At 48.2% G+C, this 115,343-nt stretch carries 107 protein-coding genes and 3 pseudogenes (1 of these 110 running past the window's edge); 51 read left to right on the top strand and 59 right to left on the bottom strand.

Translation table 11 applies throughout. The annotated features are described in order from the left end of the window. The 4 genes from ACQUTD_RS17475 to ACQUTD_RS17460 form a co-directional block, all read left to right on the top strand. Nucleotides 1-739, top strand: partial view of a DGQHR domain-containing protein gene (locus ACQUTD_RS17475; protein ID WP_106672322.1) — the 3' portion only. Its footprint begins 341 nt before the window's first position; 739 of the gene's 1,080 nt are visible here — the last part of the coding sequence; the start codon falls outside the window, past its left edge; its stop codon occupies nucleotides 737-739. A gap of 42 nt (nucleotides 740-781) precedes the next feature. Beyond that, on the top strand, nucleotides 782-2,791 hold the full coding sequence (locus tag ACQUTD_RS17470) for a phosphoadenosine phosphosulfate reductase domain-containing protein (protein ID WP_473277365.1): 2,010 nt from the start codon (nucleotides 782-784) through the stop codon (nucleotides 2,789-2,791). A 26-nt stretch (nucleotides 2,792-2,817) separates the two neighbouring features. Then, entirely contained in the window at nucleotides 2,818-3,078 is a 261-nt protein-coding gene (locus ACQUTD_RS17465; RefSeq protein ID WP_196345455.1) for a hypothetical protein, read from the top strand. Between the two features lie 67 nt (nucleotides 3,079-3,145). Next, nucleotides 3,146-3,748: a hypothetical protein gene (locus tag ACQUTD_RS17460; protein WP_106672318.1), complete on the top strand. Its 603-nt coding sequence runs from the start codon at nucleotides 3,146-3,148 to the stop codon at nucleotides 3,746-3,748. A 589-nt stretch (nucleotides 3,749-4,337) separates the two neighbouring features. Here the strand turns inward: ACQUTD_RS17460 and ACQUTD_RS17455 are convergent. From ACQUTD_RS17455 to ACQUTD_RS17415, 9 genes are all read right to left on the bottom strand, one after another. Beyond that, the gene (locus tag ACQUTD_RS17455; RefSeq protein ID WP_106672316.1) at nucleotides 4,338-4,550 is read right to left on the bottom strand and encodes a hypothetical protein; all 213 of its coding nucleotides are present in this window, start codon (nucleotides 4,548-4,550) and stop codon (nucleotides 4,338-4,340) included. 22 nt (nucleotides 4,551-4,572) lie between these two features. Further along, nucleotides 4,573-4,947: a hypothetical protein gene (locus tag ACQUTD_RS17450; RefSeq protein WP_473277364.1), complete on the bottom strand. Its 375-nt coding sequence runs from the start codon at nucleotides 4,945-4,947 to the stop codon at nucleotides 4,573-4,575. 178 nt (nucleotides 4,948-5,125) lie between these two features. Beyond that, nucleotides 5,126-5,692: a hypothetical protein gene (locus ACQUTD_RS17445; RefSeq protein WP_333094956.1), complete on the bottom strand. Its 567-nt coding sequence runs from the start codon at nucleotides 5,690-5,692 to the stop codon at nucleotides 5,126-5,128. 42 nt (nucleotides 5,693-5,734) lie between these two features. Beyond that, entirely contained in the window at nucleotides 5,735-6,220 is a 486-nt protein-coding gene (locus tag ACQUTD_RS17440; protein ID WP_473277363.1) for a hypothetical protein, read from the bottom strand. A 39-nt stretch (nucleotides 6,221-6,259) separates the two neighbouring features. After that, the gene (locus ACQUTD_RS17435; RefSeq protein ID WP_191229392.1) at nucleotides 6,260-6,580 is read right to left on the bottom strand and encodes a helix-turn-helix domain-containing protein; all 321 of its coding nucleotides are present in this window, start codon (nucleotides 6,578-6,580) and stop codon (nucleotides 6,260-6,262) included. A 71-nt stretch (nucleotides 6,581-6,651) separates the two neighbouring features. Continuing rightward, nucleotides 6,652-7,140, bottom strand: a complete 489-nt coding sequence (locus ACQUTD_RS17430) for a lytic transglycosylase domain-containing protein (protein ID WP_045336862.1) — start codon at nucleotides 7,138-7,140, stop codon at nucleotides 6,652-6,654. Nucleotides 7,141-7,144: 4 nt separating this feature from the next. Continuing rightward, nucleotides 7,145-7,804, bottom strand: coding sequence for a hypothetical protein (locus ACQUTD_RS17425; RefSeq protein ID WP_045336864.1), 660 nt, complete (start codon nucleotides 7,802-7,804; stop codon nucleotides 7,145-7,147). 23 nt (nucleotides 7,805-7,827) lie between these two features. Continuing rightward, nucleotides 7,828-8,574 carry a P-loop NTPase family protein gene (locus tag ACQUTD_RS17420; RefSeq protein ID WP_045336866.1) on the bottom strand — a complete coding sequence of 249 codons (747 nt, stop codon included), beginning with the start codon at nucleotides 8,572-8,574 and terminating at the stop codon, nucleotides 7,828-7,830. After that, nucleotides 8,571-9,008: a hypothetical protein gene (locus ACQUTD_RS17415; protein WP_045336868.1), complete on the bottom strand. Its 438-nt coding sequence runs from the start codon at nucleotides 9,006-9,008 to the stop codon at nucleotides 8,571-8,573. Before ACQUTD_RS17415 ends, ACQUTD_RS17420 begins: the two co-directional genes overlap by 4 nt. 436 nt (nucleotides 9,009-9,444) lie before the next feature. Between ACQUTD_RS17415 and ACQUTD_RS17410 the strand changes: the two genes are divergently transcribed. The 4 genes from ACQUTD_RS17410 (at nucleotide 9,445) to glnS (ending at nucleotide 15,356) form a co-directional block, all read left to right on the top strand. Then, a complete protein-coding gene (locus ACQUTD_RS17410) occupies nucleotides 9,445-9,801 on the top strand; it encodes a plasmid mobilization protein (RefSeq protein WP_045336870.1) in 357 nt (118 codons plus the stop codon). 2 nt (nucleotides 9,802-9,803) lie between these two features. After that, nucleotides 9,804-12,362 carry an LPD7 domain-containing protein gene (locus ACQUTD_RS17405; RefSeq protein WP_045409459.1) on the top strand — a complete coding sequence of 853 codons (2,559 nt, stop codon included), beginning with the start codon at nucleotides 9,804-9,806 and terminating at the stop codon, nucleotides 12,360-12,362. A 107-nt stretch (nucleotides 12,363-12,469) separates the two neighbouring features. After that, entirely contained in the window at nucleotides 12,470-13,276 is an 807-nt protein-coding gene (locus ACQUTD_RS17400; RefSeq protein ID WP_233100247.1) for a hypothetical protein, read from the top strand. A gap of 412 nt (nucleotides 13,277-13,688) precedes the next feature. Continuing rightward, nucleotides 13,689-15,356 (top strand): glutamine--tRNA ligase, encoded by a 1,668-nt coding sequence (gene glnS, locus ACQUTD_RS17395; RefSeq protein WP_045336875.1) that lies wholly within the window; start codon nucleotides 13,689-13,691, stop codon nucleotides 15,354-15,356. A gap of 125 nt (nucleotides 15,357-15,481) precedes the next feature. On the opposite strand, the gene ACQUTD_RS17390 is transcribed toward glnS, so the two are convergent. The 5 genes from ACQUTD_RS17390 to ACQUTD_RS17370 all read right to left on the bottom strand — a co-directional run bounded on the left by ACQUTD_RS17390 (nucleotide 15,482) and on the right by ACQUTD_RS17370 (nucleotide 28,091). Then, a complete protein-coding gene (locus ACQUTD_RS17390) occupies nucleotides 15,482-22,738 on the bottom strand; it encodes an SNF2-related protein (protein ID WP_473277362.1) in 7,257 nt (2,418 codons plus the stop codon). A gap of 55 nt (nucleotides 22,739-22,793) precedes the next feature. After that, nucleotides 22,794-24,140 carry a ParB/RepB/Spo0J family partition protein gene (locus ACQUTD_RS17385; protein ID WP_106672307.1) on the bottom strand — a complete coding sequence of 449 codons (1,347 nt, stop codon included), beginning with the start codon at nucleotides 24,138-24,140 and terminating at the stop codon, nucleotides 22,794-22,796. After that, a complete protein-coding gene (locus tag ACQUTD_RS17380) occupies nucleotides 24,133-25,200 on the bottom strand; it encodes a ParA family protein (protein WP_045336881.1) in 1,068 nt (355 codons plus the stop codon). The genes ACQUTD_RS17385 and ACQUTD_RS17380 overlap by 8 nt, the downstream gene beginning before the upstream one ends. Before the next feature lie 453 nt (nucleotides 25,201-25,653). After that, the gene (locus ACQUTD_RS17375; RefSeq protein ID WP_045336883.1) at nucleotides 25,654-26,043 is read right to left on the bottom strand and encodes a hypothetical protein; all 390 of its coding nucleotides are present in this window, start codon (nucleotides 26,041-26,043) and stop codon (nucleotides 25,654-25,656) included. Beyond that, entirely contained in the window at nucleotides 26,040-28,091 is a 2,052-nt protein-coding gene (locus tag ACQUTD_RS17370) for a DNA topoisomerase 3 (protein ID WP_473277361.1), read from the bottom strand. Before ACQUTD_RS17370 ends, ACQUTD_RS17375 begins: the two co-directional genes overlap by 4 nt. A gap of 73 nt (nucleotides 28,092-28,164) precedes the next feature. Between ACQUTD_RS17370 and ACQUTD_RS17365 the strand changes: the two genes are divergently transcribed. Genes ACQUTD_RS17365 through ACQUTD_RS17345 form a run of 5 tightly spaced genes read left to right on the top strand, consistent with a single transcriptional unit; the run spans nucleotide 28,165 to nucleotide 35,132 of the window. Next, nucleotides 28,165-29,316, top strand: coding sequence for a secretion/conjugation apparatus DotM-related subunit (locus ACQUTD_RS17365; protein WP_106672304.1), 1,152 nt, complete (start codon nucleotides 28,165-28,167; stop codon nucleotides 29,314-29,316). Beyond that, nucleotides 29,309-30,373 (top strand): DsbC family protein, encoded by a 1,065-nt coding sequence (locus ACQUTD_RS17360; protein WP_106672302.1) that lies wholly within the window; start codon nucleotides 29,309-29,311, stop codon nucleotides 30,371-30,373. Before ACQUTD_RS17365 ends, ACQUTD_RS17360 begins: the two co-directional genes overlap by 8 nt. Then, entirely contained in the window at nucleotides 30,370-31,629 is a 1,260-nt protein-coding gene (gene dnaG / locus ACQUTD_RS17355; protein WP_106672301.1) for a DNA primase, read from the top strand. The genes ACQUTD_RS17360 and dnaG overlap by 4 nt, the downstream gene beginning before the upstream one ends. Continuing rightward, nucleotides 31,626-33,749, top strand: a complete 2,124-nt coding sequence (locus tag ACQUTD_RS17350; protein WP_063425332.1) for a type IV secretory system conjugative DNA transfer family protein — start codon at nucleotides 31,626-31,628, stop codon at nucleotides 33,747-33,749. The genes dnaG and ACQUTD_RS17350 overlap by 4 nt, the downstream gene beginning before the upstream one ends. A gap of 21 nt (nucleotides 33,750-33,770) precedes the next feature. Beyond that, nucleotides 33,771-35,132 carry an ATP-binding protein gene (locus ACQUTD_RS17345; protein ID WP_045336890.1) on the top strand — a complete coding sequence of 454 codons (1,362 nt, stop codon included), beginning with the start codon at nucleotides 33,771-33,773 and terminating at the stop codon, nucleotides 35,130-35,132. Nucleotides 35,133-35,183: 51 nt separating this feature from the next. On the opposite strand, the gene ACQUTD_RS17340 is transcribed toward ACQUTD_RS17345, so the two are convergent. From ACQUTD_RS17340 to ACQUTD_RS17315, 6 genes are all read right to left on the bottom strand, one after another. Next, nucleotides 35,184-35,768, bottom strand: a complete 585-nt coding sequence (locus ACQUTD_RS17340) for a hypothetical protein (protein ID WP_045336892.1) — start codon at nucleotides 35,766-35,768, stop codon at nucleotides 35,184-35,186. A gap of 330 nt (nucleotides 35,769-36,098) precedes the next feature. After that, nucleotides 36,099-36,608, bottom strand: a complete 510-nt coding sequence (locus tag ACQUTD_RS17335; protein ID WP_045336894.1) for a hypothetical protein — start codon at nucleotides 36,606-36,608, stop codon at nucleotides 36,099-36,101. Between the two features lie 612 nt (nucleotides 36,609-37,220). Further along, nucleotides 37,221-37,967, bottom strand: coding sequence for a DotD/TraH family lipoprotein (locus tag ACQUTD_RS17330; RefSeq protein ID WP_473277360.1), 747 nt, complete (start codon nucleotides 37,965-37,967; stop codon nucleotides 37,221-37,223). Between the two features lie 15 nt (nucleotides 37,968-37,982). Then, entirely contained in the window at nucleotides 37,983-38,192 is a 210-nt protein-coding gene (locus ACQUTD_RS17325) for a hypothetical protein (RefSeq protein ID WP_045409107.1), read from the bottom strand. Between the two features lie 248 nt (nucleotides 38,193-38,440). Beyond that, nucleotides 38,441-39,610 (bottom strand): plasmid transfer ATPase TraJ, encoded by a 1,170-nt coding sequence (gene traJ / locus ACQUTD_RS17320; RefSeq protein ID WP_045336900.1) that lies wholly within the window; start codon nucleotides 39,608-39,610, stop codon nucleotides 38,441-38,443. After that, nucleotides 39,610-40,455, bottom strand: coding sequence for a type IV secretory system conjugative DNA transfer family protein (locus ACQUTD_RS17315; protein ID WP_158409077.1), 846 nt, complete (start codon nucleotides 40,453-40,455; stop codon nucleotides 39,610-39,612). The genes traJ and ACQUTD_RS17315 overlap by 1 nt, the downstream gene beginning before the upstream one ends. Before the next feature lie 381 nt (nucleotides 40,456-40,836). Between ACQUTD_RS17315 and ACQUTD_RS17310 the strand changes: the two genes are divergently transcribed. The 9 genes from ACQUTD_RS17310 to pilV are packed head-to-tail and all read left to right on the top strand — an operon-like array spanning nucleotide 40,837 to nucleotide 50,540. After that, the gene (locus ACQUTD_RS17310) at nucleotides 40,837-41,691 is read left to right on the top strand and encodes a TcpQ domain-containing protein (RefSeq protein WP_473277359.1); all 855 of its coding nucleotides are present in this window, start codon (nucleotides 40,837-40,839) and stop codon (nucleotides 41,689-41,691) included. Between the two features lie 3 nt (nucleotides 41,692-41,694). After that, nucleotides 41,695-43,386, top strand: a complete 1,692-nt coding sequence (gene pilN / locus ACQUTD_RS17305; protein WP_106672296.1) for a PilN family type IVB pilus formation outer membrane protein — start codon at nucleotides 41,695-41,697, stop codon at nucleotides 43,384-43,386. Then, on the top strand, nucleotides 43,376-44,758 hold the full coding sequence (pilO2, locus tag ACQUTD_RS17300) for a type 4b pilus protein PilO2 (RefSeq protein WP_045336904.1): 1,383 nt from the start codon (nucleotides 43,376-43,378) through the stop codon (nucleotides 44,756-44,758). The genes pilN and pilO2 overlap by 11 nt, the downstream gene beginning before the upstream one ends. Next, nucleotides 44,733-45,164 carry a type IV pilus biogenesis protein PilP gene (gene pilP, locus ACQUTD_RS17295; RefSeq protein WP_045336905.1) on the top strand — a complete coding sequence of 144 codons (432 nt, stop codon included), beginning with the start codon at nucleotides 44,733-44,735 and terminating at the stop codon, nucleotides 45,162-45,164. Before pilO2 ends, pilP begins: the two co-directional genes overlap by 26 nt. A 9-nt stretch (nucleotides 45,165-45,173) precedes the next feature. Continuing rightward, complete coding sequence (locus tag ACQUTD_RS17290) at nucleotides 45,174-46,718, top strand: GspE/PulE family protein (protein WP_045336907.1); 1,545 nt, start codon at nucleotides 45,174-45,176, stop codon at nucleotides 46,716-46,718. Beyond that, entirely contained in the window at nucleotides 46,711-47,775 is a 1,065-nt protein-coding gene (locus ACQUTD_RS17285; RefSeq protein WP_106672295.1) for a type II secretion system F family protein, read from the top strand. The genes ACQUTD_RS17290 and ACQUTD_RS17285 overlap by 8 nt, the downstream gene beginning before the upstream one ends. A 9-nt stretch (nucleotides 47,776-47,784) precedes the next feature. Further along, a complete protein-coding gene (locus tag ACQUTD_RS17280; protein ID WP_045336911.1) occupies nucleotides 47,785-48,294 on the top strand; it encodes a type 4 pilus major pilin in 510 nt (169 codons plus the stop codon). Between the two features lie 48 nt (nucleotides 48,295-48,342). Then, nucleotides 48,343-49,290, top strand: coding sequence for an ATPase, T2SS/T4P/T4SS family (locus tag ACQUTD_RS17275; RefSeq protein WP_045336913.1), 948 nt, complete (start codon nucleotides 48,343-48,345; stop codon nucleotides 49,288-49,290). A gap of 2 nt (nucleotides 49,291-49,292) precedes the next feature. Next, nucleotides 49,293-50,540, top strand: coding sequence for a shufflon system plasmid conjugative transfer pilus tip adhesin PilV (gene pilV, locus ACQUTD_RS17270; protein WP_473385717.1), 1,248 nt, complete (start codon nucleotides 49,293-49,295; stop codon nucleotides 50,538-50,540). 1 nt (nucleotide 50,541) lies between these two features. On the opposite strand, the pseudogene ACQUTD_RS17265 reads toward pilV, so the two are convergent. Beyond that, nucleotides 50,542-51,689 (bottom strand): annotated as a pseudogene (locus ACQUTD_RS17265) (IS3 family transposase). A gap of 63 nt (nucleotides 51,690-51,752) precedes the next feature. Here ACQUTD_RS17265 and ACQUTD_RS17260 point away from each other — a divergent pair. Continuing rightward, nucleotides 51,753-51,869, top strand: a pseudogene (locus ACQUTD_RS17260) (recombinase family protein); the annotation flags it as partial. A gap of 27 nt (nucleotides 51,870-51,896) precedes the next feature. Here the strand turns inward: ACQUTD_RS17260 and fghA are convergent. The 4 genes from fghA to frmR form a co-directional block, all read right to left on the bottom strand. Then, nucleotides 51,897-52,733 (bottom strand): S-formylglutathione hydrolase, encoded by an 837-nt coding sequence (gene fghA / locus ACQUTD_RS17255; RefSeq protein WP_008813493.1) that lies wholly within the window; start codon nucleotides 52,731-52,733, stop codon nucleotides 51,897-51,899. A 65-nt stretch (nucleotides 52,734-52,798) separates the two neighbouring features. Then, nucleotides 52,799-53,197 (bottom strand): VOC family protein, encoded by a 399-nt coding sequence (locus ACQUTD_RS17250; RefSeq protein ID WP_088222275.1) that lies wholly within the window; start codon nucleotides 53,195-53,197, stop codon nucleotides 52,799-52,801. Between the two features lie 41 nt (nucleotides 53,198-53,238). After that, nucleotides 53,239-54,348 (bottom strand): S-(hydroxymethyl)glutathione dehydrogenase, encoded by a 1,110-nt coding sequence (gene frmA / locus ACQUTD_RS17245; RefSeq protein WP_000842086.1) that lies wholly within the window; start codon nucleotides 54,346-54,348, stop codon nucleotides 53,239-53,241. 30 nt (nucleotides 54,349-54,378) lie between these two features. Further along, nucleotides 54,379-54,654, bottom strand: coding sequence for a formaldehyde-responsive transcriptional repressor FrmR (gene frmR, locus ACQUTD_RS17240; RefSeq protein WP_001141270.1), 276 nt, complete (start codon nucleotides 54,652-54,654; stop codon nucleotides 54,379-54,381). A 440-nt stretch (nucleotides 54,655-55,094) separates the two neighbouring features. On the opposite strand from frmR, the gene ACQUTD_RS17235 reads away from it, so the two are divergent. Both ACQUTD_RS17235 and ACQUTD_RS17230 read left to right on the top strand, forming a co-directional pair. Continuing rightward, on the top strand, nucleotides 55,095-55,970 hold the full coding sequence (locus ACQUTD_RS17235; protein ID WP_088222274.1) for an MBL fold metallo-hydrolase: 876 nt from the start codon (nucleotides 55,095-55,097) through the stop codon (nucleotides 55,968-55,970). Between the two features lie 275 nt (nucleotides 55,971-56,245). Beyond that, entirely contained in the window at nucleotides 56,246-56,683 is a 438-nt protein-coding gene (locus ACQUTD_RS17230) for a DMT family transporter (RefSeq protein ID WP_254915064.1), read from the top strand. Here the strand turns inward: ACQUTD_RS17230 and ACQUTD_RS17225 are convergent. The 3 genes and pseudogenes from ACQUTD_RS17225 to ACQUTD_RS17215 all read right to left on the bottom strand — a co-directional run. Then, nucleotides 56,633-57,087: pseudogene (locus ACQUTD_RS17225) on the bottom strand (transposase); the annotation flags it as partial. The gene ACQUTD_RS17230 and the pseudogene ACQUTD_RS17225 overlap by 51 nt on opposite strands. A 68-nt stretch (nucleotides 57,088-57,155) precedes the next feature. Then, nucleotides 57,156-57,671, bottom strand: a complete 516-nt coding sequence (locus ACQUTD_RS17220) for a PIN domain-containing protein (protein ID WP_088222273.1) — start codon at nucleotides 57,669-57,671, stop codon at nucleotides 57,156-57,158. Then, complete coding sequence (locus tag ACQUTD_RS17215) at nucleotides 57,671-58,132, bottom strand: helix-turn-helix domain-containing protein (RefSeq protein ID WP_088222272.1); 462 nt, start codon at nucleotides 58,130-58,132, stop codon at nucleotides 57,671-57,673. The genes ACQUTD_RS17220 and ACQUTD_RS17215 overlap by 1 nt, the downstream gene beginning before the upstream one ends. A gap of 888 nt (nucleotides 58,133-59,020) precedes the next feature. On the opposite strand from ACQUTD_RS17215, the gene repA reads away from it, so the two are divergent. After that, nucleotides 59,021-59,881 carry a plasmid replication initiator RepA gene (gene repA, locus ACQUTD_RS17210; protein ID WP_318256908.1) on the top strand — a complete coding sequence of 287 codons (861 nt, stop codon included), beginning with the start codon at nucleotides 59,021-59,023 and terminating at the stop codon, nucleotides 59,879-59,881. A 753-nt stretch (nucleotides 59,882-60,634) separates the two neighbouring features. Here repA and ACQUTD_RS17205 read toward each other — a convergent pair. Next, complete coding sequence (locus ACQUTD_RS17205) at nucleotides 60,635-61,405, bottom strand: TraX family protein (RefSeq protein ID WP_254915063.1); 771 nt, start codon at nucleotides 61,403-61,405, stop codon at nucleotides 60,635-60,637. A gap of 468 nt (nucleotides 61,406-61,873) precedes the next feature. Here ACQUTD_RS17205 and ACQUTD_RS17200 point away from each other — a divergent pair, with 468 nt between their 5' ends. Next, a complete protein-coding gene (locus tag ACQUTD_RS17200; protein WP_088222270.1) occupies nucleotides 61,874-62,137 on the top strand; it encodes a bacteriocin immunity protein in 264 nt (87 codons plus the stop codon). Nucleotides 62,138-62,899: 762 nt separating this feature from the next. Here the strand turns inward: ACQUTD_RS17200 and ACQUTD_RS17195 are convergent. After that, a complete protein-coding gene (locus ACQUTD_RS17195; RefSeq protein ID WP_176400602.1) occupies nucleotides 62,900-63,541 on the bottom strand; it encodes a hypothetical protein in 642 nt (213 codons plus the stop codon). A 182-nt stretch (nucleotides 63,542-63,723) separates the two neighbouring features. Here ACQUTD_RS17195 and ACQUTD_RS17190 point away from each other — a divergent pair, with 182 nt between their 5' ends. Next, entirely contained in the window at nucleotides 63,724-63,936 is a 213-nt protein-coding gene (locus ACQUTD_RS17190) for a hypothetical protein (protein ID WP_088222268.1), read from the top strand. Nucleotides 63,937-64,001: 65 nt separating this feature from the next. Here the strand turns inward: ACQUTD_RS17190 and ACQUTD_RS17185 are convergent, their stop codons facing one another. From ACQUTD_RS17185 to ACQUTD_RS17175, 3 genes are all read right to left on the bottom strand, one after another. Beyond that, nucleotides 64,002-64,583 (bottom strand): hypothetical protein, encoded by a 582-nt coding sequence (locus tag ACQUTD_RS17185; RefSeq protein ID WP_176400601.1) that lies wholly within the window; start codon nucleotides 64,581-64,583, stop codon nucleotides 64,002-64,004. Between the two features lie 66 nt (nucleotides 64,584-64,649). Beyond that, nucleotides 64,650-66,842 carry a KAP family P-loop NTPase fold protein gene (locus tag ACQUTD_RS17180; protein ID WP_088222267.1) on the bottom strand — a complete coding sequence of 731 codons (2,193 nt, stop codon included), beginning with the start codon at nucleotides 66,840-66,842 and terminating at the stop codon, nucleotides 64,650-64,652. After that, nucleotides 66,843-67,928 carry a hypothetical protein gene (locus ACQUTD_RS17175; RefSeq protein WP_088222266.1) on the bottom strand — a complete coding sequence of 362 codons (1,086 nt, stop codon included), beginning with the start codon at nucleotides 67,926-67,928 and terminating at the stop codon, nucleotides 66,843-66,845. Nucleotides 67,929-68,535: 607 nt separating this feature from the next. Here ACQUTD_RS17175 and ACQUTD_RS17170 point away from each other — a divergent pair. Continuing rightward, complete coding sequence (locus ACQUTD_RS17170) at nucleotides 68,536-69,039, top strand: peptidase M14 (RefSeq protein WP_088222265.1); 504 nt, start codon at nucleotides 68,536-68,538, stop codon at nucleotides 69,037-69,039. A gap of 139 nt (nucleotides 69,040-69,178) precedes the next feature. On the opposite strand, the gene ACQUTD_RS17165 is transcribed toward ACQUTD_RS17170, so the two are convergent. Next, entirely contained in the window at nucleotides 69,179-69,514 is a 336-nt protein-coding gene (locus tag ACQUTD_RS17165) for a hypothetical protein (protein WP_088222264.1), read from the bottom strand. 477 nt (nucleotides 69,515-69,991) lie between these two features. Here ACQUTD_RS17165 and ACQUTD_RS17160 point away from each other — a divergent pair, with 477 nt between their 5' ends. Next, a complete protein-coding gene (locus tag ACQUTD_RS17160) occupies nucleotides 69,992-71,674 on the top strand; it encodes a P-loop ATPase, Sll1717 family (RefSeq protein ID WP_088222263.1) in 1,683 nt (560 codons plus the stop codon). Between the two features lie 147 nt (nucleotides 71,675-71,821). Here ACQUTD_RS17160 and ACQUTD_RS17155 read toward each other — a convergent pair whose 3' ends face one another. Both ACQUTD_RS17155 and vapB read right to left on the bottom strand, forming a co-directional pair. Then, nucleotides 71,822-72,238 carry a type II toxin-antitoxin system VapC family toxin gene (locus tag ACQUTD_RS17155; RefSeq protein WP_088222262.1) on the bottom strand — a complete coding sequence of 139 codons (417 nt, stop codon included), beginning with the start codon at nucleotides 72,236-72,238 and terminating at the stop codon, nucleotides 71,822-71,824. Then, a complete protein-coding gene (gene vapB, locus ACQUTD_RS17150) occupies nucleotides 72,235-72,465 on the bottom strand; it encodes a type II toxin-antitoxin system VapB family antitoxin (RefSeq protein ID WP_088222261.1) in 231 nt (76 codons plus the stop codon). The genes ACQUTD_RS17155 and vapB overlap by 4 nt, the downstream gene beginning before the upstream one ends. A gap of 373 nt (nucleotides 72,466-72,838) precedes the next feature. Between vapB and ACQUTD_RS17145 the strand changes: the two genes are divergently transcribed. Next, a complete protein-coding gene (locus tag ACQUTD_RS17145) occupies nucleotides 72,839-73,099 on the top strand; it encodes a type II toxin-antitoxin system ParD family antitoxin (protein WP_040219223.1) in 261 nt (86 codons plus the stop codon). After that, complete coding sequence (locus tag ACQUTD_RS17140; RefSeq protein ID WP_373275706.1) at nucleotides 73,065-73,382, top strand: type II toxin-antitoxin system RelE/ParE family toxin; 318 nt, start codon at nucleotides 73,065-73,067, stop codon at nucleotides 73,380-73,382. Before ACQUTD_RS17145 ends, ACQUTD_RS17140 begins: the two co-directional genes overlap by 35 nt. Before the next feature lie 231 nt (nucleotides 73,383-73,613). Here the strand turns inward: ACQUTD_RS17140 and pcoE are convergent, their stop codons facing one another. From pcoE to pcoA, 7 genes are all read right to left on the bottom strand, one after another. Then, nucleotides 73,614-74,048 (bottom strand): copper resistance system metallochaperone PcoE, encoded by a 435-nt coding sequence (gene pcoE / locus ACQUTD_RS17135; RefSeq protein WP_088222260.1) that lies wholly within the window; start codon nucleotides 74,046-74,048, stop codon nucleotides 73,614-73,616. Nucleotides 74,049-74,264: 216 nt separating this feature from the next. Further along, nucleotides 74,265-75,665 (bottom strand): copper resistance membrane spanning protein PcoS, encoded by a 1,401-nt coding sequence (gene pcoS / locus ACQUTD_RS17130; RefSeq protein WP_045334617.1) that lies wholly within the window; start codon nucleotides 75,663-75,665, stop codon nucleotides 74,265-74,267. Further along, a complete protein-coding gene (gene pcoR, locus ACQUTD_RS17125; RefSeq protein ID WP_314121242.1) occupies nucleotides 75,662-76,342 on the bottom strand; it encodes a copper response regulator transcription factor PcoR in 681 nt (226 codons plus the stop codon). Before pcoR ends, pcoS begins: the two co-directional genes overlap by 4 nt. 54 nt (nucleotides 76,343-76,396) lie before the next feature. Further along, entirely contained in the window at nucleotides 76,397-77,275 is an 879-nt protein-coding gene (gene pcoD, locus ACQUTD_RS17120; RefSeq protein ID WP_314121240.1) for a copper resistance inner membrane protein PcoD, read from the bottom strand. Between the two features lie 55 nt (nucleotides 77,276-77,330). Continuing rightward, nucleotides 77,331-77,711, bottom strand: a complete 381-nt coding sequence (pcoC, locus tag ACQUTD_RS17115; protein ID WP_000025662.1) for a copper resistance system metallochaperone PcoC — start codon at nucleotides 77,709-77,711, stop codon at nucleotides 77,331-77,333. A gap of 39 nt (nucleotides 77,712-77,750) precedes the next feature. Then, nucleotides 77,751-78,641, bottom strand: a complete 891-nt coding sequence (gene pcoB / locus ACQUTD_RS17110; protein WP_001378118.1) for a copper resistance outer membrane transporter PcoB — start codon at nucleotides 78,639-78,641, stop codon at nucleotides 77,751-77,753. Nucleotides 78,642-78,646: 5 nt separating this feature from the next. Then, entirely contained in the window at nucleotides 78,647-80,464 is a 1,818-nt protein-coding gene (gene pcoA / locus ACQUTD_RS17105; RefSeq protein ID WP_000925242.1) for a multicopper oxidase PcoA, read from the bottom strand. Nucleotides 80,465-80,698: 234 nt separating this feature from the next. Here pcoA and ACQUTD_RS17100 point away from each other — a divergent pair, with 234 nt between their 5' ends. Next, nucleotides 80,699-81,148, top strand: coding sequence for a copper resistance protein (locus tag ACQUTD_RS17100; RefSeq protein ID WP_001023257.1), 450 nt, complete (start codon nucleotides 80,699-80,701; stop codon nucleotides 81,146-81,148). Between the two features lie 288 nt (nucleotides 81,149-81,436). Then, nucleotides 81,437-82,174, top strand: coding sequence for a peptidoglycan DD-metalloendopeptidase family protein (locus ACQUTD_RS17095; RefSeq protein ID WP_044865871.1), 738 nt, complete (start codon nucleotides 81,437-81,439; stop codon nucleotides 82,172-82,174). A 33-nt stretch (nucleotides 82,175-82,207) separates the two neighbouring features. Here the strand turns inward: ACQUTD_RS17095 and ACQUTD_RS17090 are convergent, their stop codons facing one another. The 7 genes from ACQUTD_RS17090 to silC form a co-directional block, all read right to left on the bottom strand. Continuing rightward, the gene (locus tag ACQUTD_RS17090) at nucleotides 82,208-82,405 is read right to left on the bottom strand and encodes a DUF2933 domain-containing protein (RefSeq protein WP_000843494.1); all 198 of its coding nucleotides are present in this window, start codon (nucleotides 82,403-82,405) and stop codon (nucleotides 82,208-82,210) included. 40 nt (nucleotides 82,406-82,445) lie between these two features. Further along, on the bottom strand, nucleotides 82,446-84,893 hold the full coding sequence (gene silP / locus ACQUTD_RS17085; protein WP_088222257.1) for an Ag(+)-translocating P-type ATPase SilP: 2,448 nt from the start codon (nucleotides 84,891-84,893) through the stop codon (nucleotides 82,446-82,448). A 126-nt stretch (nucleotides 84,894-85,019) separates the two neighbouring features. After that, a complete protein-coding gene (locus ACQUTD_RS17080; protein ID WP_088222256.1) occupies nucleotides 85,020-85,460 on the bottom strand; it encodes a DUF411 domain-containing protein in 441 nt (146 codons plus the stop codon). An 85-nt stretch (nucleotides 85,461-85,545) separates the two neighbouring features. Beyond that, nucleotides 85,546-88,692: a Cu(+)/Ag(+) efflux RND transporter permease subunit SilA gene (gene silA / locus ACQUTD_RS17075; protein WP_015387183.1), complete on the bottom strand. Its 3,147-nt coding sequence runs from the start codon at nucleotides 88,690-88,692 to the stop codon at nucleotides 85,546-85,548. A 10-nt stretch (nucleotides 88,693-88,702) separates the two neighbouring features. After that, complete coding sequence (gene silB, locus ACQUTD_RS17070) at nucleotides 88,703-89,995, bottom strand: Cu(+)/Ag(+) efflux RND transporter periplasmic adaptor subunit SilB (RefSeq protein WP_001548143.1); 1,293 nt, start codon at nucleotides 89,993-89,995, stop codon at nucleotides 88,703-88,705. Between the two features lie 113 nt (nucleotides 89,996-90,108). Continuing rightward, nucleotides 90,109-90,462, bottom strand: a complete 354-nt coding sequence (gene cusF, locus ACQUTD_RS17065) for a cation efflux system protein CusF (RefSeq protein WP_001246156.1) — start codon at nucleotides 90,460-90,462, stop codon at nucleotides 90,109-90,111. A gap of 28 nt (nucleotides 90,463-90,490) precedes the next feature. After that, nucleotides 90,491-91,876, bottom strand: coding sequence for a Cu(+)/Ag(+) efflux RND transporter outer membrane channel SilC (gene silC, locus ACQUTD_RS17060; protein WP_000475515.1), 1,386 nt, complete (start codon nucleotides 91,874-91,876; stop codon nucleotides 90,491-90,493). Between the two features lie 189 nt (nucleotides 91,877-92,065). Here silC and silR point away from each other — a divergent pair, with 189 nt between their 5' ends. From silR to copM, 4 genes are all read left to right on the top strand, one after another. Then, nucleotides 92,066-92,746 carry a copper/silver response regulator transcription factor SilR gene (gene silR, locus ACQUTD_RS17055; protein WP_000697970.1) on the top strand — a complete coding sequence of 227 codons (681 nt, stop codon included), beginning with the start codon at nucleotides 92,066-92,068 and terminating at the stop codon, nucleotides 92,744-92,746. Continuing rightward, nucleotides 92,739-94,214 (top strand): copper/silver sensor histidine kinase SilS, encoded by a 1,476-nt coding sequence (silS, locus tag ACQUTD_RS17050; protein ID WP_069730032.1) that lies wholly within the window; start codon nucleotides 92,739-92,741, stop codon nucleotides 94,212-94,214. The genes silR and silS overlap by 8 nt, the downstream gene beginning before the upstream one ends. A 250-nt stretch (nucleotides 94,215-94,464) precedes the next feature. After that, nucleotides 94,465-94,896, top strand: coding sequence for a silver-binding protein SilE (silE, locus tag ACQUTD_RS17045; protein WP_045295175.1), 432 nt, complete (start codon nucleotides 94,465-94,467; stop codon nucleotides 94,894-94,896). A 147-nt stretch (nucleotides 94,897-95,043) separates the two neighbouring features. Further along, the gene (gene copM, locus ACQUTD_RS17040; protein WP_015387186.1) at nucleotides 95,044-95,394 is read left to right on the top strand and encodes a CopM family metallochaperone; all 351 of its coding nucleotides are present in this window, start codon (nucleotides 95,044-95,046) and stop codon (nucleotides 95,392-95,394) included. Nucleotides 95,395-95,779: 385 nt separating this feature from the next. Here copM and ACQUTD_RS17035 read toward each other — a convergent pair whose 3' ends face one another. Then, complete coding sequence (locus tag ACQUTD_RS17035; protein WP_001372261.1) at nucleotides 95,780-96,688, bottom strand: HNH endonuclease; 909 nt, start codon at nucleotides 96,686-96,688, stop codon at nucleotides 95,780-95,782. Nucleotides 96,689-97,324: 636 nt separating this feature from the next. On the opposite strand from ACQUTD_RS17035, the gene ACQUTD_RS17030 reads away from it, so the two are divergent. Further along, nucleotides 97,325-98,287: a GGDEF domain-containing protein gene (locus tag ACQUTD_RS17030; protein ID WP_088222251.1), complete on the top strand. Its 963-nt coding sequence runs from the start codon at nucleotides 97,325-97,327 to the stop codon at nucleotides 98,285-98,287. 504 nt (nucleotides 98,288-98,791) lie between these two features. Further along, on the top strand, nucleotides 98,792-98,935 hold the full coding sequence (locus ACQUTD_RS17025; RefSeq protein ID WP_157844785.1) for a hypothetical protein: 144 nt from the start codon (nucleotides 98,792-98,794) through the stop codon (nucleotides 98,933-98,935). A 128-nt stretch (nucleotides 98,936-99,063) separates the two neighbouring features. Here ACQUTD_RS17025 and arsC read toward each other — a convergent pair whose 3' ends face one another. Genes arsC through ACQUTD_RS17010 form a run of 3 tightly spaced genes read right to left on the bottom strand, consistent with a single transcriptional unit; the run spans nucleotide 99,064 to nucleotide 101,156 of the window. After that, nucleotides 99,064-99,489 (bottom strand): glutaredoxin-dependent arsenate reductase, encoded by a 426-nt coding sequence (gene arsC, locus ACQUTD_RS17020; RefSeq protein ID WP_473277377.1) that lies wholly within the window; start codon nucleotides 99,487-99,489, stop codon nucleotides 99,064-99,066. A 12-nt stretch (nucleotides 99,490-99,501) separates the two neighbouring features. Continuing rightward, nucleotides 99,502-100,791, bottom strand: coding sequence for an arsenic transporter (locus tag ACQUTD_RS17015; protein WP_032409266.1), 1,290 nt, complete (start codon nucleotides 100,789-100,791; stop codon nucleotides 99,502-99,504). A gap of 44 nt (nucleotides 100,792-100,835) precedes the next feature. Continuing rightward, nucleotides 100,836-101,156 carry a transcriptional regulator gene (locus tag ACQUTD_RS17010; protein ID WP_004206577.1) on the bottom strand — a complete coding sequence of 107 codons (321 nt, stop codon included), beginning with the start codon at nucleotides 101,154-101,156 and terminating at the stop codon, nucleotides 100,836-100,838. An 85-nt stretch (nucleotides 101,157-101,241) separates the two neighbouring features. Between ACQUTD_RS17010 and arsH the strand changes: the two genes are divergently transcribed. The 4 genes from arsH to ACQUTD_RS16990 all read left to right on the top strand — a co-directional run bounded on the left by arsH (nucleotide 101,242) and on the right by ACQUTD_RS16990 (nucleotide 104,230). Further along, entirely contained in the window at nucleotides 101,242-101,940 is a 699-nt protein-coding gene (arsH, locus tag ACQUTD_RS17005) for an arsenical resistance protein ArsH (RefSeq protein WP_016151343.1), read from the top strand. A 454-nt stretch (nucleotides 101,941-102,394) separates the two neighbouring features. Beyond that, entirely contained in the window at nucleotides 102,395-102,700 is a 306-nt protein-coding gene (locus tag ACQUTD_RS17000) for a hypothetical protein (RefSeq protein ID WP_088222249.1), read from the top strand. A 9-nt stretch (nucleotides 102,701-102,709) separates the two neighbouring features. Next, nucleotides 102,710-103,438, top strand: coding sequence for a hypothetical protein (locus tag ACQUTD_RS16995; RefSeq protein WP_088222248.1), 729 nt, complete (start codon nucleotides 102,710-102,712; stop codon nucleotides 103,436-103,438). A gap of 12 nt (nucleotides 103,439-103,450) precedes the next feature. Continuing rightward, nucleotides 103,451-104,230 carry a site-specific integrase gene (locus tag ACQUTD_RS16990; protein ID WP_088222247.1) on the top strand — a complete coding sequence of 260 codons (780 nt, stop codon included), beginning with the start codon at nucleotides 103,451-103,453 and terminating at the stop codon, nucleotides 104,228-104,230. Between the two features lie 288 nt (nucleotides 104,231-104,518). On the opposite strand, the gene ACQUTD_RS16985 is transcribed toward ACQUTD_RS16990, so the two are convergent. The 5 genes from ACQUTD_RS16985 to umuD form a co-directional block, all read right to left on the bottom strand. Beyond that, on the bottom strand, nucleotides 104,519-105,478 hold the full coding sequence (locus tag ACQUTD_RS16985; protein ID WP_088222246.1) for a ParB/RepB/Spo0J family plasmid partition protein: 960 nt from the start codon (nucleotides 105,476-105,478) through the stop codon (nucleotides 104,519-104,521). After that, the gene (sopA, locus tag ACQUTD_RS16980) at nucleotides 105,478-106,644 is read right to left on the bottom strand and encodes a plasmid-partitioning protein SopA (RefSeq protein ID WP_088222245.1); all 1,167 of its coding nucleotides are present in this window, start codon (nucleotides 106,642-106,644) and stop codon (nucleotides 105,478-105,480) included. Before sopA ends, ACQUTD_RS16985 begins: the two co-directional genes overlap by 1 nt. A 351-nt stretch (nucleotides 106,645-106,995) precedes the next feature. Beyond that, complete coding sequence (locus tag ACQUTD_RS16975; protein WP_088222244.1) at nucleotides 106,996-107,898, bottom strand: RepB family plasmid replication initiator protein; 903 nt, start codon at nucleotides 107,896-107,898, stop codon at nucleotides 106,996-106,998. A 416-nt stretch (nucleotides 107,899-108,314) separates the two neighbouring features. Further along, the gene (locus ACQUTD_RS16970; RefSeq protein ID WP_088222243.1) at nucleotides 108,315-109,589 is read right to left on the bottom strand and encodes a Y-family DNA polymerase; all 1,275 of its coding nucleotides are present in this window, start codon (nucleotides 109,587-109,589) and stop codon (nucleotides 108,315-108,317) included. Beyond that, on the bottom strand, nucleotides 109,589-110,020 hold the full coding sequence (gene umuD / locus ACQUTD_RS16965; RefSeq protein ID WP_088222242.1) for a translesion error-prone DNA polymerase V autoproteolytic subunit: 432 nt from the start codon (nucleotides 110,018-110,020) through the stop codon (nucleotides 109,589-109,591). Before umuD ends, ACQUTD_RS16970 begins: the two co-directional genes overlap by 1 nt. Before the next feature lie 219 nt (nucleotides 110,021-110,239). On the opposite strand from umuD, the gene parM reads away from it, so the two are divergent. The 7 genes from parM (at nucleotide 110,240) to ACQUTD_RS16930 (ending at nucleotide 114,864) form a co-directional block, all read left to right on the top strand. After that, on the top strand, nucleotides 110,240-111,211 hold the full coding sequence (gene parM / locus ACQUTD_RS16960; protein WP_165304118.1) for a plasmid segregation protein ParM domain-containing protein: 972 nt from the start codon (nucleotides 110,240-110,242) through the stop codon (nucleotides 111,209-111,211). A 2-nt stretch (nucleotides 111,212-111,213) separates the two neighbouring features. Then, a complete protein-coding gene (locus ACQUTD_RS16955) occupies nucleotides 111,214-111,870 on the top strand; it encodes a plasmid partitioning/stability family protein (protein ID WP_088222241.1) in 657 nt (218 codons plus the stop codon). An 11-nt stretch (nucleotides 111,871-111,881) separates the two neighbouring features. Further along, the gene (locus ACQUTD_RS16950; RefSeq protein ID WP_088222240.1) at nucleotides 111,882-112,139 is read left to right on the top strand and encodes a hypothetical protein; all 258 of its coding nucleotides are present in this window, start codon (nucleotides 111,882-111,884) and stop codon (nucleotides 112,137-112,139) included. A gap of 381 nt (nucleotides 112,140-112,520) precedes the next feature. After that, nucleotides 112,521-112,793 carry a hypothetical protein gene (locus ACQUTD_RS16945; RefSeq protein ID WP_088222239.1) on the top strand — a complete coding sequence of 91 codons (273 nt, stop codon included), beginning with the start codon at nucleotides 112,521-112,523 and terminating at the stop codon, nucleotides 112,791-112,793. Further along, nucleotides 112,793-113,596, top strand: coding sequence for an N-6 DNA methylase (locus ACQUTD_RS16940; protein WP_088222238.1), 804 nt, complete (start codon nucleotides 112,793-112,795; stop codon nucleotides 113,594-113,596). The genes ACQUTD_RS16945 and ACQUTD_RS16940 overlap by 1 nt, the downstream gene beginning before the upstream one ends. 379 nt (nucleotides 113,597-113,975) lie before the next feature. After that, nucleotides 113,976-114,620, top strand: a complete 645-nt coding sequence (locus tag ACQUTD_RS16935) for a DNA methyltransferase (protein WP_088222237.1) — start codon at nucleotides 113,976-113,978, stop codon at nucleotides 114,618-114,620. Nucleotides 114,621-114,645: 25 nt separating this feature from the next. Continuing rightward, on the top strand, nucleotides 114,646-114,864 hold the full coding sequence (locus ACQUTD_RS16930; protein ID WP_129364190.1) for a hypothetical protein: 219 nt from the start codon (nucleotides 114,646-114,648) through the stop codon (nucleotides 114,862-114,864). The last annotated feature ends 479 nt before the right edge of the window (nucleotides 114,865-115,343 follow it).

Below are 115,343 nucleotides of genomic sequence, written 5' to 3'. Positions count from 1 at the left end.
TCTGTTTGATGGCCAGCACCGTAACGCGGGTATCATGGAAGTTTGCAGACAATTTGCCAATTTACACACTGAGACGGTCACCCTGGAACTGTCGGTAAATCAGCCCCTGTTAACGCATCAGCAGTTTTTCTCAGACATCAATGGCAATGCTTCTAAGCCTAATGCCGCAATCAACCTCGCCTACGATCACACCAATGGTCTGAGCCAGCTGGTCAAGGAGGTGGTTGAGGGTAACCCGACGCTTTTCAGCAAGACGGATTTTGAGCGAACCAATATCACTGGCAGGAATGGCGCATGGTTGTCCTTTAAGGCTCTCTGCGACGCCTCAGGGCGCTTCATTCGGTTTACTGATGATGCAGACACTGTTGCTTTACGCGATGACCTTAACGCCGTCTGGCGAGCCTGGGTAGCGTTTACAGGCCTTAATGATGTTGTAAGCACTGAGTACAGTGAGTATTCAAGCGAGTGGCTGACTTTCACTGGCGTGTTGATTAACGGTTTTGGGTTTGCCGTCCAGGAGCTGCTTGAGCAAATGAGTGTTGCTGAGCTTTGTCGCCGCATGTCAGACATGGCCACGAAAACAACTCGCCGGGAACGGGATGATTTTTTCCTTTACGCGAAATGGACAGGCCTGTGCGTGAGCGCTGAGACAGGGAAGATCATAACCAGTATCCGTGGTCAACGTGCAGCCGCTTCACGGCTGGTTGAAGCGATTCTGTCTAACACTTTTTCGGTTTAACTTCTTATTCGGACACCCGCCGTCATTCGGGAGGAGAACACTATGTTTGGATTAACAAACACCAACATCATATTCAAAAATGATAAGTGGGACGATTCGCTTAACGTTTTGCGTCAGCATCAGGACCTTCAGTTTTCCGAAGCAGGCAGAGTGAGCGTTGGAGAGCTTGCAGCTAATTCCATTACCTCGATCTATAAGGCCATCACTGAGGGGTGGACTATGATGCTCGGTTACTCCAGCGGAAAGGATTCAGAGGTTCTCCTTCATTTGTTTCTTATCGCTCTCGTCCGGGCGGTACGTAACGGCAAGCTGACAAGCCGTAACCATTTCATACTTCATACCGATACCGGTGTGGAAAATCCTGAAGTTTCGTGGCTGGCCAGAAAGAAACTTGCAGCTCTGGAACAGTTTATTGAAGCTGAGCAGTTACCTCTCAGTGTTGTCATTGCCCGTCCATGTATGACCTCCAGCTGGACAGGTAGGATCCTGACCGGGCGTGGGCTACCTACCTTCACCAACAGCAGCGCCAGACAGTGCTCCCACGAGCTCAAAATAGAGTCCGCACGAAGAGCTAAATCAGCTTTCATCAGCGAGCGCGGTATCAAAGGTCCTATCTGCCTCATGCTTGGGAGCAGGGATGCGGAAAGCAAGATCAGGGCCGGTAATATTGCCAAAAAGAAGGGGCGCTCTGACACCGTGGTGAAAGGACGGCAGGGTGGCGAACTCTATCCGGTGAAGAACTGGCTGGCATCCGACGTCTGGGATTACCTGCTTATGTCTGGTGCAGACCCCAGGTATCCTTTGCCAAGCTATCTCTCTGACAATCTTGAAACAGCTGAGATGTACCGGGCGGCGACCGGTGAATGTGTCTGGACGCTGGCAGACAAAAAAAGCAGTGGTGCATGTGGAGCCAGGTTCGGGTGCTGGAGCTGCCAGGCTGTGGGTCTTGATAAGTCCATGCAAAATCTCCTTACTTCTGATGAAGAGAGGTATGGCTATATGAAGTATCTGAGCCGTATTCAAAGCTATCTTGCGAAGCGAAGATATGCATGGGAGGACCGGCACCCAGTTGGGAGGACACTTTACGGCCGTGGGTATATTAAGCTTCAGCCTGATGTTTATTCACCGGCCTTCCTGGAACGCCTGCTTCATATCTGCTGCAGCGTTGATTATGTGGAGCAACGACGGGCAAATGAGGTCTATGAAAAGCTGATGTCAGGAGAGCTTGAACAAAGCGAGGAAAATCTCAGAATGGCTGAGCCACAGTTCAGGATTGTGTCGGAAGCTGCTCTGGTTCATATCGATTTCATGTGGGGATTCCACCATTTCAATGCTTCCCCGCATCGGGCCCTGGAGATCTTTCATCAGGTGTGGACTTATGGCCAGCTTGATCTGCTCGATGACGAACCTGTAATGTTGCCGGTTCCGCGCAGCCCCATACCTGCCCCGTTATGGGTTAAAGTTGGTCACTGGGGAGACGGGTCTTTGTTTTCAGGGCTGGCCGATCCTGTTGCTGAGATGGCTTACTTCGATGGCGGAGATGACGGCCGGGCAGCACGCGTTATACGTACTGCTGAGGGTGATAAAAGAGTGGTGGCGTTTTGCCAGGAACCTGAACTTTCGGTAGATGAAGAGGCGGCTGCATTCATCGTCTGGAACGAATATGAATATCTGCAGGATAAAATACGTAACGGAGGCAGCACTCCGGGCAGTGCTGCCCAGTACTACCTGCGCTTTGGAGCAGTTCAAATCGCTGCCGGCAAAGCTGCGATGTATGATCGAATGATGCAGCGCGGACAGACACTCCACAAGATGGGGTTATCCGGGCAGCAAACGATGGAGACAGTCCGGGCCCGAAAAGATATCAGGGTCATTAGCCAGAAAAAGTTTCATTCTTTACTTGCCAGGACGTTAGAGGCCCAGCTGGTCAGATTGCGTTGGTGGAGTGCTCTGTATCTTGTTTTGTATACTGCCCGCACGAGCTGTGCATGTGACGTAAAGTACCTGGCTAAGGCGTCTGGTATGTCTGCACAACAACATGAAGCTGCATGATAATAACAAATTGAACAGGGTTCACCATGTTAGTCATTTTTCAGAATACAAATATCAACTCCAAGGGTAATAAGAAATTTACATTATCCGTTACGCAACTTGCTGAAGACTCATACTCAGTAACCCAGCGAACCTACAATGTATTTAAAGATGGTCGTGAAATTATGCAGTATGAAAAAAATACTACATTTGGTAGTGTTGCTGATCTGTTAGAAGGGGATTTCACAAAGAGCAGGCAAGGGAAAATATTCATTAAGGAATTTAATCAAAAAAGTAATTACAAATAATGCGTATATGATGATAATATTGGTGATCTAGTAATGAATCATTAATAACAAATGGTAAGGATAGTAAATGAAAAAAATCACAGTAGGGCTATTGCTGGTATTGTCATATTCCTGTTTCGCAGCCACTGAACAAACCGCAACTGTACAGATGAACAAAGTTAATGTCGAGAATAAAAACTCGCTAAGCGTAGCACAGGCGGTTGATATATATAGGGTAAATGCAAGAAACACATCCGCAATTAAAAAGACGATCTCAGAAATTGAAAAGACCGGGTTTGCCACGTCAACGGCAAACCTGAACGATCTGGAGAATATCCAGAACGGAACAATTGTTATTTTTAAACCGAGCCGGACAGGGCTTAGATTTACTCCGTCAGTACTTTCAAAAGCATTACAAAAAAACGTCAGAATTGAGAGTAGGTCAAGGCTGGAAGGAGTCATGCCTGAACGACTGTACACTCAGACTAATGATTTCAGTCTTTCAGTAATCAATACCGCCAGAGGTAAATTTGATAATGGAAGTGTTGTTCTCAATCAGTTTATTAATGCGAACAATAAAGGTAAAGAAATCGCGACCAATAATAAAGTAGGACTTCCTGAAAAAGGCGCGATCCTGAATATCATTAAGATTCAGCCTGAAACATATGTGATGGTGTTAACAACGATTTGAGACTGACTGCGGTAGAAGCCTCCCTTACAGGGAGGTTTTTATATGGCAAATTGAAGGTGGTATTTGCCAGTGGTTCTGAGATTGTACCCACGTGCAGTAACTGACCATCTTAGTATTCCAGAAAAGGAACTGTCCGACAACAGCCATTCTGCTAGCTCAGACCCCGAACAGCTAGCGGAACTGGACAGAGTTACCTGAACGTCGAGGTGGGTGTGGGAATTAAACGAAGTACGTTTAAAAAAGGCCGCTGTCGCGACCTGATTAACTAACTTGATGAACCATTAAGCGATTTTTTTCGTTCGAGATAGCGTTCCCGAACTAACATTACCGGGATAACAATCATGAAGCATGACGCAATAACGAGCATAACTGTTGCCGGATCGAGATTACTCGTATGTTCGATAAGTTTGTAAAACAGTATGGCAATCAGGATAGCCCTTATCACATGTACCTCGCATTGATGCTGGTAAGCTTATTGTTAATAGTATCGGCTAGAGCCACGAATTCTTCAATAGAAAATGACCTTTATGTCTAACTGCGCGGAGAATTAAAAGAGAGGTGTTAAAAAGGGCGCTTGCGCGGCCTGTTCCTATCTGATCACACCCTGATTCAGGTGTTTCCTGATCACCGTCTGTATTTCTTCACACTCACTTTCCAGCTCAGGGTTCTTATCGCGGTACATCGCGTACTGCTGCACCGCTTCAAATATACGACATAGAATCAGACTATCAGTCTGGTCAAGCGAGGAAAGTTCATGGGTTTTGAGTCCTATGCTATCAAGGATTTTTTCTACAGCACTCATGGTGAATACCCTTTCCGATATATTACAGCCATTCTACCAGGCCAGACCCCGCGCAGCTAGCATAACTGGACGGAATAATTTGGAAGCCTTGTACTTGTTGAGCTATGAGCATGGCAAGATTTTTCGCTTCCTCCAGCGAGGTAACGCGTGGTGAATCCAGTTCTTCAAAGTTTCTTTCCGTTTGGACGATAATGTTAATATCATATCCTGCAGAAGGAGCATCACATAAAAGATCGCATGACACCATCGAAAAATTATCATCATCCTCAGCATGCTGGCATAAAATGACCGGTGAAATTTCTATATGTGCGCTTACAGTTCCCGAGCCGAATGTCGCGTCGAGTTCACACTTTAGTTTCTGAATGTAAGCCTCAAATTCGTAATCCATTTTTTTCATTAACATTGACCATTTTTAATTGTTATATAACATCCAGCTCGCAAGTAAGCCAATAAGTATGGCGAGAAAACGAGGGAATCCGTTGAAGCAGAACGATGCGACGGAAGAAAAAATGGCCAGGCTTGCAAGAAAAAATGTCATGTCTGTCTCCAGAGAGTCTACTATAAGATGATGGGGTTTAATTGTTCAGCCATAGATTGATAATTAATCTGGTTGGTAATTGTGTTTTCCGGATTTTTTTATCGCCAGTAACAGTAACACTTGCTAGAGGCATGTTTATATTAGCGATGTCACCAGGGGAGAATAAATCCGATACAATAAAGTTTATTTCATTTGAGATTGGAGTTGCTTTAAACCTATAACCGTCAACTTCGAAATCACTCTCCACATCAAGTTTAATGCCATGCTCAAGAAGTGTCTTTTCTGCCAGGTCATAACATTTGAGGTTTACACGTTCCTGGATGTTTTCTAACCTTTTTAAAAATTGTTCTGTCACTTCCTTTAACTCGGATAGTTCGGCTGATGCATAACCGTTGTTTTCAGATTTTTCAACCCCATTTAAAATTGATTCGACGGACCACTTAATTGATGAATCATATTCAATTATATGTTTGACAAGATCAGCGCTTTGGTAAGATTTCTTTTCATCAACGTTCATCATTAATTTACTGTTAAGATTGACGATCCCATGAGCTACTGATTCTGTTTCAAGTTCCTCCAGGTTGATTTCTTCGTTAGCCAGCACTTTTAGAACGTCCTTACTCGTCATATATCACCCCAAATTTGTTTAAGATTCACAATGTAAATGTAATAACTGATCTATTTCGCGCAATCTGGCCAAATAGTTAGTGGTCATTGCATTACCAGTTTCATCATTACCAAGACCATTCTCCAACAGGTCTGAGCCAAAGTGGGAGCAGGCACAACGAAGAGTCATTGCTTGTGCATCGTTAAGTTTAGTGCCATTAATAATAATGGCCGGTTCTGCGGTTGAATTCTTTTCTACCCCCAACTCACTATCTTCAAAAGATATCTTCGCAACACCATACATAATTGCGAAAGGGATCCAGCTAATAGAATACCCTAAGAATATGCAATCAATAACGCTCGCTGTAGAATTGTATTCTCTGAATGCAAGATGTGATATTCCTGCACCAAACACTAATATCACCAAAAAGAAAGTTACCTCTAATACCCTTCGTTTATAAATAGTATAAAATAGAGCGATAGGGTAGAAAATTAAGCATGTGATCATGGCATCAATGATGTACATAGGTTCTCCTTTTATAGGCTAAGCTTTCCATTAGCTCATTTACAAAGCATGGATAGCCAAGCAGGCAAAATATGGTGCCTTAATCTTTTCGTAATCGATGTAGCAACGTAGAGATACACCGAGCATCTTAGCCGCGTTTGTTTGTGTCAGTTTATGCTCCTGTCGCCATTTCAGGAAATCTGTGTCTGATCTTCCGTTTACTTTCTTTTCGAGGGCCAGAGCAGCGAGAGCAATTATCCTGGGAGGTTCATGGGATTCATATGTAATGTAGCTTCGTACTGAAATCCCCAGTTCTTCTGCTGCGCGCTCCTGACTCCAGTCAAATCCACGGCGCCAAAGGCGTAATTCAAATCCAGTCATCTTCGTTCCTGAATGAAAGTATCACTAACAAAATCTGCAAATTCTGCATGTTTCGATTACAGCCTGTTGAGCTACAGATCGATTTTTCTTACGCGATCCATCTCCTGCAGCTTCATGTAGATAGCACGTACTTGCTTTGCATACTTCTGCCGCTTTCTTTCCTGTTCTGGGGTCTGTTTAACGCCGGCATTGTAAGCACCCACAGAGAACCAGTTGACGCCGTACTGATCAAAGTTACGACGTACAATATACGCTCCGGCATAGACGTTGATGCATGGGTTGCGCAGTAAAACATTCTTATCTATCCCAAAGTGTCTGAAGATAGAGTCAACGTTGCGGCTGTTAATCTGCATCAACCCGTAGTCATAGGTAATCGAGCCTTTGGTGTCTGGTTTGTTAACTCCGATCGCGTTACTGTTCAGGTGGCTTTCCTGTATCGCAAACGCGAGAAGCAGGAGAGGGTCCACTTTCATTGCTTCCCCGGCTTCCTTAAAGCAATATGCCTGACCCGCTGCCGGCACGAGCATAAAGATGAAAAGACAAAGGGCAAATGCTTTCATGCCGCTACCTCATAACCGACTTGAGCTGAGCAGCCAGAGCTCCCGCGTCAATATGAACCTGAACTGGTAACGACAGGACTCCCACACTCTGGAGTATCAGTATCAAAAGAATGGCTGTAAATGTGCCAGCCATTGGAAGCAGGAACAGGCGGAACAATGTACCAGAGAGCGACTTCTTCACTCTCTGGCCAACCATCTCTGCATTGTTGATCGCCTCATCAGAAGCTCCTGAAAGTGCTTTTATCGTAGAATTAAGCTGTTGGTTAAGAGTCAGACCGTTTTTACTCAGCTCATTTTTCAGAATTCGGGCAGCCATGTTTTCCAGCTCCTGCTGAGCTTGTTTCAGAATGTCTGACTGAACCTCATCCTTTAAATGAGCAATGCTTTCGTACTTCTTATCCAGTGCATCAGCTATGAGTTGAACAGATGAAATGAGTGCTTTTCTGACCCCGGTGCCCAGCTCATCAAACTGAAGAAGAAAGCTATTAATTTTCTTCTCAGTTTCTTCCATGCGTAACGAGTTTTCCTCATAGGCTTTTTTTACAGCGGTATAAACCATATAGCCGAGAATTTTGTATTCAGACTCACCACCCCGAACATCTATTTTAAACTCTTTGTAAATTTCTTCACAAAACAAGTCAAAATTATCAAAGACGCTATTCATTATTACTCCGTGCTTCTTTCGCATTAAAATTTAATGGCATCAAGTTTTGCAAATACGTCTGCAAAATGTTTTTTAATCCTGATGCGAGAGACAAAGCTAAAAATCTCACTGGATTCAACCTCCTGTAAGGTAAGTCTGTTGGTTATCATTAGAACCAAATCCTGACCCAGTAATTTCTCATTTGGTTTAGTAAGAAGCATATATGCGAGAATGCTCTGTTTATGTTCGTAGGAATCACTGTTGAGTTCAGAGTTCTTTAGCTTTTCAATTGCCGGTCCAAAGTATTCGTTGACCCAGATAATCACTGGGATACTCAGATTTTCAATGATAGCTTTCGCGCCATTAAGTGTGTCGTTGTAATCTCCTGACCCAACAATAACGGTGTGGATATACACAGAAAAATCCATACCATAAAAAATATCAAATATCTGATTCTGTACAAGATAGTTTAGAAGGTTCAGGAAAGTATTTGAACCCGTATCAACAACAACAACCTCGGCATCAGTATCAATGATTTTTTGTACGACATCATCAAGCAGGCGTGGATTTATCTCATTGAGATTATCAACCTCAGTGATTCGAAGGTGTTTAACATCGAGATTTTCGTACTGAGTAAAGGTGGTATTAACCTGATCGATGTCATAAAACGCGCACTTCTTCTTTTTATTGATTTTAAAATACATACCTAGAATCAAAGCCAGAAGCGATTTACCGCATCCACCTTTTCCCTGAATGATAAAATGTATTTGTTTTTTAAATGAAGTTTTCATTCTTTATTTCCTGCGTTGCTTTGATAGGGGGTGTACTTCGCTGTTTTTTCTGTCGGTCGCGAAAGGTCATCCAGATTCGCTAGCGCATTGGGCTGTGAGGACGTAGGTTGCTTGGGATGTAAAGTATTTCCAGCAAGTTTAGGTTTTTCGACTTCATTCTCACTTTTAGCTATCTCATCTGAACTCAACTTACGGATGTACCTTCCAACCGTGGTGCTATGAGCGGTTATGCCAATGATCTTCATGAATGCGGCAATCTGATCGTGAGAGTAACCATCTCTATGCAATAACAAAATGTATGGCTTAACAGGATCCAGTTTTGAAAATCTGTGCCCTTTCGGCTGATTGGCTTGCATGTATTCAGCAAGCTTTTCTTCGTTGTTTATCTGTTCCCCAGAAACAGAATTTACATTGCTGCTGTTTACTTTTTGCATTCCAGATAATACGCATTAGTTGTAATTTTTTTGAATGCTATGCGATAATCGATAAAAAATCAATCTTGCAAGATTATTTTTATGCTGCGTTTGTGCTGCATGACAGATGCAAGGTAATGCGAGTAACAGCGTGCTCCTGCAAGGCAATGCAAGGTTCTGCGGTAGCCTGCACTAACGCTGCGCGTGAATGCGCAACCATGCGCTGAGGGAGCGCGAGAAATGCGCGAATAATGCGGGGCAATGCGCTTTAACTGCGTTAGCACCTGTAAACAGTGCCTTAAGGGCCGTCAGACCTTAAAACACAGGCACGTTCGTCATGTTCGACAAAAACTACGTTTTTTCTCACATGACCCGCGCCAAAGGGTGCCCCTTTGAAACCCGGAGCTGACGCTCCTGAAATCAACACCATTAACTCACGTTAATTTAGGGTAGAGAGATGGCAAGGCCAACCAAGACTGAAAGCGAAAAACTAACAGAAAGAGTTGCATTCAGGGTAACCCTTGCGACCAAGAATGAGTATGAACTCCGCCTTGCGAAAAGTGGGTTATCTAAATCGGATTTCTTCCGTGAATGCGTTATGACAGATCGGACTGAGATCATTGTTCCAGCTCCTGTTACAGGTGATATGCGGGAAAGTCTTCGTTTACTGAGCAATATTGCCAATAACTGCAACCAGATTGCACATGCCTTAAATATCGCTAACCAGGCTGGGTTGATTTCAGACGCCCTGGTCGAAACAGTCCTATCAAAGGTGTCTGCTCTTTTAGAGACCGCAAAGTCACAAAGGAAATAAGAATGCTTGTTCGTGTTCGCGGATATAATAGTGGTTTCGCTAACTACCTTCGCACAGGGCAAAAGAATGGAAATCATTTGCACCGTGATGATCTTGATAAGCGCCTGATACTTTCCGGTGATCTTGATATAACGGATGCGATTGTTAACGCTATGCCTGATACCGGTGATGACCGTTATCTGCATATAGCACTTCCTTTCAAAGAAGATTATATATCAGAGGAAGTACTTAAAACAGTAGTTGAGGATTTTAAAAATAGCCTTATGAATGCGTATAACGAGGACGAGTATGCATTCTATGCCGAGGCGCATATACCAAAAATTAAAAGAGTCCTGAACGAGAAAACGGGCGAAATGGAAGACAGGAAACCACATATTCACGTTATAATACCGAAAGTGAATCTTGTTGACGGTTCGTATCTCAATCCATTAGGTTATTATCCTCATAATGAGAAGTATGTTGAAGCCATTCAGGAGTCTATCAACTATCGCTATGGGTTAGAAAGCCCAAGAGACAATCGTAGATTTAATGTTACGGATATAAGTGATTTTATATCAAAGTATAAAGGTGATTTTTTTAAATCGGATGTTAGGAATTTCAAAGAAAATTTGTTGACTGAAGTACTTTCCGATAAAGATCTTGATTACACGAAGTTTATTTCCAAACTTGATGCGCTTGGGAAAGTAAAAGTCAGAAATCCAGGTGAAAAACAGTATCTCAATGTTACTCCAGAAGGGCATGTTAAAGGCGTTAATCTTAAGGACTATGTATTCACCAAAGACTTTATTGATTTACCATATGATGAAAAATTAAGTTTCATTACATCAAGCTCAGGCCGTCGCGATGATGAGAAGAAACAGCAGGATTTTGAACGCGATGAGAAACTATTAACTGAATGGTTAAATCGTCGTAGCCATGAAATAAAACACTTTCACCCAAACTCTAAGGAGTTTAAGAAGTATAAAAAATTATCCGATAATGAAAAACAGGATGTTATTTGTAATCTGTTATCTGTGAATAAAACTCAAAAGAATCAAGTTCCCGTTTTTTCTGGTGCACGGGACATTAATATTCAAAATCTACTTATTGAAAAAATGAAGGAGAAATATAATGTCAGAAGAAAAAAAGGTAGTCAGAAATCCAGCATTTTACGCAATGATGGAACAGGGCTATTTCGACTCAACAATCAAGAAACACAAAAACTTTCCCAGTATAGCGTGCGCCAACTGCAGTTCGGGCAACTGGATTCTTCCCTCTACAAACAAACCAGGTTGCTTTTGCAAAGTAACCAATCTGTGGTCATGGATGGTGGGGAGTCCGGAATTTCCGATTCTGTGCGATACCCAATTGACCGAGCTGATGCAGGTAGAGGAGGGCGGAGAGTAATCACCGGTGACTGGCACGCACAACACGAAGCAGAAGTTCGATACACGTTTAATGACATAAACCGCAGTAGTGATAACTATCTTGAATCTGTAAGGTCTGACGTTGCTGAAAGGCTCATTGAGAAAGCCGCAACTGGAGAAGCGGATTGGCAGTTGATTCGGTCAAGGATGAATGGTCACCAATTGCTTAAAAGTCTGCAGCATTCCCACGGGCTCGATACAGCTAAGTACTCAGTGACAAAGTCCAGAAATGGGGAGGACCGCATACGTTGCGGTTCCCGCTCTTACAGCGTAAACGACTTCCTGACAAAAGAACTTAACCTCAACTGGCAGGAGGCAGGTGAATACTTAAAAATTGAATATGCCCGTCAGATCCGCAAAGAAGTTACCAATGACTTCATTGCTCCATCGCGTAGCTACTGGCATCAGTTTAAAGAGTGGGACAGAGAGCAAAATCCTTATGGCGCTGGCTGGAAAGAACTCAAAGAAAATCATGCCCGGCAGCGAACCGTGCTAAATAAATCTTTCCGACAAAAATCGTCTGAGGTTTGGAAGGATAACACCCTGACCTTGAATGAAAAAAAGAGCAATGTTGCGGCTCTTCGTCTCCAGAAGCTCAGGGCCAGGCAGGTTTTGCAGGAACAACAGAAAGAAGAACGTGCTCTTTTGAAAGAGTCCCTTTCAACTTACAATCGCTTTCTGGAATATCTCCGAATTCTTGCTGATGAAGGCGATCGCCATGCCCTCGAGGAGCTACGGAAAGCATCGAAACGGCAGACAACAAAACCAGATAGCAATTACTTCGAGTCACAGGCTGACTCCATCACGGTATTGCTGGATAAAGTAACTTATGCAGTCAAGAACAATGGTTCTGTCTCTTATCTAATTAATAACAAAGAAGCAGTTATTGATTCCCGCGAGTGGGTGTCAGTTGTGCAGAAACAAAATGATGAAGCTATTGAACTCGCTATCAGGCTGGCCCTTGAAAAAAATGGATATCGGCCTTTGACACTAAACGGAGATGAAACATTTATCGAAAATGTTCTCAGGGTTGCTAAAGAGAAGAATATTCATGTCAGCTTTGAAAGAGAAGATCTGAATAATAAATTTATATCTATGAGTGAAAAACACGAAAGCGGCATTCATATGGATAAAATGTCGCCTAAATCCAATTAATTTTGACTTTACCACACCGCCAGACCTGAGAGACACTTTGAATCGACAGCCATATATCGCGCAGCAGTCAAAGACGCGATCAGATATTTGTGAGGAGAACAGGCATTATGACACCTGAAATTGAGCTGAGAGTCCAGGCCTTCCGCCGCGCACTGGAGCTGGCTGCGGGTGAGCGAGCCAGTGAACCGGTGCCCTTTGCCTGGCATAAGGAGTTGGGGGCATTTCCGCTCGGTTGCTGTGAACTGGCGAGTCAGGCTCTTGTGAAGTATCTCAAAGACCATGACAAGACTCTGTTCCCTTATGTCATCGCCATGCAGTGGAATGAGGATGCTGATATCCACGGTCACGTCATAGTCGCACTAGACGGTGAATACATCGACCTGACCCTCGATCAATTTGAAGAGTATAAAGATTGGGTTGTGGCAGAGCCGATAGAGTCTTGCGGGCAGATAAGCTCCTTGCTGCGGAAGGTTCGCCATCTTAAAGGCTCAATCACCACGCGTAAAGTGACCCTGGATGTCATTCCTCACGAAGGCCATATACTGTATGGCTGGCTTAAAGCCACTGCCGACAACTTGCTTGCTGCGTCAGAACAGGATGGGAAACACAGCCGGATGCCTCAGCTGATATCTACGGATATCTTGCCTCAGTACCGCGCCGGAGCTGAGGTCGATTCGTCAGATACCGCCACTCAGGTCACTGAAAAGAAAAAACGGAAGACAATGACGCACGTGGGGATCATTACAGAATGCTACCAGCCCCGAGAAGTCAGGCTGCGGGCAACCGCCACCCAGTGGGTCAGTGAATGCGGCCTGCGCTTTAGAAAGACCACCGGCGCCGCGGTCGGAAGCGGCGTCTGGAGTGCAAACCGTCTTGATTTAAAGAGCATCCGGGAAATACAGTCTGAAGATTAACGGCCGTGACGCATCATTCCGTCGTGTCCGATCACCCCTCTGTTGAGCATGATAAAATAGCTGAGCTCCTGTTACGTGAGCATGGTGTCACCAGAAGCTGATAGGTTGCATTCCAGTGATTCGGTTGTGTGCGTAGGCTTACGATTTCTGGAAGATCGACTGTCTTCCAGCATTTTCTACGTTTAACATAATGCACGTTAAGCGCACCTAAGTTATTGATATATAGCAGTTTATATGGTGCGCGTTAATTTTTAACCTACCATGGGTCATTCACGGGTTTATGTCAGTATGCAGCTGCTAGGATGTAGCAAATCCCATCTTTTCTACGCTTTGGCATTTTAGTGGTTGTCACTGCGTCCGGCTTATAAGATCATACGTCGTTATACGTTGTTTATGCTTTAAGGAATCCGTGATGAGTGAGGCAGAAGCCCGCCCGAGCAACTTTATCCGTCAGATCATCGATGAAGATCTGGCCAGTGGTAAGCACACCACAATTCATACCCGTTTCCCGCCGGAGCCGAACGGCTACCTGCACATCGGGCATGCAAAATCTATCTGCCTGAACTTTGGAATTGCCCAGGACTACCGGGGACAGTGCAACCTGCGTTTCGATGACACCAACCCAGTAAAAGAAGACATCGAATACGTTGAGTCCATTAAGAACGACGTGCAATGGCTGGGCTTCAACTGGTCTGGCGATATCTGCTACTCCTCTGACTATTTCGATCAGCTGTACGCCTATGCGGTAGAGCTTATCAACAAAGGTCTGGCGTATGTTGACGAACTGTCTGCAGATGAGATCCGTGAGTACCGTGGTACGCTGACCGCGCCGGGCAAAAACAGCCCGTTCCGCGATCGCAGCGTGGAAGAGAACCTGGCGCTGTTCGAAAAAATGCGCGCCGGTGGCTTCGAAGAAGGCAAAGCCTGTCTGCGTGCCAAAATCGACATGGCATCGCCGTTCATCGTGATGCGCGATCCGGTGCTGTACCGCATCAAGTTCGCAGAACACCACCAGACCGGCAACAAGTGGTGCATCTACCCGATGTACGACTTCACCCACTGCATCAGCGATGCGCTGGAAGGCATCACCCACTCGCTGTGTACGCTGGAGTTCCAGGACAACCGCCGTCTGTACGACTGGGTGCTGGATAACATCTCCATTCCGGTGCATCCGCGTCAGTACGAGTTCTCTCGTCTGAACCTGGAATACACCGTGATGTCCAAGCGTAAGCTGAATCTGCTGGTCACCGACAAGCACGTTGAGGGCTGGGACGACCCGCGTATGCCGACCATCTCGGGTCTGCGCCGCCGCGGCTACACCTCTGCCTCCATTCGCGAGTTCTGCAAGCGTATCGGCGTCACCAAGCAGGACAACACCATTGAGATGGCGTCTCTGGAATCCTGCATTCGCGAAGATCTCAACGAAAACGCTCCGCGCGCGATGGCCGTTATCGATCCGGTGAAGCTGGTCATAGAGAACTATCCGCAGGGCGAGAGCGAACTGGTCTCCATGCCTAACCATCCGAACAAGCCGGAAATGGGAAGCCGTGACGTGCCGTTCAGCGGCGAGATCTGGATTGACCGCGCTGACTTCCGCGAAGAAGCCAACAAGCAGTACAAGCGTCTGGTGCTGGGTAAAGAAGTGCGTCTGCGTAATGCTTACGTCATCAAAGCCGAGCGCGTGGAAAAAGATGCGGAAGGGAACATCACTACCATCTTCTGTTCTTACGACGCCGAGACTCTGAGCAAAGACCCGGCCGACGGTCGCAAGGTGAAAGGCGTTATTCATTGGGTGAGTGCACACCACGCGCTGCCGGTTGAGATTCGCCTGTACGATCGCCTGTTCAGCGTGCCCAACCCGGGTGCTGCGGAAGACTTCCTGGCAACCATTAACCCGGAATCTCTGGTGATTAAACAGGGCTACGCTGAGCCGTCCCTGAAAGCTGCTGAAGCGGGCAAAGCGTTCCAGTTCGAGCGTGAAGGTTACTTCTGCCTGGACAGCCGTTACAGCACGGCGGAAAAACCGGTATTTAACCGTACCGTGGGTCTGCGTGATACCTGGTCGAAGATCGGCGAGTAAAAACGTTGCAGGGTCTATGAAAGACAAACGCCGCATAATGCGGCGTTTTTTTTAAGCTACGTTCACTGATTAGCAAACGGCACATCGTGTTCTTTCAAAAGCGGATGTACCGTCCCTGATCATAATCAGTGTAATCTGTTACGAATTCCCTTTGGGATGCCATTCATTTCCGTTTGTGGCGGAGTCGCCAGTTCTTGCTTCTTTGATTCAAGCTCCCTTTGTCTAAGGGTCTCGAATTTCTCCTTTTCAGACCGACACTTTTCATTAAGGTCGGCAAGAGTTTCTTCACATCTGTGGAGTTCATCTTTAAGAGACACTGTGAATTTTTGAATTTGTTCTATAAATTCAGGTAACACAAACTTCTCTCGCTCACCTTTGCGATAGACCAGTTCCTCAGGAGACCAGTTACGTTTACCCGTGAGCGTAAATCGCATTTCATTCTCGACTGATCTCACGCTAATTTGCATCCCCTGGTAACTGCCGGCAATCTGTTCAATTGGCCTTCCTTGTTCCTTACGCATTGTTACAGCGTCACGTATTGTGCTCATGATATGGCTGTTCATGGCATGTAAATCTGAAAGAGATGCATTAACCGGATCGTAAACCTGGCCAGCTATTGTGAACACTGGCGCATTTTCTTTCATATGTTCCAGTTCATTTGCCACGTTTTCTTTTTGGACCTGAGCATCCGCCACCTTCTCGTATAGAAGGTTCATTCTGCTGAAGAACCTCTCTTCTGAACCTGATTGCTTCTCGTTTTCTGCCAGAATTTCGCTAAAGCCGCTCATCACAGATAACTTCTGTTCTGACAAAAGCCGGTTAACACGTTCACGTGCCGGGCTACTAAAATCGGGGTCCGAGAGGGAGTAATAGTGGGCGGCCTGCTTTAAGTCCACAGTATGGCCATACATGCCGGTTTCAAAAAGCTCCCCGACTTTATAGCGGGCCTCATCATGGCCACCTTCAGCAGCTGCGTGCAACAGGTCAATTGCAGTTGTCGGATCAGCTTGAACACCGATACCGTCGAAATAGCAGAATGACAGCAAATATTTCCCTTCCATGCTCCCTGCTTCTGCCAGTTGCCGGACTGAATCAAACAAATGCAGATCCGAACAGTTACCTTCCTGCTGTCTTGAAAAGAGTTCATTCGCAGTAATTTCCATCGCTGCAATTTCTTCGTCAGTCAGTTTTCTCTGGGGGTCGGCCGACTGTACTTCGGTGAACATATCTGTTTGCAGCTTAGCGGATGTATCTGGCGCCGGCGGAACGCTTTCTGTGGCGACCAGACAAACAACAGATGGCAAAGGTAGTTCAACCTGGAGTATCCCGGCAGCTGCGATCGCTGATTTATCAGTAAGACGGCGTACCCATCGTCTGTCCTGGGATGGGGCGAAAGAAAAACGCCCCTGCTCACTGAGAAGCTTCATTACCCTGTATTCATCACTTCCTTTTTCAGGGCGGTTACTGAATTTAACCTGCAGGCGGTTCAGGTCTGTATTGTAAATGACTGACCCATATTTAAACGGAATAGTCAGATACGTGTCCTGGCTTTCTTCTGCAGGGTTTAATGTTTCGGCAGCCGCCATGTTATTTTCAGTTTCAGGGTCAGCGGTCCCGGTGGTGTCAGATGACATTACTACCGGGGTGTCAGGTGTAGCCGTTTTAAAAGCCATCTCCAGATTAACGGTTTCCACGTCGGTCGGTTGAGACTCTGGTGTGCTGTCAGGATTATTTTCCGTATTGGTGTGATCGTCGGTCTCTTCAGGCGGTTGGAAATCCAGTTCTATTAACTCTCCTTCTGCGGGCTCCTTGGCCGGGGCGGCCGCTACTGGTTTACTCTCAAAAGCTGCGCTGGACGGTTGCCAGGTCGAAATATACTCTTCATCATCCTGCATACGTTTGAGTTCCGCCATTACCTCTATGGAGTCCTGGCGAAGCGCATCAAGATAGGCTTTCTGCGGATAGTCACCACTGATAGCCTCCTTAGCAACATCCAGATCCTTTTTGAGACGCTCGATATTCGCGACACACCTTGATTCCGAATTTACTGAGTCGCTCAGAAGATTATCGAGTCGTACAAAGAGTCCGGTAGGACTGAACGAGTCGCCGGCACTATAGCGAATTTCCATCCCTTCGATGCTGAGTTTCTGACCATCAGCGCGCTCAATAACGAAGTGCGTATAAAGACCCTTTGCGTTTGAACCGGCTCTGACGCTCAACTTCAGGCCGCGATAAACGCCTACGTAAACCGGATCACGAACATCAAGCGCCATGTTGTCGACCGATTTACGCATTTTGTCTTTCAGGTAGGTTTCCAGCAGCTCAACTGCATTTTCGGGAAGCTTTACGTCGTCTGCTTTTCGCCAGTGGAACTTAGTAACGCCTGTATCAAGCCCCGATATCCCTTTATGCTGTTCAATGTAATGAAGGTCGTTGCGGATTGGCTCCAGTAGTGCTTCCAGCTCACTTATCTGCTGAGGAAGACGAGTAACGCTGGCTTCAAGTGAATGACGGCTACGCTGCCAGTTCCGGTACATCGTCTCTTGTTTTCGTTTGTCAGCGTCTATTTTCACCTGCAGGAAGATGAGCTGATTACCGGTGGCGCTGGCTTTCATTTCCGCTGCATTAGCCGCGTCGCCGGCAATATCCTCAATAATGCGGTCAGTCAGTGAACCGTTGCGGAATTGTTCAATGCCCCGCGCTTTAACCTCGATCGTTTGCCACATTCTGGCGTCGTAGGTTCGTTCTGTTGCGTAGCAGCATATCTCGAGCTCAAAGTTCTCTTTATCCTGCTCAAAGAACATGTTTCCCTGACGAATGCCGCGGCCATGGCGTTGCTCTAAATCTCTCGGGCGCCACGGGCAATCCAAGTCATGCAAGGCAACTAAACGACGTTGTACGTTGGTCCCTGCCCCCATTTTGGATGTAGACCCAATGAGAATACGCACGTCGCCGTTGTTAACCGAACGGAACAACTCCTGCCGCTTCTGGTCGTTCGTCGCATCGTGAATAAATTTAATTTCATTGGCGGGAATGCCGAGATCGATAAGCTTCTGACGCATATCGGCATAAACAGAGAATTTATCCGGATCGATACTCTCGCCCAGAATTTCATCCATCGAGAAGCTGTCTTCCGGTGCGGCCACTTCTGTTTCGGCATCATTGTTTGGCCTAGCGGTGAACTTACCTTTCGGCGTAGACAGATCGCAGAAAACCAGCTGTGTTCCTTTACGGTAAGTGTTCTCTTCCCATATTTTGTGAATACGACGGACAGCTTCGTTTACCTTACTGCCTTCGTCGTCCGGGGCGTGCGGGTCTACCAGGCGGAAGTCGAGTGCTGCGATTCTGGCATCATGAGTAACTTTCAGGGCGTTATCGATACGCGGATCTTTAGGCATGTTCTCCATGCGATAAATAATCGAGCCCGGATTCCAGTCTTTGATTTCACGGCCAAGGTTGTCCAGCGCGGGACGTCCGGTAGTGGCATCAATAACGGTCTCCATTTCCCCCATAAACTGAGCCTGGAGACGCGAGCGCGGGACTATCACTGATGTGGGTTTCCCACCCTTTAACTTCGGTACCAGACGTCCAGTACCGTCTGCCAGCGCCTGATTGGCTAAATCAGCATGGGTTACTACATCTGCGAATGAGCGGTACATGCGCATTAATTCAGGAACGTTCGTGAACTTGGCAAATCGGGCATTGAGGCGATAATTCACACCTGTTGCATCCAGCTCCCAGCCTGTTACTACCTGTCCGAATGTGGAGGACCAGCTGTCAAACGCTGCGATATTCTTGCTCTTAAGTTCATCGTACTGCATATAGCGTTGCAGGGTATAAAGCTCAGCAAGGGAATTGCTGATAGGGGTGCCGGTGTAAAAATACACACCTTTCCCATCGCGTTTCTTCTGGATCCAGCGACACTTGAGGAACAGGTCCATGGCTTTTTCAGAGCCCTGCAGGTTACCCAGGCCTGCAATACGCGTCTGTGACGTTACGATGGCCAGATTTTTAAATTCATCGGCTTCATCGACAAACAGCGCATCAACACCCAGCTGATCGAAGGTAAGTAGATCGTCCTTCTTGCCGGTGTCAGAGATTTTTTTGATTTTCTCTTCAAGCCGCTTTTTCTGCTTTTCCATCTGTTTAACAGACGGATCCCTTGAACCAAGCGACTGTTTGAAGTCCCTTAGCGACTGGCTGATATCATCAACCTGCTCTTTAAGGAATGCAGATTCATCTTCCGGGGACAGAGATAAAAACTTAAAGGAAGAGTGACCGAGAATAACAGCATCGAAATCACCGGTGGCTATCGTCGCGAAAAGCCGTTTACGGTTATCCTTTTCAAAATCGGACTGCTCTGCAACGAGAACGTTGGCGCCCGGGTACAGCTTATAGAACTCGTCTTTCCACTGGCCCAGTAAATGGTTCGGAACGATAACGAGAGGTTTGTTGACCAAACCCATACGCCGTTGTTCCATGATTGTCGCTATAGCAGTTAAGGTTTTACCGGCACCAACGACATGATCTCCCAGGCCACATCCCTCCTGGATGCCTCGCCAGATTGCATTTTTTTGGGTACCACGAAGCTTAATATCTCCACTTGCCTGAGGAAGAGTAAGATGGGAGCCATCGTAGGTTCCTGGTACATGGGTGTTGAACCTGTCGTTATATCGCCTTGCCAGCCTCTCTCTTCGTTCCGGGTCGGTCCATATCCAGTCAGTGAACTCGTTTGCAATTTGCTCGGCCTTTCCTTGAGCAGCAAGAGTTTCTTCCTGATTCACCTTGTAAATAGGAGAGCCGTCGTCATTGAAACCAGCAACGTCTTTGACTTGTACCGGGGTGTTGTTAAAGAGTCGGTCAAGAATCTCAAGGGCATCCATTCTTTGGGTGCCCCAGGTATTTTCGAGCAGATCTTTATTGCCCCCTTTGAATTTCGTTATCCATTTGCCAGCTGGAGGGACATAAAGAGCACTGCACTCTTTATCGGCGATGCCAAGGTGGCCAACGATAAATGCCTGAATATCCTTTTGCGGTAGCCAGGTGCTGACCAGTTGAACAGATATGTCGATGGCATCAATATCAGCAGGTAAGCTGGACAGGAGAGCTTCAGCACTTACCTGCAGCTCACTGAGCAAAAGGTCTGTGTCAACCGAGAGAAATTTTTCAGCTGCCTCTGGCTTGAATCTCTGACGCAGGAACGTATCACGAGTCTGTTCTGTTAACGCGTGGATGCCTTCGATAATCCCCCTGGTTCTTTCCAGTTTGAGCTTAACGTTACCGGAAAGGAATGTCTCTGCAGTCTCGTATTCAAGGGTTAATGGGTTTCTGTAAACCAACCCAGATAAATCCCTCAGAGCGACCTCAGGCTCGACTGAGGCAAGGTCTGAGATACGATCGATATCAACGCGGCCACTTTCGTTCAGGCAGATTACAAGCGCGTCTTTTACCGTTTCGGCCGAACGCTCAAGTGTGTTTGGCTTGTTAACGCGTTTAGTGAATATGGCTGCTTTTCTGGCAGAAGGCTTACGAGGGACAGTTCCTTCTTTATCAGCCATCACTTTGGTGACGCCCTTATCGTATTCTACTTCTAGCGACTGAAGTAAGGGATACGCGGGGTCAGTTTTGAGGACTCCCTTATTCGAACGGCTTGAAATGAAGTCATAATTCTTAACGTGCCGGTCATATAGCTTATTCAGTTCACGGCGCACTGCGTCCATTTCTGCCTGGGACGTTGTCTCCTGGGTTTCAAGTTGAATGAGTCGCATGAGGGTATCGCGAATTTTTATTGCGCTACGAATGCGATCGTTTTCTGCAGTGGAGCGAGGGACATAATATTCGTAGTCACCCTTGCCCAACATGTCGGGTTTTCGAATACCGATCTTATCGTCAGGGGTAACAAAGAAACTATCAACTTTGATACCAGTATCCGTGAAGTCCACCTCCGGGCGAGCGTCAGCAACTTCATCGTCCGCAACGGTTGTTTTTGATGTAAAACAGTTGCGCGGCAGGACTGAAAAACGGTTGTTGATCTCGGCTCTGAGATCCAGTCCCGACTCAGCTACGCATTGAGGTGAATGACCAAATGCATTCGATTCGAGCTGCATATTGCCGATAATTTGCTCGGGGTGGTTCACATACCAGGAGTTGACTTCGAATGACTCACCGGTTTTGGGACAACGCATGAACCCAGTATCCACCCAACTACGGTCTGGTTCTTCGCCGGGCCTGGCCTTCTGCAGGAAGACAATATCAGTTGTAACTTCCGTAAGCGCATTCTGGCGGAATGCGTTATTTGGTAAGCGAATGGCCCCAAGGAAATGAGCTCGGTCGGCAAGGTACTCCCGGTGGTCACTTTTCTTTGAGTCCATAAAGAATCGGCTAACCACCATTGCCGAAATACCGCCCTCCCGGAGAGAATCCAGGCTCTTGGCCATGAAAAAGTTGTGAATTGAAAAGCGGCTTATTGCAGGGTTTCGTGAATCGTTTACCCTGAAATCACCAAAAGGCGGGTTGCCAACAGCAATATCAAAGTATCCTTCAGGGGATCGGAAGTCCTCAAATCCTTGCTTTATCGTTGTAAATTTAGGATAAAGTTGGCGAGATATTCTCGATGATATTGAATCAAGTTCGTTCAGAGTCATTTCGGCTTTGAACGGAAGTTTACCTGCGAAGTGGCCTATCCCGGCTGCAGGTTCGAGAATACGAACACCATCGCCTACGCCAAGACGACCAAGGGCATCATAAATGCCATCAATAACCTCAGGAGCGGTGTAGTGGGCGTTGAGTGTTGAAGCGCGTGCCGCTTCATAATCGGCGGAAGGAAGAAGCTCTAATAACCTGTTGTATTCACTCTCCCAGTCCGTATTAGTTTCGTCGAAGGCCTGAGGAATGCCACCCCATCCTACATAACGGGCCAGAATGCTTTGTTCGGTCGGCGTTGCCTGGCGCTTTTCTGCTTCCAGTTTGTGCAGAAGTTCAAGCGCCGCAATATTATCCCTGTACTTTGTCTTGGCACCGCCGGCGCCAATATCTTGAACGCTGCTTAATCTGAAATTATCAGGTTGGTACTGACTCCCTGAAGCTCCAGCTGCTCCTGTTCGCTCATCCCCTGATTCGTGTTCTCTGCCAGGGCGTTGATCTCCTGGTCCTGTTGGTTGATCAGTGTCGAGTAAAGAACCAGGAATCCTTTCGCTTCCAGCATTTGCAGTTCCGCTGGCTGGTTCACCGCCCAACGGGCCAGAATTTTCCAGCCCTGGCTCATCAAGGAGCGATCTCTCTGAAGTTGTTTGATGGTCTCCGGTGAGAGAATTCTTGCTGCTGTGGTTGTGTGACTTTCGTTCCCGATTATCATTTGTTGGCTCCTCAACTTTTTTGGTCATATAACCCTCTTTATTCCAGTTGGTACGTATTAACTGGAATGATGAGGGTTAGTAGTTATTTAGTCAATGAAGCATGATGCAGGGTGCAGTCACTGATTGGTACCTGCATCTCTGGCATTCCTTCGCGTTCCCGGCAGAAAACGTGGACTTCTCCATTTTCTACAATGCTTGGCTTATCAATTAGCTCGAAAACGTCATCGTCAATTTTGACGTAAAACGTAACTTTTTGAATGCCAGCGTTCTGGGGTTCTTTGCTTGCAGTCTGCATGGGCGCTTTGATATCCGCATGCGGTGTACCGTTGTTATCAGTCTGCAGGGGCGCTTTGTTCTCCGGCTGCTGAGTACCGCTATTGTCATTCTGCAGGGGCGCTTCAATATCCGGCTGCTGAGTACCGCTATTGTCATTCTGCAGGGGCGCTTCATAATCCGGCTGCTGAGTAGCGCTATTGACATCCAGCTGGGGCTCTTCATTATCCGGCTGCTGAATACCGCTATTGTCATTCTGCAGGGGCGATTCATTAGCCGGCAGTTGAGTACCGCTATTTTCATTCAGCTGGGGCGCTTCGTTCTCCGGCTGCTGAGTGCCGTTATTGTCATTCAGCTCGGACGCTTTGTTCTCCGGCTGCTGAGTGCCGCTGCTGTCAGTCTGCTGAGCGCTCTTTCCTTTTATGGCTTTAAGGAACTCCTGAGCCTCACTACGACTCAGCTCACCTTTACTGCGAGCCTCATCTACCAGTTCGAGGCCAGATTCTCTCGATACGGCAAAAACACTGGTTATGATGTTCAGGGTCTCGATGTAAGTGACGATGCCATCTTCCATCAGGTTTCGAACCTCTTCAGGCATTTCCAGAAGCTTGAGGTGCTTTGAAACATACGCAGCGGGTCGTCCAATGCCTTCGGCTATCTGACCCGGTTTAAGATTAAACAGATCGCGCATATTACCGAGCTCTTCCGCCATTTCCATAGGGGTAAGAGGTTCGCGTTGATCGTTCTCTTTGATCTGTTCAAATCTAACTTTTAGCTGTTCAGGTGCCAGTTTTGCATCAGCAACTACTTCTTGTGGAACCACTTTTTTCTGGCGGTTAAGGATAATAGCCAGGACTGGTTCGTTATTTAAAACAGCTGCTCGCCAGCGCCTTTCGCCGGTTTTGATCTGATGCCGACCGTCTGCATCAGCTGGATAAACGGTTATGGCCTGAATTTGCTGGCGACCTTTCATTGAAGAAGCCAGGTTCTCAATGTTTATGAATTTTTTTCGAGCCTGGGCAACGCTGTAGACTTTTTCATGGGGTAGCCAGTCCAGAGTGAACTCTTCTTCCTTCTGCGTTGTACCGCGGATGAGCTGAGAGATCAGCGCATCCTTTTTTCCACCCCCGATGGAATCTTTGAAGTTCTTAGCCATGGATTCCTTCCTCTTCAACCTTAATACGGCGCAGTAATTCCTGAGACAGCTGGGTAAACTGCAAAGTCGTCTCAGACTTAGGTGCGTACTCGATCAGAGGAACACCGATAGCCTGTGACTCAACAATACTGGTTGCCAGTTTAAGAGCCGGAGAAAGCATCAGATCGCCATACTGTTCTTCCAGTAATTCGCGGTAGTTCTCCTGAATACGCAGCAGTTCGTTATCTTTCCTGCTGGTATAGGTGATTTTGTTGACAACGATACCCAGCAGCGTCAGATCGGTATTGAATACATTTTTCGTATTCATGGCCGTGCGCAGCTGATAGGTAATACCTTTCTTTGAAAATCTGGCGAGTTCGGTCGGGATAACAAGCCAGTCAGCAGAACGGTGTGCCGCTGCCAGAGCATTACCAAAGCTCGGTAATGTATCAAGAATTACCAGGTCAAAATCTTCCTGAAGCTTATTAATGCTTTCGTGGAAGTTGCTGATCACTGATTCCGGGTCACCAAGCTGAATGTCTGCAAGATCGAGGCTTGAACCTACCAGATAAAGGTTGTCGCTAATCTGTAAGGGGTTAACTGCAACATTGCTCTGGAACATGTTCCAGACGTGAGCAGGGCCCGGTGAAAATTCGTCCCCGTCCGGATCGGCGAGAATTTCAGAAGGGAAATCCTGGTCTTCACGGTAATATTGCTCAGTCAGGTTACCCTGAGGGTCCATGTCGATAACCAGAACCCTGTACCCCATATTGGCGAAAATTGACGCAATGATTGCGACAAGCGAGGTTTTACCGACACCACCTTTCTGCGAGCTGATCGATATGACTTTTTTCTTCGGGAAATAGAGACCAGCGTTATTGCGGTCCAGCTCATGGCCAGAAATGTTTTCAAGCTTGTGCCAGACCTCAGCTGGCATTTCACGATACCCCTTAGTACCTGGCGCCGCTACATAGCTCAGGATTGAGCGTTCAGTGATCCCAAGAGCTTTTGCCAGAGCCTTCCAGGTCATACCGTTGGAAAGCTTGAGGTTACGAAGAGCCTGTTCCTGTGCTGAAATCATTACGTTGAATCCTTATTAAACTTAGCTGTATGCCGCCAGTGTGAACTGGCGACAGACTTAAAATTTTCGTATACGAAATTTTGGGTGAGGGGTTAGCCAGCGGTGGCCATGTTGCGTGAGCGTCGTGCATTCATACGCTGAAGAACAAGGTCACGTGAGGGCTTAGCACCGAAAAACTGAGTGAGCTGTGCGTTAGTCATCACCGGGCACCAGGAACGGCTTTTATTGTCGCGGGAAAGTGCTACAATCTGAGACAGTTTCATTGAAATCTCCTTCAGTGAAATTTGACGAGAAGAGTTCTTGGCGGAGGTCTTCTTGTCAGTGTAGTTAGTGTGTAGTTGATGTTTTACATACTACACACTAACTACACACACCGCAAGGCTAACTACACTCAAATTTTGTCTTACTTCACAACTTTTTTTGCTACTCCCCTACTTTCAAATACTTACCCGCTTAGTTTTGTGAATCTACGACCGGCAAACTAATATTTTCGGCGCCATAAACCTTCCGGATTGTGTTGATCAGCATGTCAGAACGCTGAATGCTGTCGCAGATAAAAAGAAGGAATCGCTTATCCAGTTTGTAGTACTGAGCAACAAATGCGCGTATCTCACGTGTTGAAAAATCACGTCGAAGATGTACGAGAAGCGTATCTTCAGCAACCGTATCGGCGCAGCTCACTCCTTTACTGGCAAAGAATTTATGAACCGTTTCTTCTACTACAGGTAAAACAACTGGGGACGTGCCAACCCAACCGCTTGGCGAGCAAATGAATGGCAGCGGTTCCGGGCTGGTATCGGTTTTTAACAAAAACACCTGGATAGTTGTTCCAAAATCGGTCATTTTTTTGGCCCTTTTCGCTTTGCCGGTGCCTTTTTGTCACTCTTCACCAGCTCTGGTTTCCCCTTTACGTCATTAAAAGATTTCTTACATTCGGGGTAACCGGTACAACCCCAGAAGAAATCACCATCTTTCTTTTTAATACGGCGAAGGATTTTCCCGCAATCCGGGCATTTGGGAATAACCTTATCCAGATTAATAGTGGCCAGATCCCCAGTAAAAATTTCCCGCAATTTTTCCACCATTTCAGATCGGAAACTATCAAGCGATAATTTTCTGTCCGCAATAGCTTCCAGCTGCTGTTCCATATACGCCGTGTTCTCCACGCTTTTTACAGCTGCAGGAAGAATCGTGAGAACAGCCTTTCCTAACTCCGTAATCCGGATTTGTTTGCCCTTTTTGACTACGTAGTTGCGGTCAAACAACGTTTTAATAATCGCTGCCCGGGTGGCATCCGTACCGATCCCACAGGTATTTTTCAGCACCCGCTTCATATCAATATCTTTAACAAGAGACGAACAGTTCGTCATAATCGCGATAAGCGTGGCGTCAGTGTAATACCGCGGTGGCTTCGTTTTTTGCTTCAGGATCGTAAGAGAATCAAAGATAACTTCAGTTCCGGCTGGAAGCTCAGGAATCTCCTGCGAATCTTCGTTTTCGCCAGCGTCTTCGTCATTCGCTGGACGTAAGTACTCAAGCCAGCCAGGGTTTGTCAAAGTTGACCCCTTGGCCATAAAGATGTCGTTGCCTTCGGAGGAATGAATTTCCAGAGAGACTTTCCGGTATTCAGCCGGTGGCATGAACTGGATGATGAAAGAGTCGCGAATGAGGGTATAAGCCTTCAGCTCGTCGCCAGTGAGTTGGGTTAAATCACAACGATGACTGGTTGGTATCAGACCATAGTGGGCACCTACCTTGCTATCATCCCAGGCATCCGAGCGCAAAGATGTGTCGAGGCCGTCAATGGTTTCGGAAATTGAAGGGTCCATCGCCTTAAGCGAATCAAGCGTCGCCTGCAGGTTTTCAAGTTCGCCGGTCGGAAGATAACGGCATGACGTTCGCGGGTAACTCACCAGGTGGTGTGTATCGTAAAGAGCCTGAAGTAAGCTCAGCGTCTTCTCTGGAGAGAAACCGAATTTGTTAGCGCATTCAATTTGTGCTTCTGAAAGGTTGTATGGAAGGAAAGGCTTCTCGCTGGCATTGTTGGCGGAACAACGAACAACTGTCCCTGACGCGCCCTTAAGTTTTTTCTCTCTTTCTTTCGCAGGCTCAATATCGAGAAGTAATTTTTCGGGATTTAGCAGATCTCCAGGTACCAGCCACTGACCGCTAAATGAAGTTTCCGCAGCAGTAAAAGAGGCTTTAAGACGGTAGTGGTCCTTACTGACGAAATTAGCGATCTCCTCTTCCCGTACACCAATGATGTTAAGCGCTGCGCTTTGCACCCTTCCTGCCGACAGGACAGCATTCATTCCCTGCTGCTTGCCCAGAATTGTAGCCATACGGGTTAAGTTCATCCCGTATAACCAGTCTACTTGTGCCCGCGCCAGGCCTGCATAATACAGAGGCATACCAGTGGTGCCGTCAAAGGTAGAATTCACGGTTTTTTGGAGCGAGGCTTTGTCCATTGCGGTGATATTCACCCTGTGTACTGGTTTCGTATAGTTGCAATAAACCAGTAGTTCTCGACCAATCACCTCCCCTTCGCGATCAAAGTCAGTGGCAAGGACGATTTCATCAGCCTGCTCGATCAGCTTTTTGACTTTAAAGAACTGACTTTTGGCGGCTTCGAAATTCGTAACAGCTTTGCGCCATTTCTCCGGCACGATAGGTAATGTTTTCAGATCCCAGGTTTTGAACTGCTCGGAATACTCTTCAGGTTGAAAATCCCGAAGCAAATGACCGAAGGCCCAGGTGAATTTGATATTACCGTCCGCAGAAATGTATGCACCTTCTGCATGGCTTTTATTGCCAGAAAATCCCATCGCGTCGGCAAAGGCCGCTGCAACCTTCGGCTTTTCAGCAATCCAGACTACCAACTTTCCCATCATTTATCCTTGGTTGTACTGTAAGGTTAGTTCCGTATAATACGCATTATGTGTAATTTTTAAAAGTGGGTGTTTTATGGCTAATGATGGTCAGGGAAGCAGCTCTGATGACAGCATGTGGATCATGTTCATTATGATTTTCATAATTTTCGGTCTGCCGGTGATCATTTGGAATATGAATCACACAAAGTTCAGCTACTGGGGATTGTTTTTTGCCTGGAAGCAGCTCGCAATTGTTGACTGGCCATTCCTGCCCTGGGTGCAGGAACTGAGGGCAGAAATAGCCGCTCAGGCAGCAAGGCCGTCAGTGGTTTCGTTCGTGGATGTTTTCTGGAGGATGACACAGGCAGGCGTTATCTGTGGCTGGCTACCGGTTATGGTAACCGTCTATACGATAAGAACAACGATACGCCATCGTTCTGAGAAAATCCGCAGGGCAATCACGGTTAATTCATTGCCAGAAATAATGTCGGTGCACTGCCCTGCTGTAATTCCAGTTGGATACTATGGTGATCTGATGAATGAAAATGTTCCCGGCCAGGAAAGTCGAGAACATCCAGCAGAATATGCAAGACGTAACAAACTTATCAGCAATAATGAGCTAGATGTTGAGAAAACCCGTTCAGTGCTACTGAATCAACTCGGTAGCAAGATTCAAACGCTTGCTGATCTGACCATATATGAGCAAGCCCTGTTTGCTATTTTTGCAAGCCGTGTCTTTGATACTTTCGAAAATAACTGGAAAGCTCAGGATATGCTGGACAGGCTTAACCGTTCTTGTCATTCGGGAAAATGGAAAGGAATGCCAGGCTATCCCGATTTCTCTGTTATTAATTCGGAGATAAAAAACTATATGAATGTTCCTGAAGCGAAGGAACTTATTCAATATTTCCAGTACAGCTCAACATTTCTTCATATGCTCCATTTAAAAGCGATGGAGCGAGGAAAGCTCGTGAGCTCTAACTTCCGCTGGTTAAAAGGCATCGACAGAGGCCTGTGGTATGTACTCAATGCCACTGGCCGAAGGGTTCCCTGCATAGAAAGTCTGATACAAATTCAAACTTATCGCACTGAGCACCTTGCATGGAAACAAGGGTTGAGACTGGTAGACCCACCTGTTGACCAATGTATCGACGCTTTGCGCTTAGTTCTTATTAAAGAAGGTGTACTGCCAAAACCGGCTGTACCAGTTGAAAATAATTCCTCTGAGGAAACAGATAATGTCTAAATTTACTGAGGCCATGAACATTCTGTTCGCAAAAAAGAATATTGTTTTAGGCAATACATCTTTCGAACAAAAAAGTGAAGATGTACTACAGCTTTGTGATGGGGGTAATCGTTGGAGCATAGACCCTTCTGAACTAGGTGTTATTTATGTCAACGAGAATATTGGTGATATTTCAGAAAGCCAGTTGGTTATTGGTTTTGCAGGTAACAGTTCGGTACATGTTTATCTTAAAGATAGCTATGAGTTAAACGAAAAAAAATTAAACTATCTTTTAGATCTAAAACGAAATGGTTGTAAAAAAGGGTTTGCGTCGAAAATTGGAGTCGCGGGTCTCTTAACAATCACAAATTCTATACTTGTCCTTTTAACGGCCATGATGCTGTTTAATACCGCAACCGGTAGCGAAGGGCATAAAAGGATAGATGATACCGTTACCCCAAATCACACGGTTGCATCAGAATCAACTGGTGGCGTTCCGATTACTCAAAATCAGCCCTCTTCTGCGACGCTAAATTTGAGCCCTGAGCAGCAACTACGTGCTCGTAATGAGCAGCTGACCCAACCTAATCCTGAACTGGCAGCACTCCTTCAAAAAGGCGTCAATGCCGGTGATTACTCATTCACCCTAGGAGATCCGTTAAAGCAGACGGATAAAGGGACTTTGTATGTGTTTTCCGACCCGCTTTGCCCGCGATGCCAGGATCTTGAGCCACTATTGGAAAAGCTGTCAGCTGATTATCGAATCCAGGTATTTCCGGTTTCGGTGATAGGTAATTCTGCCACGATTGAGGCTTCTTCTCGTCTGGTTAAATCGGTGTTGTGTGAAGCGCCGGAAGCTCGTTCAGCGGCCTGGCAGAAAATCATGCGGGACCCAAATGCGTCAACGGCAGATTGTGAGGCAGGACCGATCGCGCTGAAAAATAACATTGATACTTTCCACGCCTACAATTTTATCGGAACGCCAGCGCTTGTAAGAGCCGATGGGGCATCATTTGACCTCACGAAGAGAAAAAGTGCTGAGTCTGTTACTCATTGGTTAGATGAGGCCGCGAAATGAATATCCCGGTCTCTATCCTTAATGGGATAAAAGACAATATTCAGCTTTCTGAGATCATTGGAGAGAAAGTTAAGCTTCTGAAAAAGGGAAAAGTCCATAAGGGACTTTGTCCCTTTCATGATGATAAGAACCCATCATTCGTTGTGGATGATTCGAAAGCACGCTTCCGGTGCTGGGGATGCGGTGAATCAGGGGATGTTTTTGACTGGTTAAAGAAGACCGAACATGATCATTTCCCTGGCGCGGTCCGTAAACTCGCAGCCCGGATTGGAATGACTATTCCAGAGACAGAACAGAGTTCGGAAATAACCGATAAGTCTATGTTTAAGGTTTTGTATGCAGCACAAAACCTATATACCGGTGGATTGAGTCGAAATCCACCGGCTGCCGACTATTTAAAATCTCGCGGTATAACAGACAAAACCTGCAAGGAGTGGGGATTGGGTGTTGTGGCAAGTGGGATAGCACCCTCTTTGTTGAAACGGTTTACCCAGGAAGATCTCCTGGGGACGGGTATTACGGCGATATCAGGCGATGGAAGTGTGTATGAACGCCTGCGCCAACGAATCACCATTCCCGTGTATTCGGTTAGCGGAAGACTGACCGGATTTTCCGGTCGCAAAATCCACTCTTGGGACTCCTCCCCGAAGTATCTGAATCCGCCACAGACCCCATTTTTCAATAAGTCACGGCTACTTTTTGGCCTGAATAAGGCGTCTGCCTCTATTCGCAAAACCGGCACCGCCGTTATCGTTGAAGGCTATTTTGACGTTATCGCCCTGCACCAGGAGGGTGAGTCTCGTGCTGTGGCCGGAATGGGTACAGCGATAACAGTCGAGCAGCTGATGATCCTCTGTAAGATGGCCACCAGGCTCTATTTCTGCATGGATTCTGATAAAGGTGGTCGCGCAGGTATACGTCAACTTCTGCCTCGTTTGCTGGATGTCATATCAGATCGCCATGACGTCTTCTTCCTGTTTATGCCCGAGGGAATGGATCCCGATGATTACATTCGAACGAACGGATTGTTGTCCTGGGAGAATGCTTTGGTTGCTGCGGTACCGTTGAGTTCTCTTTTACTGCAGTACGCCACACGCAACTACAAAATCGAAACTATTGAGCAGAAGAAACAAGCAGCTGTAAGGGCTGAGGAGGTCTGCCGTTCGATTAAACATGCTCCCTATCTTCGCCAGTTACTCGTTGATGCCTTCCGTAAGGAATGCGGAATTACGCTAAATCTAGAGGATAATTTATGAGCCAACACGAAATTGACTCCAGTAAATTACGGAGAGACACGCGTTCATTTGAGGAGAAAGTCTATGAATGGCTTCTCGATCTTAACAATGTCCGCCTGCTGCTGATAGGCAGAGTTGTCTTGCAGATTCTTTTGCTCGCTATCTGGCCCGTTTCGCTTATCACCTCGCTCATCTTCTGGGCCATTTTACTGGACAGAAAAACACGGGCCCCAATGCGTATTCCTAAAGACGTGGGTGGATACGACATTTCTGAGTATTACACGATAAGGACTGAATGGAAGACCTGGATATTCCGGGGAACACGCGAAAGAATTAAGTATGCAACCGCAGGGGGCATACTCTATTGGGGAGTCTTACGGACAAACAAAAAATACCTCATGGGAGCTGAGATCTGGTCCACTAACAGTGACTGCCGAACCCACGTATTTCTGGCAGGTACAACAGGCTCGGGGAAATCTGAATCACTTTATGGCATGGTCTATAACTCGCTGTGCTGGGGTTCAGGAGCTGTGTATGCGGATGGCAAAGCAGACATCAGTTTGCCTTTTACTATCTGGTCTTTGTGCCGACGTATGGGGCGGGATGACGACTTCCTCCATCTCAATTTGTTAACTGCAGGGCGTGACCCTTACCTCGATCTTCTGGAAGAAGAAAAATATCGCCGTATGGGCGAATCCTACTTTAACCCTCAGAACGGCGCCCGATCGAACTCACTTAATCCATTTTTCTCCGGGACCGCAGATTTTCAGGTTCAGCTAATGACTTCCCTGCTTCCAAAGGCAGACGGAAGTGGAGCCCAGTGGCAGGAGAAGGCTGTTAACCTGGTAGATGCCATCATCAGATGTCTGCGTTATAAACATTTGCGCGGGGATCTTACCTCCGGCATCCATGCCATTCAGAAGTATCTTGGCCTTGAGGATTTGCTGACACTCTACAAGGAAGGGGAAGCCGGACTTTTACCTTATGCCGCATACTCGCCTATTGCGAACTACCTGAAAACCGGTTTGTCGTTTGACTTCAGCCTCATTGACGAACCACAAAAATGGAATTCAGAAGTAAGAACCCAACATGGTTATCTTACCTCTCAGTTCCAGCGTACTCTGCAGATGATGATCGAGTCATACGGCTTCGTCTACAACGTTAAGCATCCTGATATTGATCTTAGCGATGTGTTACTTAATAACCGGGTGCTGGTTATCTCAATACCCTCTCTGGAAAAATCCTCTCAGGAGGCTGAGGCGCTCGGGAAGCTCGTGCTCAGCTGTATACGGTTAATGATGGCCGAAAACCTCGGTACAAAGTATGAGGGCACTAAGGCCGAGATACTTCAGGCCAGGCCAACATCTTCGCCGGTACCGTCGATAATTATTACGGACGAACTTGCTTATTATTATGCTTCCGGTCTGGCTGTCATGTACGCCCAGGCGCGATCGCTTGGCTTCATGATGGTTGCGGCCGTTCAGGACATCCAGGGACTGAAAAGAGGTTCTGCAGGTGAGGAAACGGCTTCCTTGCTTGCCAATACGAAGTTCAAATACTGCCTGGCTCTGGAAGACGGTGATGATACTTTCTCGCTGATTCAAAAGGTGTCCGGTGAGGGATATTTTTCAACTCTTTCTGGGTTTGATTATCAGTCGGGTACTGTCGGTTCCTGGTCGGCGAGAAAGGATTTGCGTGTTGAGTCACGAAATCGCATCAGCATTACAGACGTTAAGAGATTAAATTCAGGTGAAGGCTACTTAATCTTCAAAGATTCGTTAATCGAGATGGCGGCCTTCTATATCCCGGATAATGAAAAGCATACGAAACTTAGCCCACGAATTAACCAGTTTATCGAAATAGACCCTCCAGTATCGCTCGAAGGGTACAAAACGGAAAAAATCATCGCTTCGTCAGATATTCCTCTGGCCCCCCTTCTGCTTGCCGGCATCACGGCCGCTAATACCGATTGCTCGATTAATGGCGCCATTGCCGATGTTGAGTATCAGATCGAGGAAGAACTGCGTAGCAGTTATAGCGACGACACCGAAACCTTCACTGTTTCCAAATCACTGACCCTTGAAGGTCAGAAGAAAAGGCTACTTCAGGCGGCATTGACCGCCATGCGCGAAGCAGCATAACTCATTAATTAAGGAGAAAGCATGGCTACTCAATTCACCGTAGGATTTAATGATTTTCAGCTTAGAAAAGGTATCAAGGAGCCATTTATCTGGAACCTGGGGCAGCTGGCAAATGGCCATGTTGGTATTACCGGTACATCAGGTTCAGGCAAAACTTACCAGATTCGCCGGTTCGCTGAGGCATTTGCTTCAGATCCGCAAACGCGAATTTCTATCTTTGATTACCATGGCGATATCGAAATTCCAGGCGCCAGCGAAGTCCTTTTCAGTGAATCGACCCGTTATGGCTATAACCCGTTTGTGGTAAACCCTGATCCACATTACGGCGGTCTGCGTAAATCGGCGAATCATATCATCGATATCATGAGCACGAACCGCAAGCTGGGTGAACAGCAGGCAGCAGTGTTACGCCAGCTGGTAATGGATTGCTACGCGCTTAAACGCATGTATCAGGAAAAACCGGCCAGCTGGGTGAAACGTAATGCCCCAGAATCGGAGTGTCAGGATCTTTATAATAAACGTGAATGGAGTGCACTTGCGCAGTGCTACCCGACGCTCACCGATCTGGAGCGACTTATTGCCAAGAAGCTCAAGAGCGGTTTATTTGGGCTCGATGAGAACAATCAGGCTAATCTGGCACTCAGGGGTTTTGAGGGCTTTATGCGGGCCGCCAGGGCGCTGGATAAAGCGAAGGAAAGGAATATCAGGGAAGATACAGAGAAGACACAGCAGGCGCTGGAAAAAGCGAAAGAGAATGCCCTTAAGGAATATGAAAATGCACTGAATCAGACGCGCACGGGGTCCGAGTTTGATGAAATTCTCAAATATGATTCAGTAGACACCCTGCGCTCTCTCTCAACGCGGCTGGAGAACGTTAAAGCATTAGGCCTGTTCAACGCAAACGAACCGCCATTTAGCGGTCGTATCCAGCGATACAATATCAAACCTTTAGCCAGCTCAGAGGATGAGCTGAAGATGTTTGTTTACAGTCGTATGATGGCCATCTTCCATGAGGAAATGCAGCGTGGTGAGAGTCATGGCAAGGTTCGCCACGTCATCATCCTCGATGAGGCGAAAAAATTCTGCGATGAAGAAAGTTCGAACCCAATAAACATCATCGCTAACGAAGCACGAAAATTTGGCATTTCACTGGTGCTGGCCAGCCAAAGTCCAAGCCATTTCAGTGAGGATTTTATCAATTCAGCCGGCACACTTCTGGTCCAGAACATGGCTCCTGGTGACTGGCAGCGCGCAGCGAACAAACTTCAGATTGAGAAATCAAAGCTCGAATATCTTAAGCCAAGGGAAACAGCCTTGCTGAAGCTCCAGCGGGTGGGTGAGCGGATCAATTGGTTCCAGGTGAATCTGAAAGAAGCTGCATAATGGTCCAACGAAACCCCGGTAACTCCGGGGTTGAGTGTTATCAAATCAGCATTATTCCCACACAATTTTCGTGTTCTGATTGAAGCGGCAGCTCGCACTGACAAGTCTGGCTTTAACCTGATCTATTCTTATACTTGCCACTGTCAGTGTCGGGGAGGCATTGGGCTTTATGGAATGAATAATCACAGAGTCGCGGAAGCGGCCAAGATGATTCAGCATTTCAGGGAGGAACAGTGGATTATCAATAAGTGCCTTTTCAAAGCTGCCGTGCATTTTTATGCTGCTAATAAGTTCCGGGCTGCTTTCGGATATTTCATGAGAAAGTGGCACCTGTCTTGCCTTGGTCAGTTGTTTGAGATTTATCATCATTCCCGGAGGAGGGCTTTCGGTCTCAGTAAATTCACTGCATGAAAGCGTGAAATCAACAATTGTGTATCGTTTTCCTAGGGAGTCTGCAATTTCTTTAACAGGCTTGAACCCCTTTGTTTGAGCAAAACTTCCGAAATATCCGCTCAGAAGGCCGGGGATACCGGTCGCCAAAGTAGTATCTCTGAGATTTATCACTTCTGGTTCGACTTCAGTGTCATAGAAGAATGCTGTGGTAAGCTTGATAAGCCTTTGTCCATCTTGTTTCATTTGACGTCTCCGCGGTCAATATTTTATATGCTTGTGTTACGGATAATACATATTGAATGGAATTATTCAATAAATTACCGCCACACACAAACAAGATCTTACGTTCGGCTGCAGTGTTACGTTTAAAACAAAAGAGATAGATACGTCTCAGACGTTTAGGTAAGGGGAACAGGTCAGATGTGATATTAGGAATATGACTTAAGGCAAATGTAATAACGTTACAAGGCTCAAGATTTTTTTTAAAAGGGCACTTCAGCAGGCTCCAGACTCCAAAGTAAACTATCCCCGCTTATCGTTTGATTTCGCGGGGCAGGAATAGTTTACAAATGGCTATTTTGCATCCCCTTTAACTTTTTTCTTGCTGGCTTTCTCCTTCATAGCTTCTTCTCCAGCTTCAATGACTGTTTCTGACTTCTGAGAAATTTTTCTCATTAGAAACAGGAGATCTTTACCTTTTGCCCCCGTACGCTTCAGGGCCTGAGCGTAGGCTTCAATGTCACGCTGCGCGGAGTTTTTATCCATGATCCGGTACGTTCCAGGAATGGACATACCAAATAGTCGAGCAAACTCTTTCTTGTCACGAGTGTTGTTAGCAAAGCCCAGTTCATTGAACAGGCCTACATAGTCAAAGCTTGGCGCGACTGGAATGGTTTCGGGGAACTGCGTATAAATATGGAAAAGGTTGAGGATCCTTGCGTTGGTGATAATTTCATCATTGCGTACCAACGACTCCCACTTGGCTCGTTGGATGCCGAAACACTCGGCTGCAGTACCAACGACGAAGCCGTGGTCATAGCGCCAGCGCTCAAGATCCTTCCCAGTGACAATCTCTTTTGCCATTTAATCCTCTTATCAGCTAATTTTTAACTGGTATTTACGTTTGGTACGTATAAAATGTAAGCGTTGCAACAACAGATCCGGTTATTCAACCATACATTCAACAATATAACTATCAGCTTACCATGAAAATTCAAAAGATAATCATCATAGCAGGCCTACTGATTTCGTCTTGTTCTTATGGTGCTTCCTGCCGGAGTGGAACAGCAGCCGCAGAGGGTGCTCAGAGTGCTTACGAATCAGCAATCGCGAAGATTAATTCTGAAACAGATGCACTCAAGAACTCATCCGAGGTGATAGGAACGTGCATTAGCGCCGTCACCGGCGTTGTAACGATGCCTACGTTCCCTGACCTTGGATCAATCTGGTCAGACATAATGAACCAGGTTTGTAAGACTGCTTCAGATAAAATCTCCGACTCATACAATGACGTTATTGGAGGTATCAACAATAATATTAGCGACCTAATGAATGGTGTTAATAATACGGTTGATTCCAAAGTAAATGATGCTAAGGATAACGTAAAAAACATATGGAATTAATATATATCAAAAGCCGGGCTATACCGGCTTTTATTTTTAAGTAATGTTAAGAACATCTTCAATCTAAGGCGCGTTAAAGTTTTCTCCAGCGGCCATTGCTACAGGACATTGCCCTACCCTGCTTGTCTCTGCTTAATACCCCTCTTTCTGTGCATTTGTCGCCTAGTCTGGCCGCTTCGTGATCCTGAGGGATGGTTGTACCACCACCATTGAACAAGCCATTACCGCCTTTCGAAGGCGCTGTTGTACTGCTGGCGGTAGTAGTAGAAGAGATCACTGGTGAGCCAGGGCGATATGGAGCTGCTGAAACCGTGCCGGTGCGAATAACTTTCGCAGAAGAGGATGCCTCAAGATTGGGTGTATTGTAGTTAAGTGTCATCGTTCGGGTAGAGTTGTCAACAATGATGGAAGCACGGTAACCGATCTGCGTCTGTATGCTATCCATAACTTCTTTATACTGGGCCCCCGAAACTTTGAGTGATACCGGTAATGGCAGCTTTGCGCCAGAAGACCGGAATGTAAATGAGCGCTGCCTGGCCATTTGTGCCAACAGTTCATACGCATCACCGTTCCAGTTCATATCAATGCGCACGTTGTCATGATAGATACCACCGGTGATACCAACGGCTTTTTCATTTATCGCACCATACTGATACAACTCAGCTTGCGTTTTCTGGATTGACGAGATTGCCAGTTCGATATTTTTGTTAATGACCTCATCAGTTGTGCTTACTGGATCGGACTTTTTTCCCATAAGCGCACATCCTGAAAGTAATGATGCACAGGCAGAGATGGTCAACATGGTTTTTAAAGTGCTCATAACTAATCCTGTTATTTAATGTGAAGTTGGTTGTTCGATTAAATGAAGTAATCTACGGTATTCAGCTTCATCTTTTTGAATACCAATACCATGCTTGTATATCTCAGCGAGTAGCTTGATTGCTGAAGGGTGACCTTCATTTGCCTGCTCTTTAATTGCTTTTAAGGCAAGATCGTAATTGCCATGCTCAAGCTCAAGCGTGCTTAACTCAAAGTGAGTCATCATCACCTCCCCATTGTTCACGGAACCACCAAGGACGTGAATAGACTATGTTTCCTCGAATTTTACTCATGAGACTGTAATATATTCCTGAGACAGAATAACCGCGCCAGTGTAAATAAGCATAAAACATATTTAGACATGTTATTACCAGGAATAAAGTAGAACTCCAGTAATAAATCAAGAAGAGATATGCGAATAATCCTGAGAAAGGAACTCCAAATAAAGTTGGATTGACATTGTTTCGCCATTTATTAATCATTATTGATACCTCCTGAGCGTTTTACAAATTCGTGATAAGAAGCCTTTGATATAAAGATGTCTTTATCAACTGTTCCTTCTTTATAGAGGACCCATAATTTATCGATGATAGTGGCATTCTTGTTGTGCAAGTGGCTTTCAACCCAACGCGGCCATTTACTGTAGTGAATATCTTCCAGTTCATTTCTTATCTCCTGAGTAAACACAAGGCCCTCGCGGAGCATTACGCGTTTACCATCAGTCGATTTGAAAAGGTTCTGCACAATGACAACGCGTAAAACTGACAGGAGATCGAGAGCAACTGAAGCCTGCTGATCGACTGGGAATGCCTGGATGATTCGACTGAATATCTCGCCAGTTTTATTGATGTGGGATGTGAAGTTTAAAAGATGCCCGGATTTTGCAGCATCGATGCCGGCAAGATAGGTTTCCTTGTCGCGAGCTTCCCCTATCCCTATAACTTTAGGTGCACGACGCAGGGCATTGCGAATACCAGCTGCATACGAAGCTATGTCACGGGGAATTTCACTCTGACAAGGCTGCAGACCCACCCACATCGGGCCACCCAGGATAAACTCGACTGGCTGTTCGAAGAGAATTACCTTGCGGTCAGGCATCTTCATCCCGATTTCCATATACAGGGCCGTCAAAGTGGTGGTTTTTCCGCTTCCAGTAGGACCGGCAATAACATTTAGGCCGTCAGCGGAAAAGAGCTCACGCACGAACTCTTCTTCTATTGGGTATTTTTTTAGAGTCGGTAACTCTGAAGGAATTATTCGCGCTGATATTTGAATCGATAACCCACGACCCACGTGGCCCTGAACAAAGTTCGTTCTGAGTCGAATAGATTCCCCCCTCTCAAGCCCATATTGTTCGCCAGTTATTGACAGTGGCCTGTCCTGCTCTTCTCCACTGACTACAATGGTGACGATATCCGCGCCCCATAACAAAGTTATTAACTCTGAAAGATGAGAGTGGCCTATTACCATGTTTGAGGCTTTCACTAGGCGCCCATGAAGCTCAACCCAAATGTAATCACCTCCCTGAATGGTAACGTCTGAAACGTTGTGTCTCCAGCAATGAACGAAAAATTTCTTCATTATTTCTGGATAAATCTCACCATTAGGAAAGTCATAAGGAAAGCTGGAATGCAAATTATCCACTATCTGCCTCCGTACTGATACTGAGCTGACGTATCTGAAGTCGGAGACTTAGTTATAACTGGTTTCCATTTATCAGGGTTAACTTCGAACTGCGCCTTTTTCATGATCTCTCGGTGTTTTTCGCCGATTGTCAGACTATTTTTATTACTCTCAGGTGAAACGGTATATACCTTCGATGCTATTTCAGTACGGGAAATCATGCCCATTCGAAGTAAAGCGTTAAAGCGCATCATTCCGTTGTAGTCGCGTCCGAGGCGACTAAAATTCTCATCAAGAATACTCTGCGCCTGGGCAACGCCATCGTTCCAGCCTTTCTTTAGCGATGTCTCCCAGGCATTTTTCTCAGCGCTTGTTTTCGGGCGTGCATCATCTGAGGGATAGATAACCTCTGACTGTTGTAATAGTCCGGTGAAAAGATAGTCACGCCAGGTAGGAGGAACGGAGACGAACTCTTCGGGTTTAACAATGTTAAATGCTTTATTAGCCGTTCTGAACTGGTCCTTAGAAACAGAAGCAAGATCATTTGCTTCAACTATGACTGGAGGCAAGGAGCTGTCATTGGTCATTAACGAGCCGAAATTGTAAAGGCGGTCCAGAACCGACTCTTTTTTCTTAAGACCCTTCGCGATGTTTTGAGCTTCCCACACTAAGCCTGTTCTGAAGCCGATGGTTTCCCCCATATCACGTAATACAGTGATCCGAACTGTATCCCCTTCAGAGTTATTAAAGCCATTCAGGACCTCATTAAATGAAGGTGCCGGATTCTCGTCATATGGAGCGTCTGCGGCAGCTGCACCTGCCCAGGCTAACGCCAGTGAACAGACTAAGAGTTTGATTCTAAACATGGTGCACATCTCCAGATTACATATAGTGCGTATTATACGTAATTTTTCAATGTCAACAAATAGAAGGGGAGAAAAAATGAGGCTTTTCGTGAGGAACCCCACTGTGAATGCTTTTGTATATGAGTCTTGTGTATGAGCAAACAGCTTCAAAGATGTGCTTTCTTTGTGTTACATCCAATACGTATCAGTTGAAATTCTTTGATCCGTTGTGCGATAATCAAAACGCATGTTTCTATATAGGTTTTGTCCACTTCGGTACGTCGTGGCACACAATTTTACCGATGCGCTGGAGTTTTGAGGTCTACATGAAAGTGTAAGGCATGGCGGTAGCGTGGAAGACGGGAAGGTTTGAGCCAATGCTTCAATGGGAAATGACCAGATATGACTAACAGAAAACTGATAACAGCCTTAGTTGCAGCTAATGGTTTATTAGCCTGCAGTAACGGCCAATCTGCACCGGTTACAAAGCTCGAATATGAAACTGGTTGGATTAGATTCACTGAGGATGTGCCGGAACCGAAACCTGTCATATCTTCACAAACACCTGTGGTGCGTCATAACTCAGTAAACCAATCAAGAACTTTGCCGGTTCCGCCAGTGCAAGTAAATAAGACCGAACTTACGCTTCCAGTGCCGGATAAGAGCGGATTCGTTTATGTGAGCGGAAAGGATGTCCCATTGCTACAGGCAATGCACCAGGTAGTTCCGAAAGAATGGCGTATTCGCCTTTCACCAGATGTCGCACGCAGTTTCAAGAAAACTGTATCCTGGCCTGCGGGTGCACAATGGCCGAAGGTTTTGAATGACATGCTATCTGCTGTGGGGTTACATGCAGAATTTGCAGATCAGGACCGCGAAATTAAAGTGGTTTACCGGGTGAGTAACAAATCAGAATCTGTGTCCCCTACGTTATTAGCGGTAAACAAAGCCAATGCTAGTCATTCCCCAGTATCTAAACCTACAGAACCGAAAATGTGGAAGATTGATAAAGGGTTGACCTTAAAGGATGGCTTTATCGCGTGGACCAAGTCTGATAACTGCCCAGGTAAAGATCATAAATGGAACGTGCAGTGGAAAACCGATATTAACTACCCAATCGATTATCCGCTCAGTTTCTCGGGCAGTTTTGAAGAAGCTACAACAAAATTATTCACTTTATATCAGAAAGCACAATCGCCTCTTTACGTCAGTGCGTATCGCAATCAGTGCATTATCATCATTGATGACAGGAATTAAAGCATGACAAAAAAATTACTCTCTATTGTTATTTGCACCATTCTGGTAAACGGTTGTGCAGTGCAAAGGATGAACGAAGTAAGAAAAGATGCCGAGGACACTGGTGTTAAGGCTTCATCTCTTATAAAGCAAATGGGTGATAATGCCCCGGTAGTTCAATTCACAAGCGGTCAGTATATTAATACCACTCCGCTACCAAAACCGAAATATGACGCTCCGCGCGAAGTGGTAAATTGCCAGGTGACTTACAAAACAGCTAAGCCACAGGATATTTTCCAGTTCGCCCAAGATATGAGCGAGCAGTGCCATATCCGTGTTCGAGTTACTCCGGATGCCGCGGCGTATTTAAGCGGCGGTGGCGAAAGCGGTTCTAAGACACAACGGTTGGCGACAGTGCCATCCCCTGTAATGAACAGCGGTGAAATGAAACCCTTGGCCATGTTTGGTGCTGAGGCTAACGGCAATACAAGCCCTTCTCCTGCGGCCGCCAGTAGGTACATAACAGACGTCAGTTATTCAGGTAATTTCGGCGGGGTCATGGATCTCGTTACTGCGCGAATGGGTGTGTCATGGAAATACAGTAATGATGAGCCCATCATTTATTACCTCGAAACCAAGCGATTCGATATACAGCCGGCAGATGCAAAATATGATCTGACAGGGATGGTTACAAGTGGCCTCTCTAACGCAACGGGTACTGACAACGGCAGCGGCAGCGGTTCCTCAAGTTCCGGTGTATCTGGTTCTGGTGGGTCAACAATGTCGTCCACCGTGGCAATGGGAAATAACCTTTATAAGGACCTTAAGGAAACTGTTCAGAGCATGTTAACCCCGGGCGTCGGGCGTCTGAGTCTGAACGCTACCACTGGTACGTTGATGATTACAGATGTTCCCGATGTAGTCAGTCGAGTGGGTGAGTATCTCGATGATGAAAACAGCACCCTGAGCCGCCAGGTCGTTTTGAAGGTAGTGACTTATACCGTCAATACAGATGTGAGCGACATGATCGGTATTGACTGGAATTTAGTCTGGAAATCCCTGAATGGAAATTATGGAATCAAGCTCGCTAACACAAACAGCGGCGTTTCAGGCGACGCAATTTCTGGTGGTTTTAATGTCCTTGATACAGCAACTGGTTCCGCAGCGCAGTTCGCTGGTTCATCATTCCTTCTTGATGCACTTTCAAAGCAAGCAAAGGTATCGGATGTTAAAACCAGCACGATCATGACCACAAATATGGCTGCCGCACCTGTACTCGTCGGCCAGCAAACAACTTACCTGAAAGATGTTACCACCACGGCGTATGCCACGGGCGATGCAACCGTTCCTTCACAATCATTGACGCCGGGAAGCGTAACCACGGGGACGAATATCACCATTCTCCCTAAAATCCTGAAGGATTCAGATCGCCTGATGCTGAATATGTTCATGGATATTTCAAGCCTCAAGCAAATCCGTACCATCACATCTGATACGCAAAAAATTGAAGCACCAGATATTGATACACGATCTCTGCAGCAGCGTGTTTGGTTAAAGCCTGGGCAGACACTGATCATGTCAGGTTTTGAACAGAACACTGATAATTCAAATCGGCAGGGCGTTGGCTCACCAAGTAATATTTTATTTGGCGGTGCGTTGTCTGGCGCAAAAACAAAACAGAGCTTTGTTATTACGGTGACTCCATATGTACGCTAAAAATAAAAAAAAGCGCGATAAAGCTGAGTTATACGTAAGCGATGCATCAATACGTGTATTGACTATCAACAACCATCGCTTTGTCGTTGGGCTGGAATGGGAAACTATAAAATCTCACCGGAAGGTGATGCAAGAAGTTCGCAGGATAGGCAAAGATCGAAATCTTGATGTAGTTGCTATTAGGAAAGCTGAAGCAATCCAGGCTGGCTTTGCTCCTAAATCCAAGCAAAAATTAAGGGGGGCCTATTCTCTTATTGTCGCGTTAGCTACCCTTCTTCAGGGGAGTTGTATCGCAGTAATTTCGCTTGGCGCGAATGCCGAAGGTGAAGAGGAATATACTTTAGTCGGTCGTACTGAGAAAGGCGCGATTCACTCCAACTCAGATATGATCTTCCCTGAATCAAAAATTAAACAGGTGGTGTTAGACCTCAAACAGGATTTAAGAGGTAGTAAACAAAATACAGAAATCCCTGTTTTTGGAGATATTAATAAATTTGAATGGGTTACTGATGTTCTGGACCTCAATGAGATACTAAAACCCGGTAACGTCAGAAAAGATTTCCGTCTTAAGCCTCTTCAGTGGGGAATGACGAAAAATCAGTTAATCGGTTTTGCAGCTGCGCTGGTGATGTCGTGCGTGGCTGTATTTTTTATTCAGGATCATCTGGATGAGCAGGATAGAATAAAAAAAGCTGCCATCCAGGCTCAGATTCTTAAGCAGGCTGAGATAAATAAAATTGCCCGGTATCAGGCTGCACTGGACAAGTTGAAGCATCCGTGGATATCAACCTCCTCAATCCCTGTGTTTTTGGCAGCGTGTGAAGAGGGACTAAAGAAATTTGGGCTTTCTCAAAAGGGATGGATGCCAGCAACCATCAAGTGTAGTCAAGATGGATTTGATGCTAACTATAACCGACCGGATAATTCTGCGGTTACAGCACAAGCTTTTGTAGATGCCGTGAGAGAGAAATTCGGTACTGAACCGGCATTCAATATCACCCAGACAAATGTTTCTGCATTTTTCGTAAAAAATACTTTGCCCCCCAACGGCGATGATCCGTTACAAGACTTGGGGGCGCAGTTATTAAAAATTGTTTCCCTTTTTCAGTCAGTAAACATACCGGCAGTTCTTACTGAAGTCTCAATAAAAGACATTAAAAAGAATGAAGAAGGAGAGGACCTGCCTCTACAGGACTGGCAGGAGTTTACATTCAATGTCGAAACCACTGTCCCACCACAATTAGTTTTCAAGGAGGGGGAGTATTTAGGAATGCGAATTAATAGCATTATCTATGAAATCGCTCAGGATCAACGTTCTATCACCTATAAAATTACAGGGTCTGTCTATGGAAAACGTATTTCTAAATCGTAAAAATTTTATCCTTGTGTTTTTCTTAGTGTCATTTGGTGCTCTTGCAGAAAGTGGAACCGTATGGGATTTGGATAATATGCAAAAGCAACGAGTGTTATATGAAGCAAAAGCGGCTCTTAATAAGGCTAAAGCTGAGGCTGAAATTAAGGATTATGGAGCAACGTCACAGGCTAACCCATCGACTGTAGCAGGTATTTCGGGAGTCTCTACTTCTCAAGCGGATGCTCTACCGCAATTGGTAAAAATTAGTGGAAAAAATGCAGTTCTCAGCATGCAGGATGGAAATACCACTTCTGTGACTGCTGGTCAGCTGCTCCCTGGAGGCCGGTGGCAAGTTCTGAGTATAGGTTTAGGCGGGGTCAAAGTTAAAAACATTAGCACACAGAGTATTCAGGTTATTAATTAGAGGTGGGCAATGCAATATTCTGAGCATACGCATAGCTTGGTAAACATCGCACAGTATTTACCAAATATTAAGATTCCATCAGAAATAATTGAAAATGTGCGACTTCTAAAAGATAACTCCGAAGGAGGTTATCAACTATTTGTTGTAGATCAGTTCGATGGTAATACTCATTATTTTGATTTAAAGAAGCACTTAAACAAAAAAGAAGTATTCCCAAGCGTTAATTGGGTTACAAGAGAGGAATTAGCGGACGTTTGTAATGCTTTTGATGATTCAACAACTTCATCGTCAGAAACTAATACGCCATCTCAGAACAAAGTCATAGCAATTATCAAGCATGCCGTCGATATGCGTGCATCAGATATTCATTTCAGAATCGACTCATCATACTTTCAGGTATCGTTTCGTATTGATGGAATCAAGCGACCAATGAAGATGTTTGGGGATTCTACGGAAAATGGCCGGTTGCTTGTTAATACCCTCTTCAACTCAATGTGTACAGAGCAAAGCACGCCAACTCTGAGCGCCACTGAATCCAGTGATGCTCGATTGAAAGAAGAATTTGTGTCAATGCTTGGATTGAGTACAGGTCGGTTTGCCAGTCGTCCAGGTAACTCAGACACCCTGGTTGCAGTAGTGCGACTGGTCTCGAAGCGCAAGCAGCAACTGGAGCTCGAAGATCTGGGTTTAACCCCTAAGCAAGCCTCGGCGATCAGACGAACGCTATTTAAACCTTCAGGTGCGATTTTTTCCAGTGGGCCGACTGGTCACGGCAAATCAACGCTTTCACAGTGTATGGCAGAGTCTATTACACGAGATGATTCAGGTATAAACCTGTTAACGGTTGAAGACCCTATTGAATCACCTATACGTGGGGCGATTCAAACCCCACTCATTCTAGCCGACAGAAGTGACAGGGAGCTAATGGCCAAAGCTTGGGGTAAAGCAATTTCGAACCTCATGCGTCTCGATCCAGATAGCATCTATATTGGCGAGGTCAGGGATAGTACATCAGCAACCGGTGTTATAGAAGCTGCACAAACCGGACATAACGTGATTACTACCATTCACACAAGTCACCCTATTGATATTATTCAGCGCTTAAGAAGGTTTGGTGTCGACCAGGATTTATTAACAGATGCGACGTTGATTACGTGTCTTATTGGTTTAAGACTTACTCCGCTCTTATGTAAGCACTGCAGGCGCCCTTATGAAGAACATAAAGATGAGGTCGACGATTATTTGAGAGAGCTGATCGATAAATATACAGAATCTCAGAATGCTTTCCTGATTAATGAATCCGGTTGTGAGTACTGTGAAAATACAGGCATAAAGGGCCGCACAGGAGTATTTGAGGTAATCGAAACTGATTATAAATTTATGTCTCTTTATGAACGGGAAGGCAAATTCGCGGCATGGAATTATTGGCGCTCAAAAGGCGGGGAAACATTATGCGAGAATATTACAGCCCTTATTAATCAGGGAAAGGTTGATCCTGTTATAGCTCATAAGAAAATCTGTAACCTTGACAGGGATGATAAATTTAATGAATAACTTTGAACGTTATATTTATAGCCGCACATTTAGCGCTACTGATAGAGTGGAGTTGTATGATGATTTCAGACAGTACCTGCTGGATGGTTTAAGTGTACTTGCCACATTTGATAAGCTAATTGAAAACTATACTCGTAGAGGGCGAAATCCGGGTAATCCGATTGGTAAAATTCTCAGTGAGTGCAGACAAAATATCATGGCCGGTTATTCTCTTGCGGATTCACTACGCGAATGGATACCAGATCAGGAACTTAGCATTATAGACTCATGTGATGTTGCAGGTAGAGTCGCTGATGGGTTCCTCAATGCAATTTTTATTGCCGAAGGTACTGATAAAATCTTTCGTTCGATAAAGTCATCTTTGATGATTATTGCATATATGTTTGCGCTAACATTCGGCATTGTAGTTATGTTCTGCGTATTGCTTGTCCCACTTTTGAAACAGAGCGTACCGCTTGAAAAATGGAATGTTGCTCAGTTGGGTGTCTGGTATTTTTATGTTACAGTCACAGAATACTGGTATTTGATTTTATTTGTTCTGGTCGGTGTTAGTGTTTTAATATTTAAAACACTTTCGCGCTGGACAGGTAATGTAAGATTCTGGTTTGATAAATTCCCTCCATTTTCCATTTATAAGCGTTTAAATGGAGCAACTTTTATTTTAAACGTGAATGCTATGCTTTCCGCTGGTATTCCTATGGAGACCGCAATAACGAATATGGTTGACTCTTGTGAGTCTCCTTGGATGCTTGAGCGTTTGGAAGCAATGCGTGGTGCAATTGAAGATGGTGAGGAGAATTTAGGATCAGCACTTGACGTTATTGGTTACGAGTTTCCTGGAGACGCGGCCATCATTAAGATGAAGAGCCTTTTTGAAACCTCGAACTCAGAGGGGTCATTGAAACGCTTTGCCGGGAAATGGCTTGAAAAAACAGTTTCATCAGTTGAAAAAACAGGAGAGGTACTCAGGTTATTAGGATATTTCGGTTGCGTGGGTTCCATTTCGTTACTCATTTTAGTTATGTCTGACTTAATTCAACAAGCATTCTTCCATTAAGGGGAAAATATGAAAAATATGAACATGAAGCGTGGTATTGCAAACATTACTGATTCACTTTCATCACTTGGCATTATGTTGGTGCTAATCGCAGCTGTGATGGCGTTGGTTTATATGGGTTATTCTAAATACTATGCCACCAATGAGGTCACAGTTATCAGTAACCTTATCAACGAAACTAAAAACATGAGAGCGAGTAACGGCTACGGCACATCGGACTATAACCAGGCTCTTATCAATGCAGGTGCGTTACCTAGCACAGTCGCTACATCAGGAAGCACTATCAACAACCGTTCTGGAGGTACAATCACTGTTAAAGGAGCTGGGGTCGGGTTCACGATAACCGATACGATGTTGTCTAATAAGGATTGTATTAATCTCACACAGAAATTAGGCACGTCTGAAATGGCTTCTACCAAAATTAACTCCCAGTCTTTTACCGGTGAAGTTACTGCTGTCATGGCTACAACAGCCTGTACGACAGACCAGAACACTGTCGTGTTCACTACGAAATCCTAATTCTGTTTAATCCTAAATGCCCCTAGTGGGCATTTTTACGGTAGAGAAATGAATAAGCTAAATGACCTTGATTTTATAGATTTACTTCTTGGAAAGGATTATTCAGAAATTAAAGGCCTTAAAGGGGCGGCATCATTTATAACTGACCTTCCAGAGCAGTTCTTACCTGATGCAAACAAACTTAAAAATGAATGCTTACTTGTTTTTCAGGATTCAGGAAAGACAGAGTTTTCTCTGCAGTATGAGGGGCGTGTTTATAGGATTACCGTCTTAACCAGCGTATTTGACGGTATAAGTTTTGTAATGCGTCAAACTCCAAAAAATATTGTAGATTTTAGTGAAATTGCTTTCTCCACAGACTTACGTCATTCCATTGAGCTGCCAAGTGCGACAGGGTTGTGTCTGATTGCAGGAGAAATGGGGTGCGGCAAGACCACTACGGCAGCTTCGGTTCTTAAACACCGTATCGAGACAACCGGTAGTCTGGGTGTTTCGATTGAGGATCCTATTGAAACACTACTCAATGGGCGCCATGGAACTGGCCGATGTATGCAGATGGAAGTTGGACAACATGAGTCCTACTCTTCTGCGACTAAAAAGGCATGGCGAACTGGAGCTTCTTGTCTTCTTCTTGGCGAAATTCGTGATAGTCATACAGCACATGAAGTGCTTAAAGCTTCTCTGACTATGTTTGTTGTTTCAACTATTCATGCTTCTTCAATATTTGATGCAATTGAACGGTATGTGATGTTTTGTGAAGAGGTTAATCCCAACGCTAAAAATAACATTGCTAACACGCTTTATATTATTGCCCATCAAACAATGAATCCAGTTATTAGGAATAATGCAATGATTGGCCGAAATATAGATATCAACGCTTATAATCTTTTTCATTCTACTCAACGTGATTCTATAAGAACTAAAATATCTAATGGGAATTACAAAACACTCGCTGACGATTTTAATCGTGCAAATTACAAAATCAAAGGGGACTGAACATGAAAAAGGGCGTAGCACAAATGAGTGATGCTCTCGGCGCTATCGGTTTATTGCTGGTAGTTCTTGCTGTTATCATCCTTCCAATGAGCAGTTGGATATTAGATCAATCCAGAGCGACCGTTGCTGCCTCTCAGGCAAAGAAAGTGCAGCAAGCTGTTAACCTCTATATAAAAGATAATCATGATACAATTGCAGCTTCCGCTACAGCAACAACACCTTTTATATTTGGCGTTCCAGAGTTAATTAGTGGTGGTTATCTTCCTACTGGATTTTCCTCACAAAACAATTTTTCAGCAACGTATCAAACCCGTGTATTTGAGCCAACAGCCAATAAACTCAACTCTATGACCTTTTTAAATGGTGGAGTGCAATTGTCGAAGAGTCTTGCTCGCAAGATTGCGATCGGCATTGGTTCAGATGGAGGGATTATTGATAACGGAGTCGCACAAGGGGCACTTGGTAGCTGGACTATGAGTTTGGCCTCTTTTGGCGGTTACAACCCTGGTGACGGGAGCGTTGTCATTGCTGGTTTTTATGAGGATGGCAATAATATAAGTGATTATTTATACAGGAAGGCCGTACCCGGTCATCCTGAATTAAATACCATGAGTACCGCACTGAATATGGGTGCAAAGGATATTAATAATGCGGCCACGACAACAACAACGACTCTTAACGCTACGAATGCAAATGCAACAACTGTGACAGCGACCGATGTTAATTCGACCAATGTTAATGCAACAAATGTGAACGCTCAGACAACCCGCACAGCTGGAGAAACTTATACCGGCGGTTGGTTCCGTACTACAGGTGATACCGGGTGGTACAACGAAAAATGGGGAGGCGGATTCAACATGACTGACAGCACCTGGATTCGTGCTTATAACAACAAGTCAATTTACACGGGTGGGCAGGTTCAGGCAGGCACAATTCTCTCGAACGGTCGTATGACTGCCAATGAATTCGTTCAACTTAACGGAGTGGCCACAGCAGGCGCTGCATGCTCTCCTAATGGGCTTATAGGCCGTGATGCAGCTGGCGGGATACTTTCTTGTCAATCCGGTGTGTGGACATCAGCTGCTAATCACAACGGAAATTACTCATCACTTGGGGCATTTGTATCTGTCTATACCTCAGTCAACAACACTGGTAGACCAATGACCATTTATGCATCGGGAGGCGTATCAACTGTAGATCGTAAAATTAAAGACGGTGACAACTGCCGAAATATGAATCGCCACGGATAATCTAGACACTTCCTAGCCGTTGATAATACTGGTTTTCATATTCTGTCGGTGACATCTGATCGCTGGAACCATGCCGACGCTTACTGTTATAAAACATTTCGATGTAATCAAAAATATCGCTGCGGGCTTCTTCCCGCGTTCCGTAGCTCTTTTTCTTTATCCGTTCGCGTTTCAACAACTGGAAAAAGCTTTCTGCAACCGCATTATCATGGCAGTTACCGCGACGGCTCATGCTGCCCTCCAGGCCGTGTGATTTCAGGAACGACTGCCACTCATGGCTTGTGTACTGACTGCCCTGATCCGAATGAACCAGCACCTGTTTTTGGGGATTACGGCGCCATACAGCCATCAGCAGTGCGTTCAGGACAATGTCCTTTGTCATCCGGGATTGCATGGACCAGCCGATAATTTTGCGTGAGAACAGATCAACAACCACGGCAAGATACAGCCAGCCTTCGTGGGTCCTGATGTAGGTTATGTCCGTTACCCAACGCTCATCCGGAGCATCCGGATTGAACTGTCGCTGGAGCCTGTTGGGCGACACGATACTGGCCTCGCCTTTACGTGCCCTCGGGCTCCGGTATCCGACCTGAGCCTTTATCCCGACACGTTTCATCAGTCGCCAGACTCTGTTCACTCCGCACTGTTGCCCGCTGTCCCGCAGATCCAGATGGATTTTGCGATAACCATAGACGCATCCCGATTCCAGCCAGAATTGTTTAATCTGTCCTGTCAGTCTCAGGTCTGCCTGATGGCGTTGTGAATGCAGCTGCTGAAGCCAGGCGTAAAAACCACTGGGATGTACATCCAGCACCCGACAGAGCAGGCGAACAGGCCAGCAACAGGTGTTGTCACGGATAAAGGCTTACCTCAGTCGGACAGCTTTGCGAAGTACGCCGCGGCTTTTTTTAATATGTCCCGTTCGTCGGTAACCCGCTTCAGCTCTTTCTGGAGACGGCGGATCTCGGCCTGAGCATCTGACTGTTCTTTATTAGTGGAAGAATCCGGACCGTAGTTCTTTATCCAGGCGTAAAGGCTGTGGGTGGTGATATCGAGACGCGTTGCAACGCTGGCAACAGAATAACCGCGATCAACAACCTGTTTGACTGCTTCAATTTTAAACTCTTCGGGAAAACGCTTACCGCTCATGGGCACCTCTCTTTAAGCCATCTTAAATGACTCTGAGGTGTCTGTTAAACCCGTGGCGATTCAAAAGTTCTGTATTACCGACAGGTCAAGAAACTGAGCATAAGAGAAACTGCTGAAGCCACCGGTTACAGTACATCTCAGGTCTGCAGGATTCAGGCCCTGTTCAGGCCTGAAAATTAAGCACATTTTCTGAGGCTGGAAATCAACTCATGCTGACAGCCTGAGCCTGTTGGCATGGTAAGCAATGTGCTCACCAATAAAGCTGGAAATGAAATAATAGCTGTGGTCGTAACCAGTATGATATCGGAATGATGTGTTGATGTTCATCTCGTTGCACACTCTTTCAAGACTTTTAGTGCGTAACTGATCTTCATAAAAGGCGTCACTTAATCCCTGGTCAATAAAAATTTCTGGTAATTTCGCACCCTGTAAAATGAGACTGACGGGATCGTAGTGCTCCCACGTTTTTTTATTTTCACCCAGGTACGCGGTGAATGCCTGTTGTCCCCATGGCACCTGAGAAGGTGACACTATTGGTGAAAATGCCGATACACTCACATATTCATCAGGATTTCGCAGCGACAGAACCAGCGCTCCCAGCCCACCCATGGAGTGACCGGATATTGATTTCCTTGATGTTACAGGTAAATGCTCCATGACAACATCCGGAAGCTCATGGAGAATATAGTCATACATCCTGTAATGGGTGTTCCACGGATGTTCCGTCGCGTTCAGATAAAATCCGGCACCCTGGCCCAGATCGTAGCTGTCAGCATCTGCGACATGCTCTCCACGGGGACTGGTATCAGGAACAACGACGATGATGTTGTTCCTGGCTGCATAATGCTGCATACCCGATTTGGTGATGAAATTCTGCTCCGTACAGGTCAGACCCGAGAGCCAGTACAGCACCGGCAGTTTTTCTGTTGCTGCTTTGGGAGGAAGATAAACACCGAAATTCATCTCACAATTAAGTGTTTGTGAATTATGGCGGTATACGTTTTGCCAGCCGCCAGCGCTGGCATGCTGCTCGATGAGTTCCATCAGCCTCTGTCTCATGGTTATTTCCCCTGACAGGGAGTCAGGGGAGGTCTATTCATAGCCGGACGTCAGATGAACGTATAAGCCGTGATTTTGTTACCCGCAGGGTCTCGCAGGTAGGCTGCATAGGCTCCAGGGAGATGGCTGCGCGGGCCAGGCTGACCTTCATCTTTCCCTCCGGCGGCAAGGCCGGCGGCGTGGAAAGCATCAACTTCTTCCGGACTTGCAGCTGCAAAGCCGACAGTTACGCCGTTGGCCGATGGCGCTTCACCGTTGCCAGGACGTGCAATAATAAAGGCTGGCTTTTCGCGACCATAAAGTACCCAGCCATTGCCAAACGGGCCGAGGTTATTGATGCCAAGCGTACCAAGAACAGCATCGTAAAAAGCAGCGGATTTTTCAACATCGGATGCACCGATGAAGACGTGGGAAAAAACCTCATTACCAGAAATTACAGGTGTTGCCATGATCCATTTCCTTCAGTTGGTTTGACTCAGTTGAGACGCTATCAGTAACGGATTACCGTACGGATTGATTTACCTTCATGCATAAGATCGAAGGCCTCATTGATTTCATCCAGCGTCATCGTGTGGGTAACAAATGGCTCCAGTTCAATTTCACCCTTCATGGCATCTTCTACCATGGCCGGAAGCTGCGTACGGCCTTTCACTCCGCCGAAAGCAGAACCTTTCCATACGCGCCCGGTAACGAGCTGGAATGGACGGGTGGATATCTCCTGCCCGGCGCCGGCCACGCCGATGACAATGGACTGGCCCCAGCCACGGTGAGCACTTTCCAGCGCCGCACGCATAACGTTGACGTTACCGATACATTCAAAAGTGTGGTCAATGCCCCATTTGTTGATTTCAAGCAGCACATCTTTAATCGGTTTGTCATGGTCGTTCGGGTTGATGCAGTCGGTTGCACCGAACTGACGGGCAAGTTCGAATTTGGCCGGGTTGGTGTCGATAGCGATAATGCGTCCTGCTTTTGCCTGACGAGCCCCCTGAACGGCAGCCAGACCGATTGCGCCAAGACCAAAAATAGCGACAGAATCTCCAGGCTGTACTTTCGCTGTGTTATGAACAGCGCCAATCCCGGTAGTCACGCCACAGCCCAGCAGGCAGACGTGTTCATGGTTTGCCTCCGGGTTAATTTTTGCCAGAGAAACCTCGGCCACTACCGTGTACTCACTGAAGGTGGAGCATCCCATGTAGTGGTAAAGAGGCTGGCCATTGTAAGAAAAGCGGGTGGTTCCGTCAGGCATCAGTCCTTTTCCCTGAGTTTCGCGAACCGATACACAGAGGTTCGTTTTCCCGGACTGACAGAATTCACACTCCCCGCATTCGGCGGTGTAAAGCGGAATCACATGGTCTCCCGGCTTCACGCTGGTCACGCCTTCACCGACCTCCACGACGACACCGGCCCCTTCGTGGCCGAGAACCACCGGGAAAACGCCCTCAGGATCGTTCCCGGAGAGGGTAAAGGCATCGGTGTGGCAGACACCGGTGTGGGTATTTTTAATCAGCACCTCGCCTTTTTTAGGTGGTGCAACATCAATTTCAACAATCTCCAGGGGCTTCCCTGGTGCAAATGCAACGGCAGCACGTGATTTCATATGTAAATTATCCTCAATGTGATGGCTTAGCTATTTAAGATAGGCGCGAACCAGTTCAATCGTATCGTCAACGGATTTACTGATTTCATGGCTGTAGCTGTCATTCTGGTCAAAGGTTTCCCGTATGTGGCTCTCGAGCACCTCTGCCATAAGACCGTTAGCTGCTCCGCGAACGGCAGCTATCTGCTGAAGAATGGAACGGCATTCAGCACCATTTTCCAGCGCTCTTTCCAGAGCATCAATCTGACCCCGAATGCGGCGAACACGGGTAAGGACCTTTTTTTTCTCTTCAGGAGTACTGGGCATTATTTACCTCACCATTTTTGATTTTATATACTATAGTGGAGTATATAATCATCGTCAATGCATACTCCACTATAGTATAGAGAAGGATAAACACAATTGTTTACATTTACGATATAAATCATATATTTATATGATTTCTGGCTGTGATGCTGTCGGAAGGAAAGTTACTACAAAAATGATATCTACCGATACGGAATTTGGGGCATAGGCGGTTCTGTTAAATTTCGGCAGATATTGGCTCATCATTGATGGTCAAAAAATGAGCCTAACGTACAATAATTTTCGATATCCAAACTGACCCCTAATAGCGCTCAGCGCTCAGTGCTTTGGCATTCCACTTTGAGCGTTTCACGTACCATGTTGAGCAGTTTCTTTCATCAGTCACGGTACGATTATCCCGGTAATCTCCCTGTAATCACATCATCGAAACGGAGTAACACATGACTTCACAACTTAACTGGCAGGCACCGGCCATAAATCGCAAAAAAGTGGGCGACATGACTGTGACCATGCTCAGTGATGGTTACCTGGACGTATCCTTCGAGCTGCTGTCTGGCATTGATGGCTCTCGTGCTGAGGCGCTACTTCAGAAGCGCGGCGCTCCGACATTGCCTCGTATCAATATCAATGTTTATGTTATCCAGACACCTGATCGTACCATTCTGGTAGACAGTGGCGCAGGCGGTATTAATGGCTGGGGAGGTCGTCTTCAGGTTGCCCTGGCAGCAGCAGGCATTGACCCGCTTGCGATTGATACCATCCTGCTGACTCATGCACACCCGGACCACATTGGTGGCCTTGCCGGTCCTCTGCAGACGCCGGTGTTTCGTAATGTTCAGCAGCTTTATGTTCATGAGAAAGAGCTCGAATTCTGGCGCGATGAAACTATTTCAGCTGGCGCACCTGATGCTTTTAAACCTTTCTTTGAAGTAGCCAAAAACGCTTTTAACGCTTACGGTGACAAGCTGATGCTGTTCCGTGAGGAAGCTATCCTGCCGGGCATTCAGACTGTAGAACTGTTTGGACACACACCGGGCCACAGCGGATACCTGCTGGGCGATGAAAAAGAGTCTCTGCTCATCTGGGGCGATATTGTACATTTCCCACACGTCCAGATTGCTCAGCCTGAGGTTACTATCGCATTCGACAGCGATCCTGTTGCCGCTGCTGCTGTTCGCGTCAAACTGCTTGACCGTGCGGCGAGTGATAATCTGGCCGTGAGTGGTATGCATTTTAACCTGCCGACGACCGGTAAGGTTGTACGTGACGGCAGTAGCTATGCGCTGAACTACGACCTCTGGTCACCCGCAGTCTGATCCTCCGCCTTCCTTGTGCGGCAGTGCCACCGGGGAGGGCTCCTTTCCCGGATATCTTCTGTTAACTCATGAATATGACATCCTCACAAAAGAACTGGCTTATTGCCATAACTGGTTGTTTGTCTTTCTCTGGAGCACGGGCTTTGTTGCAGCTAAATTCACCGTTCAGTTCAGCGGGCCCTTTCACCTGCTGTTCTTACGCGGGGCGTTTTCCTGCCTGATATTCCTGTTATGCACTGGCATTCAGGTCGCGCTTCCCTCCCCGGGCAGGTATTGTGCGCAATCTGATTGTAGGGCTCTTTCTGCAGAGTTTTTTCCTCGGAGGGTGTTTTTACGCGATTCACCGGGGTATGCCGGCAGGGATTGTGGCTTTTATCACGGGTCTTCAGCCGGTGCTGACGGCCATACTGGTATCAGTGCTGCAACGTAAGCACCTCCGACCGCGTAAATGGTTCGGAATTGCGGTCGGCTTTGCCGGGGTATATCTGGTTCTCTCACCTGGTCAGCACAGCTTTTCATTAGATCCAGCGGCTTTTGGATCAGTAATTATCGGTGTGCTGGGTGTGACCATTGGTGCGCTTTATCAGCGTCGCGCACAAGGTGAAGGCCATATCTTCGCTAACACGTTTTTACAGTACGTCACGCTGACCTTCTCTATGGGCCTGATAGCCAAAACGCCTGCGCTCCAGTGCCAGTTCAGTAATACGCCCTGATAAATGGGCATCAGCCGCCGGACGCTGAGCGTCATAGCGGCAGGCCGACAGGAACAAACCTGTGAGTCTGCAGGCACGACGTTGCGACAGACCGGTCGCATCACACATCAACACCACGACTTCGCGCTTCTGGTCTGTCGTCAGTACTTTCGCCCCAGAGCCACCTGACGCGCCTCCTTATCCAGCATGGTCTCGGCGAGCAGCTTCTTGAGTCTGGCGTTCTCTTCCTCAAGTGACTTCAGGCGCTTAACCTCAGGCACCTCCATGCCGCCATACTTCTTACGCCAGGTATAAAACGTGGCGTCGGAAATGGCGTGCTTACGGCAGAGTTCCCGGGCTGAAACGCCGGCTTCAGCCTCGCGGAGGATACTGATGATCTGTTCATCGGAAAAACGCTTCTTCATGGGGATGTCCTCATGTGGCTTATGAAGACATTACTAACATCGCAGTGTATTAATCAACGGGGAGCAGGTCACGCTTCTAAATATTCATCAACCGACACGGGCGGTTTCCGTAAACAACTGCGCTGCGTAGTTACGGCCGAAAGCACAAGTGCTCTATTTAAATCGAATAAATCCATAACAAAATCGTCAGGATGCAACGCTTCGATACCAAAGGCATCAAGAGCAGCTGCCAGAAAATCTTTAAGATTAAACGTCACAATGATTTCAGCATTGCTACGGACAGCAGCTGCGGCAACATGCCGATCATCTACATCAGGTAAATCAATGCTATCAATCAGAGGCTCAAAGCCGGTGACCATCGCATCAGGAACGGCTTTATTCATTAGCATGGCAGTGCGTTGAATTTGATCTTCAGTTAGATCCGTTCTGTTTGCTAACAGGTGACGTTGCCACTCATTTTCGATAATGGCTGACCATTTTGGTTGGTACAATCCGGTCAGCCCCAATCGAATCAGTAATTCCCTTAGAAATGACGGGTACAGTACGCAAGCATCTAAAACTACGGGATAAGGTGTGTGGTTCATTAGTAAAGTCCATGCTCTTGGCTTAGATCTGCCAACTCCTGCATAGCTTTATTGCTATCGCTATCTCGCTGATCCTTGTAATTCATCAAATCGGCGAAAAGCACGCGGCGATGGCGACCTGTTTTATGAAAAGGCAGCTTCCCATCTTCCAGCAGTTTCACCATATGAGGGCGTGAAACATTCAGAATATTGGCGGCTTCCTGCGTGGTCAATTCAGCATGCACAGGAACGACTTGCACCGCGTTACCAAGTGCTAGTTCACCCAAAATCGACATAAGCAACGTCAGTGAAGACGTCGGTAGTTCGATTTGATGAGTTACGTTATCTGCATCCTGAATCGAAATTTTCTGTGTTTCCATTTTTGTGGAGAGGTAGGCGGCAAGCTCCCTTTGTCCACGTACAGCTGCCTCAATCTCCCCTTTAGCCGGAAGGCTAAGGCTATCAAGAATTGAGTTTGTCATTGTGTAGTATTCCAATTGTTTAAGTTTCGATTTTACGGTTTCGGTTTACAGTTTCGGTTTTACAGTTTCGGTTTTACGGTTTCGGTATTGATATGACGACAGCTGTTATAACTGAGATTATACGAAATAAACGAAAAACGAAATAAACGAAACAAACGAAAAACTGGGTAAATCCTGCTGACTGCAAAGTTGTAGGTATGTACTAAATTTTCGGATCTCCAAACTGCCCCTTAAAAGAACGTAACTACCCGCCAGTAGTCCACGTCCCCTTCACCCCGGAGCGTAAGGTGTCCCCACTCATTCCTGTGTCGTTGCGCTTCCTCGGTCGTTCGCTCGTAAACTCGGTCACTTCCTGCGGCGAGCACTGAATATCTTCAGGTGCCTTTACGGGAATATGAGATACCCGTCGCGGTTTTATTTCGCAAGCTAACAAATTGCACCACGCATAGCCGACGTGGTTCTTTTGGGCTAGAAAAAAAACGATGAACCAGGTAGAATCTGTGAGCCGGCAAAGCCTTGTGGTGGGGTTTTTGCCGGAACATATATGATCAACGGCGTCAGAACGGATGGGTTTTTTAACGTCACCGTTTATAGTCGGCAATCTTGTGGTGAGGTAAGCCTAAGACTGGCCGGGGATCAATTTTTCTGTCTGTACATGCGAACGGGCAGGAAAGCAAAGGAATAAAGGGATAGGGCGTATCCGTAAACGTCCGGGAGAAGGTACGGCAGAATGCCGGGACCTGAATGCAAAAACCCCCTGAAATCTGCAATCAACTTGGCGGAAGGTTCAGATATTCAGGGGGTCATAAAGCAGGCGCGCTGCCTGTGAAGGATTATAACGCATGCACCATATAAAACAACACCCGGCCGCCATAAGTTCTGGAGCCGGTGACTGAACAAATTAACCTCACATCAAGACAATGTTATGTGGTCAATCCCGCGCCGGTATTTACCCGGCCTGCACACCACAGGCACAATCTCCCTGCTTATAACAAGCAGCTCGTTGACACGGTATCCGGCCGTGACGTAGCGCGCTGGGCAGGCTTCTACTTCTATGATGCCTTTCATCACAGGACAAACAAGCCTGTGGTGCGTCAGCGTCACTTCAATAAACATCGTGCCCGCGCCATCAATGCGCTGGTTCAGGCGATGGTCTATCACCTCAATATCGTCAGCGGCACCATTCCGGTCAGCTTTACGACGCTTGCGCGTGAATCCGGTCTGGCCACAACCTCAGCCGCCGGTAATGAATCGATTACGCGCGCGACCCGGGCAGCCCACGATCTGGCTGCGTTCGGCCTCATCACTTACAAACTTCTCTGGGACAAAGTGACCCGCCAGTTCTTCCCGGCAGACATCGAGGTCACAGACCGGTTCTTTGATATGGCCGGCAGTAATCCGCAGGCCTGGGAAAAAGCGCGTAACCAGCAGCTGGCCTGGATTAACCTCGGGCTGGCCAAAAAAGGCGAGAAACCGCTCACCCGGACTGAGGCCACGCGCCGGCAGAAGGAAAAGCTGGTCGAAATCGCCTGGCAGCGGCGCAAAACGGCACAGGACATCCGCCGTAAACGCAAAATTGCCGCGCTGGCAGCCCGAAAAGACGAAACCGATCTGCGACACCAGATATCCTGCCAGATCCAGCACGAGCTGAGCCAGGGCCTTCACGAAGGCCTGACCCTGGACGGCTTCCGTAAGCTGGTTAACCAGCGTCTGCTCTGGATACAGACGGTGGCCCGACAGCAGGAATAACCCCCCTCCCTTCATTATCTGCCGGAAGGCAGAGGCTTACCCGTATCCGCGCGCCGGCGCAGCCTGTTTTGTAACCACATTCCCCCCTGTTTCCCCTTTTCTGTGCGATCCTTTTTGCCTCAGCGCGATCCTTTTTTCCGGTTATCTCCATATAGTTGCAAACGGCTCAGAAAATTCTATGCAATCAGAAGCATGGATGCGTAGTGACTGTCTTTACTTCCTAAAGGTATTTTAAATATAAGAGCCACGGCTCTGTTGATAATGCCTTCGCCGGCAGCGGCCTGACGGCCACGCGCTCAGAAAGAGGTAGCTCCCGCCGCAGGCGGCGGGCCTCGTCCGTGTCAGACGCCGGCACCCGTGAAAATTTATCCCCCCGAAAAGCCGCCCCGCCCCGGGCCGCAGGCCCGGAACAGAGTGGCTTTATGAGGGATGTTGTAACTAGGAAAAGGAGTGGCGTCAGGAAGTGTGGCGTTGAGTTCTGCTTACACGCTCGTAGCTCGCGTAAACGCTCGCACGCGGAGATACGCTTCCTCTGCGGCCTCCGGCCTTGATGAAGCCACTCCGGCCGCGCAATGAAGCGCCTGCGTCGTTTTAAGCGGGGTTAGTCTGGCAGGAAGGGGGGGGTATCAGGACATCTTCATGTCACCAGGCGGCAAAGCCGCGCGACGGCGACACCGTACTTCAGCGTAAAACCAGACTGCCTTTGTCGCCTTTATGCGCTGCGCGCATCAAAAGTCCGGACGGTCTTAAGCCTCACACAAAACACCCCAGGACCAGCAGATGCAGCACGTACATGACGTAAAAGAAGCGCCCCGGTAAAAAACGCGGGGAGCCGGCAGGCTGAAGTGAACCGGCTGTGATGACAGCGGCGACCGGCAGCACCAGTGTGGGGAGCACCGCCACAGTCAGCGTGTCCAGGGGGCGGCTGAGAAGATGCGCGGATCCGTTCAGGATGATGAGGGATATTACGGCAGCCGCAGCGGAAAACGCCTGTATCCTGCCGGTACGGGCGGCAAAAAAGGTGGCCAGCGACAGACTGAGAACGATACCCTGGATACCGTAACTTGCCGGCATCAGCGGGAGGACAAACAGTGCGAGCAGCCCTGTCCCGGCTGTAACGCCGGGCAGGCCGTGCCGGTGTCGCAGGGCAAGCAGCTGCGTGGCGGCGGCGAAGACGAACAGTATATTGAGCGCGTACCACGGCTGCTGCTCCCGGAAGGCAAACACAAAGACCGGCTGCGTCAGCAGTGCCCATCCCCAGAGCCGGTTTGCCCGGCGCTGGAGACGTTCCGGTCGCTGTCCCGCATTGATCGCCCAGACCAGGACGAACAGCGGAAAGGCCATCCGGCCCAGCGCATACAGTTCCGGTACCGGCGGGTGCAGAAACAGGGTATTGATGTGATCGACCAGCATCGCGGCCAGTGCCATCAGCTTGAGCAGGTCCAGCGCTCCGGGGCTGCTTATGCCCGGACAGTTCCTCATTTTTATAAACAGAGGCTGCAGTGACATCTTGCTGACTTTCATAGCGATCCTTTTGTGGTGAACACTGCGAAGTAATATAATTTTGCGCCCACAGCCAGAAGGCACGCCCGTAATAATCGGGAACCTTTACTCTGGCTTTAATGAGTATCTTTTTTGCGACAGATTCTGTTCTGTCCCGGAGGATCAACATTGCCTGATTTTTGTTGCCCTGCTCAATGGCTATAGTAAATAAATGAAAACAGTTCATAACATTCCTTCCTGATGACATTATTGTTATCGGCAGCGTTTCGGAATGTTTTATGCTAAATCTTGTTATGTCGCGTATGTTTTCATGTATCAGCGATCCACCTTTACTATGCCACAGTCAAATACATAATTGCGAAAAATTTTATATGATTATACGGTTTACCAGCAGATGCTGTTCGTTCATTTACATGTAATTATATGGTACAGTCAAAGATAGCGTAATAGTATCAACATCTATACTTTATATTAGTTTGCATAAAGGAGATTCAGGTAACAGAAAAGAGAATTTCTGATTTTACTGAGAAATATTTTGTGAGCTGGGTTGCTAAAATTATCCGGGCAGACTTCAGTTCTGAAAAGGAAAATGATGACGCTATCTTTCATTTCGCACGTTTAACGGAACATCCTGCGGGCTGGAACCTCATTTTCCGTCCGGAAGCAGGGTCAGATGCTTCAGCTGAGGGTATCGTTAATACAGTTAAGCAATGGCGGGCTGCTCACGGCAAGCCGGGTTTCAAAGCGGAGTAAATTATATGGCTGTAAAAAAACCAATCAGTCATCTTCACGAGTGCACGCCTTTTTTGCGAGTTAATGAATATTAGAGGTAAACCACGGATACGGGGATTGCCACAATAAAAATAGCCATGTAGTAAATGGCGTAAATAAAATTTTTCATAGGCGTTTCGGTATAGAAGCCAGTCATCCAGGACTCGCGGGATGAAAATTTAAGCGCGAGTTTCTCTATGGCTTTCTTGCAAAAGGAAATAACTGGCTATTGATAAGTAAAATGATAATAAGCACCTTAACGTCAGGTTGATCGAGGTCCTCACGAATTAAATAAACAGCTATAAAATAAGTTATAAGACCCCAGTGAATGTTCATGAAGCAATACATCTGTATCGCATCCTTCTTTTAAAATTATTCATATCCATCATCATAGCGGCGCGGATATACAGCACCTTTTCTTCTGACTCGCCCTTATATTCATTTGACGAGACTACAGAGAGCGACTCAGGGGAGGAAGATAGTTCCCGGCCCGCGCAAAAATATCTCTCCTTGCCATCAGATTTTCTTTCACTTCTGGCTAAATTCACGCCTCCTTATTCTCTCCGGGCTGGAGGCTGGATTTCACGGATACTGCTTAGATCAAGGCGATAGGGACTCCATGCGCCGCTTCCGGTTGCTATGCCTGTGGACTTTCTGAAGCGCCGGCCGCATTCACTGATCCACATTGTTCTGGTTTCACGCAGCCTGACCGGTCAGGGCCTGTAGTGTTCAGTCATAATCCCCTTATGAGTCATCGGCATACGGTTTTTTTTCGTCAGGTACTGGATGTTCCTTATCTGACGAATCGCCACAAAGTCTATTCATCCCCTGACGGACAAATTCATCTTCGCTCATCAGTGGCCAGCGGATACGGTGTCGCTGCAGCTCCTGTGCCTGGCCGGGGGTGAAACCCGCGCGGTCCAGCAGGTCAGCCAGCGCGGCTTCTGTGTCGTCTTCACTGGCGGCAGCCGTAAGCGGAAACGCCTCCGGAATTGAACGAAGAATGTGCAGCCGCCGCGCTGGCGCAGGCTGCGCCCGGAATGATTCACCGGGCATCACCATGACCCGACGTATCGTGTCCGTCAGGCCGCTTATCTCAAGCGCCCGGAGTTCCGCGTCCAGCTGGCGGAACCAGGTACCTGTCTGGTCCGCCGGTGCGGTGCTTTTCAGTGACCCCTCATCCGGCGTGTCGCTTTCGTTGATCTGCATCCGGACAGGAATACCGACATCATGGCAGGCATGCAACCAGGTTGCCACCTGCAGGGGATCGCCCGGCAGACGTGTCACCTCCCCTGCTGAGTTCCACAGCTGCAGGGAGGTGGTGCCGTCGAGGCGAATAACGTAATCGCCCCGGCATAACATATGCCAGCGGCCCTCCAGCTGCATCGGCCTATCGTCAGCCTGGGTACCCAGGCAGATCTGCCCGTACAGGTGCATTATACAAGGTAGAAAATGCTTCACATATGCCTAGAATATGCCTTTTTGTTTACTTTCATTTCTGGCAGTCGTCTCCGTCGTGACGCGATCCTGAATGGGGGGAGTTCCCCGATACCGACAGGAGTTTTGAAATGTTTAATGACATTATCCCGCTGGCACAGCTGGCATACAGAACGGAAGTGGCAAGAAGTGAGTACCGGGAAAAAGGTACCGAAAGTGCCTGGCGTAATTATGAGGACCTGTACCTGGCTCTCGGATGCCGGGCAGTGTATCCGGGGCGGTTGACTGTCAGGTGCCCGATCGCGTTACTGTTGATGGTATTGCTGGCCATCAATGCAGAGTGAACCGGCAGCGGCGCCTGACTGCGAACACAGCCCGGAAACGGGCTGTGTTTTTAGATAAAAGACTTTTACCGTTTACTTAACTCATTTGGGGGAAACATTTCCCGAAGAGCTTTAGTTGTAAGATCGTCGATTTTCTGTTGAAGGGCTTGCCTTTCTTCATCTTCATCAAAAATTTTATCTGCCTTATCGCGGAGCCACGCGTACATATCCTCTCCACGTTTATTAAAAGACGAGAGATTTATTGGACGCGTTTCTATAGATCCTTCGATTTCCCCAATTCTTCGTAACAGGGTACCTATCACCCCTTGCGACTCGACGGCTTCACTCACAATATAGTCCGGATACTCATCAAACTGATCCAGCGTCAAATCTATGTACTCTCCGTCCAGCATGACAATTACATGGCCGTGAAAAGTTGAGTTTTCCAACCCACTGCCATTCATGTAAATAATGAAGGGATGGCCACATTTTTTATCCGTGAGATACTGTGCAAGACAATTACTGGCCATATCGCAGCTGCCGTGCGGAAAATTATGCAAATCAGTTGTCCATCGCCCCAGGTGACGGCATTCCTCCGAGCATTCCCCTTTAGCCAGTACCAGAGCTTTACGAAAAGCCCGGACTCGAAACTCAATATCTTCTCTCATACTCTTTCCCTCCGATAAAATTATCTGACCGGCATCGATGTTCCTCTTGTCCCGTTCTCACCGGTGTCAGTGTTCCTCATTCATGCGGATGGCATCCTCAATTGCTGCTGTCATTCCGGATAAGGGGGGTATTTGCTTCGCTTTTAGTTCCCGAAATTTTTCGCGCGCAGGGATGCCTAAAAAACGGTTCACATGATCAAGGTTAAGCTTCAGATACTGACCCCGGTTGCTGCTGACGGGCGTTCTGAGGTTAAGCAACATCTGCAGAAAAGCCCTGTCGGTCAGAACGATTTCGCTGGCCCACTCTCTGACAACTTCATCGCCCGCAAGCTCGGCCCAAGCTGACAGGAAAATTGACAGGTAAGGAACTTGTGACAGTTCTCTCCGGATCCGCGTTTCTTTAAGCCGTGTAGTTAACGCCAGGCGTAGCTGCTCTGCCTCCTCGGCAGTAAAAATGTCTGTCTTATTCGTGCTTTGTGCGCTGCGCTTCGGCAGAAAATCACGCAGATATAATGCGGCCCATGCAAAGGCTTCTGCCTTACGGAAAAGACGGGAAATGAAACGTACCGTCTCCCTGCGTCTCCCTGACAGCAGCTGTTGTATCAGCTGCGTGACGAGTAAGTCGATACCGATGTCTTCCTGACGAAAAAAAAGATTTCTTTCACGATAAAAGGGCAGGATGCGATCGCTACAGCGGAAAAAGAACGTCAGAAGATTGCGCTGAACCACGTCACCTGAGTTTTCTGTGAGCCCGGGAGTGAGGCGCGTCAGGATATGCTCAAACCAGGTTCGGGAGGATATGCCGTTATCCGTAACGCTATTCAAAAGGCGTGCTTCCAGCGCAGCATAATCACTGGCCGCAAGCTCAATAATCTGCTGAATATCGGCGTCAGACATCACGTTCTGAGGAGCTGAAAATGAAAAATAATAGCGCCAGTAGGTAATGCTCCCCAGCCGGCGCTGATTTGTAGCCTGCTCCGCCTCGGCTGTACGCTGGCTTTCAAAGATCCGCAGGTGCTCTCTGTCAAATCCGGTAATGCCTGGCAGCCACGTAACCAGTTCCCACGGAGAAGCGGCCCTGGATGCTCCGAACTTCTCCAGTGAGGTGAAAAGCCTGTCGATCAGTATCTTCGTCTCTTCCTCCCCAACCGAACCGTCACGACTGACAACCACTGACCATGCAGTCAGGTAATCTTCAGTCCAGGAGGCAAACTCAGGATTTACGGTATTAATAAGCTGCAGAAGACACAAATCAGGAAAATACACATAATCCCGCAGTCCGTGGTACCGGAAACGTATGGCATTGAGTGCCTGGTTTACTTCCCGTGGTGTGGAAAGCCGCTCTCCGTAGACCTCGACAAATTGCTCCAGCAACCGCTCACTGTATGCATCAGGCTCACGCCCGCTGACCTCGCGCCCTATTAGCAGGGCGCTTTCACGAAACTGCCTACGCAGGGTAAAGCTCTCCGGTCGGGGAAGAGCAAATGACAGCGGGATTATTTTCTGCAGATAAAGCCGTCCGTCCGGTACACCCAGCCCGCGCTCAACAGCATGTGCCAGCACCTCCCTGTCATAACACATGACATAGCGAAACCTGGAGAAATCAGCCACTGAACGAACCATACGTAATATTTCGACCGCCTGGGCGGGCTCAAGTCTGTCCAGATCGTCAATAACGATGATAAAACTGATCCCAAGGGCTGTGATTTTATTTTCAAGTTCTGCGCGCAGTTCTGCTGCCGTTTTCTGCCGTTGTTGCAGGTCTGTTTCTCCCAGCGTCTCCATCACATCGGCGGCAATCTCAAATCCGGGCACGCCTAATTTACCGGCCAGACGAGCAACCGGGGCAAGCCTGCGGGAGGTCTGCTGCGCATAGTTAACCAGCGTACCGGTTACCGTCGTCACGTTACGTATATCCTCCTGAGCCGCGGTTTCATACTTCGCCAGCCTGCCCGCAATGGTCAGCAACAACGACGTTACCGGACTCTCGTCCGGAGAAATAAGCCACGGTGAAAACGGCACGATTTCGGTAGCAGCCGGAGCCTTCTGTCTGAGCCGGGCAGTCAGCAGGTTAAGGAGACTCGTTTTCCCTGATCCCCATTTGCCCTCAATACCGATAACGGTGCTGATATTTTCATCCAGTTCGCAAATGCTCCGGGCCAGCCCGTCCGCAATGGCTGAAAAACCGTAGCGGTCATCTTCAGCTTTTATAACCGGCCCCTCAAAACCGGCACGTGCAAGTTCTGTTCCGGCAGCCATTTATAAATCCCCGTACAGGGCGCGCAGCTCTGCTAGCACAGGGGCAGCGACCGGCGCGTTCACTTCGGCCAGAAATGCAGTTTCCAGCGCCAGATAGTTGTCGGCCGGCATAGAGATATGGATGCCGTTCAGACCGAGGATGGCATCAATGCCTTCCGCACGCGGAATATACACTGACACGTGCTTATCCCGGCTGTGCCAGCCGTGCAGCACCGGTTGCGCCGCGCGAGCCTGCAGCTGGCGAACCAGTGCGCTGAACACCTCCCAGCCCATCGCCGTCACCACGCACCCTGCCGCAACAATGAGACCAAAAGTGGGTGCCTCCCACCCCCTGCCAGGCAGCTGGGGCGCGCGGTTACCGCTTACCTGAACATGCAGACGGATACCACCGACCTCAGCCGTCAGATTCAGATCCTCAGTGACCAGTCCGGTCGCGGCCACCCAGGCCTTCATCTCCTGTTCATCCAGGGCCTGCGCCTTCACGACCAGCGGAAATATCAGCCGGAGACGATCAGGAGTGCAGATCTGCGCCAAGGCCTCGTCGGGAAAGTTCTGCAGCTCAAGCGCACCGGAGGAGAGCGGGCGAAGCAGGTACTCTGCCCAAGATGGATCCACATGTCGGGGCATGACGGCCATAAAGCGCTGCGTTTCTTCCCGGTAGTTCTTCCCCGGCAGATCGAAGGTCCGGTTGATGTAAAAGGTGTCCACCTCAATCTTATGCGCTTCGGCATAAAGCAGCGCGTCAAAGGTGATGTTCATGAGAGCCTCAATAACCGGCCAGCTCACGTAGCCGCTGCCGTAGAGGCAGGCCCGGTGAGCATGGTCAAAAAGCCAGCGCAGCTCTGCATGCCTGAGGGTCTGCCGTCCGAAGAACTCGCCGCGGACGATTTTCTTGTAGAGCGATTCACTTGTGCCGGCAGGATCGGCGTTCAGCGCCAGCGAATCGTCGTCCGGCACCGCAGACATGAGCTTCTCCTCGATGAAGCGGCCCGCAAGGGCATTAACGGACGTGGCCTCGGCGGACGCACGGGATTTGAGGCTCTCGATCAGTTTTTTGGGAAAACGCAGGTTCAGCTGGCTCAGCATGGGATATTCCATATAGAAAAGACAATTAATGCTATCATAGCACTATGTCTGCTTCGGTATCTTTCATAATGCTTATTTTTAAGCATCTTGTGATGCGACGAAAAGTTCTGCCTGCTTGAAGACATTATCTTTCATCACACCGGCTATTCATTTTTCCCGCTGAGATCCGAAAAAAGGCAAAGTCGGATCAATGACAATGAGCGGTCTGGAGAGATGAAGGAGGAAGCAGCTGGTAAGAATTGTCGTACGAAGGGGATGACTTCCAGAACTGGCAGACAGTTCGCCTTGAGCGAACAGTGGACATATGATGTTTAGAAACTGCGCGATTTGCAGTTACGCAATAAAGTAAAGATGGTTAATTCCAGTTTGACTGACGTCATTACTGGCCATTATTTCCGCATGTGCTCTTTCTTCCTGATTGAGGAGCACGATTTGCACGGAGCGAGTGCAATCAACACGGCGGAGACTGGGACAGGGGCGTCAGATTCGTTTATTCACAGAAGCGGGGGATAAGCTCGTGGGTAATGGACAGAAAGTGCTGTCTGTAGAATCTGCCGGGGATTTATACTGACAGCCATGATCATCACAGAAAGATACGGGATAGCAGATGTCAGTTGAATGGGTGGATGTGGCTGATAGTGCTGTTAAAATCGGGCTGGGTGCGTTAATCACCATTGTTGGCGGTTGGATTACATTAAAATTAACACACCGCCATGAAATCAGGAAAGAAGCAGTGGCTCAACGACTGCGAGATATAGAGAAAAAAACAGACCGCTATATAGATTTCCTTTCTTCATCGCAATTGCTGATGCAAAAATATCTTTATGATTCATGTAACCCAGGCAGTGAGGATTACACCGATTATATGCGGTTACATAATGTTGTGAGTCTCACATCTACGTCAGAATTGCGAGCCTATGCTTTTGATACTCAGGCAAAAGTATCGCAATTTATCCTGCTCAGAAAACCCAGTGATATTATTGACTCCTGCCGTGATGCCGCGAGAAATTCCGTTTCTGTGCTTCAGGGGGTAGTGAGTGCCGAATTGCTTCAAGATAAAGCTGCACTTCAGGGCAAACCCCATGCATGGTGGGCGTTTTGGCAGAGGTAAGGCAGAACATGTAGACAGAAGTTCCTGTTTGCCCAAGGGAAGCAAAATTAGGTCATCGGCGTAGCTGCGCAGAGCGGGTGAGGTCGCTTTACCGGAACACCTGTCCGGGCGACACTGCAGGACACGGGGATCTCTACCGTTATTTGTTGTAGGTATCAAAGCCTAACTGAAATGCTAGGTCAGCCAGCTCAAGTACTGCCTTATTTCCGTCTGGAATTTTCCTTGCCATCTCATTACGGTACTTAAGATTGGCAATAATGGCATCGTTTATGTTTTCGCCCTTTGCAGCTGCACCGCTTCCAATATTACACATGGAGATCAGCTGCTTTTTCGAAGGCCGAAAATCGTAGGCACTGTTTGGTGTAATCATTGCTGCACGGATTAAAGATGAAGCGATGGACTCGCATCGCTCTGCCGCTCCGACTACGCTGACATACATGCAGCCAGCAATAATGAGAGTAGTAATAGCTTTCATTGAGGATCCTGTCTGTTAAGAGTTAGGAATTTTACCAGATGCCACCGCTGGACAGAAACACCTGAACAACCAAAGAGCGCGCAGTTTTATGCCAAAAATTGAACAGCTGAACATCTGCTCCTAGCACTAAGCTGAACTCCATCCGCCGGCTTTCAGCCCCAGAGGAGGTTCCTGCTTTAACTCCCTCACATCATTTATTACCGGCATGAAGCCAACGACATATATACCGTATCCAGCTCTTGTCCATTAATACGTGCCAGACTTCTGGGCATGAGACCATAAGTTAAGCATAGATGGAATATGAGCTGCCAACCGCGACGAGACAGCATTAACTACACAATCCATATTTCCTGAACCAAAAGACAAAAATTTTAATAAAGTATACATGCCTATCAATTTTGAAAAAAAGGTGGTTGCTGCGTATATTCTTTCCAGGAGCTTTGATATGGTCTTGAGAATCAATTCGTGAGGTACTTAATGGCTAATAACCCGATAACAATCAGACAAAATTTTAAAATCGGTGAGCTTGATGCTGAGTCAGACTCGGTATTGCTTGACAGTTGTTTCATTGACAGTGGTTATCTAAAAAAGTTACTTGATCCCCATGATAATTCCTCAATCGTAAGGGGAAGAACCGGGGCAGGTAAAAGTGCTCTTTTACATATGGTTACGACTCATGCCTATAAGTGTAGGCGACTGGATCCCAATGATATATCTATAAGATTTCTGGAGCAATCTGATATAATTGCATTTTTTGTAGCGCTCAATGTTAATCTGGACATGTTCTATAAGATATTATGGCGACATATATTAATTATGGAGTTGCTTAAGTTACGGCATGATATTAGGAGTGAGTCAGACACGAACAACTTCTTCACTGGCATTATGAACCGCCTAAAAAAAGATGAAATCAAAAGAAAAGCCCTGGAGTATTTCAGAGAATGGGGGGATAAGTTTTGGATAGATACTGACGCCCATCTCAGGGAAATTACGCGGAAACTTGAGCGAGATACGAAAGCCTCGATCGGAGGTGAACTAAGCGGTATTGCGCTTAATGCTGAATATGCAAAAAAGTTGACAGAAGAGCAGGTCCTTGATGTCAAGAAACGTGCAACGGAAGTTGTAAGCGGACTGCAAATTCAGAAGCTAAACGAAATCTTGACACTTCTCGCTGATTATTCATTTGATGATCCACAGAAAAAGTATTTTATTGTTATCGATCAACTTGATGAAAACTGGGCAGAAAACGAAACAAGATATAAATTTATCCGGGCACTTATTGAAGAGATAAAGGTGTTCCGTAAAATTAAGAATATTAAAATTATCGTCGCTTTAAGGCTGGATCTCCTACGCTCGGTGTTCAACCTTACAAGAGGCTCTGGGTTTCAGGAAGAAAAATATGAATCTTATATCCTTGATATTAAATGGACTCCAGAGCAACTTATTGAGTTAGTTCAGAAGCGAGTGAGTGAAGTCTACCGAAGACAGTACACCCGCGAGAACGTTAAAATTCAGGATATTTTTCCTAAGCCTAAAGGGGGGCCAACCGGTCTGACTCCACTAGAATATGTAATTGAAAGGACACTTCTCAGACCACGGGATGTGCTGCAATATATCAATGAATGCTTCAGTATTGCTCTCGATCGAGAACGCATATCGTGGGGGACTATCCAGAAAGCAGAGTCGGCCTATTCACTGAAGCGTTTACGTTCTTTGAAAGAAGAGTGGGGAGACATTTATCCCTCATTCGAGGAGACAATAGAGTTACTTCGTAATCTGCCTGATAAATTTTCAAGAACGGATATTACACGCAGCAATATAGATGCTGTTATTACCGAACTGTCAATACAGGGAACAATAGATCCCTGTGCCGTCATCGCAAACAAAATGTTAAATGGTGAAAGTCGGGAAACAGATGTTATAAATGAAATCTTGTTGTGTGTTTATAATCTTGGTGTAGTGGGCTTTAAGATTAGCAGCCTGACCCCTTATAAGTGGTCATTTAGGGATAGTACACCTGCAACTAAAAATGAAATTAAGCGGGCCAGTGGTATGAAAATCCATAAAATGTTGCATTCAGCCCTTGACATTAGAATAAATCCAGACAGACGTTTTGAGAAAGAAAAAGAGGAGTCGGAGGATGAAGAGGACAATGTATAATCAAATTCAAGATTGAAGGGATTTTCGCTTATAGAATCATATGTTCACGTTCGTGCAATGATTTGCAGTGGCTATAATATACCGTAGATTAGAGGTGTCAGCTGCTTGCCTGCAACTGACACTCCTATAAAAACGTCCGGGAATCCCCTAATTCACCCAGTCTTCCAGCACCAGGTCCGGCACCCGCTCAAACTCCCTCACATTATTCGTCACCAAGATAGCACCGGCGGCAATGGCATGCCCGGCGATCGCCGTATCGTTCGGCCCGATCGGCGTCCCGGCGAGGCGCAGCGCCACCTTTATGTCCGTGGTCGCATCCACTGCGGCGCGGTCCCAGGGCAGGATAGCATCGAGGCGGGCGCAGAACGCGTCGACCAGCTCGATGTGCCGCGGTGAGGCCTTCGGCCCGGTGGAGCCGAAGCGCATCTCGGAGTAGGTAATGGCCGAGACAACGATGCGCTGGTTGCGCAGCACCGCCTGCTCCAGACGCTTCAGTACGGCTTCCGGCTGCTCGCGCATGATGAACGAGCAGATACAGGTGTCGAGCATATACGTTTTGTTCACAGGTCAAATCGTCCTTCGTCGGTGACAACGTCCTCACGCTCCGCCATAAAGTCCGCATCGGCCTTTTCGAGCTGCGCGAATGAGCCCCAGGTCGGCCGGACGGGACGCAGGATGATGCTGTCCCCTTCCCGGACGATCTCCAGCTCGCTCACCCCCTCAAAATCCAGGTCGCGGGGGAGGCGGATGGCGCGGTTGTTGCCATTTTTGAAAATAGATACGGTTCTCATAGGTTTTATCCCTTGAAGTCCTTAGCCCGAAAAGTGAGCAAGGTCTGCTAATAATACAGACCAGTAACGTTGAGACGGCCAGAGTAAAGCTACTGCATATGTATAGTATATGCAGATACAACACATATGTATAGGGTTTGCATATGCAGATGGCAGGTATATGACTATACCTTACATATGCAGATGCCACGTATATGGATATGTTCAACCTATACGGGTTCCTCTCTTTTTCACCCAAGATCCGAAAACCGGTAAAGTCGGATCTCCAGACTACAGCCGGGTTGCTTTGGCTAAAAAAGCCTGAGATGGAAGCAGGGGAGTAAGCTGATATAATGATGTAAGAACAAATCTTACATTAAGAAGCGGAGGGGTTATGGCCCGTACGATGACGGTGGACGTGGGTGATGAGCTGCGGGAATTTATCGATTCCCTGGTTAAGGCCGGTGATTACCGCACCCAGAGCGAGGTCATGCGTGACGCGTTGCGTCTGCTGCGTGAGAAGCAGGCTGAATCCCGTCTTCAGGAACTGCGCGATCTGCTGGCTGAAGGGCTCAGCAGCGGCGAGGCGAAACCCTGGAACAGGGATGCATTCCTGAATAATGTCAGGGCCAGGGTGGCAAATGAAAGAGATTGAGCTGACTTCCAAAGCAGAAGAAGATCTGGAAGCAATCTGGGACTACAGCTTCCGACAGTTCGGGATTGTTCAGGCGGATGCGTATATCGGGCGTATAGCAGCGGTGTTTGACGTTCTGGCCATGCATGACATAGGCACGCATCGCGCGGAGCTGGGAGACAATATCTGCTCGCTGCCGGTGGAACAGCACATGATCTATTTTGTGTCATCACATTCGGTGGTTACGATCATTCGTATTCTCAGCCAGTCTCAGGATACGGCGCGGCATGAACCCTGGATATAGGATATAACCAGGAACAAAAATAATAATTAAAAACAATATGATACTGATATTTTTTTCATGAACTGAATTCTCGCGCAACATAAGTTAAATTTTATTTGATCAGGGCCAATTATGATAATGGTGATGGATGCTTTTAATGACACTTATTAATTACGAAAAAAAACGCTCCCGGCGGGAGCGTAAGCCAGTGATTTCGGCGTCAAATGAGGGTCTGACAAGTGGAGCTGCGGGTTAATTCTGGGTGATCTGGCTGCGATGCTTTTCAGCCTGCTGCTGATGAATCACTGAAGACTGACCATTATTCGCCTTCTCGTGTACAACAGCGGCTTTCTCATGCTCGTTCATTTCGGAAAATGATTTTGCTGTTTCGTTAGAAGCTGCTGGCTTGGATTTCATCATTTTTTTATGCATTTCAGCCATGTCCTGATGGGCAGTAGCGTTGCCGTTTTGCATCATTTCATGGGTCATTGCAGCCTGATCGTGACCGCTCATATCCATCATTGTCATACTGTCTCCCTGAACAGCGCTTTTTTCAGAGGTTGACTGCATCTGATGGGCGGGTGCCTGGGCATTATTTACCTGGTCATGCATGTTCATTGTCTCTGCAGCCATGGCGGATGAAGCGACAGCCATAATGGCAACAAATGATACAAGGATCTTTTTCATGGTTGGGTCTCCGGTGTTTTCATACCCAAACAATCAACGGCTTATAACAGAGAAAGCATTTGATCTCAGGGTGGGTTATTCATCACGCCAGGAACCAGACGACTGAGTATCTCGCTGCTCCTGATTTATGAATGATTATAAAAAACCGCCTCTGTTTATCGCGTGACTGAATGATGACATTTTTGTCACCTTCAATATTTCTTCTGAATAACGGTATTAACTTCTTAACAGACGCACACTGAACACAATTTCCCGCCCCTGCTGTACTGCTGACAGCTCGCCGCCGTGAGCATGAATGATCGACCTCGTAATTGACAATCCCAGCCCCGCGCCTTCCGTGTTATGGACCCTTGATGAGTCTGCGCGATAGAACCGGTCAAACAAACGTTCCAGATTAGCGGGAACCGGGCCAGACATCGTATTTGTAATCATCACGTTCACACAGTCGCTGTCACGCTCAAGGCGTATCGCTGTACAGGTGTTATCGGGAGAATACTTGATTGCATTGGAAAGCAGGTTACTGAAAGCACGGCGCAGCATATCGCTGTCTCCGGCAACAACGCCCTCTCCTTCAACCGTGATTGTCTTTCCTGTTTCGTCTGCCAGGGGCTCGAATAACTCACGTAATTCATTCAGTTCGGCGGTCAGATCCACATCATGTTTATCCAGCTGCAGCAGACCATGCTCTGAACGTGCCAGAAAAAGCATGTCACTGGTCATTCGAGACAGCCTTTTCAGTTCTTCCAGGTTAGCGAATAAAATTTCGCGATAATGCGAAACATCCCTTTCCTTAGCCAGTGCAAACTGCGTCTGCATCATCAGATTACTGACCGGGGTGCGCAGCTCATGCGCGATGTCAGACGAGAAATCTGACAGTTTCCGGAATGACCCCTCCAGGCGATCGAACATGTTATTGAACTCCTGCATGGTCTCAGAGATTTCCGGCGGAGCCAGATCGGGATTAAGACGCTGATCCAGGCTGTGTACGGTCATGGAGGAAGCCAGACTGGTCATTTCCCGTAACGGTTTCAGACCAATACGTGTGGTCAGCCAGCCCAGAAAAATAGAAATAAAGACCAGACCGATATTGAACCAGAACAGCCAGGTACTGAGCTTATCCATAAACAGGGTGTGATACCCAGTATCCGTGGCAACCGTAATGATGAAATGTTTGCTTTTACCCTGTTCCGGCGTCACGGCAACCCGCCGCGAGATACTGCGGTACACGGTATTATTTTCTTCCGTCTGGATCATATAATCGAGAATATCACCCGATTTATTAAGCAGGATCGCTGGAACAACAGAATTTTTGGCATACAGTTCCACAATTTTTTCATTTTCCATATTTTTTATAGAAATAAATAAGCCATTGTGCCCCACCATCGCATCGTTTATTTTTTCTGATAATGACTTAATATCCGTTTTGTTCCTGAACGTCTCCGTTTTAAGGAATTCTTCGGTGAGCTGAAGTTTACCTGTCAGAAAATCGCGATCCTGATTATCGAAATAGCCATTAAGGGTGCTAATCAGGATAAAACTTGATAACCACCATACCGTAAGCATCACTGCAGAAAAAATCAGGCTCAGGCGTGTGGTCAGGGAAATTTTGAACCTCACTCTTCTCTGATCTCCAGGACATATCCGGCACCGCGAACGGTATGGATCAGTTTTGGCTCAAAGTCATCATCAATTTTACTTCTCAGACGTCTCACGGCGACATCAATCACATTCGTATCACTGTCAAAGTTCATATTCCAGACCAGGGACGAGATAAGACTCCTGGGTAACACTTCTCCGGTGCGTTGCAACAGCAACTCAAGCAGAACGTATTCTTTACCGGTGAGATGGATCTTCTTCCCCGAACGGATCACGGTCCGGCGCACCACATCAACTGTCATATCAGCGATGGTGCAAACCGTGGCGGCCTGCGAGCGTGCGCGGCGCAGCAAGGTTCTTACACGTGCAACCAGCTCCGTAAAATCGAAGGGCTTAATCAGGTAGTCATCTGCACCAAGCTCCAGTCCTTTCACTTTGTCCCGCACGTTGTCCTTTGCGGTTAAAAACAGGACCGGCTCTTCGTGCCCGGACGCCCTCAGGGCACTGATGATTTGCCACCCGTCGAGGAAAGGCAGCATCACGTCCAGTATTATCAAATCATACTGTCCCTTCGACGCGGCCCCGAGACCATCGCGGCCATTATTAAAGAGATCGGCCTGATAGCCTTCCTCAACCAGTCCCTGCTGCAGGTAACGACCTGTTTTTTGTTCGTCTTCAACGATTAAAATACGCTGCATGGTCAACTCGCTGATATGAAAGTAAAAATCTCACGCATGAGCTTTGGCTGTCCCCTAGCTGACCTGAGACGGAGCAAGCATTCCGAGCCACGCTACGGCGCCCAGAATGATAATCGCAACAACGAATTCTGTCAGGATGCTGTTTCGCATCAGGGCAACGCTGCGATCATAATTCCCTTCCCTGACCATAACTTCAAGCCGGGGACCCAGGTGAAACCGGTTTGCTGCAGCCAGAAGAAGCATCAGAACAAACAGAGCCGTCTTGGCAAGCAATATCCTCCCCCAGGAACTGTTGAATAAGGGAGTTAAGTTACCCTCAGCAATATACAGATAGTTGACCAGCGCACTCAGGCTCAGGGCTACAACAATCACCGTTCCTGCCGTGGCAAATTTTGCCAGGGAGTCAGATATCACAATGACGCTCTGTGCATTATGCTCGTTTCTGCGCATCAGCAGGATAGCAAATGCAACCAGAGCACCTGTCCAGGCACCTGCAGCGCCGAGATGGGTCAGATCGCTCAGTAAATGGAGATAGTAATGCAGACCGTCATGCATAACGGCGTGTCCTCCCCAGGCAAGTGTAGCCAGCGCCACGCCCCCACTCATCGTCATCAGCAGGCAGGACAATACTCTCTTATTAGTGTAAAGGAACAAAGCACCGAGTGTGGTAAACAGGGCACAGAGCCTGACAATCCAGCTAATACCCACATCAGTTTCTTCTATCACCATCTCGATAACATGGATGGATAATTCTCTGAGGTCAGTTACTCCACTCATGGCATTAGATACCAGGAGCATATTAATGCCAGTAAGAATGATGCCTGTAACAACAGCAAAGGTTATAAACGACCTGAAATTAGTCAGGTTATAGGTTTCATGTCTGACACCGCTTATTCCATATATCTGAAAAAATGGCAATCCAAATATTACCATCAAATCCAGATAAAGAAGAAAACGAATAACAATCATAATCAGGTCGTTCATAATATTACTTCACTGTAAAGGTGTAATTACCGGTAATAGGGTGCGTATCTGAAGAAACCGCGCGCCAGTCAACACGATAAGTGCCAGCGGGTAAAGGCTCTCGCGGAATAATGACCATCGATTTAGGGTCAGCGCCTGGCGCCACTTTTGCCGCGACCGGCATCGGAGAATGTGATGACATGCCTTTCATACCCGTCATCGTTAATTTTGCACCTGAGAATTTCACGGTCAGATTTTCCGAGAAATTAAGCTGAATCTTTTCCGGGGCCGCTACGGCTGAATCAGCCTGTGGCACAGAGCTTTTTAATTCCGGATGGGCCATAGCAGAGAAAGCAACGCCCATAACGAGGCCACCTGTAAGAATGGCTTTATTTAAAATCGACATTTTATTTACCTGTTTAGTTGAGTGTTTTATATCAGTGCGTTAAAACCAGATTCTGGCTCCCGCCAGGAATACTACCTGATGGTCTTTCTCACCTTCTCTTTTCGCCATATCGGATGTTTTCCCGTAAAGTTGATTCCAGGAAACGCCTATATAGGGTGCAAACTCACGGCGTATTTCATAGCGCAGCCGGAGCCCCAGCTCTGTGTCAGTCAGTCCCCTGCCGCGACCCCGCGATTCATCATCCTGACTGTAGAAATTCACCTCATAGGATGGCTGGAGTATGAGCCGGTTAGTCAGTAAAACGTCGTATTCTCCTCCCAGACGAAGGGCTGCTTTTCCGCCATTACTGACAAAACCCGTAATTTCAGACTCAAAATTATAGAGTGCCAGCCCCTGAAAACCGACAGCAGCCCAGGTCCGGGCAGAAGCAGGTCTGAAATCCTGCCTGACACCCGCAACCAAATCCCACCATGGGCCAACCGCATGTCCCCAGAGTAACTGCGCTTCAGCCGCCTCCGTTTCCCCATTGCTTCGTTCACCTTCACTCTTTAGCCAAATCCGATCTGTGTCGCCTCCAATCCAGCTGTTAACACTCCAGCTGAAATTGTTGGTGTTATCCGACCGTTGCCATTCCAGTTGATCCAGCAGAACCAGATAATTAATCGCACTGTCGTGAATCGCATGCCCCTGTAAATTGCCGAATGCAGCCTTCCGGTCGGCATCGGTAACAGGCGGAATTGGCGTTCTGCTCTCAGTTACAATGGGCTCCATTGACGTCATCTCAGTGAAATTCTCATCTGCTGGCATCTGCATGGCAGACATGTCGTGCCCGGCGTGGGGATCTGCAGAGACGGAGCCCGCCGCAATAGAAAGCTGTGAGGTAAACAAACCGGCGACCAGAACAGGTATGGCCTTCAAATTTCTCTTCATTCGCATCATTCCTCCACCCGGACTTCACGAAACATTCCCATTTCCATGTGATAGAGCAAATGGCAGTGATACGCCCAGCGGCCAAGCGCATCTGCTGTCACTCTGTAACTGCGTTTTGTACCAGGGGGAACATCTATTGTGTGTTTACGAACCATGAAATTACCGTTTTCATCTTCCAGATCGCTCCACATACCATGCAGGTGAATGGGGTGAGTCATCATGGTATCGTTGATCAGCGTGATCCTGAGCCGCTCACCGTATTTCAGCAGCACCGGTGCGGCATCTGAAAACTTGATTCCGTTAAATGACCAGGCAAACTTTTCCATGTGGCCGGTTAAATGCAGTTCTATGGTACGGCCAGGTTCACGTCCGTCAGGATCCTCAAAGCGGCTTTTCAAATCCGCGTACGTGAGAACCTTTCTTCCGTTATTTCGAAGACCAATACCCGGATCATTTAATTTCGGAGAGACGCTCATCGCCTGCATATCAACCAGTGGGTTATCCGTTTCTGACGCAGGATGACTTTGCATACCCGGCATTCCGGCCATCCGGGAATGATCCATACCGGCCATGCTGCTGTGATCCATGGGCGCGGAGGATGTCCCGCTATCCGGAAGGTCAGCACCGTCCATAGACATCATCTCTCCGCTGTTATCCATGCCTCCCATCTGGCTGTGGTCCATTCCTGCCATATCATGTCCCATTCCCCCCATACCCATATCTTCCATGGTCAACAGAGGACGGGGATCGAGGGGGGGAACGGCAGCACTTAACCCCTCTCTCGTGGCCAGTGTCCCTCGAGCGTAACCGGTCCTGTCCATGGATTGTGCGAAGATGGTATAGGCCTCACCCTGAGGCTCCACAATGACATCATAGGTTTCGGCAACGGCAATCCTGAATTCGTCAACGGTAACCGGGTTTACATACTGGCCATCTGCAGCCACGACCGTCATTTTCAGCCCGGGGATACGGATATCGAAATAGGTCATTGCCGAGCCGTTGATAAACCGTAAGCGTATCTTTTCACCGGGACGGAACAGTCCGGTCCAGTTTTTCAGCGGGGCCTGCCCGTTCATGAGATAGGTGTAGGTGTAGCCACTGACATCCGCGAGGTCAGTCGGATTCATTTTCATTTCAGCCCACATTTTCCGATCGGCAATGGTGGCTGACAGCCCCCTGGTATTCACGTCGCGGAAAAAAGAGCCAACGGTTGGTTTATTGAAATTGTAGTAATCCGACTGTTTTTTTAATTTTTTCAGCAGGCTGTGAGGATTTTCATCGGTCCAGTCAGACAACATGACCACATGCTCACGATCGTAAGCAAACGGTTCTGGCTCCCTGGCATCGATGATAATGGCACCGTATACCCCCTCCTGTTCCTGCAGACCGGAATGGCTGTGGTACCAGTAAGTCCCGTTCTGCTTAACCTTAAAGGTGTAAACGTAGGTATCATCAGGCTCTATGCCCATAAAACTCAGCCCCGGAACACCATCCATATTGGCCGGAAGAATAATGCCGTGCCAGTGAATGGACGTCTGTTCATTAAGACGGTTTTTGACCTTCAGGGTAATGGTGTCACCTTCTTTCCAGCGAAGAACGGGCCCCGGCAGGCCTCCATTGATTGTTTTGGCCTGACGCTCACTGCCCGTGATATTGACGGCCGTTTCACCAATGGTCAGGTCAAACTGAGTACCCTGCAGGGATGCGGCAACTGGCAGGCTCAGACTGGAACGCGCATTGAAACTCCATACGCCAAGACTTCCGGCTACGCCAGAGAGGGTTAACCCCTTCAGGAAAGTTCGTCGAGACGTTTTCAACAGCATGCGCATTCCCTTATTTAAAGTATGGTTACTGACAGAATTCGAGAACCGATTTAAATTAAATTACTGGTTCATCCACTTACAATGAAATGAAGCTAGCACACCTTAAGAAACAAATTCATTACAATCGTGTAATGTACATAGCTGTATTACATTTACGTCATCTTCCCCACAGGTTGATTATTTTTATATATGATCATAAGGACATCTTTTATGTACCTCAGAAGGTAATTACACATGAATATATTAATCACGACCACTGCGTTTACAGCTTTATTTTGTGGGGCAGCTTTTGCTCAGTCCAGTGATATTGCCCATGAAGCACATCGATTTGTTAATAATGCCTCAGCCGTCAGTCATGTGAATTCCTCGACGCATGAAAACTTACCGGACAGGGTTAATAAAAACAACACGCCCTCATTCTCTGAAATGAATGAACATGAAAGGGCCATTGTTGCTCATTCATTTATGAACAACAGCGCGTCCTATGCGCATCAGAAAATGATTGAGGAACATAAAAAAATGCTGTCCGGCAGTGATGCAAATTCAAAGACCTCGTCTTCTTCTTTTAACGAACTGAATGCCGGAGAAAAAGCCGCTCTCGTGCATGAGCAGGTCAATAATGCCGGTGCGGAAGCACATCAGACGCAGGCAAGAAAGCTTCGCGGGCTGTATTCGACCAGGTAACTGCAGGCGGGTTAGTGCTTAGCGTCAGGTGCGCAGCAGGGCTTTACTGACGGGTTACGTAGCAGGACATGAGCCCCATATTGCTCTGCCGTAACCTGTTTCAGTCCCGTTAATCATCACCGTCGGGCTGGTCATACAGTTCCCAGAGCTTCAGGAGCAAACGGGAAACAAGATATGTTACAAAAATGACGACCATCAACGGTGCTCCCGATTAACTGACAGATGACACGCCTCCTGAAAACCCCTAGCATACGCCGCAGTGTTCATGCTAACGGCGAATTCCAGTAAATGTATTCTACCGATGTCGTAAAAGAAAATGCCTACCTTTCAGCCACCCGCTCGGGGCTGGAATCGAACGAGATCGCTACTCTTCAGCGCTCCTTGCCTTCCCGGTTTAATCTGCGGCATTTGAAAAAAAATGAATCATTAAAACTCGTACTGCAAAAGAAAGCGGGAAAATCACGTGTCGTGGCCTATAAATTTACGTCCGGTTCATTTAATTACACGGCGTATCGTATATCAGATAAAAAGTTCTATAACCTTTCCGATACTTCCGGGAAAGGCAGTCTCGATTATCCGTTACCGGCCACAGCAAGACTCAGTTCGCCTTTCAATCCTGCAAGACTTAACCCGGTATCGGGAAAAGTGAGTCCCCATAATGGCATTGATTATTCCATGCCCATGAACACGAAAATAGTCAGCGTCATCGACGGAAAAATCACCCGGGCCGAATACAACAGTACCATGGGATATTTTGTTGAAGTAACGGGAAAAGCCGGTGTTAAAACTCGCTATCTCCACCTCAATAAAATACTCGTTACTAAAGGGGCCAGGGTTACACGGGGAGGTGCTATTGCGTTATCCGGTAACAGCGGACGTTCATCCGGTCCTCATCTGCATTACGAGCTGGTCATCAATAACAACTCTGTTAACTCTCTGGCGTTCCGGGCAGCGGCACCCGCTGATAACAAACTCGAACAGCATGCCTTTGCGCATGCCAGAGACTACGAACGATACCTGGACTGATAACGGGACCGCGACGCGGCCCCGTCTGCCGGATTAATTTTTTTTATCGTTTTCACTTCCGTGATGTTGATGATCTCCATGCCCTCCGTGGCCGTGGAAAAGATGCATTAGCGGGCAGACCAGCAATAACAGATATGGCCAGTAACCTGCCACATGTGACCAGTGTTCGCGCAGGAGAGCAAATGCCGCGATCGCGGCGACAGCAATAAGCGCATAGGTGGTACTTTTCATACTGGACTCCTTCTGTTCGTAACTGACCCTTCACTCAGTGTTATTTCCCGAGCCTGACACTTTTCAGACGCAACGCATTCACAATGACGCTGACGGAGGAAAGAGCCATGGCCGCCGCCGCAATAACTGGCGACAGCAGTATTCCATACACAGGATAAAGCAGACCTGCAGCCACAGGCACGCCAAGTGCGTTGTAGATAAATGCAAAAAACAGATTCTGACGGATATTTTTCATGGTGATCTCTGACAGATGACGGGCCCTGTTCAGTATCATCAAGTCGCCTTTGAGAAGGGTGACTCCGGCACTTTCAATTGCCACATCTGTACCCGTTCCCATGGCTATACCCACGTCAGCCGCTGCCAGCGCCGGGGCATCATTCACACCGTCTCCGGCCATCGCAACCACATGGCCAGACGCTTTCAGTCGGGTTATCACTGCTTTTTTGCCATCCGGCAGAATTCCGGCTTCAACCTCATCTATTCCCAGTTTCCGTGCGACTGCTTCAGCAGTAAGCTGGTTATCCCCGGTGAGCATAACAATGCGGATCCCCGCCTGACGCAAAGCTTTAAGCGCATCCGGCGTGGTTGTTTTCACGGGATCCGAGATAGCTATCAGGCCTGCAAGGTCCCCGTCTGTGGCCACATAGATAACGGTAGCGCCTTCCATCCGCAACGTATCCGCAACGGCCTTTTGATTATCAATAACGATACTGTTTTCCTGCATAGCCAGTTCATTACCAATAACAACCCGTTGACCTTCGACATCGCCTGAGACACCTTTACCCGACGGTGCATCGAAATGAGTGACTGCGGGTATTGCGATCCCCTTTTCCTGTGCTGCTTTAACTACAGCCATACCCAGCGGATGCTGCGAGCCTTTTTCCACTGCGGCTGTTACACGCAAAAGAGATGTTTCCCCACCCGGATTGAGACTGATAATCCCTGTCACCGTAGGCGAACCTTCCGTGAGCGTGCCTGTTTTGTCGACAACCAGCGTGTCCACTTTTTCAAGACGCTCAAGGGCTTCGGCATTCCTGATTAACACCCCGGCCTGGGCTCCTTTGCCCACCCCCACCATTATCGACATCGGCGTGGCCAGCCCCAGCGCGCAGGGACAGGCAATAATCAGGACCGACACAGCCGCAATGAGACCGTGCGCCATCCTGGGCTCGGGCCCCCAGACAGACCAGATCACGAAAGCAACAACCGCGATAAGTATCACCAGAGGAACAAACCAGCCTGAAACGCTGTCAGCCATTCTCTGGATGGGGGCACGCGAACGCTGTGCATCAGCGACCATCTGAACAATTCGTGAGAGCATTGTTTCATCACCGACTTTCTCTGCACGGATGATGAGACTCCCTGTCTGATTAATGGTCCCCCCGATGACAGGGTCACCCTCCGTTTTGGTAACCGGCATAGATTCCCCGGTCACCATCGATTCATCAACGGTTGTTTTGCCTTCGATCACAATACCGTCGACCGGAATACTCTCTCCAGGTCTGATGCGGAGCTTATCGCCAGGCAGAACATCTTCCGCATTAATATCCGTTTCATGACCGTCATGATCCAGCCGCCTGGCGGTTTTGGGGGCAAGATTCAGTAGTGCAGTAATGGCACCTGAGGTTTGTTCCCGTGCCCGCAGCTCAAGAACCTGTCCCAGCAGAACAAGCACCGTAATAACTGCTGCGGCTTCAAAATAAACGGCCACCAGGCCATCCATGTTTCTGAACGATGCAGGAAACCAGGAGGGGAAGACGGTTGCAATGACGCTGTACACCCAGGCTACGCCGGTGCCCATTGCAACAAGGGTAAACATATTCAGGGAGCGGTTACGTAACGACATTCCGGCCCGGGCGAAGAATGGCCAGCCACACCACAACACGACAGGAGAGGCCAGAAGCAGCTGCAGCCATGTGTTGTACTGTGGCGGTACTGTATTCCTCAAGGCGGGAAACAGATGAGATCCCATTTCGAGTACCAGAACCGGAAACGCCAGCAACAACCCCAGCCAGAAGCGTCTTGTCATGTCGCGAAGTTCATCACTTGGCCCCGTGGATGCCGTAGCTACGAGCGGCTCCAGTGCCATTCCACAGACAGGACAGCTTCCGGGACCACTGCGGCGTATCTCCGGGTGCATCGGACATGTCCACACACCTTCAGAATTCTCTTTCTCCGCCTGGTGGTGAGGCTGTTTTATCTGATCAGGGCTGACTTCGTGATGATCGTGGTGATGGTGATGGGAATGTTCACTGGCATCTTCGGTAAGATAACGATCGGGATGGGCTTTAAATTTACTATCACAGCTGGCGGAGCAGAAATAAAGTTGATGGTCCTGGTATCGAATGCTGCTGTGCGCCCTGTCGGGCAGGATGGCCATCCCGCACACGGGATCTCTCACCTTATGCAATACGTGGCTCTCGTCCGGGGATAATGTCTGCTCAGAAGCAGTCTGGTTGTTGTGTTGCACTGCATTGTCATTTTTCACAGTAACTCTCCTTATGCATACCGAAGCATCTTCTGTCTTCAGGGTATGTCATGGATGCGATTACCACGAATGCCGCCGGCATAAGAGTGCCTGCTGCCGGCGTCCCGTTATCAGCCGTTCCGCTGACTATTCGATTCGCTGGAAGACTTTTTTACTTCCATCCGGTGAGAATGCGATAACATCGTAAGCCTCTTTTCGGGCTCCCATCTCCATTCCAGGACTTCCTGCTGGCATACCGGGGGTGGCGAGACCGTATATACCTGAACCAGACTGCATTGCCTTATGTATCGTTGTCGCAGGCACATGGCCTTCAATGATCAAATTACCGGCAACCGCGGTATGACAACTTCGCAGTCCTGCAGGAATAGCATGCTTTTCTTTCAGGGCTGACAGCGCCTGATCATTCATGACGTGAGTTCGTACTTCAAACCCGTCCTTTTCCATCGCCTTGCCCCACAGGGAACAGCAACCACAGTTTTCAGACTTGTACATGTCTATTACTTTTTCACCTGCCATTGCAGGAAGTGAAAGGCCAAAAGCCAGGGTCATTACAATTATTTTTTTCATACTCACCTCTGTATGTTATCGATATAAACCCTGACGTCAGGGTGAATTTATGCAAAAGGACACCCGCAGGGGTGCCCTTTCAGGGTTATGACACGCTCTTTTTATGTCTGCGCAGCCAGATGAGTTTATAGGCGGCAGGAATAATGAACAGGGACAGCAGCGGAGCTGTGATCATCCCGCCAATCATGGGGGCCGCGATACGGCTCATGACTTCTGAACCTGCGCCGGTACCCCAGAGTATCGGCAGCAGACCCGCGATGATCACCGCCACGGTCATGGCTTTCGGCCGGACACGCAGCACGGCACCATGATAAAGGGCTTCATCAAGACCTTCCGGTGTGAACGTTTCTTTGTTTGACAGTTCCGGATGCGCTTCAATGGCATGACGCAGATACATCAGCATGACCACGCCAAACTCTGCTGCCACACCGGCCAGGGCGATAAACCCGGTTCCGGTTGCGACTGACATATGGAAGCCCTGCCAGTACAGGAACCATATCCCGCCAACCAGGGCGAACGGCAGACTCATCAGGATCAACAACGCTTCATCAACCCGGCGGAACGCCAGATACAACAGGATGAAAATGATCATCACCGTCATCGGCACCATCAATTTAAGTTTCTTGTTGGCGTGCTCAAGCAGTTCAAATTGTCCGGAGAATGACACGCTGGTACCCGGTCTAAGTTTCACTTTCTGACTGATAGCCGTTTTAATATCATTAACCACCGACACCATATCCCTGCCGCGCGCGTCAATGTAAATCCAGCTGGCTGGACGGGCATTTTCCGTTTTCAGCATAGTCGGCCCTGAAACGACCTTAATATCCGCGACATCGCCCAGCGTGATCTGCTGCTTCATCGGGGTCAGGATCGGCATCTGTTTCAATGCATTTGGACTGTTCCGATAATCCTGCGGATAGCGAATATTAATCGGGTAGCGGGCCACGCCTTCAACCGTTTCCCCTACCGTTGCGCCGCCGATGGCTGATGAGACAAACAGCTGTACATCACCAACAGTCATACCGTAACGGGACGCTTTTTCCCGGTTGATATCGATATCGATGTAACGCCCGCCTTCAAGTCGCTCAGCCAGGGCAGACACCACGCCCGGCACGGTTTTGGCTACCGCCTCGATACTCTGCGCAGTCGCATCAATATCGGCCAGGACAGTCCCTGAGACCTTGATACCTATCGGGCTTTTGATCCCGGTTGAGAGCATATCAATACGGTTACGGATTGGCGGAACCCAGAGGTTTGCCAGACCCGGTAAACGGACGGTCTTGTCGAGTTCTTCAATAATCTTGTCAATCGTCATACCCGGACGCCACTGATCCTCAGGTTTGAGCTGGATCGTGGTTTCCACCATTTCAAGCGGTGCGGAATCCGTTGCGGTCTCTGCTTTACCGGTCTTGCCAAATACAGAGGCCACTTCAGGAACGCTTTTGATTAACTTGTCCGTCGTCTGCAGGAGTGCTGCAGCTTCTGCCGGAGAGACGCCAGGCAATGTTGATGGCATATACAGCAGGTCGCCCTCATTGATCTTCGGCAGAAACTCCCCCCCCACCTGACTCAATGGCCATATAACGGTGAAAATGGACAAGGCCGCAACCAGCAGGGTTGTTTTTGGCCAATGGAGGACCCGCAGCAGCAATGGATGATACGCTTTGATCAGCACCCGGTTCAGGGGGTTACTGGTCTCGGCAGGAATTTTTCCCCGGATCCAGAATCCCATCAAGATCGGAATGACAATGATGGCCAGCGCGGCCGCTCCCGCCATGGAGTACGTTTTCGTGAATGCCAGCGGGCCAAACAGACGTCCTTCCTGACCTTCCAGGGTAAAGATAGGAATAAAGGACAGGGTGATGATCAGCAGGCTGATAAACAGTGCGGGTCCCACTTCCACGGAGGCGTCGGTAATCACCTTCCAGCGGGTGGCGTTGTCAATCTGCTCACCCGGATGCTGATGATCCCACTCCTCAAGCCGTTTATGCGCATTCTCAATCATCACAATGGCGGCATCCACCATCGCACCGACGGCAATAGCTATCCCTCCCAGCGACATGATATTGGCGTTTAGTCCCTGGAAGTGCATGACGATAAAGGCGATACACAGGCCAAGCGGCAGAGAGATAATCGCCACCAGGGCAGAACGTACGTGCCACAGGAACAGGGCACAGACGATGGCCACCACGAAAAACTCTTCCAGAAGTTTGGAACTGAGGTTATCAATCGCCCGGTCGATTAACTGGCTGCGATCGTAGGTGGTCACGATTTCAACGCCTTCCGGCAGACTGGCCTTCAGCGTGTCCAGTTTATCCTTGACTGCTGTGATAACGTCGCGCGCATTTTTACCCGACCGCAGGATCACCACGCCGCCAGCAACTTCCCCCTGGCCGTTCAGTTCGGCAATACCACGCCGCATTTCAGGCCCGGTCTGCACGCGGGCAACATCCCGCAAATAAACCGGCACGCCGTTCTCGCCTGTTTTCAGGACGATGTTATTAAAATCATCAATGCTCTGCAGATAGCCGCTGGCGCGGACCATATACTCCGCTTCGGCTATTTCAACGGATGAACCACCGGCTTCCTGGTTAGATGATTCAAGAGCCTGTTTCACTTCGGGCAGGCTGATCCCATACTGGGACAGTTTTACCGGATTGACCTGAATCTGGTACTGCTTCACCACGCCACCGACCGAGGCTACCTCAGCCACGTTCGGGATGGTCTTCAGTTCAAATTTCAGAAACCAGTCCTGCAAAGAACGCAGTTCTGAAAGGTCGTGTTTTCCGCTGCGATCGACCAGGGCATATTCAAATATCCAGCCCACTCCCGTGGCGTCCGGGCCGATTTCAGAGCTCACACCCGCAGGCAGTTTGCCCTGAACCTGATTCAGGTATTCCAGCACGCGCGAACGGGCCCAGTACAGATCGGTGCCGTCTTCAAAAATGACATACACATACGAATCACCGAACTGTGAAAAGCCACGCACGGTTTTTGCGCCAGGTACGGACAGCATGGTGGTGGTAAGCGGATAGGTGACCTGGTTTTCTACAATCTGCGGGGCCTGTCCGGGATAGCTGGTTTTAATAATGACCTGCACATCTGACAGGTCAGGCAGCGCATCGACCGGCGTGTTAATTATCGTCCATGTGCCCCAGATGCTGAGAAACAGTGCGCCCATCATGACCAGGAAACGGTTGGCGACAGAGCGCCGGATAATCCATTCAATCATCGTCGTCTCCTCAGTGCCCTGAATGCATATTTACAGGCTGCTCAGACATTGCTGGCATACTGTTTTCTGTTTTTTCAGGGTGGCGCATACGTTCCAGCGCGCCCGTAATATTGGCTTCGGAGTCAATGAGGAACAGGCCACTGACCACCACGGTATCGCCTTCATTCAGGCCGGAGCCAATGCCGGACTGTTGCTGTGATTCATGCAGAACGTGGATCTGTTTCGGCACAAACTTGCCTTCATCATCAACAGTAATCACGCGCTGTTCTTTGCCGGTATCGATAACGGCCTGGCTTGGTATCAGCAGCATCTCCTGGCTTTGGGTATTCAGTTTGAGATAGGCATTCATGCCTGGCTTGAGAAACTCATCCTTGTTAGAAACCTGGAGGCGGACCTGAAGCGTGCGGGTTGTCTGATCCACGCTGGGAAGAATGTTCCATTTTTCGACATGGAATGTTTTATCCGGATAAGCCGGTACCGAAATTTCAAACTGCGACGTATCTTTCAGCAGATAGGCGATAGATTCTGGCACTGCAGCGCTGATCCAGACCGGGTCCATCCCCTGAATCTGAGCCACCACCTTATCTTTGGAAATATTCATGCCGGTGCGCAGGTCAAATGCAGTAATGACACCATCAATAGGTGCTTTAATGGTAAAACGGGTCTGGATTGTGCGGGTTGAACGCAGCCTTTGAATATCTTCTTCCGGCATACCAGCCAGACGAAGTCGCTCCAGAACCCCTTTTATCTGGGTTGGCGTACCGCCTGTACCGGATAACAGCAGAAACTCACTTTGTGCCTCAACCCATTCAGGAATGGTGATATCGATAAGCGGAGTGCCTTTCTTCACATGATCGCCAATCGTCAGGGGATACACTTTTTCGACGAAACCATCAGAACGCGCCTGCACAATGACAAACTGATATTCGTTGTAACTGACATTAGCCGGGATTGTCTGAGAATAATTCAGCATTCCTCGCGTGACTTTTTGCGTTTTTAATCCCAGATTCTGAACCTGAGTTGGATCGATACGGATCCCGCCACTGCTTTTATCGCCACTTTCATCAGCATATTTCGGCACCAGGTCCATATCCATAAAGGGAGATTTTCCGGGTTTATCAAATTTAGTATCCGGTTTCATCGGGTCATACCAGAAAAGTACCTTTTTCTCCGGTGCCTTTTGTTCTGTTTGTACTGTTTTTTGTGATGAGTTTAAATACTGCCAGGCAGTAACCGATATCAGCCCTCCTGCTATGAGGCTGCTGATAATTATTGCAGCATATTTTATCTTTAAAGAAGCCATACAATTTCTCGCTGAAAAATCAAAACACCTGGCATATGCGCCCGATCATTAATTCACAGTAATCCCATAATGAATGTTCAGGCGCACTGGATGTATTCGCTCCGGAGTGTCAATCAGGATTGCGTAACGTTAATGCTTTTGAGTAAGGAGATATTGCCCTGCTGAATAAACGAGAAATCGACATGGTTGCCGGTTTTCAGGGCATTGATAGCGTCGTCTGCATTAACAAAAGTGAAGCGCATGGTCATTGCAGGCCAGCCCACCGCCGGGATTGCTTCATGCGAAATGGTGATCTTTTTACTATTCATATCAATTTCTTTAACGATACCGGTGCCCTTGATAACCTGCTGTACCGAAGCATCACTGGCAGCATTCATATCGCCATGCTGATGTGTTTCAGCATTAAGACCGGCAGAAAACATGACAGAGAAGGCACCAAATAAAACGGCTTTAAGTGAATTACGCATTTTTAATTTCCTGATTAATTGAATCAATTTACTCTACCCAACCGCCACCCAGCGCGGTAAACAGATTAATTTCGTTAACCTGTCGGGAATAGGTAAGATCGAGAATGGTTTGCTGCGTCGCGAAGAGGGAACGTTCTGCATCCAGCACTTCGATGTAACTGACAGCACCACTTGCATACAATCCTCTGGCACGCTGTAGAGTTATCTGTAGTGAATCAAGATAACGCTGCTGTGACTCAAGTTGCTGGCTAAGGCTGTCGCGCAGCGCAAGCGTGTCGGAAACATCTTTAAAGGCTGACTGAATTTTTTGTTCGTAATTAACCACCGACTGTTGCTGGCGAATTTCAGCCAGCTTCAGATTGGCTTTGTTCCTGCCAGCATTAAATATAGGAATTTCAATTTTAGGAATAAAATTCCACATTCCACTTCCTGACGTAAAGAGGCTGGACAGCTCCGTACTGCTTGAGGAGAGACCACTGGTCAGGGTAATGGACGGGAAAAAAGCCGCTCGCGCTGCGCCAATATTGGCATCAGCCGCTTTCAACTGGTATTCCGCTTCCATAATATCCGGACGCTGCAGCAATATTTGTGACGACAGATTTGGTGGCAATTTTACTGGTGCGATCTCCCCACCTTTCATCCCTTTTTCTGACGGAACTGCGCGGTACGTTCCAAGCACCAGTTGCAGGGCATTGTTTGCCTGAGCCAGATCGCCTTCTCGTTTGGCTATTTCGGCGCGGGTACTTTCGATTTGCCCCCTGGCTTGTTCAAGCGCCAGAACGTTCGTACTCCCGGTCACCAGTTGTTGCTCAACGAATGCATAAGACTGTTCATAATTTTTCAGCGTTTCCCGCGCAATACGGAGTTGTTCGTACGCCAGTTGCTGGCTGAAATAGCTCTGTGAAACGTTGGAGACCAGCAGGATGTGTACGGCACGACGGGCTTCTTCGCTGGCAAAGTAGTTCTGGCGATCAGCCTCACTCATGTTCTTAAGTTTGCCAAAAAAATCGAGCTCATAGCTGAGCTCCAGACCCGCGTCGTACTCCTGCGTGGTCGGCTTGTCACCTTTCAGACCACCGCTGTATGTAATCCCGGATGAGGCATTCAGTTGGGGATAACGATCTGCATCCGTGACGTTGAACTGGGCCCGGGCCTCTTCAACCTTCAGGGCAGCCATTCTCAAATCACGGTTATTATTCAGGGCTTCACCGATCAGCCTGCTGACCTGGGGATCGACAAAAAAGTTTCGCCAGCCCGTATCCTGATAGCTGTTTACCGCAGGCGTCAGACTGTTTTTAGACAATGAAAACTGCTGGGGAACCGGAGCTGGCGGACGCTGATATTCAGGTGCCAGAGAAACACAACCTGCCAGGATGAATATGGTACTGATGCTAAGTAATTTTAATTTGAACATAACGCTTCTCGTACAGGCAGACCTGGTAAATGGTTCAATCGAAGTCCAGAGTATTGATAGGGATACTTTACCGAACGCTCTCTGTTTGCCGGGTGACAGGATAATGACAATGTTGTCATTTTTGCTGTAATCCGTTGATAACGATTGTGGGCGCAATAGAATGACATTAGCAGCCAGCCGGGGAGCAAGATGAAAATATTGATCGTCGAAGACGAAATTAAAACAGGTGAATATCTCAGCAAAGGGCTTACAGAAGCAGGGTTCGTAGTGGATCACGCTGATAATGGTCTTACCGGATATCATCTCGCCATGACCGCCGAGTATGATTTAGTCATTCTGGATATCATGCTACCTGATGTGAACGGCTGGGATATCATCCGTATGCTGCGCACTGCCGGAAAGGGTACGCCGGTCTTACTGCTGACGGCCCTGGGCACGATCGAACACAGGGTCAAAGGACTGGAGCTGGGTGCGGACGATTATCTGGTTAAACCCTTTGCGTTTGCCGAACTGCTCGCCCGGGTGAGAACTCTTCTGAGGCGGGGAAACACGATGATCACGGAAAGCCAGTTTAAGGTGGCTGACCTCTCTATTGATCTCGTATCCAGAAAAGTCAGCCGCGCCGGGAACCGCATTGTGCTCACCAGTAAAGAGTTCAGCCTGCTGGAATTCTTCATTCGCCATCAGGGAGAAGTTCTTCCCCGCTCCCTGATTGCCTCTCAGGTCTGGGACATGAATTTTGACAGCGACACTAACGCGATTGATGTCGCAGTAAAGCGACTCCGCGCTAAAATAGACAACGATTACGAGACAAAACTGATCCAGACAGTGCGGGGCGTGGGCTACATGCTGGAGATCCCGGATGCATAGCAAACCGTCCAGACGACCTTTCTCACTCGCTCTGCGGCTGACCTTTTTTATCAGCCTGTCCACAATACTGGCGTTTATCGCCTTCACCTGGTTTATGCTGCATTCTGTTGATAAGCATTTTGCCGAGCAGGATGTCAGCGATCTGCAACAAATCAGCACCACACTAAACCGTATCCTGCAGTCTCCGGTTGATCCGGATGAAAAGAAAATAAGCAAAATAAAGGAATCGATCGCCAGCTACCGTAACGTTGCTCTTTTGCTACTTAATCCCCGGGGAGAGGTGCTGTACAGCTCTGTGCAGGGGGCTGCTTTACGCTCTGCTGTGAGTTCAGCCGATTTTAGCGAGCATAGCCGTGCACGTGATGTCTTTCTCTGGACGGTGGAGGATCCTGCGAGACCGATGGATACCGGGTCCGGAATGAAGATGGAAACATACAGAATTATTGCCTCCTCTGGTCAGGCGATATTTCAGGGCAAACAGCAGAACTATGTCATGCTGACTGGCCTCTCCATTAATTTCCATCTCCATTACCTCGATGCGCTGAAAAAAAATCTGATTGCGATCGCTGTCGTGATAAGTCTGCTAATTGTTCTGATCATTCGCATTGCTGTCCGTCAGGGGCACCTGCCACTTCGTAATGTCAGCAATGCCATTAAAAACATCACCTCCGAGAATCTTGATGCGCGGCTGGAACCGACACGCGTTCCCATTGAGCTGGAGCAGCTGGTTATCTCGTTCAATCATATGATTGGAAAGATTGAGGATGTTTTTACCCGCCAGGCCAATTTCTCTGCCGATATCGCGCACGAGATCAGAACACCCATCACCAATCTGGTGACGCAGACTGAAATCGCTCTGAGTCAGGATCGAACCCAGAAGGAACTTGAGGATGTCCTCTATTCCAGCCTTGAAGAGTATAACCGGATGACAAAAATGGTCAGCGACATGCTGTTCCTGGCGCAGGCGGACAATAATCAGCTGATACCTGACAGGGTTCGGTTTGACCTCAGAGCAGAAGTCATGAAAGTCTTCGAGTTTTTCGAAGCCTGGGCCGAAGAACGAAATATCACGCTCAAATTTAACGGGATGCCCTGCCTGGTTGAGGGAGATCCACAAATGTTCAGAAGAGCGATCAATAATCTGTTATCCAATGCCCTGCGTTATACCCCAGAGGGACAGGCAATCACCGTCTCAATAATAGAGCAGGAGAGCTTTTTTGACCTTGTGATTGAAAATCCGGGGAAACCAATCCCTGAAGAGCATTTATCAAGGCTGTTTGACCGTTTTTATCGGGTGGATCCGTCCAGACAACGAAAAGGAGAAGGCAGCGGCATCGGCCTTGCGATTGTGAAGTCCATCGTGGAAGCACATCACGGAAGAGTGCAGGTGGAATCGGACGTACGCTCAACTCGTTTTATCTTATCCGTGCCCAGACTTGAGAAAATGCTTCCGGAAACCCAATACTAAGAATAAAGATTTAAATGACAAAGATGTCATTAGCCTGTCATGCAGCAAACAGAAGCCATTCGATATAATTAGTGCAACTTATCAGGAAGGCTGGATTGCTTCATCAATACCCGGCGTCAGAGTACGCCAGGAAATGAATATCCAGTCCTCTCCCGGAGAAATAAACACTGCCGAACCTGTTTCAGTTATGGAACTGAAAACACCGGTTGTACTTCCCCGGACATCACTAATTCAGAAATGGAGATTTATCATGAAAAATATCGTATTAGCATCCTTGCTGGGCTTTGGTTTAATTTCGTCGGCCTGGGCCACTGCAACCGTGAATATTCATGAACGCGTCAACAATGCACAGGCTCCTGCTCACCAGATGTTGTCTGCTGCGGCTCCTGTCGGGATCCAGGGGACTGCTCCTCGTATGGCCGGTATGGACCAGCATGAACAGGCCATTATTGTTCATGAAACCATGACGAACGGATCGGCGGATGCGCACCAGAAAATGGTGGAAAGTCATCAGAAGATGATGAGAAATAACACTGTATCCACGCCCGTTTCGTCAACGTCTTACGCTGCGATGGATGAGCATGAAAGAGCAGCGGTTGCCCACGAATTCATGAATAACGGTCAGTCCGGCCCACATCAGGCCATGGCCGAAGCGCACCGCCGTATGAGCAATGCAGGCTGAATGCGACTGTAGTATCCGTGCTTTTACCCTTTCCTTGATAGATTATTCCTTGACCGTATATGTGGCTACATTTTGGCCCCCATCAGGGGGCTTTTTTATCTGACTCAGCTACAATTAACCGGTACCTACCTTACAAGGAACTATTGTATGAAAATCAAAAATTCCCTCTTTGTAATACTGATGTTATCCCTGCCTGCAATTTCTGCTGAACATTCTGAAATGAACATGTCAGATATGACCTCATCAGCATCGTCACAGGAATACATGGCGGGGATGAAAGATATGCATGACAAAATGATGGCCGCCGTTAATGAGCCAGATCCCGACAAGGCCTTTGCAAAAGGCATGGTTGCACACCATGAAGGGGCAATAGCAATGGCTGAAACCGAGCTGAAGTATGGAAAAGATCCCGAAATGAGAAAACTCGCACAGGACATTATTAAAGCTCAAAAAGGTGAAATTGAGCAGATGAATAAATGGCTTGACAGTCATAAATAATGAACACTGGAGTGTTGTCTTGCGCACCCTCTTAGGGTACCCCCGGACACGAAAACATATAGTACTTAACTAATTAAAAACCCGAATAATTTCGGGTTTTTAATGTAACTTTCTTTTCTGAACGAAAATAATAGTCATACAATTTAATTTTTTTGTAATTATTCCTACTTTTAATCAGGTACTGGACAATGGATAACGACTCCCGCCTGAGAGGGAAAATCCGTCTGGTTACCTGGCGCTATACTTAACCGATTGATCGACATGCCATGCTGGTAAAATATTAAAATCCTCCCCCATAAATCTGAACCACATGACAGGATTGATAGTCAGGCAGTAATTCACATTCATTGCTAAAAATAAAAATAAGCATGCATCTTCTCGAAGATTAATTACCTTCCATCTTGTAAAAAAGAATCAAATCCTCTAATAATATCTCGATTCCCGCTTTTTTTAATACATCTTTCCGCTCGGCATATATTTTCCTCAACATATCTTCAAACCCCTTGCCAAGATGAATTTGTTTATGGCAGTTGCAACATAGTGATATGATATTCTCTTCCACATCCAGTGAATTCTCAAAATAGTCTTGCTTTGACATCGGGACAATGTGATGAGGTTCTGTGTAATTTAGGGGAGAGTTTCGCCTTCTGAACGTTGGATGGTCGCAATTAATTTCACATTTATAATCAGCTTTGTTAAGCGCATTTTTTGAAACAGATTTACTTCTTGGGTATGAGAGTCCATTTTTGACTTCTATTGCAGCTTTCTTAGGTTTCGCTTTTTCGCTATACTCAAATGTCTGAGTAACGTCAAAGTGATTACTTTCTTCTAGAGCAGTGATCAAATCATTATCTGAGTAAAAATCAATGCTTGAGCTTTCGTTCGTACTAAAAAAATCTAGTTCTTTTATTGCCTGAACAAGTTCTTCACGGATAGTCCATAAATTTCGCTTTGGGTTTCCTTTAATTTCTCTACTTTTCATGACTGTAATGAATTTTGTCCCGGAAGCAATCTTTCCGACTCCTTTAACCTCGAATCGGCCAAGCTGCTTCTGAACTCTTCCACCCAACCCATTGATTACACCATTAGCACTCATACTGTGCAGGTCGTACTTCTTGCCGATATCGAAACATGTACAGGAATGGTCTGGCTCAATGAACCATTTTTTTAACGCTGCAATACTTTTGTCATCAAAAACTTTTTTATCCCTTAATAAAATCTTCCATTCTTCAACGCTAATATCTATATCACAGACGTATTCACCATCAATTACTTCACATATTTTTTCAATCATGTCCATAACTCTCTTGTAACACAGGCTTTGTAATAATGTAAAATCCGTTACACGGCGTTGTATGTAATGTCATTGTCTCTTGGACTCCTACAGTCCAAAACAACTTTGTGTTTTGTTGTCCAAAAACTTTTTGTTGCCGTGAGTTCTCACTGAGATAAATCTCGCCTTGAGCGTATCACATCAGCAGACTTCCTCTCAACCTTATGGACTTAACCCGGTCATTCTTCACGACAAAGAAAGTACGGCATTTTACATGACGAAGAGACGGTCTCAGCTTCACATGACCGGATAACGTTTTTAATGTACTTCATTATTACGGCACGGGTGTTCAACGAGTATTTTTAAATATTAATCATTTTGTTTAACGGGTGGATACCTACAAATTTTAACATTTACTAATCAAGATAGCAGTTATACGTACTTTCCCGGCAAAAATCCTGAGGTTTACAGATTCCCTCACCGTAACAGACCCGGTCATTCCCCTGGTCCTCCGGAGAGTCTAGTACGAGTGATAAACGTGAATTCCTGTACCTGAAGTTCAGCCGCTGGCAGATAAGTCGTGAACTATAATTACACTCAGTCAGATCCAAACACCTTTTCATCTGCATATATACTTTGTACATACCAGGAGATTACATGCAGGCACCCGGTATACCGGAGAATGAAGAACAGAGGCTGAAGTCCCTGTATATTACCGGCCTTCTTGATACCCGTGACGATGAGCGTTTTGAACGCCTGACGCGGCTGGCCCGCAAAGCCTTTCAGGTCCCGGTGGCCCTGATAAGCCTGCTGGATCGCGAGCGCCAGTGGCTCTTCGCCTGCCAGGGCGTCGGCGTGCGCGAAACTCCACGTGATATTTCGTTCTGCGGGCACGCCATTCTGCAGGAAGGGCCTTTTATCATTCACGATGCGGCTGCCGATGCGCGATTTCACGATAATCCCCTGGTTACCGGTGAACCACACATCCGGTTCTACGCCGGCCTGCCGGACGGCACGGTGGCCGGCACGCTGTGCCTGATCCACACCGTTCCCCGCGCCTTCACGGATGAGGATATTGCGTCCCTCCGGGACCTGGCCTGTATCGTGGAGGACGAATTCGAGGCCATCAACATGGCTATGACGGACAGCCTGACGGGCATTCCCAACCGGCGCGGGTTTTACCGCGCCGGCGACAAACTCTTCCGCGCAATGAACCGGCAGGATGCGTCGTTCAGCCTCATCTATTTCGATCTGGACAGGTTCAAACCGGTTAACGATCTCTGGGGACACGCTGAGGGTGACGAGGTGCTTAAGGTATTTGCCACCTTTTTACATCAGCACCTTGAACCGGGCGAAATTGCAGGCCGCCTCGGCGGGGATGAGTTTGCCGCCCTTCTCCGGCGGGACGGCGACACCCGCTATTTTCTGGACGCACTGGGTGCCAGTCTGGATCATTACAATGATACCTCAGGTAAACCCTACAATATCAATTACTCCTTCGGTGCAATGATTAATAACGCAGACCAGTTTACGACGCTGGCGGAGATGATCGGTAAATGTGATGAAGTGATGTACCTGACGAAAAAGCGAAAGACCCTGTCACTGAAAACAGAACCGTGACACGTCTCTTTCCCGGGGGACCTGATCTCCGGACAAGAGGTTTATCGGTACAGGCAGACAGACTATTTTTGACTATCACGCGCATAAAGTCGTTTTTTAATTGCTGTTTATGCACTAATCCACAAATCACAACAATCTGAACTTATTTGTGATTATCCTGCATTAATCTCCCTTCTCTTACCCTGAGATCCGGAAACCCCAAAAGCCAGAAGTGGTTGATATCCACCTTCACACTCATATTGGGTGTAAGAGTGACTGAAATAGTCGTCATAGCCAAAACGACGCAGACAATATATGATTACCGGTGGTCATGAAAGTGGCATTCCTAGATTAATTATCATATCTTATATAAGAAGCTGGTTAAGCAGCCCTTCCGTTCGAATCTAGCTTTGCAAGCTTAAGGGGTGTTAATGCTGAACCTGACCGAGACTAAAAAAAATTTCATTATTGCTTTCTTTAACAACTTGAATGTCATCTTAAAAATAAATATTAAGGATTTCTTTTGTGGCAGATAATATAATTATTGATGAGAAAGAGTTAGTTACCTTAGTTGAAGTACCACTTGATATTATTGATCCTAATCATCGGAGTATTACTCCAGAAATGCGTAGAAAAATTTTAGCGCAACGATTCAGAAACCAGCTATAGGGGTCCGCTTGGAAAACGGAAAATATCCTACGTTAAGCCTGTTTCTTTAGCTGGCATTACAAAAAGCGAGCGTCTGCATGGTACAGACAGACACCCGAATACGATAAAAATGAGACGAAAAAAACAGGTTACTTAACCCGCTTCCCCGTTTCGTCAATGACCTTTTCGCCGTCCTCTTTGGTAAACGCTCCTTTCTGACCTTCAGGTAGAATATCCAGCACTATTTCTGAAGGGCGGCAAAGACGAGTGCCAAGCGGCGTAACGACTACCGGCCGATTAATCAGGATCGGATGTTGAAGCATAAAATCAATCAACTGCTCATCACTGAATTTCTCTTCATCAAGGCCCAGGTGTTCATAAGGCTCAACATTCTTACGCAGCAATGCACGCACCGTAATTCCCATATCTGAAATAAGTTTAATCAGCTCATCACGGGTCGGTGGCGTATCGAGACAATAAATAATGGTCGGTTCGTTACCGCTGTTACGGATCATCTCCAGCGTGTTGCGTGAAGTGCCGCAGGCCGGGTTGTGATAGATGGTAATGTTGCTCATATCTTTATCTCATTACAAAGTGATGGAAAGCCGCAACGCCAGCGCGGCCAGAGTGACAAACAGCACGGGCAGAGTCATGATAATGCCGGTGCGGAAGTAATAACCCCAGGTGATCGTTATATTTTTCTGGGCAAGCACATGCAGCCAAAGCAGGGTTGCCAGACTGCCAATCGGGGTGATTTTCGGGCCTAAATCGCAGCCAATCACGTTGGCATAAATCATTGCCTCTTTGACGACGCCAGTCGCCGTACTCCCGTCAATCGACAGCGCGCCAATCAGCACCGTCGGCATATTGTTCATCACCGACGACAGGAACGCGGTCAGGAAGCCGGTGCCGAACGTTGCTGCCCATAACCCCTTTTCTGCCAGCAGGTTCAGTACACCAGACAGATACTCCGTGAGCCCGGCATTGCGCAGGCCATAGACCACCAGGTACATGCCCAGCGAAAAAATCACGATCTGCCATGGCGCACTGCGCAGGACTTTCCCTGTGTTGATGCCATGACCTCTTTTCGCCACGATAAACAGTACTGCTGCGCCAGCAGCTGCTATCGCGCTGACAGGGATCCCCAGCGGCTCCAGAACGAAGAAACCGACAAGCAGCAATAACAGGACAATCCAGCCCGCCCTGAACGTTGCCGCATCCTTTATCACACTGGCAGGCGTCTTCAGCAGCGAAACGTCATACGTTGCCGGAATATCCCTGCGGAAGAAGAGATGCAGCATGATCAGCGTGGCCGCAATCGCTGCCGCATCCACGGGGATCATAACGGAGGCGTACTGCGTAAAGCCCAGATCGAAGAAGTCCGCCGAGACGATATTCACCAGGTTAGAAACAATGAGTGGCAGGCTGGCCGTATCTGCAATAAATCCTGCAGCCATGACAAAGGCCAGTGTCGTGCCCTGGCTGAACCCCAGTGCGAGCAGCATCGCAATCACAATCGGCGTCAGGATCAGCGCGGCGCCATCATTGGCGAACAAAGCAGCAACAGCGGCACCGAGCAAGACTATCCAGGTGAACAGCAGGCGGCCACGTCCGTTACCCCAGCGGGAGACGTGCAGTGCGGCCCATTCAAAGAAGCCGGACTCATCGAGCAGCAGGCTGATGATGATGACCGCAATAAATGCCGCTGTCGCGTTCCAGACGATATTCCAGACAACGGGAATATCAGCGATATGGATGACACCGGTTCCCAGCGCCAGCACAGCCCCGATACTCGCGCTCCAGCCAATACTCAGGCCTCTGGGTTGCCAGATCACCAGTACCAGCGTCAGTAAAAATATACTCCCTGCCAAAAGCATCTCAGACCCCATCATATATGATTTTGTAAATATGTTTTCCTGCCTCAGCAGGAGGTGCAGGCTGATTTGTCCAGCCATTCACGTACATCCTCGCGCAGACACTGCCAGGTCGTCGTGATTGTCTCTGCTGCCCACGCCGGAATATGGGGTGACAGACGATAGTGGATCCATTTGCCTTCCCGACGGTCAAGAACCAGATCAGCCTCGCGAAGGATAGCCATATGTCGCGAAATTTTGGGCTGCGATTCGGAGGTGGCAACGCAGATATCGCAGACGCATAATTCTCCGGACTCACGGAGAAGCATGACGATGGCTAGCCGTGTTTCATCCGACAGGATTTTGAAAAGCTGAACAGGTTGTAGCATTTTTCACTCCGTTCCCTTTAGAATACACATATGTTAGATCATATGTATTAACTTTAAAATCACCTGTTCTCTCCGGAGGAGAAAAATGGAACAATTTCCAGCCCTGAATACTGACTGTTTTGATCAACATATTGCCGAACGTCTGCACCTGCAGGAGCCCCCACGGATTCTGATCCTGTATGGCTCAGTAAGGGAGCGCTCCTACAGTCGCTTTGCCGCGGAGGAAGCAGGTCGCCTGCTGACGGCGATGGGCGCGGAGGTGAAATTCTTTAACCCCTCCGGTTTACCCCTGCCGGATGATGCCCCGGATACGCACCCTAAAGTCTCCGAGCTACGCGGGCTGGTCAGATGGTGTGACGGGATGGTGTGGAGCTCGCCGGAACGGCACGGGGCTATGAGCGCGGTGATGAAGGCGCAGATCGACTGGATACCGTTGAGTGAAGGCGCGGTTCGTCCTTCGCAGGGCAAGACACTTGCAGTGATGCAGGTTTGCGGCGGTTCGCAGTCCTTCAATGCCGTGAACCAGATGCGCATTCTGGGCCGCTGGATGCGGATGTTCACAATTCCCAACCAGTCCTCGGTGGCGAAAGCCTGGCAGGAATTTGATGAGAACGGAAGGATGAAGCCGTCCTCATGGTACGACCGTATCGTAGATGTCGCAGAGGAGTTGTTTAAAATTACGTTGCTGCTCAGGGGACAAACCAGCTACCTTGCAGATCGCTACAGCGAACGAAAAGAGAGTCATCAGGAACTTTCGTACCGCGTCAATCAGGAAAAAATATAACGCCTTCTGATCGTATAAATACACACCATGAGCGTTTTCACAAAGTCTCCTTCTGCCAGGCAGCGGATAATCTTACATGTGTCTGTCGTTTTCAGGAGTAGGATCTTCCTTCCACACCCCGGCACGCTGCGGTGCACAAACACAACATGTAGCGGTATTATCAGCGGACATAGGCGCTATATGTTGTGGTTCACCCCTGCCCCGTGACCCGGCGCGCAGTGGGCAAAAAGGCCGCTTTGCTTATTCCCTCACCGTGGTACACTTCCGGAAAGTTGTGATACGCCAGAAAGTCGGATCACCGCGAAACGGCCATCCGGTAATTTAACAGCGTGTTTATATGTGTGCTTATTATCAGGCAGAAAATGACGCGCACGGAAAAATCATGCTAGTGAAAGGGATTTATGCGGAATATCATAATTACTCTCTGTGACTATTGATATTAAAGGAAACTGGGATGGCACCGGCAGGCAGTAAAGAAATCTCTCTGATACAAATATTTTGTGCGCTTCGGGAACTTGGCCATGAAAAGCTGTGGATTCATCTGCCGTCCGGTTCAGGGAGCAGCATCTGTCACATTATTACCTGGGACAATCTTGTGGTGGCTGAACGGGAGCTGAATGTTCAGAACACGGGCTGGGTTATTACCGGACAGGCAACTACTGTTCATCCGTGTCCCGCAGGGCGCGAGCCGGATGCGTTTTACTGTGAACTTGACTTTAATAAGGCGCTGACATTGTGGCCTAACCTCATGACAGGTTAAGGAATATCTATGGCTGACTGGTTTATTGCCACCGAAGGTGTGAAGGTTGTAAAGGACACCGCCAGTCTGTGGCCGCAGATCATCACGGCGGTTTCATCCATTGGTGCCGCACTGGGTGGCGTGAGTCTGACCCATCACTTCACCAGAAAGCGCGAGGAAAGAGCTGCTGCAGCGAAACAGGCCAGTGAACGACTTTTTATTGCCACGGAGCTGGTCTTTTTACTCGAACAATTTGCCGAAGCGTGCGCTGAAGTCGCAATGGATAATGGATACTTAAACCAGAACAGGATTACCGTTCCGGACACCACTGTTCCAAACCTCAGTTACTCCGCAGTCACAGGTGACTGGCGGGTTTTGCCGGCGAAGCTGATGTACCGCATCCGGGAGCTGCCGGTGATTCAGGGAGAGGCCGATCGCGTCATTGCCGCAACTGATGCTTACGCTCCTGATTATGACGAATTCTTTGAGGCACGGCAGTATCAGTATACCCGCCTGGGCCTCAAAGCCATCATTCAGTCACGCCGTTTACGACAGTTCGCAGGCTTACCTGGCACTCGCCTCGATGCTTCTCCCTGGTCGGCTCAGAACGTACTCTGGAAGGAGTGGCGGCTTGAAAGGAAACGTCGTCACGTTCGCGCCGTAATGAGTGCCAGATCTTTAGCGTCATTCCATATGCAGATGCGTAATAAAATCGAAGCTGCTCACCAAAACCGCTCAGATGAAAGCGATGGCGTATAAGGGAGAAATAAAATGTTACCTGTTCTGCAAGGTCATCCGGCACCGTTTTCTGCAATGCAGCTGCCGGTGGCCATCGACTATCCGGCAGCACTGGCCCTGCGCCAGATGGCCCTCGTTCAGGACGAACTGCCTAAATACCTGCTGGCACCGGAAGTCAGTGCCCTGCTCCACTATGTCCCGGATCTGCACCGCAAGATGCTTCTTGCCACGCTCTGGAACACGGGCGCGCGCATTAATGAAGCGCTGGCCCTGACTCGGGGGGATTTTTCCCTGGCGCAGCCCTACCCCTTCGTTCAGCTGGCCACCCTCAAGCAGCGCACGGAAAAAGCGGCCAGAACGGCAGGCCGCGCACCGGCCGGTAGCAAGACTCACAGGCTTGTTCCTTTGTCAGACACTCAGTACGTCAGCCAGCTGGAGATGATGGTGGCCACCCTGAAAATCCCGCTGGAGCGTCGCAACAAACGCACCGGCAGAATGGAGAAAGCGCGTATCTGGGAGATCACCGATCGTACTGTCAGAACATGGATTAACGAGGCTGTTGACTCCGCTGCTGCAGACGGAGTGACGTTCTCGATCCCGGTTACACCGCACACATTCCGCCACTCCTACGCCATGCATATGCTGTATGCGGGTATCCCGCTGAAGGTGCTGCAGAGCCTGATGGGGCACAAATCAGCCAGCTCGACGGAAGTTTACACGAAGGTGTTTGCACTCGACGTGGCGGCACGATACCGGGTGCAGTTTCAGATGCCTGGCACCGATGCAGTGGCTTTGTTAAAAGCGCAGCCATGAAGTTTCGTTCCCCAGTGTGCGTTGCTCTGGAAGGTAAAGTTAACTGACGTTCATTTATGTTCCAGAGCATTCCTTTCAGCCAAGCAGGTTTCCAAATGTGACCTGTTATTGCTTCTTCTACTTATCTTCGGGATCATACCCTACCCATCAATTAGAGTGGTGTATGGCACTGAGTACCAAAGAAAAAGTGAAACTGAAAAATTGTATCCATGGATACAATCTTATAAGGCAAAAGGTGGCTTATGAAAGGATTGTATCCATGGATACAATCCTCCACACATTCTTCCATTAAGTAGTAGTTACACTCAGTTCTGAAAGGATTTCTTCAATGCGGGTAACCACATCTTGAGGGATTTTTGAGATGTCTAAACTAACAACTACTTTATCACCCTGATATTTTGCTGAAGCACCAGGAGCAAACTTTTTCCTGATGGACTGAGGCTTTTGCTCTGCCTTCATCAAAGATAGAGACTGCAATGATCGAATAATTTCCTCGGCTTCAAGTAACTCTCCTGTCAATTTTTTTTGTGCCAAGAGTTGAACATTTGAGATTAAAACACGCTCATTTTTTTCAAAGAAATTTGCAAGCTGTTCACCTGCACGCGCTGATAATTCACCCGGATGGGCAAAAAGGCTAACAACTTCTCGTGGTAATTTAGCTGTATTCATACAACGTAAAATAGAAATACGCGATAAATTTTCTCTTTCAGCGAGCGCCGAAACATTTCCATTGAACTTATTTTCAAGTAAACGGCTGTAACGCTTGCCTCTCTCATATGCACTGGTTGGTCGATAGTCATTGCCAAGACGGCAGAGCGCATCCATTTGCTCATCATCTAAATCGCCAACCAGAATCCTGTACTCTGAGTTAGTGGTGATTGCAGCCATACGGCGGCGACTACCATCTGCAACCTCAATTGTTCCATTAATGCGTCTACCTAATGCCGGATTTTGCTGACCAGAAGATAAGAATGATGGTATCAAATCATCGAGAGAAGACTCATTCAAAAGCTCCTGATCACGCTCATTACCAACCCATACGCGGGTTTCTTTTTGCACTCTACCTGCATCTAGTGTCTCAAGAGTGAATTTGACGTCTCGACCACATACAGGCAATGAAATGGTATTGCCTTTTGTAAGCGCTCCAACGCGAGAAATCAACGCATCCACCATAGGAGCTGCCGGTGCACTATCAGACTCTTTACTAACCGAAGATGAAGTACGAGGGATAATAGGGGCGCGTTTCATTATCGGATCTCCCAACGAGGCTTGATTAAACGGTCAAAAATTTCAGTGCAAACAGGCTCCCATATTGCCAGGGCATTACGCCATGCGCCTGTTGACGAACGTTGGTCTATTGCCTGCTCAAAGACTGTTCGCATACGTATCTGACCTTTGCCAACTTCATCTGTTTCACGCACAACGTTTTTTAGTACCATGCTACCCCACGCGTCTCTAATTTGTTCTTCCATCCACGGGGATTGCGAGCCATTATTATTACTGTATTTAGTTAGCAGGATTCTCACATCTGGTTCGAATCCTTTTAAGTCAACATTTTTAAGCAGGTCTCGTAACATATCAAAAAACTGAAGTGCGGATGTGTAATCGAAAAGCTCTGCTGGAGTAGGGACGATTAGAACATCGGCGGCACATACTACGTTTATCGTTCCGATACCAAGGTTTGGTGCGCTGTCAATGACGATTACATCATAATCATGAGCAACAGTTTCAATCGCCAAACGTAACATCATATGGGGATCTGTTGGCAACTTACCGGCATCAAAGCAAGCCATTAGCTCAGTTTCAATGCGGTGTAACGCCAGGCAGGAAGGGATGATATCTAGGCCAGGCCAACAGGTATTCCTTACGGCATAACTAGCATCATCGCGCTCGCCTAGATAAAAAGGAAGAAGAGTATCATCTGCATGAATGTGCAAATCTGGAACAAGGCCGTGATACATTGAGGCCGTTCCTTGTGGATCATTTCCTTCTACCAGCAAAACCCGAAGACCTTTTAAAGCCAGATGCTGCGAAAGATGTACTGAGGTTGATGTTTTATAAACACCACCTTTATGCGCAGCAACACCAATAACGGGTGGATAAGTGTTATCAGGCCGACGAATCCGGGTTCCAAACACATCTCGCATATGATTAACTTGCTCAATCGTATAACCAGCGCGCTGTTCAACACGGCCACGTAGTTCTAAATCCGGATGCGGAAGACGCCCACTTTTTTCAGCATCACGTATTGCTTGAGTTGAAACACCTACCAATTCGGCAGTTTCACCTATACGCCAGCGACGTGTAATTTTCCGTGCTTCGGGGCTATCATCATTAAATTGTGCAAGCGCAATGGCGCGCGTCATTGCATGACCTGCCGCTATACATTGATCCAGCTTTTCCATCAGTCCCATTGACATGGCCTCAAGTTATCAACTTTGCATAAATTCATTAAATCTTGATTAACGGCGCAAAGCAACAATTTTTGCATAGTATTAGTGACATGGCGCAAAGTTAAGTGAAAAAGGAAGGTACATTTTCAGAGCAGCCCGTGTGCTTACAAACCGGAAGAACTTGAGGTGCAGATAATTAGCAGATAACGGAAGAGGGCGTGTGTTTAGAAAGCGGATGATCAATGTTGGTTGTGTTTACAATCAGGGCAATGTGTTTAGAAAGCGGAAAAAAGTTTATTACACGCAACGATAAGGGAGGAGCAATCGTCGGCAGTTCAGATTTCATATCCGCTTTATAAACACAGAACAGAATTACTCTTGATCATCCGGATTATAAACACTTGTGATGGCTTTGATGTCGGGCCGGGGAGTACGACGCGCAATCAGTAGATGCCATTCACCACCTTTCTTAACAACATCCCCATCGAGATAGCCCACGGCCTTCAGCTCATCTATTGCCTTGTTAATAACACGATTTTGTTGATTATTGGGAGAGGTCAACATCAGTCTGCGCTTGATGCGTGAGAAAGAGAGAGGGATTGGTCGTTCAGGTAAGCTTTCCAGAAAAGTGTATAAAGCCTGAGCAGTACCTTTATTAGCTAACTGCCGGAGTATAAACATCTGAATGATGACCTGACGGTCAAACTGATAAAGCTCCCAAAGAGATTCATCTGCAGTGATAATCATGAGATCTTTATCCTCATCCCATTTTCCTCTGCTGAGTAGACCAGAAACGACGCCTTGTTTATCTTTTTCAGAAGTTAGTCGTATCGTTGTACCCCTAAGGCGAGCCAGAGAGTCAGCAAGGCGTGTACGCAAGTTTTTATCTTTGTCTTTAGAAGAGTAGCCGCAATAGGTAGCAAATTCGCTGAACGGCAGTTCTACAGTATTCCCTGACATACCATACTTAGAAAAAGCAAGTATGATTCCCACCCAAACCTTAAAGTCCGTTTCCATCGATAGGCGTGGACCTGAAATACGGATGTCTGTGTAACCTTCTGCCTTAGCCAGTTCAAGGCTTTGAAGCTCGCGACTGGCATCAATGTTAATGTTGCCAGTATCCTTGCCCTTACGCTTCAACGAGGGAAGAAACAGGCCTAAACGCATCAATGCGACAGGCTGCACAGTAGCATTTTTTGTGGGGGTAAGTTTTTTATTCTCGCCAATGACTTCCAGGACCGACTCAATAGAAAGTTCCTGATTTTTCTTATACATAGGCTATTTTTCCACAAGCGAATAAAGTAGATGAATAAAAATCATGTAAATCCGGTTTATAAGCACAGAATATCCGATTTATAAACACTGCATTCCGCTTTGTAAACACATAAATCCGGTTTATAAACATATTTATCCGCTTTATAAACACATTAACAAGGCTCTAATGCAGGCATAGCAAGGCTCAGAGCGCAGCGGGATCTATTTGGGACTATATGGATCCTTTTTGGATCGTCTTTGGATCTACTATGTGGATATGTGCATAAAGCCAAGTACGCTACTGACCAACTTAGCCTCGGAGCGTAAGTAGATATCTTTAAGTTCGTGGATATTGCGCTTCCTCGCACGTTCGCGGGCTGCGCCCGGTCACGTGTCTGCGGCGAGCGCTGCGATTTTTATCGATAAGCAGAAGATTTTCAGCGAATGATGGCCTGAGGGATATCTTTCCAGCGTGTGGTGTAGGCCGGCGAGAGCATGTCACGTTTCATTTGCCATTCAGGTGCATGGCCACGCCCTGCAAACCAGATATGACCCAGACCAGAGTGATTTATGCCATCCAGCACTTTCATGAGTTCCGCGCTGTGGGGACGCTGGGGCTGTTCATCAAACAGATTCAGCTGCGCCACGCCAGACGCACTGAAATCATTCAGCATAACGCCAGCCTTTGCATAGCGGTGACCGTCCTGCCAGATACGCTCCAGCGCACGCACAGCCGCCGCAATGACGTCACGGGTGTCCTGGGTAGGCGTAAGCAGCTTTTCCGTCGCCACGTTGCCGTAGTAAGGCTCATTCAGCGCAAACGGAGATGACTTGATAAAGACTGAGATATGCCGGCAGTACTGTCGTTCGCCACGCAGCTTCTCTGCTGCGCGCTCTGCATACTGGCAGATAGCCTGATGCATCTCCTCCTGATCAGTGATCCGCTGGCCGAATGACCGGCTGCAGACAATCTGTTGTTTTGCAGGCGGGGCTTCTTCCAGGGCGATACAGCTTTCACCATTAAGCTCGCGTACTGTACGCTCCAGCACGACGCTGAAATTCTTGCGGATAAAGGCCGGGTTCGTGCGGGCCAGCTGCAGGGCGGTGGTGATCCCCATCGCGTTTAATTTTTTCGCAATACGCCGGCCAACGCCCCACAGTTCCTCTACCGGCTGAAGCGAAAGCAGTTTTTCTGTCCGCCGTGTATTGGCCGGGGTCAGCGCCAGTACACCGCCAAACTGTGGCCACTCCTTTGAGGCCCATTGTGCTGATTTTGAAAGGGTTTTTGTCGGTCCCATGCCCACGCCGATGGTCAGGCGGGTACAGGCAAAAACATGTTCCCTCAGCTGCCTGCCAAAGGTTTCAAAGTCTGTACAGTTGTCGATCCCGCGTATATCCAGAAACATCTCATCGATACTGTACTGCTCAACGCGGGGAGCAAGCTCCTCCAGGCAGGCCATCACGCGATTCGACATCGAGGCGTAAAGCTCATAATTGCTTGAAAAAGCCCAGACCTTTTCAGGGAACTGCATCTCTTTCAGCTGAAACCACGGTATGCCCATTTTTATCTGAAGCCGCTTTGCTTCGGCACTTCTCGCGATCACACAGCCATCGTTATTGGACAAAACGACGACCGCCCGGCCCCGCAGATCCGGCCTGAAGACTTTCTCGCAGCTTGCATAAAAGGAATTTACATCGGCCAGGGCAAACATCAGAACATCTCCCGTGGCCGGTGGATGATATGCGTCACCACCCCGAATATCTCCAGCTCATCTGGGTCCGGATATAACGTGGGATACGTGGCATTCATCGGGAGCAGGGCCAGGCGGGGACGCAGCTGGAGCCGTTTAACCGTAAACCCCCCGTCAACGCTGGCCACGACAATATCGCCGTGTACGGGTTTTTCCGCACTGTCGACAACCAGCAGATCACCGTTGAAAAGACTGCCATCCGCCATACTGTCCCCGCTTGCGCGGAGATAGTAGGTTGCGCTGCGGCGTCTGACACAATAGTCATTTAAATCAAGCTCCTGCTCAACATAGTCCTGTGCCGGAGACGGAAAACCACAGGAAGCCCTGTCGGCAAATAAAGGAAATGCCAGCGGCGGACAATCACTGGCGGGAAACATCATAACCAGTTTCATCTTCTTATCTCTTTTATACTGTATGTATAAACAGTATAGGCGGAGAGCTTTTTAAAAGTGAAGTGCAAAAACTTCTGCCGGTGCGTTCCGCGCGGTTTCTTATCACTATATTATCGAATTGAGTAATGTATTATTATCAATTTGAGTATTTAATATTGACACCTTTGATGTTCGTGATAGCATTATTCTCAATTTGAGAACAAATAAAGGTGCTTAATGATGAATATCTACTGTGATGATGGTTCAACGAATGTAAAACTGGCCTGGTTTGCTGAAGGCACTCTCAACACGTCCATTTCAGCCAATTCGTTCCGTCATGGCTGGAAAGTGGCTGATTTCGGGGCAAATGCTTTTAACTATCAGGCAGGCCTTCTGAAGTACACCTGGGACAGTGTCAGTCGTGATGCGGTCCCGACCACAAACGTGGAATATCAGTACGGCGATATGAATCTCCTCGCGGTCCACCACGCACTTCTGAACAGTGGTCTTGCGCCGCAGCCGGTTTCGCTGACCGTCACGCTGCCCCTGAGCGAGTATTACGATCAGGACTGCCAGAAGAATGAAGACAACATAGCGCGAAAACGTTCTAACCTGCTCCGTGAGCTGACTGTTAACAAGCGGGAACGCTTCACCATTACCGATGTGAAGGTGATGCCGGAATCGCTGCCCGCCGCGTTCAGCAGACTTGCCCGGCTGAAGCCTGGCCCGGCAGAAACCTCCCTCATCATTGATCTGGGGGGCACCACGCTCGATGCCGGGATCATTGTGGGGCAGTTTGACGACATCAGCGCCGTGCATGGCAATCCGGGTGTCGGGGTATCTGTGGTGACCCGTGCAGCCCAGGCTGCACTGCGTGCCGCTGACAGTGAAACCAGCCCCCTGATGGCCGATACCGTCATCCGGTCCCGGAAAGATCGTGCATTTCTGGCCAGCATCATCAATGATGGAGACAAAATTGATTATGTAACTGACAAAATTGAAGAAGCAATCGCCACGCTGGGCGCGCAGGTGATCGGTGAGCTGGTTCGTTATCGCAACGTGAACAGAATTTTTCTGGTTGGTGGCGGTGCGGTGCTGATTGAAGATGCTGTCCGTCAGGCATGGCCATTATCGCCGGAGCGGATCGAAATCATTCCAGATCCCCAGCTGGCACTGGTCCGGGAGATTGCTCTGTACCATAGCGAGGTCTGACTGTGCCAGCCGGCAAATATTCTTTTTATCTCCATACCGATGACCGCACGGATATGCTCGTTTCCGCCACGCTTGAAACGATTTCTCAGCCGTTGCGCGGGGATTTTCTGCGCACGGCAACCACGGCGGGCGGGGTGCTGTACCGGATCGATACCCGCCTTCCTGCGCTCATCACCGAGCTGTTCGACGGTAAGCTGTACGCGGTACAGCTTACGTGCCTTATCGGTGCACTGAACGGCCTGCTGCCGGCCTCACCGGCAGCGGAGGTGAGGGAGGCTTTGCCTGCCAGGCGATGGGCTGAAACCGGCAGCGACGAACCCGATGAGCGGCGGCGCATTACCCTGCAGTTGCCGGAGACAAATGCCACCGTCAGCATGATTGAATCAGCCCCCTCCCGGTTACGGGGGCAGCTGTTGCGCCAGCTCATCACCACGGGATGCGCGCTCCATACGCTGGATGTCCGGCTGCCGCAACTGCTGACAAACCTGCCGGCACCGCCGGGCACGCTTAATGCGCTGATGCGTCTTCTGACCGACGTCACAGGCGGGACACAGGCCCCTGCCGCTGACAAACACTCTGAAGCCGTGAGGGCAGACGTACCGGTTGCAGACGCTGGCGAAGAAGCCAGGATCAGAAATAATATGAAAAAACTGTTCTGACAGGAGGCGCGATGTCACGATTTAAACAGCAGGTTGAAAGCATTGCCGCCCGGATACTGAAAAGGGCCGGAGTGCCGGCGGCAGAAATGCCCGACACCCTGAAGAAAACGGGCAGGGGAATGATCCTGTTCAGCATTCTGCTTGTCGTTCCGCTTCTGCTTGCCAGCCATGTCCCGCTTGCGGTCACCATTGTTCTCCAGCTGGGCTATGCGGCGCTGATGTGTACCGGCGTCATTCTGGCCTTTGACGACGGAAAAAAAGCCCGCTAAGTACTGCATCCCACGATACCGAAGCCCGTCGCAGATGACGGGCTTTTTTTTGCCGCGAACGGCGGACGTCGTCCACGTCGCTCTCACTGTACCGGCAGGGCCGGTACGCTTACGACGCCGCGCGCTGCGCGTCGGGGCTGTGTCCCGTTCATCTTCTGCGGGCGTGCTGCCCCTGTCGTCCCTTCTCCGCACAGGACTCTGACACACGGCCGGCGTCTGCAAGGGTCGCGTTGCTGAACGCCGGCACCCGGTCCCTCCGCAGGCTCCGGGCTGCGGCTTTGTCGTTCCCCCCTGCTGCCACCTCTGCCCCGTGTGTCCCGCCTGTTACTGCGGCGAAGGAACTCACAGAGACATCACAATCAACCCCAGAGGAGCACCAACATGACACAGCGAAACGTCCAGGGCGCAGCAAAAGAATCTTCAGAGTCATCACTTTCACCCAGCCAGATCCTCGATCTGTTTGACTGGCTGACCGGGCTGCAGATTTCTGTCAGCCTGCCGGATTTTACCCCGCCCGCCGGTTGCGAGGAGCTGATCGCCTTCGACAGTGCAGGGCCGGATTATTATCAGGTCTGGTTACGGGAGGGCGTGCCGGTGGCTGCTGCTGCGCCGCTGGATGGCCTTTTTCGCATCCTGCCTGGGGAGAAAGCATAATGTCCCAGGTTTCCATTTTTGATGTGCTTAACGACGTCGTCACACCTTCTCAGGTCGTACCGGCAACGTCATCAGTTCCGGCAGGAAAAGCGCCGGGCCTGACCGCTGATGAGGCGCGTGGCCGGTTCATCCGTGAATTCAGTCAGACGGCGCGCTATCACCACCGGTGGGATGTGTTCCGTGAATTCATCACCCTGGTGGCAGGCGAGCTGGACATTGCCCGCATCCGGACCCCTGAGAATATCGCAGCCAGCCGGAAAATCTGCGACCGCTACCAGGCAGCAGATCTGGAGCGATTCCATGTGTTGTTCAGCCTGCTGATCAGCGCGCTGCAGGGGAAATATCACGATTTTCTCGGCTCGGTGTTCATGGAGCTTGAACTCGGTTCCGGGGATATGGGGCAGTTTTTCACCCCTTACCCGATGGCCCGTCTGCTGGCGCAGCTGCTGCTTGACGACACACTGCAGCAGCTGAAGACCTGCCCGTGGGTGACCCTGAACGAACCGACCAGCGGCGCGGGGGGCATGGTGATCGCCTTTGCAGAGAGCATGCTGGATAAAGGGTTAAATCCTTCTGCCCAGCTGATGGCCGTGACAACCGATATTGACCCGACAGCGGCGGATATGACCTTCATTCAGCTGAGCCTGCTGGGTATCCCGGCCGTGGTGAATACCGGCAATACGCTTTCCCTGTCGGTCAGCCGCACCCGCTATACGCCGGTGTGGTACTTCAGTAACTGGCAGGAACGCCTTGAGAGTCATGAGCGTGTGCAGGCTATGCGCCGCTTCATGGCATCGATGTAAGAAAAAGGCGGGCATGGCCCGCTTTTTTTTCCGGGCGGACACATCCTGTCATCCCGGTATGCTTCCGCCATCCTCCTGCGCGCTGTGCTTCAGTGACAAATCACCCTCAGAAGGATGTCGCTGCGCTCCCCGTCGTTCCCGCACCCTGACGGGTCCGGGCAGAACGCCAGGTGCCGTGCCCTCACGGTAGCCGGGCCGCTTCGCCGTCAAGGGTTCGCTTCGCCGCTGTGCTCGCCCGTTCGCCCACTTTACGGTGCATTCAGCCCGTAAAGTGCCTGCGCTGCGGCCTCCGCCAGCGCCCCTGCCTTCTTCGCTTTTCGCCCGTCTTTGTGGTGGTCACGGCACTAATGCCGCGCAACTTTCCACAGAGGAGTACACCATGTCCCGTTTTATCCTGGGTGACAGCACCCGTGTAATGGCCGGTTTTCCGTCAGAATGCGTTGATTTCATTCTTACCGATCCGCCGTATCTGGTCGGGTTTACCGATCGTTCCGGGCGCTCCATTGCCGGCGATAACAATGACGACTGGGTGATGCCCGCCAGCCGTGAAATGTACCGCGTCCTGAAACGCGACAGTCTGGCCGTCAGTTTTTACGGCTGGAACCGGATCGATATTTTCATGAACGCCTGGAAAGCGGCCGGCTTCCGGGTCGTGGGCCACCTCGTTTTCGCCAAACCCTATGCCTCTAAATCCGCGTTTGTGGGCTACCAGCATGAAAGTGCTTACCTGCTGGCAAAAGGGCGTCCCCAGGTGCCGGCGTCGCCGTTATCGGATGTGATCCCCTGGCAGTACACGGGAAACCGGCATCATCCGACGGAAAAACCCGTTTCCGCCCTGCAACCCCTTATCGAGTCCTTCACCCGGCCGGGGGATATAGTGCTCGACCCGTTTGCCGGATCGGGTTCCACCTGTGTGGCGGCAGAGCAGGCGGGCCGCCGGTGGATAGGCATCGAGCTTCTTGAAAAATATCACGCCGCCGGAACGCGCCGGCTTACCGGTCTGCGCAGCGGTCGCGCGGCATAACGTAATGGCTCAGGGGGAAAAAGCGATGAACACACCGGAATATGAAAAACTGCGTGACGACGTGGCCGATCTGGAAGAATCACTCTACGAACTGCATCTGCGGATGCGCGGCATGACTGCAAGTTATCTCTGGCACGGCAGTGACACCGCAGAGCGTATGGCCGGACTGATAATCAGCGAACTGGACCTGAAACTGGTTGAGCTGTACCGGCAGGCGGCGACACTGGTTAAACATCTCAGGTAACAAGGGGCCGCAAAAAATATGGCAGGGGACATCACCCTGCCATGAAATATGAACTCTCCGCGCCTGTAAGCCAGCGTTAGGAGCAGGGTTATTTTAAATCAAATTAAAGGCAGCGGCAGGGACATTTACACTTCCCTACATACGCCTTTCAGGTGAGGTTTAAGGGCCGGTATATGACCTGTCAGTATGCTGTGTTCCTTGCAGGGCAGTTTATTTTACAGGGCGGCAAGGGAACGCCGGCAGAATGAAAAGACGGGGCGTGTCCGCGCCCCTGATTAATTCCGCTGCACGGGTGACGCGCGCGAAAACCATGCAGGCCTGCGGCCTGGCGGGGTAAAAGATACCGCGCCTGCTGCGCTGTACGTTTCCACCCCGCCCTGAATAAACATCACGTTAATAAGCACAGACCGCCGCCGTTTCATTGTTGACCTGACTGCTTTGCTTCCCACACTGCGTTGCCGTTGCCGTTGCCGTTGCCG

This window comes from Enterobacter sp. K510 (genome assembly GCF_055804875.1).
This window is presented reverse-complemented; position numbering and strand designations above follow the sequence as displayed.

Bases quoted from the DNA above. Each gene is read 5' to 3' on its own strand.
- ACQUTD_RS17470 (WP_473277365.1), top strand. From the start codon at position 782: ATGTTTGGATTAACAAACACCAACATCATATTCAAAAATGATAAGTGG.
- ACQUTD_RS17465 (WP_196345455.1), top strand. From the start codon at position 2,818: ATGTTAGTCATTTTTCAGAATACAAATATCAACTCCAAGGGTAATAAG.
- ACQUTD_RS17460 (WP_106672318.1), top strand. From the start codon at position 3,146: ATGAAAAAAATCACAGTAGGGCTATTGCTGGTATTGTCATATTCCTGT.
- ACQUTD_RS17455 (WP_106672316.1), bottom strand. From the start codon at position 4,550: ATGAGTGCTGTAGAAAAAATCCTTGATAGCATAGGACTCAAAACCCAT.
- ACQUTD_RS17450 (WP_473277364.1), bottom strand. From the start codon at position 4,947: ATGAAAAAAATGGATTACGAATTTGAGGCTTACATTCAGAAACTAAAG.
- ACQUTD_RS17440 (WP_473277363.1), bottom strand. From the start codon at position 6,220: ATGTACATCATTGATGCCATGATCACATGCTTAATTTTCTACCCTATC.
- ACQUTD_RS17435 (WP_191229392.1), bottom strand. From the start codon at position 6,580: ATGACTGGATTTGAATTACGCCTTTGGCGCCGTGGATTTGACTGGAGT.
- ACQUTD_RS17430 (WP_045336862.1), bottom strand. From the start codon at position 7,140: ATGAAAGCATTTGCCCTTTGTCTTTTCATCTTTATGCTCGTGCCGGCA.
- ACQUTD_RS17425 (WP_045336864.1), bottom strand. From the start codon at position 7,804: ATGAATAGCGTCTTTGATAATTTTGACTTGTTTTGTGAAGAAATTTAC.
- ACQUTD_RS17420 (WP_045336866.1), bottom strand. From the start codon at position 8,574: ATGAAAACTTCATTTAAAAAACAAATACATTTTATCATTCAGGGAAAA.
- ACQUTD_RS17415 (WP_045336868.1), bottom strand. From the start codon at position 9,008: ATGCAAAAAGTAAACAGCAGCAATGTAAATTCTGTTTCTGGGGAACAG.
- ACQUTD_RS17410 (WP_045336870.1), top strand. From the start codon at position 9,445: ATGGCAAGGCCAACCAAGACTGAAAGCGAAAAACTAACAGAAAGAGTT.
- ACQUTD_RS17405 (WP_045409459.1), top strand. From the start codon at position 9,804: ATGCTTGTTCGTGTTCGCGGATATAATAGTGGTTTCGCTAACTACCTT.
- ACQUTD_RS17400 (WP_233100247.1), top strand. From the start codon at position 12,470: ATGACACCTGAAATTGAGCTGAGAGTCCAGGCCTTCCGCCGCGCACTG.
- glnS (WP_045336875.1), top strand. From the start codon at position 13,689: ATGAGTGAGGCAGAAGCCCGCCCGAGCAACTTTATCCGTCAGATCATC.
- ACQUTD_RS17390 (WP_473277362.1), bottom strand. From the start codon at position 22,738: ATGACCAAAAAAGTTGAGGAGCCAACAAATGATAATCGGGAACGAAAG.
- ACQUTD_RS17385 (WP_106672307.1), bottom strand. From the start codon at position 24,140: ATGGCTAAGAACTTCAAAGATTCCATCGGGGGTGGAAAAAAGGATGCG.
- ACQUTD_RS17380 (WP_045336881.1), bottom strand. From the start codon at position 25,200: ATGATTTCAGCACAGGAACAGGCTCTTCGTAACCTCAAGCTTTCCAAC.
- ACQUTD_RS17375 (WP_045336883.1), bottom strand. From the start codon at position 26,043: ATGACCGATTTTGGAACAACTATCCAGGTGTTTTTGTTAAAAACCGAT.
- ACQUTD_RS17370 (WP_473277361.1), bottom strand. From the start codon at position 28,091: ATGATGGGAAAGTTGGTAGTCTGGATTGCTGAAAAGCCGAAGGTTGCA.
- ACQUTD_RS17365 (WP_106672304.1), top strand. From the start codon at position 28,165: ATGGCTAATGATGGTCAGGGAAGCAGCTCTGATGACAGCATGTGGATC.
- ACQUTD_RS17360 (WP_106672302.1), top strand. From the start codon at position 29,309: ATGTCTAAATTTACTGAGGCCATGAACATTCTGTTCGCAAAAAAGAAT.
- dnaG (WP_106672301.1), top strand. From the start codon at position 30,370: ATGAATATCCCGGTCTCTATCCTTAATGGGATAAAAGACAATATTCAG.
- ACQUTD_RS17350 (WP_063425332.1), top strand. From the start codon at position 31,626: ATGAGCCAACACGAAATTGACTCCAGTAAATTACGGAGAGACACGCGT.
- ACQUTD_RS17345 (WP_045336890.1), top strand. From the start codon at position 33,771: ATGGCTACTCAATTCACCGTAGGATTTAATGATTTTCAGCTTAGAAAA.
- ACQUTD_RS17340 (WP_045336892.1), bottom strand. From the start codon at position 35,768: ATGAAACAAGATGGACAAAGGCTTATCAAGCTTACCACAGCATTCTTC.
- ACQUTD_RS17335 (WP_045336894.1), bottom strand. From the start codon at position 36,608: ATGGCAAAAGAGATTGTCACTGGGAAGGATCTTGAGCGCTGGCGCTAT.
- ACQUTD_RS17330 (WP_473277360.1), bottom strand. From the start codon at position 37,967: ATGAGCACTTTAAAAACCATGTTGACCATCTCTGCCTGTGCATCATTA.
- ACQUTD_RS17325 (WP_045409107.1), bottom strand. From the start codon at position 38,192: ATGATGACTCACTTTGAGTTAAGCACGCTTGAGCTTGAGCATGGCAAT.
- ACQUTD_RS17315 (WP_158409077.1), bottom strand. From the start codon at position 40,455: ATGTTTAGAATCAAACTCTTAGTCTGTTCACTGGCGTTAGCCTGGGCA.
- ACQUTD_RS17310 (WP_473277359.1), top strand. From the start codon at position 40,837: ATGACTAACAGAAAACTGATAACAGCCTTAGTTGCAGCTAATGGTTTA.
- pilN (WP_106672296.1), top strand. From the start codon at position 41,695: ATGACAAAAAAATTACTCTCTATTGTTATTTGCACCATTCTGGTAAAC.
- pilO2 (WP_045336904.1), top strand. From the start codon at position 43,376: ATGTACGCTAAAAATAAAAAAAAGCGCGATAAAGCTGAGTTATACGTA.
- pilP (WP_045336905.1), top strand. From the start codon at position 44,733: ATGGAAAACGTATTTCTAAATCGTAAAAATTTTATCCTTGTGTTTTTC.
- ACQUTD_RS17290 (WP_045336907.1), top strand. From the start codon at position 45,174: ATGCAATATTCTGAGCATACGCATAGCTTGGTAAACATCGCACAGTAT.
- ACQUTD_RS17285 (WP_106672295.1), top strand. From the start codon at position 46,711: ATGAATAACTTTGAACGTTATATTTATAGCCGCACATTTAGCGCTACT.
- ACQUTD_RS17280 (WP_045336911.1), top strand. From the start codon at position 47,785: ATGAAAAATATGAACATGAAGCGTGGTATTGCAAACATTACTGATTCA.
- ACQUTD_RS17275 (WP_045336913.1), top strand. From the start codon at position 48,343: ATGAATAAGCTAAATGACCTTGATTTTATAGATTTACTTCTTGGAAAG.
- pilV (WP_473385717.1), top strand. From the start codon at position 49,293: ATGAAAAAGGGCGTAGCACAAATGAGTGATGCTCTCGGCGCTATCGGT.
- fghA (WP_008813493.1), bottom strand. From the start codon at position 52,733: ATGGAACTCATCGAGCAGCATGCCAGCGCTGGCGGCTGGCAAAACGTA.
- ACQUTD_RS17250 (WP_088222275.1), bottom strand. From the start codon at position 53,197: ATGGCAACACCTGTAATTTCTGGTAATGAGGTTTTTTCCCACGTCTTC.
- frmA (WP_000842086.1), bottom strand. From the start codon at position 54,348: ATGAAATCACGTGCTGCCGTTGCATTTGCACCAGGGAAGCCCCTGGAG.
- frmR (WP_001141270.1), bottom strand. From the start codon at position 54,654: ATGCCCAGTACTCCTGAAGAGAAAAAAAAGGTCCTTACCCGTGTTCGC.
- ACQUTD_RS17235 (WP_088222274.1), top strand. From the start codon at position 55,095: ATGACTTCACAACTTAACTGGCAGGCACCGGCCATAAATCGCAAAAAA.
- ACQUTD_RS17220 (WP_088222273.1), bottom strand. From the start codon at position 57,671: ATGAACCACACACCTTATCCCGTAGTTTTAGATGCTTGCGTACTGTAC.
- ACQUTD_RS17215 (WP_088222272.1), bottom strand. From the start codon at position 58,132: ATGACAAACTCAATTCTTGATAGCCTTAGCCTTCCGGCTAAAGGGGAG.
- ACQUTD_RS17205 (WP_254915063.1), bottom strand. From the start codon at position 61,405: ATGAAAGTCAGCAAGATGTCACTGCAGCCTCTGTTTATAAAAATGAGG.
- ACQUTD_RS17195 (WP_176400602.1), bottom strand. From the start codon at position 63,541: ATGCAGCTGGAGGGCCGCTGGCATATGTTATGCCGGGGCGATTACGTT.
- ACQUTD_RS17190 (WP_088222268.1), top strand. From the start codon at position 63,724: ATGTTTAATGACATTATCCCGCTGGCACAGCTGGCATACAGAACGGAA.
- ACQUTD_RS17185 (WP_176400601.1), bottom strand. From the start codon at position 64,583: ATGAGAGAAGATATTGAGTTTCGAGTCCGGGCTTTTCGTAAAGCTCTG.
- ACQUTD_RS17180 (WP_088222267.1), bottom strand. From the start codon at position 66,842: ATGGCTGCCGGAACAGAACTTGCACGTGCCGGTTTTGAGGGGCCGGTT.
- ACQUTD_RS17175 (WP_088222266.1), bottom strand. From the start codon at position 67,928: ATGCTGAGCCAGCTGAACCTGCGTTTTCCCAAAAAACTGATCGAGAGC.
- ACQUTD_RS17170 (WP_088222265.1), top strand. From the start codon at position 68,536: ATGTCAGTTGAATGGGTGGATGTGGCTGATAGTGCTGTTAAAATCGGG.
- ACQUTD_RS17165 (WP_088222264.1), bottom strand. From the start codon at position 69,514: ATGAAAGCTATTACTACTCTCATTATTGCTGGCTGCATGTATGTCAGC.
- ACQUTD_RS17160 (WP_088222263.1), top strand. From the start codon at position 69,992: ATGGCTAATAACCCGATAACAATCAGACAAAATTTTAAAATCGGTGAG.
- vapB (WP_088222261.1), bottom strand. From the start codon at position 72,465: ATGAGAACCGTATCTATTTTCAAAAATGGCAACAACCGCGCCATCCGC.
- ACQUTD_RS17145 (WP_040219223.1), top strand. From the start codon at position 72,839: ATGGCCCGTACGATGACGGTGGACGTGGGTGATGAGCTGCGGGAATTT.
- ACQUTD_RS17140 (WP_373275706.1), top strand. From the start codon at position 73,065: ATGTCAGGGCCAGGGTGGCAAATGAAAGAGATTGAGCTGACTTCCAAA.
- pcoE (WP_088222260.1), bottom strand. From the start codon at position 74,048: ATGAAAAAGATCCTTGTATCATTTGTTGCCATTATGGCTGTCGCTTCA.
- pcoR (WP_314121242.1), bottom strand. From the start codon at position 76,342: ATGCAGCGTATTTTAATCGTTGAAGACGAACAAAAAACAGGTCGTTAC.
- pcoD (WP_314121240.1), bottom strand. From the start codon at position 77,275: ATGGTAATATTTGGATTGCCATTTTTTCAGATATATGGAATAAGCGGT.
- pcoC (WP_000025662.1), bottom strand. From the start codon at position 77,711: ATGTCGATTTTAAATAAAGCCATTCTTACAGGTGGCCTCGTTATGGGC.
- pcoB (WP_001378118.1), bottom strand. From the start codon at position 78,641: ATGAAGAGAAATTTGAAGGCCATACCTGTTCTGGTCGCCGGTTTGTTT.
- pcoA (WP_000925242.1), bottom strand. From the start codon at position 80,464: ATGCTGTTGAAAACGTCTCGACGAACTTTCCTGAAGGGGTTAACCCTC.
- ACQUTD_RS17100 (WP_001023257.1), top strand. From the start codon at position 80,699: ATGAATATATTAATCACGACCACTGCGTTTACAGCTTTATTTTGTGGG.
- ACQUTD_RS17095 (WP_044865871.1), top strand. From the start codon at position 81,437: ATGTATTCTACCGATGTCGTAAAAGAAAATGCCTACCTTTCAGCCACC.
- ACQUTD_RS17090 (WP_000843494.1), bottom strand. From the start codon at position 82,405: ATGAAAAGTACCACCTATGCGCTTATTGCTGTCGCCGCGATCGCGGCA.
- ACQUTD_RS17080 (WP_088222256.1), bottom strand. From the start codon at position 85,460: ATGAAAAAAATAATTGTAATGACCCTGGCTTTTGGCCTTTCACTTCCT.
- silA (WP_015387183.1), bottom strand. From the start codon at position 88,692: ATGATTGAATGGATTATCCGGCGCTCTGTCGCCAACCGTTTCCTGGTC.
- silB (WP_001548143.1), bottom strand. From the start codon at position 89,995: ATGGCTTCTTTAAAGATAAAATATGCTGCAATAATTATCAGCAGCCTC.
- cusF (WP_001246156.1), bottom strand. From the start codon at position 90,462: ATGCGTAATTCACTTAAAGCCGTTTTATTTGGTGCCTTCTCTGTCATG.
- silC (WP_000475515.1), bottom strand. From the start codon at position 91,876: ATGTTCAAATTAAAATTACTTAGCATCAGTACCATATTCATCCTGGCA.
- silR (WP_000697970.1), top strand. From the start codon at position 92,066: ATGAAAATATTGATCGTCGAAGACGAAATTAAAACAGGTGAATATCTC.
- silS (WP_069730032.1), top strand. From the start codon at position 92,739: ATGCATAGCAAACCGTCCAGACGACCTTTCTCACTCGCTCTGCGGCTG.
- silE (WP_045295175.1), top strand. From the start codon at position 94,465: ATGAAAAATATCGTATTAGCATCCTTGCTGGGCTTTGGTTTAATTTCG.
- copM (WP_015387186.1), top strand. From the start codon at position 95,044: ATGAAAATCAAAAATTCCCTCTTTGTAATACTGATGTTATCCCTGCCT.
- ACQUTD_RS17035 (WP_001372261.1), bottom strand. From the start codon at position 96,688: ATGATTGAAAAAATATGTGAAGTAATTGATGGTGAATACGTCTGTGAT.
- ACQUTD_RS17030 (WP_088222251.1), top strand. From the start codon at position 97,325: ATGCAGGCACCCGGTATACCGGAGAATGAAGAACAGAGGCTGAAGTCC.
- arsC (WP_473277377.1), bottom strand. From the start codon at position 99,489: ATGAGCAACATTACCATCTATCACAACCCGGCCTGCGGCACTTCACGC.
- ACQUTD_RS17015 (WP_032409266.1), bottom strand. From the start codon at position 100,791: ATGCTTTTGGCAGGGAGTATATTTTTACTGACGCTGGTACTGGTGATC.
- ACQUTD_RS17010 (WP_004206577.1), bottom strand. From the start codon at position 101,156: ATGCTACAACCTGTTCAGCTTTTCAAAATCCTGTCGGATGAAACACGG.
- arsH (WP_016151343.1), top strand. From the start codon at position 101,242: ATGGAACAATTTCCAGCCCTGAATACTGACTGTTTTGATCAACATATT.
- ACQUTD_RS17000 (WP_088222249.1), top strand. From the start codon at position 102,395: ATGGCACCGGCAGGCAGTAAAGAAATCTCTCTGATACAAATATTTTGT.
- ACQUTD_RS16995 (WP_088222248.1), top strand. From the start codon at position 102,710: ATGGCTGACTGGTTTATTGCCACCGAAGGTGTGAAGGTTGTAAAGGAC.
- ACQUTD_RS16990 (WP_088222247.1), top strand. From the start codon at position 103,451: ATGTTACCTGTTCTGCAAGGTCATCCGGCACCGTTTTCTGCAATGCAG.
- ACQUTD_RS16985 (WP_088222246.1), bottom strand. From the start codon at position 105,478: ATGAAACGCGCCCCTATTATCCCTCGTACTTCATCTTCGGTTAGTAAA.
- sopA (WP_088222245.1), bottom strand. From the start codon at position 106,644: ATGGGACTGATGGAAAAGCTGGATCAATGTATAGCGGCAGGTCATGCA.
- ACQUTD_RS16975 (WP_088222244.1), bottom strand. From the start codon at position 107,898: ATGTATAAGAAAAATCAGGAACTTTCTATTGAGTCGGTCCTGGAAGTC.
- ACQUTD_RS16970 (WP_088222243.1), bottom strand. From the start codon at position 109,589: ATGTTTGCCCTGGCCGATGTAAATTCCTTTTATGCAAGCTGCGAGAAA.
- umuD (WP_088222242.1), bottom strand. From the start codon at position 110,020: ATGAAACTGGTTATGATGTTTCCCGCCAGTGATTGTCCGCCGCTGGCA.
- parM (WP_165304118.1), top strand. From the start codon at position 110,240: ATGAATATCTACTGTGATGATGGTTCAACGAATGTAAAACTGGCCTGG.
- ACQUTD_RS16950 (WP_088222240.1), top strand. From the start codon at position 111,882: ATGTCACGATTTAAACAGCAGGTTGAAAGCATTGCCGCCCGGATACTG.
- ACQUTD_RS16945 (WP_088222239.1), top strand. From the start codon at position 112,521: ATGACACAGCGAAACGTCCAGGGCGCAGCAAAAGAATCTTCAGAGTCA.
- ACQUTD_RS16940 (WP_088222238.1), top strand. From the start codon at position 112,793: ATGTCCCAGGTTTCCATTTTTGATGTGCTTAACGACGTCGTCACACCT.
- ACQUTD_RS16935 (WP_088222237.1), top strand. From the start codon at position 113,976: ATGTCCCGTTTTATCCTGGGTGACAGCACCCGTGTAATGGCCGGTTTT.
- ACQUTD_RS16930 (WP_129364190.1), top strand. From the start codon at position 114,646: ATGAACACACCGGAATATGAAAAACTGCGTGACGACGTGGCCGATCTG.